The 109,289-nt window shown below is 37.3% G+C and carries 86 protein-coding genes, 1 tRNA gene, 4 pseudogenes, 1 riboswitch and 1 other annotated feature; of the genes and pseudogenes, 16 read left to right on the top strand and 75 right to left on the bottom strand.

All coding sequences use genetic code 11. The features are described from left to right. Positions 1–653: 653 nt before the first annotated feature. The 6 genes and pseudogenes from ACQKII_RS16140 to ACQKII_RS16115 form a co-directional block, all read right to left on the bottom strand. Positions 654–755 (bottom strand): annotated as a pseudogene (locus ACQKII_RS16140) (ATP-binding protein); the annotation flags it as partial. 122 nt (positions 756–877) lie between these two features. Continuing rightward, complete coding sequence (locus ACQKII_RS16135) at positions 878–1,633, bottom strand: 4'-phosphopantetheinyl transferase family protein (RefSeq protein WP_427460911.1); 756 nt, start codon at positions 1,631–1,633, stop codon at positions 878–880. A gap of 81 nt (positions 1,634–1,714) precedes the next feature. Then, positions 1,715–9,487 carry an amino acid adenylation domain-containing protein gene (locus ACQKII_RS16130; RefSeq protein WP_427460909.1) on the bottom strand — a complete coding sequence of 2,591 codons (7,773 nt, stop codon included), beginning with the start codon at positions 9,485–9,487 and terminating at the stop codon, positions 1,715–1,717. Positions 9,488–9,494: 7 nt separating this feature from the next. Then, positions 9,495–12,764, bottom strand: coding sequence for a condensation domain-containing protein (locus ACQKII_RS16125; RefSeq protein WP_427460907.1), 3,270 nt, complete (start codon positions 12,762–12,764; stop codon positions 9,495–9,497). Positions 12,765–12,776: 12 nt separating this feature from the next. Continuing rightward, positions 12,777–15,956 carry an amino acid adenylation domain-containing protein gene (locus tag ACQKII_RS16120; protein WP_427460905.1) on the bottom strand — a complete coding sequence of 1,060 codons (3,180 nt, stop codon included), beginning with the start codon at positions 15,954–15,956 and terminating at the stop codon, positions 12,777–12,779. Between the two features lie 12 nt (positions 15,957–15,968). After that, positions 15,969–19,718: an amino acid adenylation domain-containing protein gene (locus ACQKII_RS16115; RefSeq protein WP_427460903.1), complete on the bottom strand. Its 3,750-nt coding sequence runs from the start codon at positions 19,716–19,718 to the stop codon at positions 15,969–15,971. 233 nt (positions 19,719–19,951) lie between these two features. Here ACQKII_RS16115 and ACQKII_RS16110 point away from each other — a divergent pair, with 233 nt between their 5' ends. Continuing rightward, on the top strand, positions 19,952–20,536 hold the full coding sequence (locus ACQKII_RS16110; protein ID WP_427460901.1) for an ArsR/SmtB family transcription factor: 585 nt from the start codon (positions 19,952–19,954) through the stop codon (positions 20,534–20,536). An 18-nt stretch (positions 20,537–20,554) separates the two neighbouring features. Next, on the top strand, positions 20,555–21,838 hold the full coding sequence (locus ACQKII_RS16105) for an MFS transporter (RefSeq protein ID WP_427460899.1): 1,284 nt from the start codon (positions 20,555–20,557) through the stop codon (positions 21,836–21,838). A 1,103-nt stretch (positions 21,839–22,941) separates the two neighbouring features. Here ACQKII_RS16105 and ACQKII_RS16100 read toward each other — a convergent pair. Next, positions 22,942–23,015: transfer RNA gene (locus tag ACQKII_RS16100), tRNA-Arg, on the bottom strand. Positions 23,016–23,291: 276 nt separating this feature from the next. On the opposite strand from ACQKII_RS16100, the pseudogene ACQKII_RS16095 reads away from it, so the two are divergent. Then, positions 23,292–23,435, top strand: a pseudogene (locus ACQKII_RS16095) (3-ketoacyl-ACP reductase); the annotation flags it as partial. 102 nt (positions 23,436–23,537) lie between these two features. Further along, positions 23,538–24,200: a hypothetical protein gene (locus ACQKII_RS16090; protein WP_427460897.1), complete on the top strand. Its 663-nt coding sequence runs from the start codon at positions 23,538–23,540 to the stop codon at positions 24,198–24,200. Between the two features lie 95 nt (positions 24,201–24,295). On the opposite strand, the gene ACQKII_RS16085 is transcribed toward ACQKII_RS16090, so the two are convergent. The 6 genes from ACQKII_RS16085 to rph form a co-directional block, all read right to left on the bottom strand. After that, positions 24,296–24,991 (bottom strand): YqjF family protein, encoded by a 696-nt coding sequence (locus ACQKII_RS16085; RefSeq protein ID WP_427460895.1) that lies wholly within the window; start codon positions 24,989–24,991, stop codon positions 24,296–24,298. 71 nt (positions 24,992–25,062) lie between these two features. After that, positions 25,063–25,221 (bottom strand): DUF2639 domain-containing protein, encoded by a 159-nt coding sequence (locus ACQKII_RS16080; RefSeq protein WP_427460893.1) that lies wholly within the window; start codon positions 25,219–25,221, stop codon positions 25,063–25,065. A 121-nt stretch (positions 25,222–25,342) separates the two neighbouring features. Continuing rightward, positions 25,343–26,797, bottom strand: coding sequence for a protein adenylyltransferase SelO (locus ACQKII_RS16075; protein ID WP_427460891.1), 1,455 nt, complete (start codon positions 26,795–26,797; stop codon positions 25,343–25,345). Between the two features lie 163 nt (positions 26,798–26,960). Then, a complete protein-coding gene (locus ACQKII_RS16070) occupies positions 26,961–27,461 on the bottom strand; it encodes a metallophosphoesterase (RefSeq protein WP_427460889.1) in 501 nt (166 codons plus the stop codon). 12 nt (positions 27,462–27,473) lie between these two features. Next, a complete protein-coding gene (locus ACQKII_RS16065) occupies positions 27,474–28,067 on the bottom strand; it encodes an XTP/dITP diphosphatase (RefSeq protein ID WP_427460887.1) in 594 nt (197 codons plus the stop codon). Position 28,068: 1 nt separating this feature from the next. Further along, the gene (gene rph, locus ACQKII_RS16060; RefSeq protein WP_427460885.1) at positions 28,069–28,818 is read right to left on the bottom strand and encodes a ribonuclease PH; all 750 of its coding nucleotides are present in this window, start codon (positions 28,816–28,818) and stop codon (positions 28,069–28,071) included. A 177-nt stretch (positions 28,819–28,995) separates the two neighbouring features. Between rph and trhA the strand changes: the two genes are divergently transcribed. Further along, the gene (gene trhA / locus ACQKII_RS16055) at positions 28,996–29,637 is read left to right on the top strand and encodes a PAQR family membrane homeostasis protein TrhA (protein ID WP_427460883.1); all 642 of its coding nucleotides are present in this window, start codon (positions 28,996–28,998) and stop codon (positions 29,635–29,637) included. Between the two features lie 77 nt (positions 29,638–29,714). Here trhA and racE read toward each other — a convergent pair whose 3' ends face one another. From racE to ACQKII_RS16020, 7 genes are all read right to left on the bottom strand, one after another. After that, positions 29,715–30,512 (bottom strand): glutamate racemase, encoded by a 798-nt coding sequence (racE, locus tag ACQKII_RS16050; RefSeq protein WP_427460881.1) that lies wholly within the window; start codon positions 30,510–30,512, stop codon positions 29,715–29,717. Between the two features lie 10 nt (positions 30,513–30,522). Continuing rightward, complete coding sequence (locus ACQKII_RS16045) at positions 30,523–30,975, bottom strand: MarR family winged helix-turn-helix transcriptional regulator (protein WP_107923450.1); 453 nt, start codon at positions 30,973–30,975, stop codon at positions 30,523–30,525. Between the two features lie 74 nt (positions 30,976–31,049). Next, positions 31,050–31,271, bottom strand: a complete 222-nt coding sequence (locus tag ACQKII_RS16040) for a helix-turn-helix domain-containing protein (RefSeq protein WP_004226437.1) — start codon at positions 31,269–31,271, stop codon at positions 31,050–31,052. 193 nt (positions 31,272–31,464) lie between these two features. Further along, positions 31,465–31,923 carry an acyl-CoA thioesterase gene (locus tag ACQKII_RS16035; protein ID WP_427460879.1) on the bottom strand — a complete coding sequence of 153 codons (459 nt, stop codon included), beginning with the start codon at positions 31,921–31,923 and terminating at the stop codon, positions 31,465–31,467. 439 nt (positions 31,924–32,362) lie between these two features. Further along, positions 32,363–33,142, bottom strand: coding sequence for a succinate dehydrogenase iron-sulfur subunit (sdhB, locus tag ACQKII_RS16030; RefSeq protein ID WP_010860111.1), 780 nt, complete (start codon positions 33,140–33,142; stop codon positions 32,363–32,365). A 14-nt stretch (positions 33,143–33,156) separates the two neighbouring features. After that, entirely contained in the window at positions 33,157–34,902 is a 1,746-nt protein-coding gene (gene sdhA / locus ACQKII_RS16025; protein ID WP_427460877.1) for a succinate dehydrogenase flavoprotein subunit, read from the bottom strand. Positions 34,903–34,966: 64 nt separating this feature from the next. Next, entirely contained in the window at positions 34,967–35,581 is a 615-nt protein-coding gene (locus ACQKII_RS16020; protein ID WP_427460875.1) for a succinate dehydrogenase cytochrome b558 subunit, read from the bottom strand. 271 nt (positions 35,582–35,852) lie between these two features. On the opposite strand from ACQKII_RS16020, the gene ACQKII_RS16015 reads away from it, so the two are divergent. Continuing rightward, a complete protein-coding gene (locus ACQKII_RS16015) occupies positions 35,853–36,287 on the top strand; it encodes a YslB family protein (RefSeq protein WP_427460873.1) in 435 nt (144 codons plus the stop codon). A 140-nt stretch (positions 36,288–36,427) separates the two neighbouring features. On the opposite strand, the gene ACQKII_RS16010 is transcribed toward ACQKII_RS16015, so the two are convergent. From ACQKII_RS16010 to zapA, 16 genes are all read right to left on the bottom strand, one after another. Continuing rightward, complete coding sequence (locus ACQKII_RS16010; RefSeq protein WP_427460871.1) at positions 36,428–37,654, bottom strand: aspartate kinase; 1,227 nt, start codon at positions 37,652–37,654, stop codon at positions 36,428–36,430. A gap of 380 nt (positions 37,655–38,034) precedes the next feature. Beyond that, a riboswitch (Lysine riboswitch) is annotated at positions 38,035–38,213 on the bottom strand. A 41-nt stretch (positions 38,214–38,254) separates the two neighbouring features. Beyond that, positions 38,255–40,045 carry an excinuclease ABC subunit UvrC gene (gene uvrC / locus ACQKII_RS16005; RefSeq protein ID WP_427460869.1) on the bottom strand — a complete coding sequence of 597 codons (1,791 nt, stop codon included), beginning with the start codon at positions 40,043–40,045 and terminating at the stop codon, positions 38,255–38,257. 87 nt (positions 40,046–40,132) lie between these two features. After that, complete coding sequence (gene trxA / locus ACQKII_RS16000; RefSeq protein WP_427460867.1) at positions 40,133–40,444, bottom strand: thioredoxin; 312 nt, start codon at positions 40,442–40,444, stop codon at positions 40,133–40,135. Positions 40,445–40,586: 142 nt separating this feature from the next. After that, the gene (locus ACQKII_RS15995) at positions 40,587–41,936 is read right to left on the bottom strand and encodes an amino acid permease (RefSeq protein ID WP_427460865.1); all 1,350 of its coding nucleotides are present in this window, start codon (positions 41,934–41,936) and stop codon (positions 40,587–40,589) included. A 58-nt stretch (positions 41,937–41,994) separates the two neighbouring features. Then, positions 41,995–42,232, bottom strand: a binding site (T-box leader). 188 nt (positions 42,233–42,420) lie between these two features. Continuing rightward, positions 42,421–43,398, bottom strand: coding sequence for an electron transfer flavoprotein subunit alpha/FixB family protein (locus ACQKII_RS15990; protein ID WP_427460863.1), 978 nt, complete (start codon positions 43,396–43,398; stop codon positions 42,421–42,423). A 380-nt stretch (positions 43,399–43,778) separates the two neighbouring features. After that, positions 43,779–44,552 carry an electron transfer flavoprotein subunit beta/FixA family protein gene (locus ACQKII_RS15985; protein WP_107949938.1) on the bottom strand — a complete coding sequence of 258 codons (774 nt, stop codon included), beginning with the start codon at positions 44,550–44,552 and terminating at the stop codon, positions 43,779–43,781. A gap of 109 nt (positions 44,553–44,661) precedes the next feature. Then, positions 44,662–45,435 (bottom strand): enoyl-CoA hydratase, encoded by a 774-nt coding sequence (locus tag ACQKII_RS15980; protein ID WP_427460861.1) that lies wholly within the window; start codon positions 45,433–45,435, stop codon positions 44,662–44,664. A 14-nt stretch (positions 45,436–45,449) separates the two neighbouring features. After that, on the bottom strand, positions 45,450–46,031 hold the full coding sequence (locus ACQKII_RS15975; RefSeq protein WP_036131589.1) for a TetR/AcrR family transcriptional regulator: 582 nt from the start codon (positions 46,029–46,031) through the stop codon (positions 45,450–45,452). A gap of 311 nt (positions 46,032–46,342) precedes the next feature. Then, positions 46,343–48,034 carry an AMP-binding protein gene (locus tag ACQKII_RS15970; protein ID WP_427460859.1) on the bottom strand — a complete coding sequence of 564 codons (1,692 nt, stop codon included), beginning with the start codon at positions 48,032–48,034 and terminating at the stop codon, positions 46,343–46,345. Between the two features lie 455 nt (positions 48,035–48,489). After that, on the bottom strand, positions 48,490–49,497 hold the full coding sequence (locus tag ACQKII_RS15965; RefSeq protein ID WP_427460857.1) for a nuclease-related domain-containing protein: 1,008 nt from the start codon (positions 49,495–49,497) through the stop codon (positions 48,490–48,492). A gap of 100 nt (positions 49,498–49,597) precedes the next feature. Beyond that, a complete protein-coding gene (locus ACQKII_RS15960) occupies positions 49,598–50,071 on the bottom strand; it encodes a hypothetical protein (RefSeq protein ID WP_427460855.1) in 474 nt (157 codons plus the stop codon). Between the two features lie 180 nt (positions 50,072–50,251). Next, the gene (locus tag ACQKII_RS15955) at positions 50,252–50,665 is read right to left on the bottom strand and encodes a DUF350 domain-containing protein (RefSeq protein ID WP_010860124.1); all 414 of its coding nucleotides are present in this window, start codon (positions 50,663–50,665) and stop codon (positions 50,252–50,254) included. Between the two features lie 177 nt (positions 50,666–50,842). Next, a complete protein-coding gene (locus ACQKII_RS15950) occupies positions 50,843–53,209 on the bottom strand; it encodes an endonuclease MutS2 (RefSeq protein ID WP_427460853.1) in 2,367 nt (788 codons plus the stop codon). 18 nt (positions 53,210–53,227) lie between these two features. Beyond that, positions 53,228–54,937: a DNA polymerase/3'-5' exonuclease PolX gene (gene polX, locus ACQKII_RS15945; RefSeq protein ID WP_427460851.1), complete on the bottom strand. Its 1,710-nt coding sequence runs from the start codon at positions 54,935–54,937 to the stop codon at positions 53,228–53,230. 160 nt (positions 54,938–55,097) lie between these two features. Continuing rightward, complete coding sequence (locus ACQKII_RS15940; RefSeq protein ID WP_427460849.1) at positions 55,098–55,643, bottom strand: CvpA family protein; 546 nt, start codon at positions 55,641–55,643, stop codon at positions 55,098–55,100. 5 nt (positions 55,644–55,648) lie between these two features. Next, positions 55,649–55,909, bottom strand: coding sequence for a cell division protein ZapA (zapA, locus tag ACQKII_RS15935; protein ID WP_054767279.1), 261 nt, complete (start codon positions 55,907–55,909; stop codon positions 55,649–55,651). Positions 55,910–56,045: 136 nt separating this feature from the next. Here zapA and rnhC point away from each other — a divergent pair, with 136 nt between their 5' ends. Further along, the gene (gene rnhC, locus ACQKII_RS15930; protein WP_427460847.1) at positions 56,046–56,975 is read left to right on the top strand and encodes a ribonuclease HIII; all 930 of its coding nucleotides are present in this window, start codon (positions 56,046–56,048) and stop codon (positions 56,973–56,975) included. Between the two features lie 124 nt (positions 56,976–57,099). On the opposite strand, the gene ACQKII_RS15925 is transcribed toward rnhC, so the two are convergent. From ACQKII_RS15925 to ACQKII_RS15910, 4 genes are all read right to left on the bottom strand, one after another. Then, entirely contained in the window at positions 57,100–59,067 is a 1,968-nt protein-coding gene (locus ACQKII_RS15925) for a methyl-accepting chemotaxis protein (RefSeq protein WP_427460845.1), read from the bottom strand. A gap of 376 nt (positions 59,068–59,443) precedes the next feature. Beyond that, positions 59,444–61,861, bottom strand: a complete 2,418-nt coding sequence (pheT, locus tag ACQKII_RS15920) for a phenylalanine--tRNA ligase subunit beta (protein WP_427460843.1) — start codon at positions 61,859–61,861, stop codon at positions 59,444–59,446. 12 nt (positions 61,862–61,873) lie between these two features. Next, positions 61,874–62,911, bottom strand: a complete 1,038-nt coding sequence (pheS, locus tag ACQKII_RS15915) for a phenylalanine--tRNA ligase subunit alpha (protein WP_427460841.1) — start codon at positions 62,909–62,911, stop codon at positions 61,874–61,876. Between the two features lie 444 nt (positions 62,912–63,355). Then, positions 63,356–64,120, bottom strand: a complete 765-nt coding sequence (locus ACQKII_RS15910; protein ID WP_427460839.1) for a TrmH family RNA methyltransferase — start codon at positions 64,118–64,120, stop codon at positions 63,356–63,358. Positions 64,121–64,341: 221 nt separating this feature from the next. Between ACQKII_RS15910 and ACQKII_RS15905 the strand changes: the two genes are divergently transcribed. Next, complete coding sequence (locus ACQKII_RS15905) at positions 64,342–64,743, top strand: (deoxy)nucleoside triphosphate pyrophosphohydrolase (protein ID WP_427460837.1); 402 nt, start codon at positions 64,342–64,344, stop codon at positions 64,741–64,743. A 143-nt stretch (positions 64,744–64,886) separates the two neighbouring features. On the opposite strand, the gene ACQKII_RS15900 is transcribed toward ACQKII_RS15905, so the two are convergent. The 3 genes and pseudogenes from ACQKII_RS15900 to ACQKII_RS15890 form a co-directional block, all read right to left on the bottom strand. Then, complete coding sequence (locus ACQKII_RS15900; RefSeq protein ID WP_427460835.1) at positions 64,887–67,697, bottom strand: DEAD/DEAH box helicase; 2,811 nt, start codon at positions 67,695–67,697, stop codon at positions 64,887–64,889. Between the two features lie 346 nt (positions 67,698–68,043). Beyond that, a pseudogene (locus ACQKII_RS15895) lies at positions 68,044–68,836 on the bottom strand (alpha/beta fold hydrolase). A 192-nt stretch (positions 68,837–69,028) separates the two neighbouring features. Beyond that, positions 69,029–70,375 (bottom strand): FAD-binding oxidoreductase, encoded by a 1,347-nt coding sequence (locus ACQKII_RS15890; protein ID WP_427460833.1) that lies wholly within the window; start codon positions 70,373–70,375, stop codon positions 69,029–69,031. Positions 70,376–70,569: 194 nt separating this feature from the next. On the opposite strand from ACQKII_RS15890, the gene ACQKII_RS15885 reads away from it, so the two are divergent. The 3 genes from ACQKII_RS15885 to ACQKII_RS15875 all read left to right on the top strand — a co-directional run bounded on the left by ACQKII_RS15885 (position 70,570) and on the right by ACQKII_RS15875 (position 72,481). Then, a complete protein-coding gene (locus ACQKII_RS15885; protein ID WP_427460831.1) occupies positions 70,570–71,979 on the top strand; it encodes a LysM peptidoglycan-binding domain-containing protein in 1,410 nt (469 codons plus the stop codon). A 139-nt stretch (positions 71,980–72,118) separates the two neighbouring features. Continuing rightward, on the top strand, positions 72,119–72,277 hold the full coding sequence (locus tag ACQKII_RS15880; RefSeq protein WP_143995732.1) for a YfhD family protein: 159 nt from the start codon (positions 72,119–72,121) through the stop codon (positions 72,275–72,277). Between the two features lie 12 nt (positions 72,278–72,289). After that, positions 72,290–72,481, top strand: a complete 192-nt coding sequence (locus ACQKII_RS15875) for an H-type small acid-soluble spore protein (protein WP_427460828.1) — start codon at positions 72,290–72,292, stop codon at positions 72,479–72,481. A 111-nt stretch (positions 72,482–72,592) separates the two neighbouring features. Here the strand turns inward: ACQKII_RS15875 and ACQKII_RS15870 are convergent, their stop codons facing one another. Both ACQKII_RS15870 and ACQKII_RS15865 read right to left on the bottom strand, forming a co-directional pair. Then, a complete protein-coding gene (locus ACQKII_RS15870; protein WP_427460826.1) occupies positions 72,593–74,770 on the bottom strand; it encodes a bifunctional diguanylate cyclase/phosphodiesterase in 2,178 nt (725 codons plus the stop codon). Between the two features lie 205 nt (positions 74,771–74,975). After that, positions 74,976–75,509 carry a sigma-70 family RNA polymerase sigma factor gene (locus ACQKII_RS15865; RefSeq protein ID WP_427460824.1) on the bottom strand — a complete coding sequence of 178 codons (534 nt, stop codon included), beginning with the start codon at positions 75,507–75,509 and terminating at the stop codon, positions 74,976–74,978. A 234-nt stretch (positions 75,510–75,743) separates the two neighbouring features. On the opposite strand from ACQKII_RS15865, the gene sspI reads away from it, so the two are divergent. Both sspI and ACQKII_RS15855 read left to right on the top strand, forming a co-directional pair. Then, positions 75,744–75,953, top strand: coding sequence for a small acid-soluble spore protein SspI (sspI, locus tag ACQKII_RS15860; RefSeq protein WP_010860143.1), 210 nt, complete (start codon positions 75,744–75,746; stop codon positions 75,951–75,953). Positions 75,954–76,031: 78 nt separating this feature from the next. Then, positions 76,032–77,411: an FAD-binding oxidoreductase gene (locus ACQKII_RS15855; protein WP_427460822.1), complete on the top strand. Its 1,380-nt coding sequence runs from the start codon at positions 76,032–76,034 to the stop codon at positions 77,409–77,411. A gap of 67 nt (positions 77,412–77,478) precedes the next feature. On the opposite strand, the gene ACQKII_RS15850 is transcribed toward ACQKII_RS15855, so the two are convergent. From ACQKII_RS15850 to ACQKII_RS15830, 5 genes are read right to left on the bottom strand one after another with little or no spacing between them, the layout of a single operon-like run. Then, entirely contained in the window at positions 77,479–78,324 is an 846-nt protein-coding gene (locus tag ACQKII_RS15850) for an ABC transporter ATP-binding protein (protein ID WP_427460820.1), read from the bottom strand. Beyond that, entirely contained in the window at positions 78,321–79,322 is a 1,002-nt protein-coding gene (locus tag ACQKII_RS15845) for a FecCD family ABC transporter permease (protein ID WP_427460818.1), read from the bottom strand. Before ACQKII_RS15845 ends, ACQKII_RS15850 begins: the two co-directional genes overlap by 4 nt. A gap of 14 nt (positions 79,323–79,336) precedes the next feature. Beyond that, on the bottom strand, positions 79,337–80,503 hold the full coding sequence (locus tag ACQKII_RS15840; protein WP_427460816.1) for an ABC transporter substrate-binding protein: 1,167 nt from the start codon (positions 80,501–80,503) through the stop codon (positions 79,337–79,339). Next, positions 80,476–81,078 (bottom strand): hypothetical protein, encoded by a 603-nt coding sequence (locus ACQKII_RS15835; RefSeq protein WP_427460814.1) that lies wholly within the window; start codon positions 81,076–81,078, stop codon positions 80,476–80,478. Before ACQKII_RS15835 ends, ACQKII_RS15840 begins: the two co-directional genes overlap by 28 nt. Then, the gene (locus tag ACQKII_RS15830) at positions 81,075–81,707 is read right to left on the bottom strand and encodes a hypothetical protein (protein WP_427460812.1); all 633 of its coding nucleotides are present in this window, start codon (positions 81,705–81,707) and stop codon (positions 81,075–81,077) included. Before ACQKII_RS15830 ends, ACQKII_RS15835 begins: the two co-directional genes overlap by 4 nt. A 240-nt stretch (positions 81,708–81,947) precedes the next feature. Between ACQKII_RS15830 and ACQKII_RS15825 the strand changes: the two genes are divergently transcribed. Both ACQKII_RS15825 and ACQKII_RS15820 read left to right on the top strand, forming a co-directional pair. Further along, entirely contained in the window at positions 81,948–82,583 is a 636-nt protein-coding gene (locus tag ACQKII_RS15825) for a hypothetical protein (protein WP_427460810.1), read from the top strand. Next, a complete protein-coding gene (locus ACQKII_RS15820; RefSeq protein ID WP_427460808.1) occupies positions 82,580–83,188 on the top strand; it encodes a hypothetical protein in 609 nt (202 codons plus the stop codon). The genes ACQKII_RS15825 and ACQKII_RS15820 overlap by 4 nt, the downstream gene beginning before the upstream one ends. A gap of 120 nt (positions 83,189–83,308) precedes the next feature. Here ACQKII_RS15820 and ACQKII_RS15815 read toward each other — a convergent pair whose 3' ends face one another. The 11 genes from ACQKII_RS15815 to ACQKII_RS15765 form a co-directional block, all read right to left on the bottom strand. Continuing rightward, the gene (locus ACQKII_RS15815) at positions 83,309–83,821 is read right to left on the bottom strand and encodes an N-acetyltransferase family protein (protein WP_427460806.1); all 513 of its coding nucleotides are present in this window, start codon (positions 83,819–83,821) and stop codon (positions 83,309–83,311) included. Between the two features lie 17 nt (positions 83,822–83,838). Beyond that, on the bottom strand, positions 83,839–84,546 hold the full coding sequence (locus ACQKII_RS15810) for an amino acid ABC transporter permease (RefSeq protein WP_427460804.1): 708 nt from the start codon (positions 84,544–84,546) through the stop codon (positions 83,839–83,841). Between the two features lie 12 nt (positions 84,547–84,558). After that, positions 84,559–85,263: an amino acid ABC transporter permease gene (locus ACQKII_RS15805; protein ID WP_427460802.1), complete on the bottom strand. Its 705-nt coding sequence runs from the start codon at positions 85,261–85,263 to the stop codon at positions 84,559–84,561. A gap of 26 nt (positions 85,264–85,289) precedes the next feature. Further along, a complete protein-coding gene (locus ACQKII_RS15800) occupies positions 85,290–86,114 on the bottom strand; it encodes a transporter substrate-binding domain-containing protein (protein WP_427460800.1) in 825 nt (274 codons plus the stop codon). Between the two features lie 19 nt (positions 86,115–86,133). Further along, positions 86,134–86,412, bottom strand: coding sequence for a glutaredoxin family protein (locus ACQKII_RS15795; RefSeq protein ID WP_427460798.1), 279 nt, complete (start codon positions 86,410–86,412; stop codon positions 86,134–86,136). A gap of 12 nt (positions 86,413–86,424) precedes the next feature. Next, the gene (locus ACQKII_RS15790; RefSeq protein ID WP_427460796.1) at positions 86,425–87,438 is read right to left on the bottom strand and encodes an LLM class flavin-dependent oxidoreductase; all 1,014 of its coding nucleotides are present in this window, start codon (positions 87,436–87,438) and stop codon (positions 86,425–86,427) included. Positions 87,439–87,484: 46 nt separating this feature from the next. Next, on the bottom strand, positions 87,485–88,813 hold the full coding sequence (locus tag ACQKII_RS15785) for an LLM class flavin-dependent oxidoreductase (RefSeq protein ID WP_427460915.1): 1,329 nt from the start codon (positions 88,811–88,813) through the stop codon (positions 87,485–87,487). Between the two features lie 198 nt (positions 88,814–89,011). After that, the gene (locus ACQKII_RS15780; RefSeq protein WP_427460794.1) at positions 89,012–89,911 is read right to left on the bottom strand and encodes a LysR family transcriptional regulator; all 900 of its coding nucleotides are present in this window, start codon (positions 89,909–89,911) and stop codon (positions 89,012–89,014) included. Positions 89,912–90,304: 393 nt separating this feature from the next. After that, positions 90,305–91,270, bottom strand: a complete 966-nt coding sequence (gene argF / locus ACQKII_RS15775) for an ornithine carbamoyltransferase (RefSeq protein ID WP_427460792.1) — start codon at positions 91,268–91,270, stop codon at positions 90,305–90,307. Positions 91,271–91,510: 240 nt separating this feature from the next. Further along, a complete protein-coding gene (locus ACQKII_RS15770; protein ID WP_427460790.1) occupies positions 91,511–92,599 on the bottom strand; it encodes a M42 family metallopeptidase in 1,089 nt (362 codons plus the stop codon). Between the two features lie 125 nt (positions 92,600–92,724). Next, positions 92,725–93,210, bottom strand: coding sequence for a dUTP diphosphatase (locus ACQKII_RS15765; protein WP_427460788.1), 486 nt, complete (start codon positions 93,208–93,210; stop codon positions 92,725–92,727). Positions 93,211–93,313: 103 nt separating this feature from the next. Here ACQKII_RS15765 and ACQKII_RS15760 point away from each other — a divergent pair, with 103 nt between their 5' ends. Continuing rightward, positions 93,314–93,709 carry a sigma-w pathway protein ysdB gene (locus ACQKII_RS15760; protein ID WP_427460786.1) on the top strand — a complete coding sequence of 132 codons (396 nt, stop codon included), beginning with the start codon at positions 93,314–93,316 and terminating at the stop codon, positions 93,707–93,709. Positions 93,710–93,825: 116 nt separating this feature from the next. On the opposite strand, the gene ACQKII_RS15755 is transcribed toward ACQKII_RS15760, so the two are convergent. The 14 genes and pseudogenes from ACQKII_RS15755 to ACQKII_RS15690 all read right to left on the bottom strand — a co-directional run. Next, positions 93,826–94,098, bottom strand: a complete 273-nt coding sequence (locus ACQKII_RS15755) for a DUF1294 domain-containing protein (RefSeq protein ID WP_427460784.1) — start codon at positions 94,096–94,098, stop codon at positions 93,826–93,828. A 564-nt stretch (positions 94,099–94,662) separates the two neighbouring features. Then, on the bottom strand, positions 94,663–95,022 hold the full coding sequence (gene rplT / locus ACQKII_RS15750; protein WP_010860160.1) for a 50S ribosomal protein L20: 360 nt from the start codon (positions 95,020–95,022) through the stop codon (positions 94,663–94,665). A 59-nt stretch (positions 95,023–95,081) separates the two neighbouring features. Beyond that, positions 95,082–95,282, bottom strand: coding sequence for a 50S ribosomal protein L35 (rpmI, locus tag ACQKII_RS15745; RefSeq protein ID WP_054767265.1), 201 nt, complete (start codon positions 95,280–95,282; stop codon positions 95,082–95,084). A gap of 31 nt (positions 95,283–95,313) precedes the next feature. Further along, complete coding sequence (infC, locus tag ACQKII_RS15740) at positions 95,314–95,817, bottom strand: translation initiation factor IF-3 (protein WP_054767264.1); 504 nt, start codon at positions 95,815–95,817, stop codon at positions 95,314–95,316. Positions 95,818–96,238: 421 nt separating this feature from the next. Then, positions 96,239–98,173, bottom strand: a complete 1,935-nt coding sequence (gene thrS, locus ACQKII_RS15735) for a threonine--tRNA ligase (protein WP_427460781.1) — start codon at positions 98,171–98,173, stop codon at positions 96,239–96,241. A 376-nt stretch (positions 98,174–98,549) separates the two neighbouring features. Beyond that, positions 98,550–99,479 carry a primosomal protein DnaI gene (dnaI, locus tag ACQKII_RS15730; RefSeq protein WP_427460913.1) on the bottom strand — a complete coding sequence of 310 codons (930 nt, stop codon included), beginning with the start codon at positions 99,477–99,479 and terminating at the stop codon, positions 98,550–98,552. 24 nt (positions 99,480–99,503) lie between these two features. Beyond that, positions 99,504–100,871, bottom strand: coding sequence for a replication initiation and membrane attachment family protein (locus tag ACQKII_RS15725; RefSeq protein WP_427460779.1), 1,368 nt, complete (start codon positions 100,869–100,871; stop codon positions 99,504–99,506). An 18-nt stretch (positions 100,872–100,889) separates the two neighbouring features. Then, positions 100,890–101,360 carry a transcriptional regulator NrdR gene (nrdR, locus tag ACQKII_RS15720; RefSeq protein WP_427460777.1) on the bottom strand — a complete coding sequence of 157 codons (471 nt, stop codon included), beginning with the start codon at positions 101,358–101,360 and terminating at the stop codon, positions 100,890–100,892. A 228-nt stretch (positions 101,361–101,588) separates the two neighbouring features. Beyond that, a complete protein-coding gene (locus ACQKII_RS15715) occupies positions 101,589–102,611 on the bottom strand; it encodes a glyceraldehyde-3-phosphate dehydrogenase (protein WP_427460775.1) in 1,023 nt (340 codons plus the stop codon). 215 nt (positions 102,612–102,826) lie between these two features. Further along, positions 102,827–103,420 (bottom strand): dephospho-CoA kinase, encoded by a 594-nt coding sequence (gene coaE, locus ACQKII_RS15710; RefSeq protein WP_427460774.1) that lies wholly within the window; start codon positions 103,418–103,420, stop codon positions 102,827–102,829. Between the two features lie 13 nt (positions 103,421–103,433). Then, complete coding sequence (gene mutM / locus ACQKII_RS15705; protein ID WP_427460772.1) at positions 103,434–104,306, bottom strand: bifunctional DNA-formamidopyrimidine glycosylase/DNA-(apurinic or apyrimidinic site) lyase; 873 nt, start codon at positions 104,304–104,306, stop codon at positions 103,434–103,436. Between the two features lie 12 nt (positions 104,307–104,318). Next, a complete protein-coding gene (polA, locus tag ACQKII_RS15700; RefSeq protein ID WP_427460770.1) occupies positions 104,319–106,946 on the bottom strand; it encodes a DNA polymerase I in 2,628 nt (875 codons plus the stop codon). 299 nt (positions 106,947–107,245) lie between these two features. Beyond that, positions 107,246–108,484 carry a group II intron reverse transcriptase/maturase gene (gene ltrA / locus ACQKII_RS15695; protein WP_427460768.1) on the bottom strand — a complete coding sequence of 413 codons (1,239 nt, stop codon included), beginning with the start codon at positions 108,482–108,484 and terminating at the stop codon, positions 107,246–107,248. A gap of 558 nt (positions 108,485–109,042) precedes the next feature. Beyond that, positions 109,043–109,289, bottom strand: a pseudogene (locus tag ACQKII_RS15690) (group II intron reverse transcriptase/maturase); the annotation flags it as partial.

The raw sequence follows: 109,289 nt of genomic DNA, 5'->3' as shown, positions 1-109,289 counted from the left end.
GTGATAAGATCTAGTGTCACGGGGACAATTGTTAGTTTGTTCGTTAGCATAAGGAAGCACCTCCTTCAATTGATACGTCTATCGTACCGGAGGTGCCTGGTTATTTATATGCGTTATTTGAATACGGGCTTACATAAGAACTATAAAAATCACACCCATATATCAAGTATTTAACCATAAAGAAAGAGCAGTGAGCTAACGTAGAAAACGTTAACTACTGCTCGTAATTATAGTCCATATAAAATCATTGATGATTAGTTTTTCTTCATTAGTCGTGTTAGTACTTTCGCTGTCATTTACTTTTACGAAAAAAAAGTAAATCACCCCTTTAATACCTTGGCCGGTTGGGAATGATTTACTCTCTCAGTTCCAATCGCCTTTGAAGCGATTTATTTTGTTCGGACTGTACAAGCGTTGCGAGCGCTGTACGGTCCTTTTAATTATCTGTTTTATTAAGTAAATTATACCATATTATTTACAATTTCCAAACGATGTGTATTAAAAAATAATATGCTTATCGTTAAATTTAATACCAATCACTTATTCGTTGTATTTTGCAAGAAAAAAGTGCAGAGAATTGCAACGAAAAATGCAGAGTGTTGCCACCCGATATTTTTACAACTTCTGCGAAAGTGCGTTGGCAAACGGAAGCTTTACCCTGTGTAAGAAATGATGTGGGCGTGGTGAATCAAGCGATCTACCAAACCTCCCGTTAAACGTGAGTCAGTGTATATTCGATTCCACTGACTAAGTTTGTTTTTAGGTCTGTGAAGTCATCTCATCTGTTAATTAATTTCATCGTGAAAATAAAAAGAAAATTAGGATAATCCGTCGAATATATACTCTATAACAACAGGCATTCCACAAATACCGATTACTATGTTATATGTGAATAGTAACCTAGGCCTTTAGTATATTCGATTATCTCATTCTCATTATAAAATTTTATTGTCTTTAATGAATCAAACACTGCTAGCGATAACATATAATTTTCTTTAAACATCATCGATTTCATGGTAATGTCTTGAAAAGCATTGTTAAATCCAGGATAATTTACGACTTGAATGGCTTCATAATTAATATCTCGTTCAATTGAAATGTTATTAAAACTTTCATTTAAACCTTGACCCGTTGCCTTTGTAAGAGATTCCTTAATAGTCCAATGAAAATAGAAATTTTTTAATTTCTCATTCGCACCCATAACATTATGTTTTTTTAGTTCATCAGGAGTTAAGATACTTTGAATTACTTCTTCGTAGGGAAAATCATAATCAATCCATTCAATATCAACTCCTATTTCGTAGTTTTTATAAATACCAATAACTACTATATTTTTTGAGTATGATATTGAAAAGTTAATTTCTCTACAGTTAATTAATGTTGGCTTACCATGATTCCTATCACAATCATTACATTTCCTAGAAATAAGTATGCTTTCTAAAGAAATTCCTGTATAGAGAGATAATAATATTCTCAGCATAGAGGCGGATTTTAGAAATCGATTTTTATCCTTATTGAATTTATAATTCGAATATCTCGTTTTTTCTTCTTTGCTTAATATACTAACTAAATCTGGTGTTACTTCATTTGAATCGAAACACCAAATATGACATTCACCTGACTTAATTTCCAAATTTCACATCCCCTTCTTCTTAAATTGTAAATTTAAGAAGAATCCTGATGCTAACCAGGATTCTTCTTTAAAATTTGTTGTTTAATTTAAAAGTTTGGCAAAGCTAATTATTGTAGGATTACTTATAACATCTTTGATAGTAATATCAGTATTAAAATGTTTGTTAATTTTAAAGGTAAGCTGAATAGCTAATAAAGAATTTCCACCTAGATCATAAAAATTTTCTTCTATGCCCGGGTTATTCATATCTAAGACCTCTCCCCAAATTTGTTGTAGTATCTTTTCATTCTCTGTTGAAGGAGGAGGAGAAGATGGCTGCATATGTGACTTAATATCCCTTAAAGACGGTAAAGATAATTTATCTATTTTTCCATTAGGAGTTATAGGTATCTTCTCTAATTCCTCAATAAACGCTGGAATCATATACCAAGGTAAATACTCAGCTAAAAATTGCTTTATATCTTTATAATCATTTTTACTTAGTGGTTTGTACGCTTGTATATACCCTACAATTACTTTATTGTCCTTTGCTTCCGAATGAACTAATACTACTGCCTTATTAATTAGAGGATGTTTTTTAAGCGCTAACTCTATTTCACCTATCTCAATTCTGAAACCTCTAACTTTAATTTGGCTATCTGCTCTGCCTAATAATTCAACATTTCCATCTTCTAAAAACCTTGCCATGTCTCCTGTTTTATACATATATGATACATTATTTTTGTCCCATTGATTTATAAGGAAATTTCTTTTATTCATTTCTTCATTATTAACATACCCTTTTGAAACCCCTGCGCCACCTATATATAATTCGCCAGGAACATTAATTGGTAACAACTCTTGATTTTCGTCTAGAATTAATAATTGTTGATTCATAAAAGGTTTTCCTATTGGAACAAGTTTCTCTTCATCACTAAATAACTCATTTCTTTCATAGAATGAACTATCAATAGTAGCTTCGGTTAAACCGAATGAATTTATTAGTCTTGTGTTTGGACCCATAAACTTTAGAAAATAATTATATTCACTTGTATACCAACTATCTGATCCGCAAATTACCAATTTCATGAAATCTAATGATTTATTTTCATTATCTAAATAACTAATTAATGTTCGTAGAACAACTGGAACAAATTCAGCAATATCTACCTTTTCATCACTCATTAAATTATAAAGTTTTTTAGAATCCAATAATTGAATCGATTCACATAAAACTAACTTTTTACCCGAACAAAGAGCTCTAACCCAATCTCCGGTGAAAACATCAAATGATAAATTAGCCATTTGTAAATGTGCGTTTGTTTCAGTTAATTTGTAAGCGGCTTTCCACGATTTATACATATTTACCAAATTCCCATGCGTGATCATAACACCTTTTGGTTTACCAGTAGAGCCAGAAGTATAGTTTACATAACATACATCACTAGATTCTATATATGGTAAAGGCATAACTTTATTAGATGTATTTTCTTGAGTTAATTCATCTACAGTAAGTATGTTACACTGATAAATTTTCAGTTTATTAATAACTTCATCATTAGATATTATTAATTCAATATTTGAATCATTTATCATATGCGCAATTCGTTGTTTCGGGTAAGTTGGATCTATGGGAACATAAGCTGCTCCAGCCTTTAATATTCCTAAGAGACCAACAATTAAATCGATAGATTTATTCATTGATAGACCAATGAGGTCATTTTTTTTAACACCCTTACTTATTAAAGAATATGCTAGTAGGTTTGCTTTTCCCTCTAACTCTTGGTAATTAATACTTTGACATCCTGCTCTTACAGCAATGTTAGATGCGTTTTGTTTAGCTGCTTCTTCAAATATTGAAATAATACCGCACCCATTTTCCGGTAATTTTATTTCGTGATTGAATTCATTTATTATCTTATATTTTTCCTCTTCACTAAGTATTTTTATATCACTAAGGAAGGAATTAGCAGCATTAGATAGCTCTACTGCAGCATTTTTTAAATGCTCTAAAATACTACGAACAGAAAATTCCGAATAAACGCTCTCTAAGTAACTGATTTCAAATTCTATTTGTTTACCGGGCTTAACAGTTATGCTCATAGGGTAATTAGTGTGTTCGAGAGAATATCTATTCTTCATCAATAATTCATTTTTCTGTTCTTTATCTTCGTTTATTGAAGGATAGTTCTCAAAAACAAATATCTGATTAAATAGAGGAGAACTATTTTCCATGTCACTCCATTCTTTTATATCAGTAAGTGAAGAATGTTCATATTCTCTTAATTCCCACTGTTTGTTCTGTATAGATTTGAGCCATAATCCTATTTCAGCTTCGTTCCCAACTTTTATTCTTATAGGAAGAGTGTTAATAAATAGACCAACTATATTTTCACTATTAATAATTTCAGTAGATCTACCAGATCCAGTCACTCCAAAAATAATATCATGGTTCTTGCTGTATTTACTTAATACTAGTGCCCAAGAACCTAAACATAAAGTATTTAAAGACACTTTTCTTAACTTTGCTGAGTTGTATAACTTTTGAGATTCTTCTGTTGAAAGTAACAATGATATTGAGTTATTAGTATGAACATTCCCTTCCTTATTTGTTTTTTCTATATTCAACAGAGTTGGTTCCATGATTCCTTCTAACTCTCTAGACCAAAAATCTTTACTTTTATTCTGATTTTCTTTCTCATTTCTCCATGATAGGTAATTACCGTACGATGGTTTTTTGGACTTGTCATAATTCTGATTCCTTTTAAGATCCTTATATATACTCATCAATTCATTTATTATTAGAGTATAAGTCCATCCGTCCATTATGGCGTGGTGATATCCCCAAATCATTTTAGTTAGGTATTCATTATAATTAACCAACTTAATTTTCATTAGTGGTGCACGTAGAAGATCTATGCTCTCTTCCCTATCAATTGCTATTAAATTATTGTAAAATTCATCATTTTCTTGTATTGAATAGTTAGTTCTATCATAAACTTCAATATCAAAAGGAGTATTTTTATTTACTAACAACAATGGTCTTTTGATATTTTCAAAAATGAAATGACTTCTTAATATATCATTTTTATTTATAACAATGTTCCAAGCTTCATTAAATAAAGATATATCAAGTTCCCCATGTAATTCACTACATGATTGAACATAATACATAGATTTTTTTTCATCGTAAAGAGTATGGTATAGCATACCTTCTTGCATAGGACTTGGATTCCAAATATCCTCAATGTTTCCTTGATAAATTTTTTCAATAGATTCTAACTCTGATTGATTTAAAGTGGCTAATGGGAAATCAGATGGTGTATTTTCTGAAACTAACTTATTTTTACAATGACTAATTAGCTTTTCAAGTATATCAATATAATGCGAAGCAATCTTATCAATAGTTTCAAAGCTATGCTTGTTTTTACTGTAAGTCCAATTCATTATTAACTGATCATCTTGAACACTACAGTTTATTTCTATTAAATGTTCACGGAGACCTAGATTGGTTCTATCAGAATTAACATGGTATTTAGAAGGAGTAATAGAATTTTCATTTGTCCCATTTGAAAATCTCCCCATGTAATTAAAACTAATTTCAGCTTTCTGTTTACTATTTAATGCATTTTGAACTTTTTCATCTTCCAAAAGATATCGAGCTAAGCCATAACTCCAACCTTTTTGTGGAACTCTTCTGAGTTGTTCTTTTACACTTTTAATAGCAGCCCCCAAGTCGTTATCAAAGGAGCCTTTTGTTGAAATTTCTAATGGAAAAATACTTGTAAACCAACCTATTGTCCGTGATATGTCAGTAAATGTTGACTGATTTTCTCTACCATGGCCTTCTAGATTTATTAATACGTTACTATTTTTAGTCCAATTTCTCATAACACTAGTCAGAGCTGTTATTAAAATATCGTTAATTTGTGTATTATACTTTTTATGAACTTCACTCAACAATATTTTTGTGGATTTAGCACTCATGACTTTTGATATCATGTCCGCTGATTCTCTCGTATTATTTTTATTATAGTCAGTTGGTATATAGCCAGATTTTCCAGTTAATCCTTCTAGCCAATAGTTGGCTTCCTTTTTTATCTGTGCTGACTGAGCATATTCTTTTAAGTACTCTGCCCATTTTTTAAAAGTAGAAGTTTTTAATAAAGTTGGCGCCATTCCTTCTTTTAAATTGTTATATTCACTGATTAAATCTTCTGTAAATACTCTCCAAGATATCCCATCCATTATTAAATGATGTGCAGTTACAAAAAGTAAATCTTTTTCTTTAGTGTTTCTTTTGAAATAAATACATTTAATAAGAGGTCCATTGTAAATATCAATATCTTCTTGTAATTCTAAAGTCTTTTTAGCAAAAATAGTTTCCTGTTTATCTTTATTTACATTGCTCATATCTAGAGATTGCAATGTAAACTTTTCTTTAGTTTCTTTATAATATTGTTTATGTCCCTCATCCGCTTTTTTAAATCTAATTCTAAATGCATCATGATTATTTATTACTCTTTGTAATGCAATTTCTAGATGTTTTTTATCTACATTTACCTCATATAGTTGAGACATATTAAAATGATTTTTATTAGGTAAATCTTGATAGAAAAACCATTTTTGAATAGGCGTTAGATTTATATCACCCTCTGCTAAATCACTCTGTACTATTTTCTCCCCTTTATAGTGTTGAGATATGTTCGCTAACTTTCTAATAGTTCTATTTTCCAATAGGTGTTTAGGAGAAAGTTTATATCCACTTTTATTTATTTTCGAAATAATTTGAATAGCGAGAATGGAGTCTCCTCCTAGTTCAAAGAAATCATTATCTAACCCTACGACCTCTTTATTAATCCCTAAATATTCACTCCAAATTTCGGCAAACCATAATTGTTTATTGGTATAATTATCAATATTAAAATTTTCTATTTTTGATTCTATAGATGGCTCAGGTAATGCGTCTATATCAATTTTCCCATTAATTTTTAAAGGAAATTTATTAATATTAATAATATAAGAAGGAATCATATAATTCGGAACGGATTCAACTAAATATTCTCTAATAATTTGCGATGGAATATCACTAACAACGTAAGCGATTAGCTGCTTGCCTGAGTTAATAGTCTGTTTAATAGTAACGACAACTTCTTTAATTTCTTTATGTCTTGATAATACATGCTCTATTTCCCCTAACTCTACTCTAAAACCACGGATTTTTACTTGGTTGTCTATTCTTCCTAAAAACTCTATACTTCCATCTTCCAATCTTTGAACTCTATCTCCCGTTTTATAAAGAATTGGATCCTCAAAATTTTCAAATGGATTTTTGATGAATTTTTCTTGGTTTAATTCCTCTCTTTTTAAATAGCCAATCGAAATCCCATCTCCACCTAAATAAAGTTCTCCTGGCACTCTATCTGGTAACAAATTTAAATCCTTATCCAAAACATATAAAGTGGTATTAGAAATTGCTTTCCCGATAGGAAGAGGAGAATTCCAATCTTCATTTTTACTTACTTCGTAAAATGTTGAGAATGTTGTATTTTCAGTCGGTCCATAAACATTCATTAAAATTGTATCGGGAGCTATAACTTTAAATTTTTTTGCAACCGCTAAAGCAATGGCATCTCCACCCGTTAAAAGCTTTTTTAAGCCTTTCATATTATTTATATGATCATCATTAAGTTGTTGAAATAGACCTGCAGTTAGAAAAATTGTTGTTATTTTATGATCTTTAATAAATATAGACAAATCATCTAAAGTTGGTAATTCTGGTGGAAAAATCACTAGCTTACATCCATTTAACAAACTTCCAAATATCTCAAACGTAGATGCATCAAATGATAATGTAGAAAACAATATAAATGCCTCATCTTTGGAAGAATCATGATAATTAGTATTTTTTACAAGTCGTATAATCGATTTGTGCGTTATTTCTACTCCTTTAGGGGTGCCCGTTGAACCAGATGTATACATTACATAAGCTATATCTTCACCAGATGAACTTATATTAGGACGCTGTAAACTTTGAGAGGCTATTTCTCTAGCGTTAAAATCCATATCAATTGTCAATATTTCATCTGATTTATAAGTTAAGCTATTTGAATCTGATAGGATTAAATTCACATCAGAATCTTCTATCATTGATTTAATTCTTTGTTCTGGATAATCAGGATCGATAGGTACATAACAACATCCCACTTTTAAAATAGCTAATATAGCTTCTATAGAATTACTAGATCTTTTTAAGAGCATTCCAATTTTCTGGCCTCTTTTAGCTCCATTTTCTATTAAATAATTAGCTAATTTATTGCTTCGTTCTTCCAATTCTCTATAAGTTAAAGTTCTTTCCTGAGAGTGTAGAGCCGTCATAGCACCATACATATTTACTATATCTAAGAATACATCTTGAACCGATTTCATTCTTGGGAATTCCGTTACATTATGCTGTTTATCTTGAATAGCATTAATTTCATTTTTATCTAAAATGGAGAATGATTTTAGTAATTGTGTTGAATCTTTTAAAATCTCCTGAATAAATCTAACGTAGCTGTCAATAAGAATTTTTATTTTACTCTCTTTAAATAAATCAGAGTTATATTCTACCTTTCCTATCAAGTAGCCTTTTTTCTCAGTCATATTTAATGTAATATCATATTTTGCAGTATCTGTATGAATGTCTAAAATATCATATTTTAAGTCTCTCAATTCTCCAATATTAATAGGGTCATTCTGTAAGACAAACATTGATTGAAAAATTGGTGGATAAGCATCATTCCTATCAGGTTTTACACTCTCTACAACTTTCTCAAAAGGTACTTCTTGATTTTCTAATGCCTCTAGACTAGTATCTTTAACTAATTTTAAAATATCTTCAAAACACATATCTCCATGAATTTTCGATCTTAGAGCAATCGTATTGCCAAAGTAGCCCATTATCTCCTCAAACTCAGTTTTTTCTCGATTAGCTACTGGAATTCCTATTATGATATCTTCTTGATTTGTATATTTATAAAGCATGCTTTTATATGCACCGAGTAAAAACATAAACAGAGTAACATTATAGTTTTGACAATATTCCCTAATATGTCTAAAAGTATCCTTTTCTATCACAAATTCAATTTGCTTACCATTATAAGTTTGTTTTAACTGTCTTGGATAATCCGTCGGTAATTGTAAAATTGGTAGATCTCCACTTAACTTTTTTCTCCAAAATTCAATTTTCCCTTTAAAACTATTCTGTTGCAAAATCTTACGTTGCCATCTGGAAAAATCAGTATATCTACAATCCAACTGAGTCAATGAAGCATTAATATTAATCATTTTTTTGTTATATATTTCTATAAAATCTCTTAGCAAGATACCCGTCGACCATCCATCTGATATTGCATGATGCATTATAAAAACCAAAACACAATGATTATTTTTAAATTTAAAAAGTTTTGTTTTAAATAAAGGACCTTCTTGAAGATTAAACGGTACATTTACCTCTTTTTTAATAACATTTAGAAATTCATTAGAATTCATACTTATATTGCTGAAATCAAATTCATCAATCCCGCTTAATTTTTTAACGTTAGGTGTAACCACTTGATGTGGTTTACCATTAATATTCGGTAACGTTGTTCTTAACGAATCATGACGTTTAACTATTTCTGTTATAGAAGACTGTAAAATTTCTTCGTCTATTTTCCCTTCTATATGTAATGCTGTATTTATATTGTATTGAGAGCTATTATCCAGCTCATTCAATAACCATAAACGTGTTTGGCCAAGAGATGCAAGATCGATATTATCACTTTGCCCAGACATAACCTTTTTTAGAAGTTGTTTCTTCTCTATTTCAGATAAGCTCTTTAATTTTGTCATAATAGCTTCAATCCTCTCTAAGTAGCATTTGTTCTAACAAAAGTTCCATTTCTTCAATAGACAATTCTTCTATATCAAAATTCTTTTCATAATCTTCATTGATATCTAAATCAGAATCAAATTGATTTTCTGGCTGTTTTAATAAACTTTCAATGATTAAAATCATTTCATTAATGCGAGAATTATTAAAAATATCTTTTATTGTCGGCTTTACATTAAATTCATTGGAAATTCTACTAATTAGTTGAGTAATTAATAAAGAATGACCACCAAGTTCAAAAAAATCATCATTCAAACCAATATTGTTTACTGACAGAACATATTCTAATATATTACATAATTTATTTTCATTAACGGTTATAGGAGGAATATAGTTTTGGGTACTAGAATCGATTTCTTTAGGCTCCGGCAATATACTTTTGTCAACTTTTCCATTTTTATTTAATGGTAATTTGTCTAACTCAATAAAAACTGACGGTATTAAAGAAGTTGACAAATATTTTCTGCAATAGTCTTTTATTTCTGAAATCGGTATATCTGAATTTTTCACAAAATACGCTACTAAATAATTCCTGGAATTTCTCTCTTTTTTAATTACTATTGCTTCATCAATTACAGGGTGGCCCAAGATAATATTTGTTATCTCCGCAAGTTCAACTCTAATTCCATTAATCTTTATTTGATCATCAATTCTTCCTAAAATTTCGATTGATCCATCTAAGTTATATCTACCTAAATCTCCTGTATAATATAGATAATCGTCTTCATAACTAGTATGAGGATTTAATTTAAATGTTTCTTTATCAATGTATCCTTTAGTTAGAAAAGGTGTTCTAATTACGATTTCACCAATCTCACCAATACCACACATTAATTGGTTATTCTTTAAGATTAATAATTGAGTATCATTTATTGGAAATCCAATTGGCTGAACAGCGTGTTTTATAACAGTAGGAACTTTATAAAAACTTTTAGCTAAGGTAGTTTCTGATGGACCATAAAGATTTATTATTTCGCCTGAATAAGAATGGTTATTTCTTAGTGTATAAATTATCTTATTAGTTAATGGTTCACCTGCAAAAAATATTAATCTTAAATCTTTTAAATCATATGTTTTATTTTTAAGTATCCAAGAATTAGCAAGTGAAGGGACAGAATGAATGATAGTAATTTTATTTTCTGTAAGCCATTTCATTAAGTACTCCCCGCTCATATCATAAATATCATCAGGGATACATAATTCCGCACCAGATACTAAAGGTAATAAACTGTCTCTTAAGAAAACATCGAAAGAAACATTAGTTAACTGTGCAGCTCGGTCTCCTCTTTTTACATTAAACTCTGTAACTTGCCAGTTCAAAAAATGTGCTAGACTTTTGTGCTTTCCAATTATCCCCTTTGGCTTACCTGTGGTACCTGAAGTAAAATAAATATAGGCAGCATCCTCAGGATCTATATCGAATACGTAATCCAGTTTTACCTTATTCCGATTCTTATTATTTGAATTTCTTTGTATAATTTCCTCTGCAATAAATTCGTGATAGAAAGTTTTTTCACTTATTTTATAACTGTCATTTGTATAAAATATATTTTTGATACCAATCTGAGAGAAAATTTCCTCTCTTTTTTTGATTGGGAGTTTTTTATCAATAGGAACAAATACCATACCTGAACATATAATTGCTAGCATAGAACAAATATATTCCATCGATCTTTCTCCAAATACTCCGATAGCTGTACCTTTTTTTAATTGAGCGGCAGCTATTTCCGATTGTAAAGATGAAATATTTTCGTAAAACGTGCTATACGTCCATTGTTTATCTCCTTGACTTATAGCAATAAAATCACTATTTTGTTTAAAAGTATCATATAATAATTCAGGTAAAAGTTTTTGACAAGGTTCCTGTAATTTCACTGTAGGATCAGGCAAAACATTTTTAACTTCTTCACTTACTAAACGATATTCATATATCTTCATATTTGGATTTTTTAAAATATCTTTTATTAAATATTCAAGTTGCTGTAACAAGACTCCAATCATACTGCTTGAATATTTATTAGATTGATATGAAATTCTTAATTTCATTTCATTTAAACCATCTTCAATGTATAAAGAAATCGGAAATTTTGCATTACCTTCATCAAATTGAATTAATTCAAACTCTTGATTGCTTTCAATATCAGCCATCTCATAATTAACAAAAATATCAAACGGACTTTCTTTAGAAAATTCTTTGTTTCTTGAACATTCCGTAATTTTCTCAAATGGAATATTCGAATTATCATATACTTCTATTAAATTATTTTTGACAATGTCCAATATCTCTTTAAACGTCATTACCTCATCAATTTGAACGTGTAAAACAGTTGTATTTAACAATAAACCTATTAGTTCCTCTGTCTCTGATTTATCCCTATCAGCTATAGGCATCCCAACAACCATATTTTCATTTCTAGTGTATCGTTGAATAAGAACAATGAATGAAGTAAGTATAAACATATATCGCGTAATACCAGTACCTCTGCAAAATAAGTCAATCTTCTCTAAAATTCCCTTTGAAAAATTTTTCTTTACTACCCCATCATTTGATTCTATTTCTAAAGTAGTGGGAAGCTTTATTTCTGTATCAATATTATTGGTTTTACTTTTCCAAAATTCCATTTGCCGTTGAGCATCGGCAGAAGTAATCCATTGATTTTGCCATTCTGAGTAATCCCCATATTGTATTTCTAGCTCAGAAAATGGTATCATCTTACAATTCGATAACGCTTCATATCTTTTTAATAGTTCATTATAAAAAATCTTCAAAGAATGTCCATCAAAAATAATATGATGAAAAACTAAAATCATAATATCTTGTCCATCGCTAAAATTAACTATTTTTGCTCTAAAGCATGGACCATTTTCTAAATCAAATTCTATATTGGAGAAGTTAAATACTATTGATTCCATATTTTTATTGTAAACATCTAAATATTCCACTGTCTTGATATTATAATAGGAGTAAGGATGTATTACTTGAATTAACTCTTCATTATCAATTTCAAATGTAGTCCTAAAAATATCATGGCGTAAAATAATGTCATTAAATGCTTTTTCTAAATAATCTTTTCTAAAATTATTTGGTAGTTTAATTACAAATGGTATATGATATGCCTCTTTTTGCTCAAGTGTTTGATTAAGAAACCACATTCTTTGCTGAGAAAATGACGTTTTAGCAATATACTCTTCTTCATTAGGTATATAAGGTAAGTTAGATGACACTATATTATCCATTTTGTATTCCTCCTATCTTTTAACTCTTTTTTTACGTATAGGTTTAATACTTGTAGTTTCATTCTTCACCTCTCTATATTCTGAATTTTCAATGTATATTGATAGTTTTGAAATAGTTGGATATTTAAATATATCACTTACTTTTAGGTTAATATTTAGTTGTTCTCTCAATGCAGCAATAACCTTTATTGCTAATAAAGAGTGACCTCCTATATCAAAAAAATCATCATGTATACTGATATATTCAATATCAAGAACATTTCTCCATATTTTCAATACATTTTCTTCTAATATCGTTGTAACCGCAGCCACTTCAGATTCTTCATAATTCCAGTTTGGATCTGGTAATTTTTTAATATCTACTTTTAGATTTACTGTTAGTGGTAACGATTCTAATCGAATAATTTTACTTGGTACCATGTATTCTGGAAGGTGTTCTCTTAAAATACTTTTTAGATTTTCAGATTTATTAGCAGTCTTATCAACAACGTACGCTATCAAACGTTCACTATTTAAATTATCTTTTGAAGAGAGCACTTTTGCTTCGCTCATTCCTGCATATTCAATAAGTATTTTCTCTATCTCTATAGGTTCAATTCTATGCCCTCTAACTTTTATTTGATCATCATTTCTTCCGATATATACCATATTTCCGTCATCTAAATAATAACCAATATCACCCGTTTTATAAATTCTTTGGTTATTGTTGGAAAATGGGTTATCTAGAAATTTCTCTTTAGTAAGTTCGGGCTTATTAAGATACCCTTTGGCAATACCTTTACCTGCAATATATATCTCCCCTAATACTCCTACAGGAACAGGACGCATATATTTATTTAGTATATAAACTTGTGTGTTATTAATTGGTTTTCCAATTGGTATTATGCTATCTTGTCGATTAATATAGTCTTTTTTCACTTCATAAGTAGTGCATCCTACAGTCGCTTCAGTAGGACCATACTCATTAATAAACGTATTCCTCGAAGAAGCTAGTAGCCATGGTTTAATCGTCTCGTAGGTTAAAGCTTCTCCGCCTAAAATCCATTTATCGCAATAATGGGATACTTCTTTAATATCTAAGTCGTACTCAAGCATTTTTAAATGAGAAGGTGTTAATTTTGTGAAACTTACTTTTCTAATGTTAATTTGATTGCTTAAATTATTAATTTCTTTAGATGGACTCATGAATACTGTTTTCCCTTGGGCTAAAGGGACTAGTAAACTTGTAAGAGTTAAATCAAATCCTATGGAGCTATGGAGAATAGCTCCTTCTCCTGCGTTACCATAGTTAGTTACTGCATGTTGTATATAGTTACCAAAATTTCCGTGACTAATCATCACTCCTTTTGGTTGTCCTGTAGATCCTGAGGTATAAATTGTATAAGCAGTACTTTGCAGTGTTATTTTTTCATTTTCAGTACTCTTATTAATTTCTTCTGATAATAATTCATTAGTAGAATAGATATTGATATTTATATCTGATAAATCTTCATATAAACCATTATCGCCTATTATTACAGTCTGTATTTGGGCATCTTCCACAATGTAACGAATTCTTTCCTTTCCTAGAATAGTATCAATCGGAACAAAGGAAGCCCCTAATTTCCATGTAGCAAGTATACAACTTAGTAAATTTAACTCTCTATCCATATAAATACCTATTACATCTTCAGAATTTACTCCTTTCTCCATTAGCGAAGCCGCAATAGTATTTGATTTATCAAATAACTGTTGATACGTATATTTTGAATTCCCATCTACTACAGAAAATGCATTAGGCTTTTTATAAACGTGCTCCTTAAAAAGCTCATAAATGTGTTTGATATCTTCTTTACTATCTTTTCCTTTACTCAAATCATTTATTATATAAAGTAATTCTTCTTTAGACATATAACTACAATCTTCTAAATTGTTATCAAGATTACTGATTATATTAAGTATTAGCGTTTGATAATGTTGTAATAATCGTTGAGCATTCTGATCTGATAGATAGTAACTATCGTACTTTATTTTTAAATGCCAATTATTTTTCCTGTCAGGAGTAACAATAATTGATATTGGGTAATGAGAATTTTCTCTTGTCTCATCATTTAGAATTATTAGGTCCTCCCAGTTTCCTTTAGATAGTTTGGGATATTTTTCAAAAACCAATATGCTGTTAAATATATTTTCCTTTTGATTTATTTCACTAAGTTGTTTTAAGGATATGGGAGATATATGCTGATGCTGTTGAATGCTATGTGATATTTTTTGAATATTCTTCAAATATTCCAATGTTGTTGATTTCTTAAAATCCACTCTAATTGGTAATGTGTTTATAAACATGCCAATTCTATGTTCAAATCCATCTAAGTCAGCTGTTCTTCCGGAAAATGTTGAACCAAAAACCACTTCTTCAGCACTAGTATAATTATGGAGTAATAACCCCCATGCTCCTTGAAGAATGGAGTTAATAGAAAGGTGGTTTTTCTTACTAATATCTTCAATATTCTCAACCAACTCATTGTTTAACCTTATTACTCTTTCAGTTTTTTCTATATTTTCTTTTGTGTCATGATTATAGAAAAATTGAATAGGATTTGGCGTATCAAACCCTCGTAAATTTTCCTTCCAAAAAAGTTCATCTGCTAATAGATTTTTTTGATTTAACCAATCAACATATTCATCGAAAGATTCTCCACCGTTTTTATTTAGTTTTCTGTCATTTTTTAAAAGGTTATAGGTTTCCATTATTTCTTCAAATAGCAATTCTAAACTCCATCCATCTAAAATAATATGATGGTGAGTAAAAACTAATTTATATTTATTTTCATTCAAATGAATAAGAGACCATTTTAGAGGTGGTTCTTTGCTCAAATCTGAAATTTCAGATTTGTCATTATTGATAATTTCTTCTATTGAATTAATATCTATCTCTTCTTTTAAAAAGTGTTCTTTCCAAGATAGATTAATTTTTTTATGAGTAATTCTTAAAGGTTCAGAAAGTTTGTCCCACTGAAAAGTACTTCTTAAAATATCATGTTTTTCTTGAACAACGATAATACTTTCTTTTAAATCATTTACATTTAATTTCCCCTCAAAATCAAGTATTTTTTGTACGATATAATATTTTTTTTCAGGTTCATAAATAGTATGAAATAGCATCCCTTCTTGAACTGGAGACAATTTTGATATTGATTCTATATTTTCCATAAAAACACTCCTCTATTTATATAAACTATAAATTTTATTTAAGTCTTCTTCTTTTAAATTAGAATCTTTAATTTTCTCTATATCTTGTTTTTTGGACAAATCTTTTAACAATTTATTAAGTTCATTCAGATAAATATTAGCAATGCTTTCAATTATACTTTCCTCAAGATTTTGTTCATAATATTCAAATCTAACTTCCAAACATCCGTTAATAACCTTGGCCACCACATCTAAAATATAATCACTATTTTCTGTTACACTTGTATCACTTAAAGGAACATCGTTATTAATTTTGAAAATAGATTTATTATTGCCGTTATCAAATTGTCCTAAATAATTAAATTTCATTTTTGGTTTAGCTAGGCTCTTTAACAGTGACTGCGTATTTTCATCTGAGAAATCTCTTAAAATACCGAATCCCACACCTTTATGTGGTATTTCGTTTAGCTTGTCACTTATTATTGTTAATACATCAATATTCGATTTATTTTCTAAATTATTTATTGTAAAACTAACAGGAAAAATGCTTGTAAACCAACCAATCGTTCTAGATAAATCGGCAGTACCATCGATATTCTCTCTTCCATGTCCCTCTAAATCTATCAGAAGGTACTTCTCATTAGTCCAATTATTTAAAGCTAAGTATAAGGGTGTTAATAATAATTCGTTTATTTTAAATTGCCCTGTTCTTAATGAATCTTTTAAAAGTTTACGAGTGGAAACTGGACTTAATTTTACTATTACATCTGCTCGTTTCATCGGTCCGTTATTAGAAGCTAATGGAACATTCATTTCATTAGCAACAAACTTTTCAGTCCAATAGTATTTATCTATATCCAATTGTTGCGCATGGAAAAAGTCTTGTTGTTTCTTAGCCCATTCTTTGTATGACGTTGTTTTTTCTGGTAAGATAACCTCTTGATCATTAATTAATTGATTATAAACTTGCGTTAGATCTTCTATGAAAATTCTCCAAGATACTCCATCCATAATTAAATGGTGAAATACCAATATTAATTTATTAGATTGAGCGGGTGATAATTTTATAAATAATGCTTTTAGTAAATTTTCTTCCAAATTTAAGCTGGATTGAACTTCAATTAGATCCTTTTGTATTTCTTCGTTTTGCTCATTAATACTTAATCTTGCATAATCTTTTACTTCAAATAATAAATCAATATTTTCTTCTATTTTTGGAACGTACTCGTTTTTTCGTTTGTAAAACCTAGTTCGAAGAACATCATGATGATGTATAATTTTCTGTAAAGATTTCTCTACTGCTGCGATATTTATATTAGCTGGTGTATCTAATATTAAAGACATATTCCAGTGTTCTGGTTTTTTCAAATCCTTATTAAAGAACCAATTTTGGATTGGCGTTTTAGATATTTCTCCAGTAATTTGATTTTGACTGATCTCAAAGTGAATTGTTTTTTTGCTAGTATCTATATTCTCTATAGTTCTTTTCTCTAGTAAATCATTCAACTCAAGGTGAATTCCTTCTTTTTTAGCCTTGGCGACGATCAGCAAAGCTAAAATAGAATCTCCGCCTAATTCAAAGAAATCATCATATATATTTACTTTTGGTATGTCTAATACGTCACTCCATATATTACAAAGGACTTCATTTTTTGAAGGTGCCTCATAATATTTTTCCTTACTCTGTTCAATAATAACAGGACTAGAATTCATCAATTTTTTCCTGTCTAATTTCCCATTATGGGTATTAGGCCATTCATCTAAAATATTAAAAATAGAAGGAATCATATAATGCGCAAGAGACTGACTTAATTGACCTCTAATATATTCAGAACTCAACTGAGCTTTTTTATTTTTTAGAATATGAGCAACTAATTTTTTTCCACTATTACTCTCTTTTGTCATAACTACAGCATCTTGAATATCAGAAATATTTCTAAGAGCCATTTCAATTTCGGTTAACTCAATTCGATTTCCTCTTATCTTAACTTGCTTATCATTTCTTCCAATATATTCTATATGATTATCCAAAGTTAGCCGAGCTAAGTCTCCAGTTTTATATAATTTCTTAGACGATATAACAGAGAATGGATTATCGATAAAAGATTTAGCAGTAAGTTCTTGTTTGTTTAGGTATCCTTTTGCTAAACCAACGCCTGCTAAGTAAAGCTCCCCTGTTACACCTTTTGGTTCTGGAGTAAGCTCTGAATTTAAAATTAAAGTTTGCATGTTGCTTATTGGGTTACCAATAGGAACATAGTTAAAATTATCGTAACTATGGCAAGTCCAATGAGTTACGTCTATAGCTGCTTCTGTAGGCCCATAAAGATTATGGAGTTCACTATTTAGCGTTTGATGGAATTTTCTTTGCTGATTTTTTGTTAATTCCTCCCCACTACAGAAAACTCTCTTTAAAGTTATACAAGTTCCAATTTCCTCGTTTTCTAAAAAAGCATTCAGCATGGAGGGCACAAAATGCACAGTTGTAACAGCTTCCGTTTTAATAGTATTTATTAAATATTGGCTATCTTTATGGCCCTCAGGCTTTGAAAAAACAACTTTTGCCCCAGTTATTAAAGGTAAAAATAGCTCCCAAACTGATACATCAAAACTAAATGGAGTCTTTTGGAGAATAATATCTTTAGAATCAATTCCATAATATTCTCCCATCCATATTAATCTGTTTGCTACCGCACCATGTTGAACCATTACTCCTTTAGGATCTCCAGTAGAGCCTGAAGTGTAAATAACATACATTAAATCTTCAATATTTATCAGCAAATCAAGATTAGAAATTGGCTCATTACTGTAATCAATAGTGTCAATTCGTAGAGCATCAACCTCTAAATTGTTATAATTCCAATTTTTGTTTATTAAAATAATTGAAGCTTTTGTATCATCTAATATATAGTTAATTTTAGTTTCTGGTAGGCTAGGATCTATGGGTACATAGACAGCTCCTGCCTTTAATATAGAAAGTAGACCTATAATCATTTCAAGAGATCTTTCAACACTTATCGCAACAAAATCACCTATCCCAACCCCATTTTTTTTAAGATATCTTGCCAACTGATTAGACTTTTCATTTAGTTCTTTATATGTTAATGTTTCTCCCTCGTATTTTGCAGCGATCAAGTTAGGTGTTTTCGCAGCTTGTTTTTCAAATAAGGAATGAATGCATGATTTTTCATAATTCTTGTAAGTGTTATTAAAGTTTATAAAAATATCATTACGTTCTTCTTCTGTTAAAAAGTCTATTTTATCTATTGGTATACTATAATTTGTCTCAAATTTTTTTATTATTTCAGACAAATGATTCGATAATTGTTTTGCAAATTCTTCTCTAATAAAATTACTATATAAATTCGGTCTTTCATTAGTTATATACAAGAATCTTTTCGCTTCTAACAAAGGGTCCTTTTGGAAGAATCCTACGAAATAACTTTTTTCCTTTTTCATTTCTTTAATAAAGTCTTCTTTAGATATATCTGTTTTGTTATACATTAAATCACTAGTAATTTTATTAAAAATATCCTTAAGGGACATTAGCTTTTCAATAGTTATTTTAATTAGTGATAATTCAGAAACGTTTTTCTCATTTTCGCATACAATGACTATATCCTTTTGTTTTGTATATCTGTAAATCAAAGCAATCCAAGCAGTTAGAATTGCATTATTATTCATTTTTTCCTTATCAAGAGAAATTTCCTCTTTTGATTTAAAATTAGAAATAAAGTTAGTTGAGAACTCCGGAAATGGGAACTCATTTAAAATTTTATTCACAATTTTCTCTCCCTTTCAAAATAGAATAAATGGTAATAATAAACATAAATACATTCATAAATAACATTTAACAAAAAATTACATCGAATGTAACTCTAATATGATACATATTTTTACATTTGTCAATCGACATATTTACCAAAAATTTCATATAAAAGTATCCATATTTACAAAATTACTTTTTTTTGGTAATATAGTTAAATAAAATTAACTGGTTAAAAAGGGGATTAAAAATGAAAACAATTAAAATAATCCAAACATATGAACAATTAAAAGCAATAAGTGACCCCTTACGCACAAAAATACTTATGTATTTAGTAGAGAGACCTTTTACATGTCACCAATTGGCTGAAGAATTAAACTTAACTCGTGCTAAAATCCTATATCATTTACGCGAACTTGAAAAACATGGTTTTATTAAACTGGTAAAAAAAGTCGAACAAGGAGGGAACCTTCTTAAATATTACCAAGCGGTTGCAAGAGGCTTTATTCCAGCAGATAATCTATTGAATTTCGTAGAATCTCAAGAAGCTACTCGACAATCCTATTTAGAAGTATTAAATCGAGCAAAAACTCGGGTATTGACAGCTCCTAATTCATCATTTGAAATCAATTCTTCAGAAGTTAAAGAATGGGATAGTTTATCATTACAAAGTGAAGTTTCAGTGACTAAGGAAAAATTTTTGGAATTTACAAAGAAATATAGAGAATTGATAAATGAACTTGTAACGAATGACGAAATAGCAGAAAAAAATAATTACTATGTCATGATTACTGCCTTTAAAATTGATGAGTTCATTTTTTCTGAAAAATCATAAACTTATAGAGGTGTTAGTATGGAAAGTAAAGGTATATCATTAATCTCCAAAAAATTGATAAAACCCGAAAAACCTATTAATCCAAATGATCGTTTACTTCTTAATAGATCTTTCCTTTTTCTTTGGCTTTCAAGTACTTTCTCTTTTCTTGCTCTATCAACTTATCTTTTTGCTGAACAATGGTACATTGTAAGAGTATTAAAACAAGAGGCTGTATTAGGAATTGTATTGATGGTTACAATGATTCCTAGAATATTTTTAATGACCATTGGTGGAGTATGGGCAGACAGAATAAAACGTTCGAGGATAATGTTATTTTCAAGTTTAACTAGATGTATTTTAGTTCTTATCATGATATTGTTTTTACAATTAAGCTGGTTACAGATATGGCCTTTAATTTGTTTTGCCGTACTCTTTGGATGCGTTGATGCTTTCTTTTCTCCAGCTAATTCCTCTCTATTACCTATAGTAGTTTCAAAAAATCTACTCACAAGAGCTAATTCGTTCATTCAAAGTTCTAATCAAATTGCAATGTTTTCTGGTCCTATGATTGGCGGGCTAATTATAACACTTTCTGCTTCTTTCAAAGTTCTTTTTTTAATAGTAGCAGTTTTCCTATTTATCACATTTATATTTTCATTGTTTATTAGAGAAAATCAACCAGAAATAAAAATAAATAATTCACACCAAACCTCTACTAAATTAGAGTTCAAAGAAGGCTTGAATTATGTTTGGAACATGCCTTTTTTGAAAAATATGATCGTTATTTTAATAATTATTAATTTTTTCTTTTTTGGCCCTTTATTAATTGGCATACCTCTTCTAGTAAATAATGTTCTCTCTGGCGAAGCCATCGACCTTAGCATTCTTCAAGGATCATATCAAATTGGGATGTTGTTAGGTGCTTTATTAATTGGCATCTTAAACCTTACTAAAAGAAAAGGATTGGTTATACTTATTCTGATTAGCCTTCTCGGCATAGCTCTAGCCACTTTAGGTCAGATTAATTCTGTATGGCAAGGTGTAATTTTATTATTATTAATGGGTATTTTTTCCTCTGTGATTAATGTATTATTAATATCATCAATACAAGAGAACAGCCACGAAGATAAAATAGGGCGTGTGATGAGTATTGTCAATGCTTCATCTAACGGACTAGTTCCATTATCCTACGCATTTGTTTCATTATCACTATTCATAAACCTATCTATTTCGCTTTTGATGTTGTTTTGTGGAATTTTAATTTGGATTATATCGATACTATATATTTTTAAATCAAAAGTAATTAAGTATTATGACTAATGTTATGGTTTAATTCTTCACATATTTTCTTTACAGGAAAAAACATACGATTTACTTCATAAAAAAATTACATTCCCACTCATTTTTCTAACGATTTTTCACTAATTTTGAGAGAAAAATGGCGTCTAAATCATCTTTTAGAAATCTCCTCAATTCCTTATCATCCTCAATCACATAACGACGAGAATAGTTAGTTAAAAAGTAAGTATAGAATGCATGGAAAAAAATGAAATCGAGTAGGAGGCTAATCATTATTTGATTAGCCGACCTCTCACAACACCACCGTACTTACGGTCCCATATGCGGCGGTTCAATCTCTTAAGTAGCGGAACTCATAAAGTTGGGTTAGGTCTTTCAATCCCCACTTTGTGAGCTTTTCATTTGTTAATGCTCGATGTTTAATCTCACTTCTCGATAGTCGCCAATATCCTTTCCTTGAATGTGCTGCTTTCATCGCATTATCATGGTCGATTCCGTACTGACGTAGTTTCGTGTACCTTGTTTTCGGTTGCTTCCATCATTTTCTTAATTTATCTTTGAATCGTTGTTTAGCGGATTTACTCGGTCGGCATCCAACTTTCCCTTTAAGTGCCCCTTCGTATTATAAGGTCAGCCAGGGAAAAATCTGATTGACCTTATAATACGAACGAGTTGAAGAAGGATTTACTAAGGAACGAAACATGAAGACCAAGTTAACCTACAAATGAGTAGTTAACTTGGTCTTTATGTTTTAATAGCAACAATCATACGAAAACAGCCAAATAATTTAAATGCCAAACCGAGCTGATAACCGGTGTCTAACTGTTCTATAAAAGTGAATGTTGCGAATAGACATTAAGCTAATTGACGGCTTTTTGGTTATATTCAATCCACTTTTCCATTTCTCGCTCCACTGCTCGATTTTGCCACTCAACCAAATACCTGAACATTCGCTACAATGACCGTCTACTCCACTATCTTGTGTAGAAAAGTGTAGAAACTTTTCATTTTCTATCCTTTTCTAACGGATTCTCAAAAAAAGGAAAAGCGCCTCAAACCCTTGATATTAAAGGTTTTGAAGCGCTTTTCAGTTGGTTCAAACTTATTCTATCTGAACCTTGATACGTCCCAGGAGGGATTCGAACCCCCGACCGACGGCTTAGAAGGCCGTTGCTCTATCCTGCTGAGCTACTGAGACATGTTGACTTCCCTATGAAATTCATATGAAAGGACAATATTTATTATATGTTCTTTCTAACATAATGTCAACATGAATTTTACTATGAAGGGAAGGATTACCTTGCTTCTACTGTTTACCTATTCATTATATGAGTTCAACTCTCACTTTATTCCATCTGCCTATAGTTATTCTCCCTTAAAACAACAATACTTTTGCTACAATGAGTAAAAGCAAAAGGTTATTACTGGCGGTGCGCAAGGGATTGGTAAAGACCATATACGGAGGCCTATGTAGCAACATCTATCTGGTCGTGTGAGCATACCTGAAGATATCGCACTAGCCTGTCTTTATTTGACGAACCCAACAAATAGTTTTGTTACAGGTATTAACCTTACCGTCGATGGTAGCATGACAAAGAAAATGCTCTATGAAGAATAACTAAAAATGCTCCTGATAAAGTTTAAAGAAACGTTCGTTCACACTTGGAGGTATCACCGAGTATTCTAATTAGAACGAAGAATTTGAAGGAGTGAAAATACTGTGTTCCCGTACGCAAACGGATATTATGTAAACCCTTTACGTGCTGCCTATACATCGCCAACTACCCAGTATACTGCACCGATACGATATATTTTAAATCAGCACAATGACTATCGGCGTTGCATCAGTACAGCTGAGTCTGATTTTTTGGCAATGAACCGCCTGTTATGGATGGAACATGTCAATTGGACGAGAATGACCATTATTAGCATTGTCTTTAACTTGCCTGATTTACCATTCGTGCAAGAACGACTTTTACGGAATGCAACTGACTTAGGTAATTGCCTCCGTCCTTTTTACGGTGACCAAATTGCAGATCGTTATGCTGCACTTATTAAAGAGCACCTTGTCATTGCGGCGCAGCTAGTCACTGCAGCGGCGAAAGGTGATACAGCAACAGCAGAGGCAAAGGAGAAGGAATGGTATCGTAATGCAGATGACATCGCTTCATTTTTAAGTCGCATCAATCCATATCTGTGGAAAGAAGATGTACAAAAGATGTTCTACATGCATTTAGCGTTAACGAAAAATGAAGCCGTTACGATGATCCAGAAAAACTATCAAACCGATGTACAGATCTTTGATGAAATAGAGGCTGAGGCACTTGCAATGTCAGATATGATTGCAAATGCAATTGTGATGCAATTTTGTTATCGCTTTTAATACTGCGGCATTTTGAATCTCTAAATAATACCATTTTAATACAAACGATATAACCAGGTTTATCGACAATGTGTAATTGTTCATGACCTGGTATTTTACGTTTCCAATATAGGTGGAAAAATGCGAGCCGTTCTACTTTTCGCATAATAAGCGATTGGTTGATTATCTTGAATGGCGCTCTTTATAAAAGGCGCCATTGTATTTGTTTCAACAAAAGCGTTAACACGCTGTAAACGCCATGGCATGTGACTTATATCGATGCGAAATAAATTCTTTTTCCTCTTTATCCATGAATGATAGCGTTCTACTAACCATCTTTCGAATGCATGACTTTCTATCTCAGCGGCCATTGGCTCAAATGTAACTTGAAATGATTCCTCCATGTTCCTCGTGTTTCGGTAGTTATGAAGAAATGAGCGTATATTCCCCATCCTTCCTAAAGTAATCTCAGCATGACGGTAAGGAAAAAAATGACCTATTGAGGCTATTTGTGCAATAACAGCACGACTCACATCGGAGCTAAAGAAATAGATCCCCTTCTTCTCTCTATATGTCACATACGTACGGACATTTATTTGCAGAAAGGAACTCATTCTAGGAATAGGAGGCATAAATCGTAATCTATGTCCTTTTACTTGAAAAATAACGATTCCAAGCCATGCTTTTTTTTCAAAGACATCTAGGTTTAATTCTTTTGGAATATGTTGCTGTAAGTCATGTGGCGGTATCGGCCAATGAAGGAATACTACATCTTGCCATTTTTGCGTGACTAGCCACGGTTTCTTCCACATAAAATTATCTCCCTTCTGTAGTATCTACTATTTCCAACAGGGGAGTCATTCAAACTGAGCACTAGTTTTAATTATTCAGGATCCAGCTGTTCATTTTCAACATATTGGTAATATAAATTACGTAATTCTGATTCTTTAAAAAGCCCTAAATGACATCGTAATTGCGGATGTAATTTAATTCCTTTTGCTCGTAGCTGCTGTACAAACCAACCTTTTGAATATTTATGCACCTTCACATGCTCCTTTTCTTTTATTCTTACATAGGGTATGCGTAGGCATGGTGTGCGGTGACCTTCATACGACACTTGAACAAATAAAAAAACGAAGGAATTTCCCCTCGTTTTGAAAGTTTTATGTGCCACAAAAAGTTTGGTACGGGCAGTCTGTTGGGTCTGGCAATGTAGCATAGTCCTCTTGTTCAGAAGTATAAGCAAATGGCTTCGCAAGTACTTCAAGCAAGCGTTCCATTACACGATAGTCACTCTGTTCAACAGCCGCTTCTAATGCCTCTTCTACTCGATGGTTACGAGGTATTATTGCTGGATTATTGGCTCGCATTAATTGTTGACAAGAGGCTTTAGATTCCTGTTGTCTTTCGAGTCTTGCCAACCACTTCTCGTACCAGTTTTCAAAATCTTTGCTGCCAAATAAAGCTATTCCCTTACCGAGGGTTAATGCACGGAATGTATTTGTATAGTCTGCTTGATGTTGCTGCATCAATCCAAGAAGTTCTTCAATAAGGGATTCGTCCTGTTGCTCTTCATTAAAAATCCCTAGTTTCGCGCGCATTCCTGTTAACCAATTCGTATAGTACAGCTGTGGATATTGTTGTATTGTTTCTTGAGCTAAATTGACAGCCTCCTGTGGATTTTCATGGATGAGTGGTAGTAGCGTTTCAGCAAATCGAGTTAAATTCCATCCACCAATATGTGGTTGATTTCCGAAGGCATAACGCCCTTGTTTATCAATGGAACTAAATACCGTTGCTGGGTCATAGATATCCATGAAAGCGCAAGGACCATAATCAATGGTTTCTCCACTAATAGTCATATTGTCTGTGTTCATGACCCCATGAATAAAGCCCACCAGTTGCCATTTCGCAATTAAGGAAGCCTGTCGCTTAACTACTTCCTGAAGAAGGTAGAGATAGCGGTTTGGTGCTGCGTTAAAATCGGGAAAATGACGCTCTAATGTAGTATCCGCTAAAATTTGAATGTCCTCATCGGTACCCCACTGTGCTGCATATTGAAAGGTACCAACACGTAGATGACTGCTTGCAACACGTGTCAGAATAGCTCCTGGAAGTTCCGTTTCACGGACTATCGATTCACCCGTAGTGACCACTGCCAAGCTACGAGAAGTAGGAATACCCAGTGCATGCATGGCTTCGCTCATGATATATTCCCGAAGCATCGGTCCAAGTGCTGCTCGACCATCTCCACCTCGTGAATAGGGTGTCCTACCTGATCCTTTAAGTCCGATATCGAAACGTTCCTCATTCGGCGTTATTTGCTCACCAAGTAACAGGGCTCTACCATCCCCTAACATATTAAAATGTCCAAATTGATGCCCCGCGTAAGCCTGTGCAAGTGGGTATGCACCCTCAGGCATTTCATTACCAGCAAGTATCGCTACGCCAGCTTCACTTTGTAACGCATCAATGTCCAACCCTAGCGATTGTGCAACTGAATGATTCAGCACGACCAATTTCGGGGACTCCACCGGATTTAGACTTAGTGCAGAAAAGAAAGTGTGCGGTAGACGAGCATAACTATTATCAAAATTCCAACCTATTTTGTTTGGCATCTTATCTCCTTTTGTTTCTTTTTTATTTATTTTTTCTTCTTTCACACAAACAATCCATGGTTTTTTTTCCCAATACTACAATCCTCTATAAACACAAAAACGCTTAAACTCTCTTTTCGTTAGAATTTTAAGCGTTTTTTATGTAGTTCTGGTTTATCGTGTCTTATCGCACAAATTGATGGGAAGCAATACAATCATTGTCATCTGTTAAAAAATTCACTTGAAAGTACTTATCACTGATTTCTACTATTGCAAAGCTTTTCTCTTTGCGACCACGCGGTTTTAATAAACTTCCTGGATTGATAAATAGGACATCATCAATCATTTCGGCACCTAAAATATGAGAATGACCGAAACAAGCTATCTGCGCAGCGACTTCCTTTGCACGATAGGACAAAGACAAAATGGAAGTTTTGACATTGAATAAATGACCATGTGTCACAAAAAATGTTACGTCGTCTACATCAAATACTGCTTCATCAGGAAAAGCTTTATCTACATCACAATTACCTCGTACTTTATTCATGTCACCCAATGCTGTATGTGAAAAAGCAAGCTCACTATCTCCACAATGAATCATAGCATCTGCATTTGGATAAAAACTACGCACTTTATCTATGACAAGACTGTCCCCATGTGTATCACTCATAACTAAAACTTGCATGGATATCACCTCTTACTTTATAAGATTTGGCAATGTTTCCTTTAGCTTACGAATTGCATTTCCACGGTGTGAAATGGCACCCTTTTCTTCTGCAGTTAACTCAGCCATCATGCGTTTTAAGCTTGGTACGAAAAAGATTGGATCATAACCGAAGCCATTTGTACCACGTTTTTCGTGGGCAATTTCTCCTTCACATGTACCGAATACGGTTGTCGTCTCAAAATTTGGACCTGCAATAGCGATGCAGCAGCAAAATCGTGCTGTTCGTTTTTCATCTTCAACACCTTGTAAATTCGCCAGTAGCTTCACCATATTCGCCTCATCATCATGATCACCAGCATAACGAGCTGAATAAACCCCTGGCTCACCATTTAACGCATCCACTGCTAAGCCACTATCATCTGCAATGACAATTGTCCCAAGTGCTTGTGCCAGTGCCTCTGCCTTTAACACGGCATTTTCTTCAAAAGTAGTGCCAGTCTCTTCTATTTCCATGTCCGGTGCAACATCAAACATTGTTACCACTTCATAGCCAAGCGGTCCAAACAATGCTTCGAAATCTTTGGCTTTGCCTTTATTTTTAGTCGCAATTACAACCTGTGTCATCTTAGCAGCCTCCTCCCACTTTGGTTGCTAGTTCACCAAGAAGTTCTTTTTGTAGTTCGATTAATTCTTGAATACCTTTTTCACCTAATGCGAGCAGTTCATTTAATTCCTCACGAGAAAACGTGGCTTCTTCGCCTGTTCCTTGTAATTCTACAAAACGTCCTGCCCCTGTCATAATGATATTCATATCTACAGCCGCAGCAACGTCCTCTACATAGTTTAAGTCTAAAACGGCGCCTTGTTCCGCTACTATTCCAACACTTGTAGCAGCTAAAAAATCTGTGATTGGAAATTTTGCTAGTTGCTTTTCTTCAGCAAGTTTGGCAATCGCTTGTGTCATCGCTACAAAAGCCCCTGTAATCGATGCCGTACGCGTCCCTCCGTCTGCTTGAATAACATCACAGTCAATCCATACTGTACGCTCACCAAGTGCCTCTAAATCAACGATAGCACGTAATGCACGACCAATTAGGCGCTGGATTTCCATCGTACGCCCGTTCACTTTACCGCGAGATGATTCGCGCGGAGTACGCTGCGCTGTGGCACGTGGTAACATGGAGTATTCCGCTGTAATCCAACCCTTCCCTTGTCCACGTAAAAAACCTGGTACTTTATCTTCAACCGTTGCCGTACAAATAACTTTTGTATTTCCTACTTGGATTAATACGGAACCTTCAGGATGCAATAAATACTCACTATCCATTTTTACAGGACGCATTGCATCCACAGTTCTTCCATCAATTCTTGTCATAATTATTCTTGCCTCCTAAAATCTTTCGCGCACTTATTTTATCATATTTTACAATGGTACGACGATTATCTCTTTACAATATATGATATTTATCATATAGATTGTATTACACTTTCATCTACAAACAATGTAATCATTCTGTTATAGTAAGGCTACTATAGGAAGAGGTGATGGGTCATGCCACAATCGGTGGTTGAGCAAAGTAGTTATACCATAAAGGAAGAATTTTGGAATGCCCTAACACATGGAGTCGGTGCATTTTTAACAATTCCTGCTACCCTTTTATTAGTTTATAAAGCTTTAGCATCTGGTTCAACAACCGAGCTTATTAGTTACATTATTTTTGGCGTTTCAATGTTCTGTTTATACTTAGCCTCTACGTTATATCATGCTATCCCAACACATAAAGTACTACTGAAAAAACTAGATCACAGTTCGATTTTCTTATTAATTGCAGGCACATATACACCAGTTGCGCTAATTGCTGTTGGTGGGAAACTTGGCTGGACCATTTTCATCATCGAATGGGTACTCGCTATCATCGGCATCGTCTTAAAACAATTTTTCGTATATCGCTTTAAGAAAGCTTCATTGCTTGTCTATATTGGCATGGGGTGGCTCATTGTATTCGTCTATAAACCACTAGTCACTTATATTTCATTCGACGGCTTCATGACACTTTTAATCGGCGGCATTTGCTATACAGCGGGCACATTCTTTTATAAAAACAAAAAAATCAAGTACAACCATGCCATTTGGCATCTTTTTGTCATGGCAGGTAGTGCAGCCATGTTCGCAGCTGTGTACCTATTTATTTAGAGATGAACGCTAAAAATAAGCAGTTCTACATTTTGAGGTAAAAAAATCAGCCTAGCTCTCATAAGCTAAGCTGATTTTTATTTTAATGAGATACGTTTTATGTGGAGTGTACCTTGCTCGAGCCAATTTTCTGCAATCGAGCGGAAAATTGGAACAGAACCAGTTGCATAAAATTTATGAGCAGGCACAGCATTTAAATCTCCTAATGTGCCATTATACGCAAGTATTTCCTGAACATCCTTTGCAGTTTCTTCCGCAGATGATAGCACGAAAACATCTTCTCCAACGACAGCTTCAATTTGTTTTTGTAAAATTGGATAATGCGTACATCCTAAAATCACTGTATCAAACTGTTCATTTTTCAACGGCTTTAAGCCTTCTGCAATTAAATTTTTTGCAAATTCACCTTTATATTCGCCACTTTCTACAAGTGGTACGAATGTTGGGCAAGCTAATGGAATAATATGTGTTGACGTATTCAGTGACATCAAGGCTTCCTCATACGCCCCACTTTTAATGGTTCCTTCTGTTGCAAGTACAACGACTTCATGTCGCTTCGTTTTCTTTACAGCTGCACGTGCGCCAGCATTAATAACGCCTAGTACCGGAAAAGGCATATTTCTTTGTAAACTTTCGAGTGCTACTGCAGTCGCTGTATTACAAGCAATGACGAGCATTTTGATATTCATTTTCTCGAGTGCTTTTGCCATTTGCCAAGTAAAATTCCGTACTTCTTGACGAGTTCGTGGACCATATGGACATCTAGCTGTATCACCAATATAATAAATCGTTTCATTTGGTAATCGCTTCATTATTTCCTTTGCTACGGTTAAACCGCCTACTCCTGAATCAATAACGCCTATCGGGGCATTCATACTTTCCGCCTCAATCCTGTTTCATGTGTACATGTAGTTTTTGTAAATAGCTCGATAATTGCCCGACTTCTTGTTCATTAAAACCTACAAGCATCTCCTGCAAATACTGCTGTCTTTTTTCGATAACTTCTTGTATAATTCGTTCGCCCTTTTCGAGAAGATGAACAACAACAACACGACGATCATTTTCGTCACGTACCCGCTTGACTAATTCATTTTTCTCCATCCGGTCCACTAAATCTGTTGTCGTGCTAAATGCTAAGTATAAACGGTTTGACAAGTCGCCAATTGTAATATCACCAAGCTCTTCTAACCACTGTAATGCAACAAATTGTGGCGGCGTAATCGCATATTGTGAAACAATCTCTCTTCCTTTTTGCTTCACAATGGCCGCTATATAGCGTAATTCCTTTTCAACCGTTGCAACGGTTTCAGGTGAGTGCTTTGTTACTTCATCCGACATATAACTATTTCACTCCTAAAAATACGTTGAATAGTTCTATTTTGTCGTTTTTTTCACGAAATAGCAAGTGTCCATTAGTCTAATTTAAATTCTTCTAAGCGTAACAGCTCAATTAACGCCTGAGATCGATTCGTTACACCTAGCTTTTGAATTGTATTGGAAATGTGATTTCGCACTGTTTTTTCACTAATACCAAGTTGCTCTGCAATATCCCTCGTTGTTTTTTCAGCTAATAAAAGCGCAAATATTTCACGTTCTCGGTTTGTTAAAAGAGAACGATGATGAGAGCCATTCATTTTTAGTCACACCCTCCTCCCCCGCACGTATTGTAACTTATGTTAAGGAACGAGTAGCGGTGACGGCTATTTTCATGATTACCACGTGTTTCCACAAAAAATTTGGAAGTTGTTTCTATAAAATATTTAATTTTTATGTAATTGCCAACTTCATTTTCAAAATTACTGCTCCACTAAGACACTCAGGAAAAAATCAAATGACAGCCAAGGAGGTTAAATGAGCTTTTTCTTCCTCCGAGATTGGTACACTCCTTCCTGTTCGCGGATCCATTTGCACAACTGTACCACGCCCTGTAAAACAGACTTCATCCTTTTGGTTTTTCGCTAAGTAATGAATATCCATCGATGAGTTACCAACTTTCGCCACCTTGGTAAAGACACGAATTACATCATCAAAGAAAACTTGTTTTACATAATCACATTGTAAATCAGCTACTATTGGTATACCTTTCACATTTTCGTCTATTGCTGATGGCATGAGTACACCTAGATGTTTAAAATAATCGATTCGTGCTTGTTCAAAATATGTAAAGCTAACTGTATTATTCATATGGCCATACATATCTGTTTCGGAAAAGCGCACACGCACCTCAATAAAAAATAAAAAATCCTTTGCCCACTCCTGAAAGTCTCCAATATAACTTGCTTTCATATTGTTCATCCCCTTATTATTAATCTGCCTCAACGTCATTTGGCTGGTATTGCACATTCACTAAAAGCTACTTCTTTAACAGCAGTTGCAATTTGTAAGTCATGCTGATTGAAGTCAAAATGAATACATATTCATTATATAGGAAGATATTTTATTAGTATAGAAAAAATCTGATATTTCTGTGTTTTATCATGTATTTCCCTCGTTTTATCCATTACTTTCTATAATAAAGAGAACATTCAACTAGTGGAGGTTTTCTTCATCCTCCACGGATTGTACGTTGAACCAATCGGGCTTTTACGGTCAGTTGATTGCCCACCTTGTGACTCGTTCTCCTCTTGCACTTGAGATGGGCGTCTTACTGACCGTTAATGCGGGATAAATATATCAATAAAAAACTCCCCTACACAGAGTGTGTAAGGGAGTATAGCTTGTACAATTAGTCAACAAAGTGGTCAGAACCGAAGAAGTTACGGAACATTTGCACGGTAGTTGCACGGTTTAAAGATGCGATAGATGTTGTTAAAGGAATACCTTTAGGACAAGCAGCAACACAGTTTTGTGAGTTACCGCAGTTAGCAAGACCACCATCACCCATGATTGCATTTAAACGTTCGTCTTTAATCATAGCACCAGTTGGGTGCGTGTTGAAAAGACGTACTTGTGATAATGGTGCTGGTCCGATGAATGAAGCTTTCTCAGACACGTTTGGACATGCTTCCATACATACACCACAAGTCATACATTTAGATAATTCATAAGCCCATTGACGCTTACCTTCTGGCATACGTGGACCTTCACCTAAATCATAAGTACCATCGATTGGCACCCATGCTTTAACTTTTTTAAGTGCGTTGAACATACGATCACGGTCAACTTGTAAGTCACGAATAACTGGGAAAGTTTTCATTGGCTCAAGGCGAACTGGTTCAGTCAATTGATCAATCAGTGTTGAACAAGATTGACGTGGACGACCATTGATAACCATTGAACATGCACCACAAACTTCTTCAAGACAGTTCATATCCCATGCCACTGGTGTCGTTGATTCACCAGAAGCTGTAGTAGGATTTTTTTGAATTTCCATTAATACAGAAATAACGTTCATACCATGACGATAAGGAACTTCGAATTTCTGCCAGTAGCCATTGCCACCTTGTGTATCTTGACGTAAAATTTCAACTTTTACCATTCTTCCAGTATTAGCTGCGATATCCATAATTCTTAGCCTCCTTAAGCAGAGTAGTCACGTTTACGTGGTGGGATTAATGAAACGTCAACTTCTTGGTACGTGATAATTGGCTCACCCGTAGCTGGGTCAAATTTTGCCATAGTCGTTTTTAAGAAGTTTTCATCATCACGTTCTTGGAAGTCTGGTTTGTAGTGCGCACCACGAGATTCGTTACGTAGTAGGGCGCCTTTTGTCATTACTTTCGCTAGGTAAAGCATGTTTTTCAACTGACGCGTAAAGTGAGCACCTTGGTTACTCCATTTTTGCGTATCGTTGATGTTGATGTTTTCCCAACGTTTTAGAAGATCATCAAGTTTTTTCAATGTATCTTCAAGTTGGTCGTTGTAACGTACTACTGTCATAGTAGCTGTCATCATTTCACCAAGCTCTTTATGAAGCAAGTAAGCATTTTCTGTGCCTTCCATTTTCATGATAGCATCCCACTTAGCTTGTTCTTCTTTTACGCGTGCATCAAATACTTCTTGTGGAAGATCTTCAGCATGCTTTTTAAGATGTTTTACGTAATCTACAGCGTTTGGACCAGCAACCATACCACCATAAATAGCAGATAATAATGAGTTTGCACCAAGACGGTTTGCACCATGTTGAGAGTAATCACATTCACCTGCAGCAAATAGGCCAGGAATTTCAGTCATTTGGCTGTAGTCAACCCATAATCCACCCATTGAGTAGTGAACTGCAGGGAAAATTTTCATTGGTAATTTACGTGGATCATCGCCTACGAATTTTTCATAGATTTCAATAATACCACCCAGTTTAACATCTAATTCATGTGGATCTTTATGAGAAAGATCTAGGTATACCATGTTTTCACCGTTGATACCAAGTTTTTGGTTTACACAAACGTCAAAAATTTCACGTGTTGCAATATCACGTGGTACTAAGTTACCATATGCAGGATATTTTTCTTCTAAGAAGTACCAAGGTTTACCGTCTTTGTAAGTCCAAATACGTCCACCTTCACCACGAGCAGATTCTGACATTAGACGGTTTTTGTCGTCCCCAGGAATTGCTGTTGGGTGAATTTGAATGAATTCGCCATTCGCGTATGAAGCACCTTGTTGGTAAACGATAGAAGCAGCAGAACCTGTATTGATAACAGAGTTTGTTGTTTTACCGAAGATAATACCAGGGCCACCAGTCGCCATGATTACAGCATCTGCGCGGAATGATTTAATTTCTTCTGTACGCATATCTTGCGCAACGATACCACGACAAACGCCGTCAGGATCGACTATTGCACCAAGGAATTCCCAGTGCTCATATTTATTAACTAAACCAGCTACTTCATGAGAACGAACTTGCTCGTCTAGTGCGTATAGTAATTGCTGACCAGTTGTTGCACCAGAGAAGGCTGTACGGTGCATTAAAGTTCCACCGAAACGACGGAAGTCAAGTAAACCTTCTGGTGTACGGTTGAACATTACACCCATACGGTCCATTAAGTGAATAATACCAGGGGCTGCATCACACATACCCTTAACTGGTGGTTGATTCGCTAGGAAGTCCCCACCGTATACTGTATCGTCAAAGTGAATCCAAGGAGAATCCCCTTCACCTTTCGTATTAACCGCTCCATTAATCCCGCCTTGCGCACATACAGAGTGTGAGCGTTTTACAGGAACTAATGAGAATAAATCAACTTCAGTACCAACTTCAGCTGCTTTAATCGTTGCCATCAGACCGGCTAGACCGCCGCCGACAACAATTATTTTGCTTTTCGCCATGATTATTTCTCACTCCTCTTAAAAAATTGCAATGATTGCATGTCCTCTTTTAGTTTTCACGTACTTACACAAAAGCTAAAATTGCAGCCACACCCATAACACTTAGAATTACGAAAATAATGTTTGTTACATAAGTAGCAATCTTTTGAGACTGAGGAGATTGTATAATACCCCAGCTTACTAAGAATGACCATAACCCATTTGCTAAGTGGAAAGTTGCTGATAAAATACCAACAATGTAGAATCCAAGCATGAAGGGATTTGCAACAATTTCTGCCATCATGTCATATTCAACTTGCGTTCCAAGTGCTTTTTGAATACGTGTTTGGAAAATATGCCATGCAATGAAAATCACTAGGAATACACCCGTGAAGCGTTGTAATGAGAACATCCAGTTACGGTATGTGCTAAAACGGCCTGTATTTGGTGTAGCTGTAAAAGCAATGAACACACCATAAAAAGCGTGGAACATTAATGGAATATAAATAATTACCCATTCCATTAGTAACAATAGAGAATGTGGAACTAATTCCATTTTCCCTGTTGCATCATTGTAAGCTTCTTCACCGCCAACAGCAGTGAGGTTCAATGATAAGTGGAACGCCAAAAACAAACCTACTGGAATGACACCAAGTAGAGAATGTAAGCGGCGCCATAAAAACTCTCGATCTTTCGACAAGACTGTTACCCCCCTTAGTACTTAAAATAGCACAACAAAGAAGTCACCATTTTGTAAATGAAACTTCATTGACTGTGTATTTCATCATGGTACAATATTATGACATGTTTATTGTACTCTCAAGAGCTACGAGCGTCAAGGTAACTCGGAGTTTTTAACAGTCCTTATTAAAGTAATAATCTAGTACATGGTGCGTCATTTTTTCTCGAAAAATCCATCTTTACATTAACACCCCTAAATTATAAGAAAATTCTAAGAAAGAAGGATATCAATGTTAAATACTCCATCTCCTACAATCTCATCATTTGGATATGAGATAATTCGCGATCATATTCTATCTTCCATCCTTGGTAAACATGAAGATGACGTGCTTTATTGGGCTGGAAAAGAGCTTGCTCGGAAGTTCCCATGCAAAAGTCAAGAAGAAATTATCGCATTTTTCGCAGATGCCTGCTGGGGTACTCTAGAACTTACGAAAGAATCGAAGGATGGACGTATCTTCCATTTAACAAATGAGCCTGCACTTTTACAACTTAAAAATCGAAGCTTTCGACTTGAAGCAGGATTTATAGCTGAGCAGATCCAGCAAGCAAAAGGCTATTTGACTGAGTGCTACGATGAAAAACGTGAAAAGCATCAGCTCGTCATGTTTACCGTCAAGTGGGATGTGAAAGAACGTATCATGAACACTATTCCGACAGAGTAACGAAAAAGGATTGCCATTCCTAAATTGTGAATGGCAATCCTTTGTTATTTTACATTTGAGCCTATCGGAAGTTACGCCCAAAGTTAAAAATTGTTGTAAACATACAGGCTGTGATATTGAATTCTGTCACTCGACCATTCTTAAACTTGAAGCGCTTCTGCTAAATTAAATTCCGCATGTAAGGCATTAGCTGCATGAATCATATCATCCTGGGGTACAACAACGGAAACCTTAATTTCCGAGGTACTTACCATTTTCACGGGGATGCCTTCACGACGTAAACAATCAAACATACGTGCAGCAACACCTGGATTGGACGCCATACCTGAACCGATAATCGATACTTTCGCTAAACCAACTTCAAAATCAGCAAAGCTAAAACCCAATGATAATTTACTATTTTCTAGAACGTTTAGAGCCTCTGCAAATTCCTCTTTCAAAATCGAAAACGATACTGACGGCTTCAAGCCATCAATAATGGCTTGTACAATAATATCAACATTTATGCGATTCTCTGCCAATACTGCAAATATATCTGCTAATGACGCATCTGAATAGGCATCATACCCGACGGTTAAGCGAATAATGTCTGATTCGAAAGCAACACCACGAACGATTAAATTTTTTTCCATTTCAACTTCCTCCTTTAATAAGGTTCCTGTTATGTCCTCCATGCTCGAACGAATAATAACAGGGATTTGGAACTTTTTCGCTAGCTCCACTGCATGTGGATGTAAAATATGTGAGCCTAAATTTGATAATTCTAACATTTCATCATAAGAGATTTCCTTTAACTTTTGTGCTGCTAAAATATGACGTGGGTCAGCAGTATAAACCCCGTCTACATTCGTGAAAATATCTACTCGTTCAGCATGAATAGCTGCAGCGATGGCAACCGCTGTCGTTTCCGCCCCACCTTTACCAAGTGATGTAATGTTCTGACCATCATCAATGCCTTGTTCACCAGCAACCACAACAATTTGCCCCTGCTCAAAATGTTTTTCAATACGCTTAACATCAATTTCTTCGATACGTGCGTTGCGGTGCTTGGCATCAGTTTGTATACCTGCCTGCCAACCGGTTAATGACACCGCATCGTAGCCTACTTCCTGAAGAGCAATGGCGAATAACGCACTTGCTACTTGTGAGCTCGTTGAAAAAAGCACGTCTAGTTCACGCTTTGAAGCATCGTCCGATAAATCGTGAGCCATTTTTGCTAATTCCTTGGTCGTATGCCCCATAGCTGCTGTCACAACCACTACATCAAGCCCCCGCTTTTTTTCGGCAATTGCCTTTTTCGCGACCTCCCGAATACAATCAGTTGACGCTATCGCCGGACCACCAAATTTTAGTACAATTTTCGCCATCGTTATCATTCTCCTTCTAACTCAATTACACCTCGGCGTAACTGTATATTTATTGTGGATTGCACGAACACAATTCACGACTTTCAAAACCCGCGACATCCATCCGAGGCATTAGCCAACACGAAGTTGGTCACTTTAGCATCGCCGCTGCCGCTACGTTACCACTTCACTTTCGCGTAGATTGCAGTAGGAGGAAGCGCTGTTAGCCTAAGATCCACAAACGGTATCACCGTTGTATAGTAAAACGTTTTGGCATTCATCACTCACCTTGATAAATAAAAAACTGAATAATATAAAAAAATCGTCCTTAGAACATCAAAAAGACAGCCCTCACTTAACGTGAAAGCTGCCTGCAACATGTACAATATGAAAGCTTGCGCATGTGTGATAGCTCTCCGAAACCTCAAGAATCGACAGTCTTACATCTCTTAAATGCAAAACCAGCAAAGTATCGGAAACAACGATACTTCACTTCGGCAAGCTTCCCTTTCACACATCCTCAAAGGGTTTGTCCACCCTCCAATGTGCTACTATTAAACCTTGCACCTCTATCATCACTAAAATAGTGAATATTCTATTAATATTTACGTTAGCATATGTCTAGTCCTTTGACAATGCTTGTTGCTGAAAATAAGCATAAATATTGTTAGCTAAATGGACGGGCATGCCTGCTTCTTGTAATGCGAGCTCACTCGCCTCTCGTATTTTCTTCACCGAACCAAAATGCTTTAGCAGCTGTTGCTTTCTCTTCGGTCCAATGCCCTCAATTTCATCGAGTACCGATTGGATCGCATGCTTCTCGTGTTGTTGCCGGAGGAATGTAATTGCAAAGCGATGGACCTCATCTTGAATGCGTTGTAATAAATAAAATCCGTCACTCGTTCGTTTTAATGCTATAACCTCTGGCGGACCCCCAAATAAAAGCTGTGATGTATTGTGCTTGTCATCTTTCGCTAAGCCAGCAATTGGCATGACAAGGCCAAGCTCATCTTCTAGCACTTCTCGCGCAACTTCCATTTGACCTTTACCACCGTCAATTAGTACTAAATCGGGCAATGGCAAGCCTTCCTTTAATACCCTAGTGTAACGGCGACGAATCACTTCCTGCATTGCCCCATAGTCATCATGCTTGGCAGCTGTGCGTGTTTTGTACTTACGATATTCTTTCTTAGCTGGTTTTCCGTCAACAAATACAACCATTGCCGAGACAGCATCTGTGCCGTGCATATGACTATTATCAAATGCCTCAATGCGCAGTGGGGTTGATATGCCCATCGCTTCACCGAGTGCCTCACATGCACCTATCGTTCGCTCCTCTTGTCGTTCAATGAGTTGAAACTTAGCCGTAACAGCAATCTCCGCATTTTTTGTAGCCAAATCAACTAGTTCTTTTTTCTGTCCGCGCTTTGGCGTAAGCACCTTCACATCTAGTAATTCCGTTAAAATTGTTGCATCAATGGACTGCGGAATAAAAATTTCTTTCGGTTTAATATGTTCAAGCTTCTCATAAAACCGCCCAACAAATGTTAAAAACTCTTCCTCCGCATCCTGATAAATTGGGAAAATTGAAACATCTCGCTCAATCAGTTTACCCTGTCGCACAAAAAAGACCTGTACACACATCCAACCCTTTTCTACCGCATAGCCGAATACATCTCGGTTTGTCGTATCACTTGACACAATTTTTTGCTTTTGCATGACTGTATCAATATGAGTAATTTGATCGCGAAATTCCTTTGCTCGTTCAAACTCTAAGTGTTCAGCAGCTGCAAGCATTTTCACTTCAAGCTCTTTTTTAACTGTTTCAACGCCGCCATTTAAAAACTTCGTCATTTCCTCAATCAGGTCGTGATAAATCTGTGCATCAATATCTTTCACACAGGGTGCTAAGCATTGCCCCATATGATAGTACAAGCAGACCTTGGACGGTAATTGCACACATTTTCTAAGTGGATATAAACGATCAAGTAGCTTTTTGGTTTCACTTGCAGCATATGCATTTGGATACGGACCAAAATACTTCGCCTTATCTTTTTTAACCTTCCGTGTCGTAATCAGACGCGGATATTTTTCATTCGTAATTTTTAAATATGGATACGTTTTATCGTCTGTTAGCATGACATTGTATTTCGGATCATGCAATTTGATGAGATTAAGCTCTAAAATAAGTGCCTCTAGGTTTGAAGATGTCACAATATACTCAAAATCCTCAATTTCGCTAACAAGGCGCTGTGTTTTTCCCTCATGCGTTCCAGTAAAATAAGAGCGTACACGGTTCTTAAGGATTTTGGCTTTCCCTACATAGATAATTGTGCCCTGCCTATCCTTCATCAAATAGCAGCCAGGCTGATCTGGTAAAATGTCAAGCTTGCGTTTGATTAAATCATTCATCGCCTACCTGCCCCCCTTTCCTTATATTATATAACGAAAAAAAGCCGCGCACATCTAAAGATGGCCCGGCCTTTCCTTCGTTACTTATTAAGCGTGTTTAGCGATGAAATTTTCTAACGCTTCTTTCGGTTGGAAACCAACTGTTTTGTCTACTAATTCACCATTTTTGAACAATAGTAGTGATGGGATAGACATGATTTGGTATTGCGCTGCAGTACCTTGGTTGTTGTCAACGTCTACTTTTACGATTTTAGCTGCGTTACCTGCAGCGTCCATTTCTTCAAGAACTGGTCCAATCATTTTACAAGGTCCGCACCAAGCAGCCCAAAAGTCTACTAGTACTAACCCTTCTTTAATATCATCTTGGAAAGTTGCATCTGTTGCATGTACAATTGCCATTTGAAATCCTCCTTAATCTTACTATGCTTGTAGTATAGCATGGATAAATTCGCTTGAGCGAACAATCTGCCTAGATTACATAATTTATGAAAAACGAGGATAATAGAGTCGAAAAAGGCATTAAGTTGATTTACTTTGTCAGCTAATTTTCTTGAAAACGACCTTTATACACGTAAGTTAACGTAATAAAGATGTAAATGGCTAATGTAATACCTGTTACGATAATTGATGTTGTAAAAATAATGCCAATCAGGATTGCACTTAATGCGATAATGGCTATCCAAGTTGTAAAAGGGAACCATTTTACCGCATAGGCACTTGTTTTTTCAGGCTGTTTTTTACGCGATTTCAGATGCGCAATCGCAATAATTAACCAAATAAATAGTACGGTGTATCCAAGTGAACCCATTAGGAAATCAAAGGTTTTACTTCCGGCAAATAAAGAAATTATTACACCCATATATAAAGCTAAAGTACACATCAATATAGCATATACTGGAACTTTTCTTTTCGATAAATGTGCAAAGATTTTAGGTATACGCCCGTCCACAGCTTGTGTATACAGAACGCGTGAAGAACCATAAAGTCCAGAGTTCATAGATGAAATAATTGCCAGTATAACAACAGCATTCATAATATGATCAGCACCAGGAATACCAATCATTTTAAATACCATCACAAACGGACTTTCTGGCACTCCGTTTACTTCATTCCAAGGGATTAAGCTTACGATAATAAAGAAAGGCAGTAAATAGAAAGTCACAATACGTACTAAAGTACTGCGAACAGCTTTTGGCACTACTTTTTCAGGATTTTTCGTTTCAGCTAATGTAATACCGATAATTTCAGTACCGCCATAAGAATAAATCACCACAAGCATCGCAGCGATTAAACCTGTTGATCCATTCGGGAAGAAACCACCGTGCTCCGTTAAATTAGAAAATCCAACAGCCGTATGATGCCCAAAAGTAACAAGCAATAAAACTAATCCCGCTATGATGAATACCACAATAACGGTAATTTTAATTAACGCCAGCCAATATTCTGTTTCTGCAAAAACTTTTACTGATAATAAGTTAATGGCTGTCACTAACACCGAAACCGATAATGCAAGTATCCAAATTGGATAGTCTGGCAACCAATATTGAATAAAAATGGCCGCAACAACAGATTCCGCTGCAATATTTAATACCCACATTTTCCAATAGATCCAATCTAGAAAATAAGCTGGATACTTCCCTAAAATTGTTTGTACCAAATCTCTAAATGTTCTGGCTTCGTGATTACGAACTGCCATTTCTGCTAAACCTTGCATAACAAATAACAGAATAATACCACCTATTAAGTACGCAATAAGTACGGATGGCCCTGCCATATCAATAGCTGCGCTACTCCCTTTAAATAACCCTGCACCAATGGCACCACCTAAAGCCATCATCGTAATATGCCGTGAGGTCATTGTTCTCTGTAATTTCTGGTTGTCTTTTTCCATTTCCTTACCTCCTAAAATCAAAAAAAGCATATCGCCTGTTCCTTCATTATGAAATGAAAGAAGAGACGATATGCCATAGCAAACCGCGGTACCACTCTAATTGGTTCTATGAACTAAGAACCCAACTTAAAAACCTTGTAACGAAGGTTAATCGTCAAACAAATAGAATAATCCGTCAATTCCATTTATCTTACCACTCCTAGGCAAGTTCAAAGTCTTATTGGACTGCGTTGCACCATCCCGCAGCTCTCTTCACCAAATAATGAGCTTTTACTACTCCTAATCTTTGCGTTTCAAAATATTATTATTGAAAAATTTAATTAATAACCATCACTATACGGACTAAAATACACTCTGTCAATATTTTATTTTGCAATAACTTTCAAAATGCACACAATCTTACACAAATAGTCGCTAAAAATGATGTCACACAAAAAAGCAGGGAAGATAAATCCTCCCCGCATGACAAGTCTAAAACTATTAATTATGCATTCACTTTTAACGCTTTGAATTCTTCGATTAGAAGCGGCACTACTTCAAATAAATCGCCCACAATACCATAATCCGCAATTTTAAAGATATTTGCCTCTGAGTCTTTATTAATCGCTACGATTACTTTTGAATTCGACATCCCTGCTAAGTGTTGGATTGCTCCAGAAATACCCGCTGCAATGTAAAGATCTGGCGTTACAACTTTACCAGTTTGACCAATTTGTAGAGAATAGTCACAGTATTCCGCATCACATGCGCCACGTGAAGCGCCAACTGCACCGCCAAGTAAATCTGCTAACTCTTTTAACGGCTCGAAACCTTCTTCAGATTTCACACCACGACCACCTGCAACGACAACTTTCGCCTCTGAAAGATCTACACCTTCTGTAGATTTACGAACAACCTCTTTAATGATTGTACGCAGGTTAGTAATTTCTACAGATACTGAAGACGCTTCACCTGATTTATCCGCTTCTTTTTCTAAAGGCGCGATATTGTTTGGACGAACTGATGCTAACACAACACCGTCTTTTACTTTCACCTTTTCAAAAGCCTTACCAGAGTAAATTGGGCGGATGAATACTACATCATCACCAGCACCTTCGATTGAAGTTACATCAGATACAAGACCTGCTTGTAATTTACTTGCGATTTTTGGTGACAAATCTTTACCATTGGCTGTATGACCAAATACGATGCCTGTTGGATTTTCTTGCTCGATTACAGCAAGTAAAGCTTGACCAAAGCCATCTGATGTATATTGTTTTAAATGTGGATGTTCCACTGTTACGACACGATCTGCGCCATATTCGAATAATGGACCTGTAAGATTTGCTACAGCATCCCCTAAAAGAACACCAACAACCTCACCGCCATCAGCGATTTGTTTTGCTGCTGCTATTGCCTCGAAAGATACGTTACGTAAGCTTCCTTCACGAACTTCACCTAATACTAATACTTTTTTTGACATAGTATATTCCCTCCGTTACCCTTTAAGATTCGATTTACATCATCCATTACACCTTGGCGTATTACATCCAGATTCTGAATTGTACGTTTGCCTGCACAATGCCCGCCATGTTGTCGGTTCGGTAAAGCCACAAGGACGTGGTATTGTTACCGATGCAGGTCAAGCTAACCATTGTCGCATGGAAGCGACGAATTTAAGCTAGATTCCTTTCAAAATCTGTAACATCCGACCGAGGCTTTATCTTCGTTCCTTTGTGTTTTGGTACCCACTAAAAAAGGAGTAACACTCGTATTCATCTCCCCCTATTGAGGTTCGAGTCTGTTGTGACTGTCACTTCGCTTTCGCCACAAAATACATAACAGAATAAAGATAACAATGACTTAAACTACTTTTGCCTCTGTATGAAGTAGGTTTACGAGCTCTTTTACTTGTGCAGAAAGTTCACCTTCAAGAATTCGACCTGCTGCTTTTTGAGCTGGTAAGTAAATATCTACTGTTTCTACTTTTACTTCTACATCATCTTCATCGATATCTAAATCATCTAACTCAAGCTCTGCAAGCGGTTTCTTTTTCGCTTTCATGATACCTGGTAAAGATGGGTAACGTGGCTCGTTTAATCCTTGTTGAGCTGTTACTAAAAGTGGTAAAGACGTCTCAATTACTTCTGAATCTCCTTCAATATCACGCACGATTTTTGCAGATGTGCCATCGATTTCAAGGTTTGTAATTGTCGTTACATAGTTGATGCCCAATAAATCAGCAACTCGCGGTCCTACTTGACCAGAACCACCATCAATGGCAACATTACCTGTTAAAATTAGGTCAGCATCTTTATCTTTTAAGTACTCAGCTAAAAGGTAAGCTGCTGCGTTTTGATCTAATTCATCTAAATCATCTTCTGTATTAATAAGAACCGCTTCATCGGCACCCATTGCTAGAGCAGTACGTAATTGCTTTTCTGCATCTTCTCCACCAATTGTGACAACAGTTACTTTACCGCCTGCCGCGTCACGTACTTGGATTGCTTCTTCAATTGCGTATTCGTCATAAGGATTAATGATGAATTCAGCGCCATCCTCTTGGATTTTCCCACCAGAAACAACGATTTTTTCTTCTGTATCAAAAGTACGTTTAATTAATGCAAAAATATTCATAAATCCATACCTCCTGAAACGTTTTTTTAATTTCTAAGTAAACTTGTAAATATTATATATTTTCAGAGTCGATAACCCCTTTGTAGTTTGTTATCGACTCTGATGGAATCTATTTGCCAGTAAACACAGGCTCACGTTTTTCGATAAATGCTTGAATACCTTCTTTCGCATCTTCCGTTACAAATACCGTACCAAAGGATTGTGCTTCTACTTCAATGCCTTCATAAAATGAAGCCGGCTTTGCATATTGCAATGCTTGAATGGCTGCTTTTAAGGCAACCGGACTCTTCTTCGCAATTTTCTTCGCAACCTTTATTGTTTCTTCAAGTAAAACTTCATCAGTAAATGCACGGTTTGCTAAGCCCCATTGCACAGCGTCTAAACCAGAAATAGGTTCACTTGTAAACAGCATTTCCGCAGCTTTCGCAACACCTACATAACGTGGAAGACGTTGAGTGCCACCAAACCCAGGAATAAGGCCTAGTTGTAATTCAGGCAACCCTAATTTTGCAGATTCTGTCACAAAGCGCATATGGCAACTCATTGCTAATTCAAGGCCACCGCCGAGTGCTGCACCGTGAATCGCTGCAATAACTGGCTTCGAAAATGTTTCTACACGTTCAAATACTTGTTGCCCCTTACTTGCTAGCTTAGTGAACTCTGCGCCCGACTCAACTTCTGTAAACTCTTTAATGTCTGCACCTGCTGAGAAGAAACGACCTTCACCATGAAGAACAAGGACACGTACTGTGTCATCATTTTCTACAGCATCTAATACAGCATTTACTTCTGCAATAATGCCGCGAGATAATGCATTTGCTGGTGGACGCGCAATCGTAATAATCGCTACTCCATCTTCAACTTTCCAACTTAGAAATTCCATTTCTCCACATCCCTTTACGCTTTAATGCCGTTCAGTATTAATGCCTGAACCTTTGGAACCTGTTCTATCAAATCGTATCGATAGTCATTCATAACCCACGACGTAATGGTCTCATCAATTGTTCCAAACACCATTTGTCGTGCCAAGCGTACATCCATCGTTTGATTGAACTCACCTGATAACATGCCTTCAATTAAAATTTGATCAAGCAATTGTAAATACTCTCTTAATACTGCATTGATTTTTAATCGTAAATCCTTGTTTGATTGTCTAAGTTCTAATTGTGTGACGGTTGCTAGGTATCGATCAGTCGCTAGAACATTAAAATGATTTTCAATCATTCGTGAAAGCTTGTCTCTCGACGTACTTCCATTTTCTATTATATCTTGTAATGACTCTACAAAAACAGCCATTTTTTCATTAAAGACAGAAATTAATATATCTTCTTTATTTTTAAAATATAAATAGATTGTTCCATCGGCCACCCCTGCCTGTTTTGCGATCTTCGATACTTGCGCTTGGTGATACCCATTTTCTGCAATAACGATGACAGCTGCATCAACAATTTGCTTATATTTAGGCTTATCTCGTTTCACTCTTATATCACCACCTAAAAAAACATACCCACGCCCGCTTACATTCGTATCAGCAACAACGATGATTACGACATTGCTGAAGCTAACTTCTGTAAAAAAAGCAGCTATCTGCGAATTCGACCATCTTGTTGTCCTCAAAAGTTGACGAACTCGGAATGAAATGTACACATACACTTTCATCAGAGTCGCGAAACAACATGGAGGATGTGGCGTGATTACCGAAAAATAAAAATACGAAAATATGAATGGTCATTCATTCATATTTTCATATTATATTCTACATACTCGCTTGTCAATACTTTATCACGTAGTTATTTTGCTTCCTTAGCCGCCATTTTTGTTTTTTCTTCTTCCACTAATGTACGGCGTAAAATTTTGCCGACTGCCGTTTTTGGTAGTTCATCTCGGAACTCGTAATAGCGCGGAACTTTAAAGGAAGCTAGATGTTGACGGCAATATTTATTTAATTCGTCTTCAGTTAACGAAAATCCTTCTTTAAAAACAATATAAGCTTTTACCGTTTCTCCACGGTATGGATCTGGAATACCTGCTACCACGCATTCCTGAATTTCTTCACGTTCGTATAATACTTCTTCGACTTCTCGTGGATAAATATTAAAGCCACCTGCAATAATTAAATCTTTCTTACGGTCAACAACATAGAAGAACCCATCTTTATCCATATAGCCAAGATCACCAGTTAAAAACCAACCATCTGCAAACGTCGCAGCCGTATCTTCTGGACGATTCCAGTAACCTTTCATGACTTGAGGTCCTTTCACAGCGATTTCGCCAACTTCACCAACTGGAAGCTGCTCTATATCCCCCGTACGAAGAATCACTGAATCCGTATTTGGCCATGGTAAGCCAACTGAACCGATAACGCGCTTACCCCAAATCGGCGTTGAATGTGTAACTGGCGAAGTTTCTGTTAAACCATATCCTTCTACCAGTTTTCCCCCTGTTACTTCCTCAAACCGCTCTTGAACCTCTACTGGTAATGAAGCAGATCCACTTAAACAGGCCTTAATTGACGATAAATTATACTTTGCAATATCTGGATGATTTAATAGACCAATATATAATGTTGGTGCACCTGGGAATAACGTAGGTTTTTGCTTATCAATTGTTTTCAAGGCTGTTTCCGCATCAAACTTCGGTAGCAACACCATTCTATTTTGCGTGAATACAGATAACAACATCACAGTTGTCATTCCGTATACATGGAAAAACGGAAGTACACCCATAATCGTCTCTTCACCTTGTACACATTTATACATCCATGCATCGCACATTGTCGTATTGGCAATTAAATTTTTATGAGTCAGCATTACACCTTTCGGAAAGCCAGTCGTTCCCCCTGTATATTGCAATAAAGCTAAGTCTTCTTCAAAATCAAACGGAATATCGATCATTTTCACCGGTGCTGATCGCATGATTTCTGTAAATAGATGATTTTGTCCGCTATGTTCAACCTTTACACTAAAGCCGTACTGCTTCTTTTGAATAAAAGGATACACTAAGTTTTTAGGAAATGGTAAGTAATCTTTAATCGCTGTGACAATAACGTTTTCAAGTGCTGTTTCTTTCATGATTTTCATCACGCGTGGATACAATATATCCATTACTAAAATAACCTTCGCACCAGAATCAGCCATTTGATATTGTAACTCTCGTTCGGTATAAAGTGGATTTGTCTGTACAACAACTGCCCCCACATACATTGCTCCATAGTAAGCAATCACACTTTGCGGTGTATTTGGAAGCATAATCGCCACACGATCTCCTTTTTCCACCCCAAGTGATTGTAAATAGTTTGCGAACCTTAGTGCAGACTCGTATAGCTCGGTGTACGTCAAATCCTTACCCATAAAATGAATCGCTACTTTTGATGGATTCTTTTTATAGGCACGTGTCAAAAACTCTTGCACAGGAATTTCCTCAAACGTTAAAGACGATGGTACTTCTTCAGGATAATTTGCTAGCCATGGTTTTGTTGTCATACGTCCTCTCCCCTTTGTCCCAAACTTTGTAAATTCTTATTTTAATTATAATGAAAAAAGAATACACTTTCAAACACAAAATAGAAAATAAATGCATTTCCGATTAATTATTATGCATTTTACAACATTAATATGACTGTAACACAAAGGGTTTTATGTTGATTCCCCCTATGAATACTCATTCATTCTTTCTTTTTTTATGTAAACGAAATGGCTAATATTTCTATAGCCGAAAAACAATTTTTTATGCGAGGGAATTATATTATAAAGAGAATATTAATGGAGATTGGTAGAATTTTGCGATATTGTCTATGTTTCGATGTGGTGTCTGGCCACTGTGAAGTTTTCACCTAAGCGATACTTGAGGCTACCTGAGCGATTCGATGCTTCACCTGAGCGGTAACTTGAAACTATCCGAGCTGTCCAGTGGCCTATCTCTATTCACCTTCACTATTCTAAAGTTGATACATCATCTGATTATTGTGCCCTTCTTTCTTCTTGCAATAATCTTGTAGTATTCTTTTCGCAATATGTCTATTTGATATTTCTAAAAAATGACGTGCAGCTTCTGTATTAATTTGATTACCAATTAACAAGCGATAATCATTTAGTGCCTGATGATGCGCTACTTTATCATATGTTTTACAAAGTGGGCAAAACCAATTTTTCTTCAATCGAATTAGCTTAGACTGGGAACAATGACGACAATAAATGCCACGTAGAATAGCTTGAGGGTCAATTTTATAGTAAGTACACAATGGGGGATATCGATATTCATGATGGTGTGTCAATAAAAGATTGGCAATTTCAACAGACATTATTTCTCTTTGCGATTGCTTATTTAAGATATGTTGTCTTAGAAAATAAATCAGTTCCCGCATCATTAAAACTGGAAATTTCCCATCTTCATAGTGAATATCCGCATTATTGAATGGAAAAACAATGACGCCTGTCACTCCAATTTCAAGCTGTTGTTGTTTAAAAAATGTATCCAAACCCAAAACATATTCCTCCAGTTGAATTTCTGGATGATTAAAAATATGCTTATCTCCGTTTTCTAAGGTGCGCACCATACGACGTGGTCTACACTTAAGGTCAATACGACCACGGATATTTTTGCTTTCGATAATAATAACGTCATAGGGGGTAATGACCACGATATCTAATTGTATAGGCATAGGAGTCGTAAAAGTAATATTGTGCAGAATATAAATTTCATTTGAAGAAGCCATCTTTTGTAGCTGTTCCATAATTCGTTTCTCTCCTAAATCGCCAGCCTCTAGTTGCTGCAGATCCTGTATGATTTTATTATAGTGTGAATGATTTTTCTCTAGTCGTTGAACCAAAGCACGAAGTCCATAGACCATTTTTGTTTCCTCAAAAGGTTTTAAAATCAATCTAATCCCTCCTTTTTTGCCTCGACTATAGCATCTTTTTTTACCTTTGCCTATAGCTTTTTTCAAACTAAAATTTTGCCCCTCCCAAATCGAGGGATATATCAATTTTAAGTAAAGTCTGTGTAAAACCGTATGATGGCAATTGAACCTAACCAAGTCACTTTCACTACACACAAGTGTTGGGTAATAATTCGAGACCACCCGAGCAGTCCTGATCTTCACTTGAGCGGTACTTGTCACCACCCGAGCGATTCTGACCTGCACCTGAGCGGTACTTGTCACCACCCGAGCGGTTCGACGCTTCACCTGAGCGATACTTGTCACTACCCGAGCGAGTCTGACCTGCACCTGAGCGGTACTTGTCACTACCCGAGCGATTCTGACCTGCACCTGAGCGATACTTGTCACTACCCGAGCGAGTCTGACCTGCACCTGAGCGGTACTTGTCACTACCCGAGCGAGTCTGACCTGCACCTGAGCGGTACTTGTCACTACCCGAGCGAGTCTGACCTGCACCTGAGCGGTACTTGTCACTACCCGAGCGAGTCTGACCTGCACCTGAGCGATACTTGTCACTACCCGAGCGGTCCTGACCTGCACCTGAGCAATACTTGCTGTTACCCGAGCGTTCGGGCTTCACCTGGGTAATGCCTGTTACAAATTAAGCGTTGGTTAGCCCTACAAACAAATAAAAACGCACCCTCAAGATGAGGATGCGTTCTTCAATTTATATAGTCAACATATAGTAGACACCGACTGCCAAAAATGCGATGCAGACAACAATTAGTATTTTTGCTAATTTTTCCATCTCATACCACTCCTATGCAATACTTGCCCCAATAACGAACGATAGACCGACTGAAATGGTGAAGGAAATGAAGCCAACCGAGCGATTGTCATTAGCAATTTCCTGATCTACATTAAAACGCGGTGTCATAAATTCAAATAAAAAATATGCCACGATTAGTAATGTAAAACCAAAAAGCCCCCAACCAATCATTTCACTCAATGTACTATGGCGTGCAATCGAGTAGCGAAAAATATTACAAATTCCCAATATTTTCCCACCAGTTGCAAGAGCCACTGCAACATTTCCATTTTTAATTTCTTCCCAATTTTTATATTTCGTAACGACTTCAAACAATGCCATCGAGACGACTAAACATAAAACAACAACACTAAAATATCCTGCCGTTTCGATAATTGGATATCGCCAAAAGCTAGAATTTAGCATTTTCTCCGTCCCCTTTACCTCATTTATTCGTTCCTCGTACCAAGTGCTAGATGTCGCTTTCTGTCTCTTCAACGCATGCAAATACAGATGTCTGGACGCCTCATATTACATGGTAACGGTTTATCCATTCAATAGCTTAACAACAGCAACAAACAAGTACGAATACACACTTCTCATCTATTTCAATTCTACAACCGTGACACCCAAGCCACCTTCCCCTGCCTCACCAAAGCGGTAAGATTTTACGCGTTTATGCTTTTTCAAGTAGCTTTGAATTCCTTGACGCAATGCACCTGTACCTACACCGTGGATAATTGATACTCGCCCATAGTTGGCAAGTAACGCATCATCTATATATTTTTCAGTACGAAGAATGGCATCCTCAAATCGTTCCCCGCGTAAATCTAATTCTAATTTGACATGGCTATCGCGGTTCTTCACGCCAGCAACCCGATGAACAGGTTCTTTCTCAGGTTTAATGTATTCAAGGTCACCGTCCGCAATTTTCATCTTCAAAATGCCCAATTGCACTACCCACTCAGTATTTGATACTCGTTCTAGTAAAGTACCTCGTTGACCATAGCTTAACACCTTTACCTCGTCCCCGACAACTAAGTTTTGCGTACGGGCCTTTACTTGTGCTGCTTTTTTTAACACTTTATTGTTTTCAAGTGGTGTCGCTTCCTCCAAGCGTTTGCGCGCTTCAATCAGCTCATGTTCTTTAACGACCTGATCAGCATTCTTACGCATTTCTCGAAGCTCCGCGATGATAGTTTCTGCCTCTCTTTTGGCTTCATCGACAATTTTATGCGCTTTTTCCTTTGCCTTTTTGTCGAGTGCTTCTTTACGCTCTTCGTAGGCTTTTAGCTTGTCCTCTAGCTCTTTTCGTAAGGCCTCTGACTCTAACAGTAGATCATGAGATCGTTCTGCATCGTCCTCTGATTGACGTCGCGTCTCTTCAAGAGAGGCAATCATTGATTCAACCTCATGGCGGTCAGTGCCTGTAAAGCTTTTCGCACGATCAATAATGGACTCGGGTAAACCAAGCCGGCTTGAGATTTCAAACGCATTGGAGCGGCCTGGCACACCGATAAGTAAGCGATAAGTTGGGCTTAGCGTTTCAATATCAAATTCCACACTTGCGTTTGCCACACCTGGACGATTATAACCATATGCTTTTAATTCAGGATAATGCGTTGTTGCCATTACTCGTGCTCCACGACCATGTACTTCATCTAATATTGAAATTGCGAGAGCTGCCCCTTCTTGTGGATCAGTTCCTGCACCTAATTCATCGAAGAGAACAAGTGATTCGTGGTCAAATTTTTGCAAGATGTCGACGATGTTCACCATGTGAGATGAAAAGGTTGACAGTGATTGCTCAATCGACTGCTCGTCACCAATATCTGCAAAGAGTTGCTCAAATACGGCAAGTTCCGAGCCATCTAATGCGGGTACTGGTAAACCAGCTTGCGCCATTAATGTACATAAACCAACTGTTTTTAAAGTAACGGTTTTACCGCCTGTGTTTGGCCCTGTAATAACAATCGCAGTAATGTCTTTACCAAATTCAATATCGTTTGCGACCGCTATTTCACTTGGAATTAGTGGATGGCGTGCTCGCACAAGTCGGATATAGCCGTCTTTGTTCATTTTCGGCATCGTGCATTTGTTTGCTTGACCGTATTTCCCCTTAGCTAAAATAACGTCGATTTCACCTAAAATTCTTACTAAATTAAATAGATCTGGTGCAACTTCCTCCACCATAGCACTTAGAGCGTGTAAAATGTGTTCAATCTCCACTTGCTCCTTCATTTTGAGACGATGAATTTCGTTGTTCGCTTGCACAACAGAATCCGGTTCGATGAAGAGTGTTTGGCCTGAAGACGATTGGTCGTGCACAATGCCGCCATAATGATGGCGATATTCCTGTTTGACCGGAATTACATAGCGATCATTTCGAATCGTCACAAGTGCATCAGAAAGCATTTTAGTGGCATTGCTACCACGTGTAAGGCTTTCTAATTTTGAACGTACTTTAGCCTCCTCTGAACGGAGTGATTGACGTATCGTACGCAGTGTCTGACTTGCAGCATCTAATACTGTGCCATTGTCATCAATGCAGTTATTAATTTCATGTTGCAAACCTGATAAAACTGGCATTGCGTCTTTCTTGGCAATGAAATGTGGAATTTCAATCATTTCATCTGACTCTAAATCCTCAATGAAGTTACGAAGAATACGGCTTGCTCGAATCGTACTAGATACTTCCATTAATTCAATTGCTGACAGCATGCCACCGATTTGTGCACGTCTTGCTGCAGGGCGTACATCGAAAATACCGCCCATCGGCACATTGCCTTTGACACGTAAAATAGACAAACCCTCATCCATTTCTTCTAATAATTGCACGACTTTTTCAAAGTTCGTTTGTGGCACAAGCTCATCAATGGCTAACTTGCCAATGGAAGACGTACAATGTGTTGCCACTTGCTGGCGTACTTTATCATATTCTAGTGTTTTCAATGCGCGTTGTGCGATCACTGAGAACACCTCCTCAGCCTATTTATTTCGTCGAATGAACGCCTCAAACTGTTCACGCGTCCATGTATTGACAATCATATCTTTTTTCAACCATGCTTTGTTTGCATAGTGCACACCGATATCCATAAAACGTAAATGAGAGCTATCATGAGCATCGGTATTTATCGCCACAGGTACACCTGCTGCTACTGCCATTTCTAAATGCTCGACACACAAATCGAGACGATATGGATTAGCATTTAACTCTAAAATTTTACCATATTCTTGAGCCCATGCAATTAGCTGTGCCATATCTGGATTATAGCCAACTCGGTCTTCAATAATGCGACCAGTTGGATGGGCAATCATATGAACATAAGGATTTTGCATCGCTGTATGTAACCGTGCCATGATTTTATCCTGTGCTTGTGTGAAACTAGAGTGTATAGAGGCAATAACGAAATCTAACTCTTTTAGTACATTGTCTTCAAAATCTAGCGAACCGTCTGGCAAAATATCCATCTCTGTTCCGGCATATAAATAAAAGTCTGGATGCGTTTCGTTAAAAGCTTCAATTTCTAAACGTTGCTTCATTAATCGTTCAGGCGTTAAACCATTAGCCACCTTTAAATACTGTGAGTGATCGGAAATAACGCTATATTGATAGCCACGTGCAATTAATGCTTCACCCATTTCTGCAACGGAGTACGCACCATCTGACCACGTCGTATGCATATGCAAATCAGCTACAATTTCGTCAAGCTTTACTAAATCCCTAATTTCTTCTGTCCGGTCAAATTCCGTTGTCCCTGTACGTAAGCTAGGTGGGATAAAAGGTAGATCAAAATGCTTAAAGAATGCCGCTTCATCCGAAAATGTCAACACAGAACCATCAGCCTGTTCTACACCGTACTCACTTATTTTCTCACCACGTGACTTGGCAATTTGACGCATACGCACATTATGGTCCTTCGAGCCTGTAAAATGATGCAAAGCTGTTGCATACTCTGAATCCTTCACTAATCGAAAATCGACACTAACTGGCTCTTCAAAATCTAAAACGACAGAAATTTTCGTATCACCCGCTGCCACTACCTCTTGTATGACGAGTGCACGCAGTAATTTTTCACGCACAGTCTCAATTGCTTCAGTTACAACGATAAAATCGATATCTTTACTTGTTTCTGATGCACGACGGAAACTCCCAGCAACAGAAAAACGTTCCACTTCTTCCATACTACCGAGAAGTGCTTCAATTTGTAAAACGACAGGCTCCAATTGCCAAATCGGCAAGCGCTCCGAACGATTTGCAAAGTTCGCAAGCTCTTTTAAAATCTTTTCTTCTGTTTTTGCCGCAAAACCTGCTAGCTCGCGCACCTTACAAGCCTCACATGCCGCCTTTAAGCTTTCGGCTGAGTCGATGCCTAGCTCTTGATGAAGCTTGGCAATTTTTTTGCCACCTAAACCTGGCAGCTTCAGCAACGGAAGTAATCCTTTCGGCACAATGTCTTCTAATTCTTTTAAAAGACTCGATTCGCCTGTTACTATAAGATCCTCAATAACTGCAGCTGTGCCTTTACCGATGCCCTTTAGTTTCGTGACCTCCTCCATTTCGCTCAGTGAACGCTCGTCCCCTTCGAGTGCCGCCGCAGCTTTTCGGAAGGCAGAGACCTTGAATGGATTTTCGCCCTGTAATTCCATGTACAATGCAATTTTTTCAAGTGTACGAATAATTGTTTTTTTGTTCATTGGAAGTTCCTCCTATCGTAAAAACACTTCCCTCAAGTCCGAGAGAAGTGCATAATTTGCTATTGCCTATCAATGACACCAAAACGCAGTTGTACCTGTCGCCTTGCTTTCGGTTTTAGAAAACATACTACAGACACTTTGTTGCTACACCGCTTTCACATTACGATGAGTGGAGATAAATATACCACCAGTTTTGGAACATCTTCGTGATAATCGGTGTATGCTCCAATATGAGCCCGGATAAAAAAGATTTAGACATTAGATTTTGAACCATATCAATTGGCAACAACGCCAGTATATACAACAGAATAAACATAATTAAATAATTTTCAATCATGCCAAAAACTGCACCAAGCCAACGATTCAAAGTACCTAAAACAGGTAAATAAGCAATAAAATCAAATATTGATGCCACAATCTGTAATGAAATCTTCACAGCAAAGAAAATAACTGCAAACGCAACTACTCGGTAAAATGTGCGGTCTAAATCCAAGCTATCGATAACTACTCCAAGACTTCCCGAATCCGTTACGCCTGGATATGGCACCCAAAACACAAATTTCTGTGCTAATGGCTTATAATAGATATACGCAACAATGAGGGCAACTACAAAACTGACAATATGCATCATCTGAACGATAAAGCCACGTTTTGCCCCAATAATTAGTCCGCCCAATAGCACTAGTAATATGATTAAATCTAGCATTCACTTCAACCCTTTAATTTTTTCAATTCTTCTTCTAGTAATTCCATTTGCTCTTTTAAGAGTAAATAATCGTGTACCGTATTTACTGCTGTAAGGACGGCAAGCTTCGCGCTATCAAGTGATGGATTATGTAAATTCATTTCGCGCATACGGTCATCAACAATCGAAGCGACAAGTCGCATATGTCCAATAGATTCAGAGCCGACCATTTTATAGGTATGACCATATATTTCCACAGAAATTTTATTTTTTTCTTGATTTTCCATAGTCGCACCCTCCAATAGAATCTTTTTGCTCACGATTTTATTCAGTAGTGAGCAACGTCCACACAAAAAAGCTATTTATTATCATACCATGAAAGGTATAAAATTGTGAACAATGAGGACAGAAAGGAACGGTTAAATGTCAAATATTGTACTTTTAATTTCAACAAATATTCAAAAAGAGGTGATATCTTTTTACGCAAGCAATTTTGTGGAGCGTAAAGCACCAGGTGTGGTATTCGCAGCCAAACTACCAGATACCGCAATAACCTTATATAAATCAGGCAAATTAATGTTTCAAGGAGGCGGTGCAGACCGAGAAGCCGCACGTTGGGGCAATAGCCCGGGAATCGCGAGTGCACCAAAATCCTCATCTATCGGAGCAAAGGGCGACGTGCTCCCAGAGGGTTTTGCTTCAATGTCCGTTCTAGGCTCTGACGAAACTGGCACTGGCGATTATTTCGGCCCAATTACCGTTGCGGCAGTTTATGTGCCCGCTTCAAAGATCGAATTAATGAACGAGCTAGGCGTCAAAGATTCAAAAATGCTAACGGATGACTATATGCGCCGAATTGCACCGGATTTACGTGCAGCATGCGTACATAGCGTACTTATCTTGCGCAATGAAAAATATAACGCATTACAAGCAAAGGGCTACTCACAAGGCAAAATGAAAGCCATGATGCACAATAAAGCACTAGGACATACGTTGTCTAAAATGACACCGGAGAAACCTGAGCATATTCTCATTGACCAGTTTGCTGAGCGTGGGGTTTATTACAATTATTTAAAGAATGAACAAGAAATTGTGCGAGAAAAAGTGTTGTTGTCTACCAAGGCCGAGCAGCTTCATGTGTCTGTAGCAACGGCTTCCATCTTGGCACGTGCAGCCTTCTTAAAAGAAATGGATCGACTAAGTGAGCTTGCAGGCATAGAACTGCTGAAGGGGGCTTCTGGAAAGGTAGATGCATTAGCTGCACGAATATGGCGTGGACAGGGTGAAGAATTTTTACGCTCCATCACTAAATGGCACTTCGCAAATACAGAGAAGGCAAGAAAAATAAAATAAAGTTCACTTTGTTCTGGAGATAAATTAATGCTTCTCCCCTCATAAAACCTAAGATAGAACCTGGTTTAATAAACAACATTAAAAACAAGGGTGTCACATCATTGTAGACCCCCTTGTTTATGCATTAATATTTAAATTGCTGAATCGTTTGTTGTAGATTTTCAGACATTTCAGCGAGAGCTTCAGCTGACGATGCGATTTCTTCCATCGAGGCAAGCTGTTCCTCTGTTGCAGCGGAAATATTTTGTGCGCTTGCTGCGTTTTCATTCGTACGCTCAAGCACAATTTCGATTCCGTTTGCCACTTCATCAGAGTGAAGAGAAATGACCGTTGCTGCTTCTGAAATCCCTTCAATTTCTTCTGTCACTTGCTGCACATTACTACGAATTTCCACAAACGACTGCCCTGCAATAGTCGTCACGTCTATTCCCTTTACAACCTCTGCTGTTCCAATAGCCATTGACTCAACAGCTAGTTTTGTTTCCTTTTGAATATAAGATATGATTTCTTTTATTTGCAGTGTTGACTGGGCAGATTGTTCTGCTAGCTTTCTTACCTCATCCGCAACAACTGCAAAACCTTTTCCATGCTCACCTGCTCGTGCCGCTTCAATTGCTGCATTCAATGCCAACAAGTTTGTTTGGTCAGCAATTTGCGTAATGGCTTCAACAATGTGACCAATTTCTTGTGAGCGATTGCCTAATGTTTGAACAGTATTTTCAAGCGTATGCACCGTTTTTTGAATCATATGCATCTGCTCAATTGCCGTTTGAATGGTTTTATCACCAACACCCACTGCTTCCATCGCTTTTTTTGACATCACGTTGACTGTGTCAGCCTTATCTGAGATGTGTTTAATAGACGAAGACATTTCACGAACAGCACTTGTACTTTTATGGATGGTTTCAGCCTGTGCATCAACGGTTTCTGCAAACATCTGAACGGATTCGACAATTTGAGTAGTTGCCCGTTTATTTTCTCCTGTACTTGCTGTAAGCTGCTCTGAGGATGTGGCTAGCAGGTTTGATTTTTCACCAACATCACCAACAACTTCGCGTAAGGAACTAATCATTTTATTGAAAATAATCGCTAATTTGCCATGCTCATCATTTGTTTTTATTTCGATAAAATTACGTAAATCACCATCACCCACTTGCCCAGCTACAGTAGCTAGTTGCTTCAATGGACGGATAATCGAACGAATGATAATGCCCCCCATTACGCCACCAATAACTAACGCAATCGCAATAACTAGCAAAGTTGTTTTAAATATTGGTGCTGTGACAGCTGATACATCTGCCATATCCATGGTACCGATAATTTTCCAACCTGTTAGTTTATTCGTTACAAAGAATACTTGGTACTCCTTGCCATCTTCTTCTATATTAAATTGACCTTCATTCTTGCCTTCCATCTTTTCTACATAGGAATCTTTGAGCGCCTTCCCAACTTCTGAGAAGGGATCCGCAATACTAACATTGTTGGCGTTTACTAACGACGCATAGCCATTTTTACCAATTTTTACCGTATTTACAAGCTCGGAAATTCCCTCTAAATTCAGCCCAATCGAAATAACCCCTGAACCGTCCTGTAAACCTGCTGAAACTGATAATATTAATTCTCCTGTAATAGATGATTGATATGGATCAACCATGACACTCTTGCCTGTCGACTCTATTGCCTTTAAATACCATGGTCTCGTAAATGGATTATAATCTGGTTCAGACTCGGCATATGGGGAGCGTAAAAATTTGTGCCCTTCCATTGCTAAATTGACAACGGAAACACTGCTATGTAGCGCATTATATTTTTCTATTTCCTTTAATAGCTCGGCATCTTGCCAATCCTTATTAAAATAAGCTGCCAAATATTCGGCATCATCAAGAATGGGTGCTATTTCTTCTGAAATTAACGAATTTATTAAATTTACATTTTCGCGTGAGTTATTACTCAATTCTGCTTGATATTGATTGGCCGCCTTCATGTATGAGAATGTTCCAATTGCAAAACTTGGAATTAAAAGCGCCAATGTAAATGCCCATATTAATCGAGCACGCACGGATAAGTTTCCTTGTTTTCGATGATTTTTCAAAATGCTTATCTCCTCTTACTAAAATTTTCTATCCAGTTTCTACTATACACACAATAAATACTAAAGATTTATTTTTTGTTATTTCTAAATATTATTAAAAACTAAAAATGTAATAGTTATTTGAATTAACTTTAAAAATAGTTTTTCTATAAAGAAACACGAACATTTTTGCTAGGAGCGTAAGGCGGCGACGTGACGAAGGAATCGGCTCGGTGCTTGCCCTTCCACCTGTAGCGGAATATACCTATGTGATATGAACAATTACTTTATTTTCTTTGATAATATTCGCCTTTATTGATATGAAAATTGATTTATTTAAACAAATAAAAAAGCTGCCTCCATGATTCTGAGACAGCCTTTGAATAGTCATTTAGAATTAACGTACTTCTGTGCCTTCAATTGTAGCGATGGCTTTTAATACTTTATTGTGTGCTGCGACAACCTCTTCGTCTGTTAGCGTACGTTCTGGGTCGAAGTACGTTAATGAGAAGGCAACTGACTTTTTGCCAGCTTCCATTTTCTCACCTTCATATACATCGAATATACGAATGTCTTTTAACAGTTTCACACCTGCCGAGTGAATAACAGCAACAACTTCTCCAGCCGCAGTCGCACTATCCATCACAAGTGCGATATCACGAGACATAGCTGGGAATCGTGGCACTGGTTTATAACCTAGTGGTGCTTCGTTTGTAGTAGCGTCCAGTAAAGCTACTACGTTCATTTCCATCACATACGTATCTTTCACACCCCAAGTTTTTTGCTCAGCAGGGTGTAACCCTCCAATAATGCCGACTTTTTCGCCGTCTAATAGGATGCTTGCTGTACGGCCTGGGTGTAGACCGTCTACTTGTGCTTTGACGAAGGAAATACGTTGGGCAAGACCAAGCTTACTAACAACCCCTTCAACAATTCCTTTTAACACGAAGAAGTCTACTTCTTTTTTCTCCCCTTGCCAAGCATGGTCTAACCATTTACCCGTTAGAACTGCAGCTACATGCTCTTCCTCATAAGGTTGACCTTGTGCTGATTGACCGAGGAACACAGAGCCAACTTCATATAATGCCACACTGTCCACCTTACGTGCTACGTTATATGCAGCGGCCTCAATTAAATGTGGAATTAAGCTCTGACGAAGCGTTGAACGATCTTCACTCATTGGCATTAATAAACGCGTCACTGGTTCTGCTTTTAAGGCAAAGCGTTGTGATAATGCTTCAGAAGTTAATGAGTAGGTTACTGCTTGATAAAGGCCTACACCCTCCATATAGTTACGTACTACGCGACGGTTTGCTTGATAAGGTGTTAGGCTTCCTACTTGGTTCGCACCCTCTAGTAATGTCATTGGAATTTCATCGTAGCCGTAAAGTCGTGCGATTTCTTCCACAATATCCTCTTCAATTTTAATATCCTGACGACGTGTTGGCGCATCAATAATTAATAATCCATTTGCCGCCTCTACGCCAAATTTTAAACGCTCTAAAATGGACAGCATATCTTCTAATGAGATTTTCATACCTAGACGCTCATTGATAAAATCTGGCGAAACAACGACACGTTCTGGTGTTTTATCTAATTCGTCCACGATGCACGTACCTTCTAGCACTTCACCACCAGTTAATTCAGCAAGTAATGCCGCTGCGCGTTCGGCAGCAGGTACAACGCGGTTTGGATCGACACCTTTTTCAAAGCGAGCTGATGCATCTGAGCGAAGGCCAAGGTTACGTGAAGTTTGTCGAACGCTTAAACCTTCAAAGTAAGCAGATTCAATAACAACTGTTGTTGTAGTTTCTGTGACTTCCGAGTTCGCACCACCCATTACGCCTGCAATAGCTACCGGTTCTTTACCATTTGTAATCACTAAATCAGTCGCTTTTAATGTACGCTCTTGGTCGTCTAAAGTAGTGATTTTTTCACCTTCTGTTGCTTTACGTACAACAATTTCACCTGTTGCAAGGCTGTCGTAGTCGAATGCATGAAGCGGTTGGCCATACTCCATTAAGATGTAGTTTGTCACGTCGACTACATTATTGTGTGGACGTACGCCAGCTGCCATTAAGCGGTGTTGTAACCACATTGGTGATTCTGCAATTTTTACGTTTTTCACGACTTTTGCCACATACATTGGATTCGCATGTAAATCTTCTACGCGAAGTTTTAACACGTCCCCTGCTTTTTCAGATGATGTGTTGTATGCGATTTCTGGATATTTCACTTCTTCCGAAAGAATGGCACCGACCTCATACGCTACACCCAGCATAGAAAGTGCATCCGAGCGGTTTGGTGTTAAACCAAGCTCTAACACAGTGTCACGTAAACCTAAAAGTGCAAGTACATCAGCGCCCACTTCTGCCTCAGCAGGTAACACGTAAATGCCCTCTGCATAAGCTTTTGGCACGAGCTTACCTTCAATACCAAGCTCTTGTAATGAACAAATCATACCGTTCGATTCATGACCACGAAGTTTTGCTTTTTTAATTTTAATGCCACCTGGTAAATGTGCACCTGGGCGAGCAACAATGACTTTCTGACCTGCATCAACGTTTGGCGCACCACAAATAATTTGTTGTGGCTCAGCTTCACCAACATCTACTTGGCAAATATTTAATTTGTCTGCTTCAGGATGTTTTTCTTTGGATACGACATAGCCGACAACCACTTTATCCATACCGCTAGCACGGTCGATTACTGCGTCTACCTCAATCCCAGAGCGCGTAATTTTTTCTGCTAACTCTTCAGGCGCTAAGTCCTGTGTGCTTACATAATCTTTTAACCATTCTAATGATACTAACATTTTATGTCCCCCTTACGCCTCTGTTCGCTCGAATTGTGATAAGAAACGTGTGTCACTTGTATAGAAATGACGAATATCGTCGACTCCATATTTTAGCATTGCGATACGCTCTGCACCGATACCGAATGCAAAACCAGAAACTTTCTTCGGATCATAGCCTGACATTTCTAGTACTCTTGGATGCACCATACCTGCACCTAAAATTTCAATCCAGCCAGTACCTTTGCAGATTTTACAACCTGAGCCACCACACTTAAAGCAAGAAATATCCATTTCAACAGAAGGTTCTGTGAACGGGAAGAAGCTTGGACGTAAACGAATTTCACGGTCTTCACCGAACATTTTTTTCGCTAAAGTATCTAAAGTACCTTTAAGATCACTCATTCGAATATTTTCGCCGATCACAAGACCTTCAATTTGCATGAATTGGTGTGAGTGCGTTGCGTCATCATTGTCGCGACGGAAAACTTTCCCCGGGCAAATGATTCGAATTGACTCACCTTTTTTCGCTTCCATCGTACGCGCTTGCACAGGTGATGTCTGTGTACGTAATAATATTTCCTCGGAAATATAGAATGAATCTTGCATATCACGAGCAGGATGACCTTTTGGTAAATTTAGTGCCTCGAAGTTATAATAGTCTTTTTCCACTTCAGGCCCTTCTGCAATTTCGTAGCCCATGCCGATAAATAAATCTTCAATTTCTTCGATGACACGTGTTAACGGATGACGGTTGCCGACTTTAATTTCACGTCCAGGTAATGTGACATCAATCGACTCACTGGCTAATTTTTCAGCAATCGCTGCTTCTTCCAAAACAGTCACCTTTGCTTCCAGTACCGCTGTTACATTTTCACGAACAGTGTTGACTAAAGCCCCCATTTTCGGACGTTCCTCAGCAGATAATTTCCCCATCCCTTTTAATAGATCAGTGATTGGTCCCTTTTTCCCTAAATATGCTACACGCACATCATTTAAATCTTTTAAATTTCCTGCTGCTTCAATTTTCGTCAGTGCTTCTTGCTCTAACTGCTTTAATTGCTCTTCCATGTGTTGAATCCTCCTTGTTCATGTAAATGCCCGCTTGCGCGAATGACACAAAAAAAACCTCGCCCCTAAAAAAGGGACGAGGACATATTCGCGGTACCACCCTAGTTATTGCACGATAAAAACCGCACAATCACTTCATTGCCATAACGACTCGATTGAAGCCGGCATACCTTTACAGCATTTCGCTGGTCCCGGTAGCTGCTCGCGGGCTGAATTCAAAACTGCATTGGTACGGCGCTGGCTCTCAATCTCCGGCCTACGCTCCCTGTCGTCCATTCACAATCTTTACTACTTCCCGATCATAGCATTTTCGTATACATGATTACATTTAAAAGTGATTATACAATAATTAGCTGTTACATTTCAAGGGAGATATGCCCATTAACGGCGATATTGTCGGTTTTATCGGCGATTTCTTCTCTTCTAGCGGCGATTTAAAAGCGATTACTTCACAAACTCGTACAAAACAATGCCTGTGGCAACAGCTACATTTAATGATTCAGCTTGTCCAATTATTGGAATGATAATATTTTGATCTGTCATTGCTAATAACTGTGGATGGATTCCACTACCTTCGTTACCCATCATGATCGCAAATGAACCGTTATGCTGAATATCACTATAAATAACAGCATCTTCTTCCAGTGCCGTTCCAAATACTGGCACACCATTGTCCTGAAGCAAATCAATCCAATCCTCTAAATCCCCGCGTACTACAGGGACATGAAAATGTGAACCCTGCGCAGAACGCAGCGTTTTGGGATTATATAAATCTGCGCAACCCTTGCCAAGTATAACTGCGTCCAGACCTGCTGCATCTGCTGTACGAATCATTGTTCCAATATTACCTGGATCCTGCACCGCATCAATCAATAGCACCTTGCGCCATGAAGCCATCGTCTCTTCTTCTACAACTGGCTGTTTACAAACCGCAAAAACACCCTGTGATGTCTCCGTTTCTGCAAACTCCTTCGTCACAGCCGCTGTCACTTCCACCATTGACACATTATCAATCGGCCAGAGCATCGGCAAATCGACACCCTCACGCACAATTAGCTGTAGCACTTGGTCATTATTTTTCAAGGCTTCCTCCACTAAATGGAAACCTTCCACTAAAAACTCACCTGAACGCTCACGTTCTTTACGTGTCGTCGCTAACTTCTTCCAATATTTCACTAACGCATTTTGCGTAGATTCAATTCTCTTCATCGTTCTCGTACCGCCTTTTTCCTATTTACTGCTCATTATTATACCTTAGAAAATGGGGGAATTCATAGTCAGGGATAATAAAGAGTCTTATATTTACTTGCAACTTCAGCATAATAAATTATTAATTGTTAGTTTTACACAAACAATTAATAATTAATGCTGCTCATTTCAATTAAATCAGCTATGATTATTTTATAAATAATATTATAGGGTGAAAATAAATGAAAAAAAACGTACATGTTGTTGGTGCAATTATTGAAAATGAACACCGAGAAATCTTTTGTGCCTTAAGAAGTCCAAATATGACATTAGCAGACTATTGGGAATTTCCTGGAGGTAAAATTGAAGTTGGAGAAACACCAGAACAAGCATTAGCTAGAGAAATCATTGAAGAATTCAATTGTTCCATTAAAGTAGGTGTAAAAGTAGAAGATACTACGTACGATTACGAGACTTTTATTGTACGCTTAGAAACATATAAAGCACAGCTATTATCAGGTGAACCTATTGCATTGGAACACGCAGAAACTAGATGGGTTCCTCGTAATCAACTACTTGAACTTAACTTTGCTCCTGCTGATATCCCTGCAGTTGAAAAAATCATTAATGAAAAAGAAAATTAGTATTGATCAATTTTTTCTCTACAATTTTACTAATAAACAAAACTGAATGATCTAAAAAAATCAAAAAATTTTAACTTTTACAATTGCTATTATTAGTGACGGTTGACTAGCTTTTTGAGTATGGTCTTCTCTATTTGAGAAGACTATACTTTATTTACAAATTCCCTATATAGTTTAACAGGAACCTCATTCACCAACTCAATTTTGACTGTAATTGGTCTTTCTCCTTCATGTGCGACCGCATCACCTTTCCCAATATAAATATAAGGCTCTGTTTTGCCATCTATTTCTTTATACTTCCTTACAAATAAGTGAAGGTGAATACCTCTATTTTTATTAAAAATAATATTCGGTCCTTTTCCAGAATTCGAATTGGTCTTATTAGGGGTTTGCCATTGGAAGTGTCTTTCATCTAGAAATTTATCATCATAATTTAGATGCTCTTCAACATCTTCCCCCTTATGTAAATCAATATATAGAAAGTAATTGTTTCCGTTGGTAATTAACCCTGAACCACGAAATGAACTATGAGTTTTTCGGTAATTAGATAATAATGCAGCATCTACCATCTGATATTGCTCATACAACTTAAAATGCGGAATTCCGTAATATTCAATTCCAAATTCCTTTTCATAACGGATAATCCCATAAAGAATAATATCTTCAATATAGTTAAGATATTCAGCTTTATTAAGCAGTGAATTAAATAGGGGTGTTTTGAAAAGCTTTTGATTTTCAAAATAAAACAACTTTGTATTATTCTTTTTCTGACTACTATCATAATAATCTTGATTTAAAACTTCAAAGGCATGGAGAACACTATCATCATCAACATTTTTTACGTGCTTTAAAATTTCACGTTTAGCAGTTTCTAGTGAAATCTCTTTATGCTCTAAGAGATAGCTCATGATCACATATTCAAAAACTCTTTTTAATGGTAACTTACTTGATAATTCCCTCAAAGCACCTTCAAAAGTGGCATTTTCTAATAACGTTTTCAGATCATTATTCTTCTCTGTTTTCGCTATGAAGCTTAAATAGGTTTTTTCACGTTTAATAAAGCTAATAGGATCTGGTGCGCCATCATACTTAAGATAATCCAATAAGAAGTATGGAATTCGTCCCTGATTTAACTTCTTAAATTCAAAATACTCTTCCTTTAAATACTTCATGGAGTTGAAGTTCTCCTGATCAATTTGCAATAATATGCGTTCTTGTGATATTCGATCCATTTGTATATGCGTGCAACCCGGTATGTTAGGAAAACCAGTAGTAACTGCAATCTTCAAACTCTCTTTGTCATAATTTCTACTCCCATTAAGTGCTAAAGCAATCAAAAATGCTTTATTATGGTTTCCAATAAAGTCGAGTACCGTTAAAAAATTCTTATCCTTGTATTTTCTAAGTCCTCTTCCTAATTGCTGAATAAAAACAATTGGAGAATTTGTTGGCCTTAGCATCAACACTTGATTTACAGAGGGAATATCGACGCCCTCATTAAAAATATCAACTGTAAAAATAAACTCTAACTCATCTTGGTCATCCTCTAATCTAGTAATATAAAGTTCCCTTTTATCTGATCGATCATCACCTAGTAACACACTACTCTTATAGCCTCTTTTGTTAAATTCCATTGCCATATACTGAGCATGTTCACGGCTAGTGCAGAACCCCAGGCTCTTCCTCTTTTCGCCATCATGACCATAAAAGTTCATCTTATCGATAATATAATCTACTCGTTCATTTACCTTTAATCTCTTTGTAATTTCATCTATATTCGTTAGTGAAACATCACTTAAGTCGACTCCTTCAATATCCGTGATTCCAAAATAATGAAAAGGAACCACTAACTCGTCCTCTAATGCCTCTTGGAGACGAACTTCCAAGGCCACATTATTATCGAAAAGATCAAAAACATTGCCACTATCACTCCGTTCAGGTGTAGCTGTCATCCCAAGTATAAATTTAGGCTCAAAATAATTTAATACACTTTGATAAGTAGGACTTGTAGCATGATGAGCTTCATCTACTATCAAATATTCAAATTCATTATTTTTAAAATCATTGTAACACCTTGAAATAGTCTGGATTGTTGCAAATACATAATCAAATTTTTTCTGCTTATGATTCCCTGTTAGTAATCCAAAAGTTAACCCCTCATTTGGAAGTAGTTTCTCAAAAGTCTCTTTTGCTTTTTTTAAAATTTCTTCTCTATGTACAATAAATAGTAGCTTCTTTGGTTGATAGCTTTTCACATCAAAGGCTGACATATAGGTTTTCCCTGTACCGGTTGCAGCGATCACCAATGCTTTTTTCTCACCAAAGTTTCTTAGTCTCTCCAGATTCTCCATCGCACGTTTTTGCATACGGTTTGGGATAATATACTCTTTATCTTCATATATTAATTCCGAAGTCAAATATAATTTTTTTAAATTCTTTATAAATTCTTCATATCTATTAATAAAACCTTGATCAATGAATACACTGTTATTCCAAATCTGATCATACTCTTTTAATACTTCCTTAATAAAAATGGCATTTTCTTTTGCAATAACCTCAACGTTCCACTCAATATTGCTCTTTAGAGCACTTTGGGTAATATTTGATGATCCAATAATAACCCGATAATAATCAGGATATTCAAAAATATATGCTTTAGTATGAAAACCAATCTCCTTATCCGTAACAAAAACCTTGAGCTCAATATTATTAAACTCTTGAATTTTTTCTAAAGATTTCGGTTCAGTAAAATTTAAATATGTGGAAGTGATGATCCTCCCTTTAACTCCTCTTTGCTCAGCTTCTTTTAAAGGATCCAACAAGAGTTGAAGTCCACTAAAATTAACAAACGCCACACTAAAATAGAATCCAATACAATCTTTCATTGATTTTACTATTTCTGCTAGCAAGTTCGTTTTGTCTGAATTAACAATTAACCTTTTCTCATATTGCATTGGATAACCCCTTCAATTAGTATTCTTACTTAACACGCCTATCGAGTAATGAGCAAAAACGAGACCCACTTATTTACTAGTCCCGTTAAGTCTAATAATAAGATTTAGATTCATCATTTTGAAAGAGTCTGCTCATCTAAATTCCTATCAGCGTCACCCGATTCCTACCTTTTTCCTTCGAAACATATAAAGCTTGGTCGGCTTTTTTCAAAATCGTAATGTCGGTATCTTCTGTAGTCACCGTCGCCACACCGATTAATCAGTCCTTCATGTGAGATGGAGATAAAGCCACATGGCGCATAGTTCAATCGTTTATCCATTACTTTCAATTATCCTTTCTATTTCCTTAAAGAAATTCTGTAATTAAATGAATCGTTTCTTGAGGATGACTAATGTGTGGATAATGGCCTTTCGCCTCCATTAATCGCAACGTACTATTTTTCAAGTGACGATGTAAATACTCTCCTACCTCTATCGGAACAATGCTATCATTCGAACATTGCATAATGAGAATAGGAACATTTACTTTTGAAAAGTCACCTCGATGATCCGATAAAAAAGTCACTTCTGCAAATTCCCTTGCAATAACAGGATCTGCTGATTTAAAGGTTTGTTCTAGTTCTTTTGCTAATTTTGGCGACTCTGGGTTGTTCATAGCAATTGGGGCCAAATAACTTGCCCATCCCGAAAAATTCATTTCCATCATATCTAGTAATTCTGTAATATCACTGGAATCAAATCCACCAACGTACCCATCCTTGTCATTTAAATAGCATGGTGAAGGTCCAATCATAATTAATTTTCGGAAATAATCTGGTCGCTCAATCGATGCAAGCATCCCAATCATTGAACTAATAGAATGGCCAATAAAAATGACATCTTTAAGATTCATTGACTCTATGATATCTAGTACATCTTGCATGTAACCTTGAAGAGAATGATATTTTGTTGATTGAGGCGTTTAGATCTGAATGACCAGAACCTACATAATCAAACAAAATAATTTGATAGTTTTCCTCAAATGCAGGTGTAATAAATCGCCACATATTTTGATCGCAACCAAACCCATTTGCAAAAACAATGGTTTGCTCCCCTTTACCAATTATTTTCACATTATTGCGTACAGCTACATCTATCATTGCATTTTACCCCTTTTAGTAATATATGTAATAACTCCATTCTGACGATGAAGACAATAATTATCAAGAGAAATCATATTTTTCGTCGTTGCACTAAAAAAGATGACACTTAGGAAAAATTTCTTAAGGTCATCTTTTAAATTGTAGTAAATTGTGTGCGTGCCAGGCACCACCATGGGCACCTCCATGGCACTACCATTTCCTAACGGGCGGTATACTTTGAGGGAAATTAAATACATTGAACGGGTCGTACTTCGTTTTTATTTCTCTAAGCCGTCTGAAATTACGTCCATAGTAGGCGGTTGGCCAATCTTTAATATATCGATCAGGGAAATTCACGTAATCACCAGCTGTGTAAGGCGATAATGCTCGTCTCAAGTCTTCGATCCATTGAATGTTTTGTTTTTCTTCCTGTGGTTTTTCCCATGTAGTGAGGTATTCTTGGGCAATGAGGGCATTTCTATAAAAATAGGCCGCACGATTTGGCGCAACCTGGCTTACTGCACCTCGGAGCGATTGCTGCCAGATTTCTGCATTTATATTTGGCGCGTTAGCTAAAAAGTCTTTCATTATTCGAATAGCCGTATGTGGAAATGGTTTTTCAATAAACGAACCAGACCTTTTGCGAAGAGCAGGTTCATTGCCACTTGGGACATCGAAAAATCGCACAGCTTTGATGTAAGGGACTTCCTTTATCCATACACTTGTCGGTGAGCCAGACTTCCTTAAAGGGCGAAGAAGTTTCTTTAATTCGGTTGCTGAACCAACAAACTCGCCTTGCGCAACAATTTCACCCACTTCCTTTGATTTCAGCTCAATTTGTGAAGTTAAACGTTCATCCGTATAGGGTGCCCATTTTTGCCATGCATCAAAGGCGACCTCAAAATCCTCCCAGTCCCATGTGATCGAGAAAATAGTCACATCCGAAATGGGAAGGAGCTTAAATGTAAGTGCGGTGACAATGCCAAAATTTCCGCCACCTCCCCCACAGCTAGCCCAAAATAGATCACTGTTTGAATGGTTGTTTGCTTTAATAAGTTCTGCACCTAAATGACCACTTGCGCCGACCATTTCAATTTCCAATAAATTATCACAAGTAAGCCCAAATTGCCGTGATAGCATACCAATGCCCCCACCGAGAGTTAAGCCAACAACGCCGACACTGCTTTCGGTTCCCGCTGGAATGGTCATGCCAGATTCCCATAATTCACGATATACTTTCCCTAAATTTGCCCCCGCTTCAATTCTTACTGTCATGTCTTTCGGATTGATAGTCAAATCATTCATCTCACTCACATCAATAATAAGACCATCATTTAATAATGAAAAATTTTCATAGCTATGCCGACCGCTCCTTATTCGAAATCGCTCATTATGTTCCCTCACCCATCGCAATGCATTCACTACATCTTTCGTATTTTGACAAAACACAATTTTACTCGGAAATTTTGCAATACTTAAGTTATTATTGATCCTCGCCAGATCGTAATCCGGATCTTCAGGTGTCACAATTCTTCCAGAAAGCTTTACCTTCTTCAACATACAACTCCTTTCTCAAATGACGCTATGTGCATGTACTATACTATGCACAATCCTTTGGAAAGAAATATAAATTTTGAAATTAAAAAAAGTATAAAAGAGGCATGTTTATCCGTTATCAATCATCAAGTAAATACTCATTTTATAGCTTTGTACATATGATGCAATAATGAAAACACTTAGGGGGTGTCCGAATGATTATACATGTGGTGAGCACTGGTGAAACACTTTGGCAAATTGCAAACCGCTACGCTGTACCTATCAATACGATTGTCCAATTAAACGCGTTACCGAATCCAAATCAATTGGTGGTCGGGCAATCACTTGTTATTCCTTCGCCGTATACAATGCATATCGTAAAAAGTGGCGAAAATTTAGGGTCCATCGCACAACAATATGGCGTGCCAGTTCAAGCGATTATCTTAGAGAATCATCTAACAAATCCAGATATTCTAACGCCTGGAACAAAACTAGTTATTCCACCAATTACGCATATTGTGCAGCCTGGTGAGACATTATCACAAATCGCCAATCACTATGGTACGACCGTTCAAGCTATAGTTTTAGAAAATGGCATCACAAACCCAAATATGATTTATGCGGGTATGCGCTTAATTATTCCAAGAGCGAAACCTTCGATTGAAGTAAATGCTTATACCTATCAACCGAGTGAAGAAGCTGTTGATTCTCTAAACGCCATAGGCCATCTTCTTACTTATTTTAGCCCCTTTGCTTATATGATAAAGGAAGACGGATCATTACAGCCGATAAATGACAAAGCAATGATAGATGCTGCTATTTCAAAAAATATTATCCCTATGCTAACCATTACAAACTTCTCTTCAACAGAAGCAGGATCCAATTTAGCGCATGTTATTTTATCTAGTGCCGAATTAAGAGGAAAAGTTATTAACGAAGTGCTACAAGTGATGCAGGATAAGGGCTATAAAGTGCTAAATGTTGATTTTGAAAACGTCCTACCAGCGGACCGGGAAAATTACAATCAATTTCTTCAATTAGCTGTTGATCGTCTCCACCCAAAAGGATATTTAGTTTCGACTGCTCTTGCGCCTAAAACAAGCGCAACTCAAGCCGGGACATTATACGAAGCACATGATTATGAGGCACACGGTAGGATTGCAGATTTTGTGATACTAATGACATATGAATGGGGCTATCGACTTGGTCCTCCACAAGCTATTTCTCCCATTAACGAAATGAGGAAGGTTGTAGAATATGCCTTATCAGTAATGCCTGCTGAAAAAATATTTTTAGGCTTTCAAATTTATGCCCGAGACTGGCTTCTTCCCCATGTTAAAGGTCAAGAAGCTGAGACATTTAGCCCTCAAGAGGCAATCAGTAGAGCAGTCAAATATGGCGCAACCATTCAATACGATTTAACAGCACAGTCTCCTTATTTCCGTTATGTTGATGAACAAGGTAGAAATCATGAAGTGTGGTTTGAAGATGCTAGAAGCGCTCAAGCTAAGTTCGACATGGTCAAACAATACAAGCTTCGTGGTGTCAGTTATTGGGCATTAGGCTTTCCTTTCCCACAGAACTGGGTATTATTAAATAACGAATTTTCGATTAAAAAACAATAAATCAATTTTAATATTGTCCAAATTCTAAAAATGTAATTCTGAAAAATGCTCTTCCCTGTATATTATCTAATTTTTCCCATAATAAAAAGTCCGTTTCAAAGCCATATTAAGAAATATCAAATTGAAAGGAGAATCCAACATGGGAAGAGATAATAAGCAAGGGCAAAGTAACAACAAAGGCTCACTACCTCAGACGCCTAAAAATCAAAAAATTGCGCCAGATAAAGTAAAAGAAGAGTTTTCGCAAGAGTTTACGGAGCTTATAAATTCAGTTACTAAAAATAAGCAAAAAAAATAAGGGGGACTTCGTTTGGAATATCAACGTGCGCAAGAGATTGTCGCCTCACCATCAGAATATGAAGTGACCTATAACAACGTTTCTGTATGGATTGACAAGCTACACGATGATGGCAAAACAGCCACTGTGCATTTACGACGCTCGTTAGAAGAACGATCCGAAGTGGATATTTCAGAGTTAAATGAAGAATACCTTGTACATTAATAAAATCATCTGTCTAAACCCATAATTAAAATCGAGCACGCAAAAATTATCATATTTTGCGTGCTTATTTTGTGTCTTATTATTGAGGAATACTTATAAATCCATTAGTTTTTAAATGATATATTCCTCAACATGTTTAAACTGATCTAAAATCTCTTCTGCATGACTATGTAATTCTTTAAAGGTTTCTGTAAGCTGTTCAGCTGCAAGTGGCTTACTAAATAAATACCCTTGGATATAATCACAACCGCCTTCAATTAGGAAAGCAAGCTGGGCAACTTCTTCAATCCCCTCGGCAACTACCTTAAAGCGTAAATGCTTGGCCATTGAAAGTATCATGGACACAAGTGCTTCATCGTTTGGATCATGTTGTATATTACGGACAAAGGCACGATCGATTTTGAGACAATCTATAGGGAAATCTTTTAAATATGACAGTGACGAATAACCCGTACCGAAATCATCGACAGCAATTTGAATACCAAGTGCTTTTAGTTCATGAAGCAATTGCGTCATTTGATCAATATTCATCGTCATACTTTCTGTAATCTCTAGTTGTAGATGATGCGGCTTTAAGCCAGTCTGCTGTAAAATGCCCTCCACCATTTGCACCAAGTCCTGTTGAAATAACTGACCAAGCGATAAATTAACAGCTACCTTCATTTGTGGCAAACCTTGTGCTTCCCACGACTTTGCTTGGCAACATGCTGTTTCTAATATCCATTTACCAAGAGGAATAATAAGCCCTGATTCCTCTGCAATCGGAATGAACACATCCGGTGGTACAAAGCCTCGCGTTGGGTGGCGCCAGCGTACAAGTGCTTCTAAAGATTCAATCTTACCTGTTTTCAAATTTACTTGTGGTTGATATTCTAAATAAAATTCATGATTAGCTAGTGCCTCATGTAACTCTTGCTCCATGATAATACGATCCGCCATGCCATTAGACATATAAGATTTGTAAAACAGGAATCTTTGTGGGATTTGGCTGGCCTCTCGCATAGCTAACTGCGCATGCATTAATAATTCTTCTCCTGAGCAACCTTCTTCGTGGAGCGCAATGCCAATATTTAGATTGCCATTTAGTGAGAATAGCTGAACTTGTAAAGGATTTGCCATAGCACTTTTCAAGTTAAAGCAAAACTGCACTAGTTCTTCTTGTGTCTGAACATGATCAATATAAACTACGAACTGACCTTCACGTAGTTTTGTCGCAAAATAATGCGGAGGTAAAATAGCTTGAATTCTTTCCGCTATTAGCTTCATCATTTTATTGGAATAACTAATACCGATTGATGCGCTAATCGCTGCCAAACGATCAATTTCAATTGCAATTACTGCTTTTTGCTCACTATCCGCATGCAAATCTTCCTTCAAGGTTTTCAGCAGTAGGCGCTCATTTGGTAGCTGTGTAATATCATCATGATAGGCTTGAAATCGAAGTTCTTGTTGCGAGTGTTCAAGATCTTGTTTAATTTTTAAAAGTTGTTGATACGGCTTTTCAACCGATGTATAGTATATGGCTTTTAAAATAAGATGATACGCATAAAATTGGTAAATAAGAGCTAATAAATCCCAAATTCCATGCAAGTCTTTCCCAAATACAAATAATAAATCACTAAAAATTAAATAAAAAGCCGCACCAATTAGCCACATAACGCGTTTAGGTAATTTTTTATAATACCTACTTAAAATATATATCGTTACACATTGCAAAACCGCTGCCAATAAATGAACTTTCTCGCGTGCAATATATACCCAATTACCATCCTCAATGAATGGCTGTAAAATCATTGGTGGTCTAGACAAAATAAAAAGTACACACATAACAAATAGAAAAGAAACACCATATGTAAATACACGATAATTCATCGTTAATCGTTTTTTTGGTTTTAAAATAATGAATAACACACCGATTGCTAAACACAAACGCATGAGCAAATGTAACCACATGTTTATATTCGATGTTTGCATAGTATGTGATCCTAGTATAACAATGTTTGCTATCTCAAACAGTGCAATAATAAAAAACAAGCCACCTATGTATAATGTTTGATTTGATAATAAGTGTGAAAATACTAGCCAAGAATGAATAGCAATTGCCATTGTAAAAACAACAATCAGTATTTGCATAATTAAATTAAGATATATTATGGAACTTTCTTCCTTAAAAACTCCGTAGAGTTGATTACCATTAACTAAAAGCGGTATTAATAATAGTAATGGCAATGCTATATACCATATCTCTTTCTTTTCTAACTTTTGATGATTACTCCTTTTTTCCAACACTAACCCTCCATACTTCCGAACCTTAATACTAGTATGTATCACTCGAAATTAATAGGAAATTTTATCTATTACTAATAAATAATATTTTTAAAATTGTATATTTCTTTGACTTCTTACAAATCATAGCATTTTTTTTGGAATTTGTATGCAATTACTAAAAGTATGCTAATATTCACTTTATTTTGATATTAGCATACTTTTGATTTCATCGTTCTTTTTTAGAAGCTAGAAGTTGACGAAGCTTTATTATCAGTCTTAAGCGTCTTTTTTTGACTGCTGCAATGGACAACTGTAGTTCACTTGCTATCTCAGCATAGCTATACCCTTCCAAGTAAAAAAGCTCTAACAATTTTCTTTCCTCAATTTTTAATGGGACCATTATATTTTCTAACCACATGGACATTCCCTGTTGTTGTCCTTGCTCTTCTATTCGGTACACATTTAATAGCTCATCATCTATAGGCGCAAAATGCATTTCAAAGCGCTTTTCTTTTGTCAACTCCTTCATAATTTCTCCTCTCACAGTCGTATAAACATAAGAAGAAAATAGCCCTTTAGCAGGATCAGCCTTTTTCCAAGCTTCCCAAACAGCTATTGCGGCAATATGACGATAATACTCAAAATCTTTGTAGATATGACACTTCAAAAAAATAGACGTAATCATAGGCTGCACTAACTCTAAAACTTTTTCAAATGGTAGTTCTGGTGATAGGATTTGCTTGTTCAGTTGTTTAGACATTTTTTTATCCCGTCGACTGTGCACAATCCGTTATTCCTAGGTGACACTATCGTAGCCATTCATAATGAGCACGTCGAATAGCCATTACGCGGATATCCACCATATGATCTATAAAAAGCCGTTTAGATATATACAGAAATATAGAGGGAAATTTCAAAAACCTTAAGTTTTGCTCAGATTTTTATACATATTTCTTGACTCGATGGACAAATTACTACTAAGGAGGCGAAATAGATGAATTTTCAAATTAGAGATGCTATTACTGCAAACGTACATGGACAATCAGCAACAGAAATTAAGGATATTGTTGTAGATGCGATTGAACGCGGCGAGGAACATTTACTACCTGGTCTCGGTGTATTTTTTGAGAAGTGGTGGCAACAATCTAGTACTGCTGAGCAGGACGAATTCGTACAAAAGCTAGAAAAAGTCTTTGCACACTAATTTTTTTATAGTCAGTTCGTTCCATTTCCAATAAACGCATGATAAATTAGATTTATCTGAAAGTTTGGAGGGATTGGAATGACTGTTGCTGTAGAGCTAATAGTAAATCAACTAAGAAAAGTGTTATCGGATGAGCAAGTGTCGACGAACGAAACGGTGCGGGAGTTACACGGGAAAGATGAATCCCATCATGCAATGAGCATGCCAGACATCGTTGTTTTTCCGCGTTCCACAGCGGATGTCAGTGCCATCTTGAAAGTTGCACATGCGGAGCGTATACCAGTCGTACCATTTGGCGTCGGCTCAAGCTTAGAGGGAAATGCGATTCCAATTGCAAAGGGAATTTCCATCGACTTCTCTGAAATGAATGCCATTTTGGACATTCGACCAGAGGATTTACTTGTTAAGGTACAACCTGGTGTGACACGTGCACAGTTGAATAAGGAATTAAAAAAGCATGGTCTTCAGTTCACTGTAGACCCTGGTGCCGATGCTACACTTGGCGGCATGGCAGCAACAAATGCAAGTGGAACGACCGCTGTGCGTTACGGCGTGATGCGCGATCAAGTACGTGATTTAGAGGTTGTACTTGCAGATGGTACAGTTATTCATACAGGTAGTTTGGCAGCAAAATCTTCTTCTGGTTATCACTTGAATGGCTTGTTTGTCGGTTCTGAAGGCACATTAGGTTGCTTTACCGAACTAACTTTGAAAGTCTATGGTATACCGGAATTTGTGACTGCTGGTCGTGCAGTATTTGCGACAGTCGGCGATGCTGTCAGTGCAGTTGCCGCATTATTACAAGCAGGCATTTCAGTTGGACGCGTCGAACTTGTTGATGAGGCTTCTATAACACAAGCAAATATTTATAATGAAACTTCTTATGACGAAAAACCAACATTATTTTTAGAATTCCACGGAAATGAAGCGGGTATGCAGGCTGATATCGAATTTTCAACGGAAATTTTTGAAGATTTCAATTGTATGACTGTTGAATTTGAGCATGACAATGCAGCACGTAACAAACTTTGGGAGGCACGTCATTCTCTGGCCTATGCCTATATTCATGCCTATCCAGGGAAGAAGCTCATGTCGACAGATGTTTGTGTCCCCATTTCGGTGTTGGCTGAAACAATTTTATATGCTCGTGAACAACTAGATGAAGTTGGGCTGGCAGGGGGAATTGTAGGTCATGTTGGCGACGGTAATTTCCATGCCTTGTTGATGTTAGACCCAAGTGATGCTGAAGAGCAGGCGAAGGCAGACCGTTTTAACGAACATATCGTGCAATATGCATTACTACGTGGCGGCACATGCACTGGCGAACACGGTGTTGGTATTGGAAAAATGAAATACCAGGCAACGGAGCACGGAGCTTCTTTACTGGTCATGAAGAGCATCAAGACAGCTCTTGACCCGCACAACATTATGAATCCAGGTAAAATTTTTTCAATGTAATTTTAGTAAGGTCATGATGCATGCCTTTAATAAAATATGGCCTCACCATTTTGGTGAGGCCATATTTTTATTGAAAATCATTAAAACGACAATTACTAAAATCACGCTCTGTACCAAGCGCACGTGGGACCATTGTTTCTACGAGATAATCCTCTTCCTCGTAAATAATCTTTTTCAGCTCTATGCCGAAAAACTCTTTCATCCGAGATTCCGTCATCACTTCCTGTACATTACCATAAACGATTCCCTTCTCTTTTGCTGTCATCAATACCTGATCAGCAAGGTAAAAAGCATGGTTTGGATAATGCGTATTAATGATGCACGAAATACCACGCTCCTGTGACAGATGCTTAATGGTTTGTAAAATCACAATTTGCTTTTGAATATCCAGATGGGATTCAGGCTCATCTAAAATTAATACCTCTGGATTAGACACAAGCGTACGAGCAATCAAAGCTAACTGGAGCTCACCACCACTGACTTCATTACACGATTTCTTAGCAAGATGCAAAATACCAATCGTATCAAGTGCCACATGAGCTGCTTCCATATCTTTCGCTGATGGCTGCGCCAGTGTACTTATAAAAGGTGCACGCCCCATGACAACAAGCTCCTCCACTGAAAAGCCAAATACCATTTTATGCGCTTGGGGCACATAGCCCACTCGTTTCCATAGCTCTTTACGATCCAGTGTCGCAAGCGGTTTTCCATCAATCAATGTCTTTCCCTTTTTCCAATCAAGAAGCCCTGTAATACATTTCAACATCGTGGTTTTCCCTGCGCCATTTGGTCCAAGAATCGCCATTATCTCACCAGGCGCTAGGGTGAAATTGATGTCCCGTGCATATAATTGCGGGAATTTCTTTCGGCGTTTTTCATAATAATAATTGCCATCCACCACTTCAATTTTCATCCCCAGCCACCTCCTGAACGACGTAATAAATATGCGAAGAACGGTGCACCGATTATTGCTGTCAGTATAGACAATGGAATTTCCGTTGCCGTTAATGAACGGGCTAAATCATCAATAATCAATAAATAGACACTTCCAATCGCAACTGACACTGGTAATACATATTGATTGTTATTGCCAACAAGCATACGCGCAATATGCGGGATAATTAAACCGACCCAGCCGACGATACCTGCGACAGCGACAGATGCCGCTGTAATGAGTGTCGCAGCAAAAATAACGAACCATTTTAAGCGTGCCACTGGAATCCCCATCGATTTTGCCTCATCTTCTGGCAATGTTAAAATATTCAAACGCCAGCGAAGTAAATATAATAGTAGAATACCTATTAAAATAAGTGGACCAGCGATATATAAGTCCTTATACGTCGCTGTACCTAGACTTCCCATGAGCCAATATGTAATCGCTGGTAACTTTTCCTCTGGATCTGCCATAAATTTTGTCAGGGAGATCAACGCATTAAAGAGTGCCGACGTTACAACACCAGCTAAAACAAACATGAAAATAGGTGCGTTTTTCTTTGCACCAGCTACTAAAAATGTAAAGGCAATTGCCCCTAGTCCAAAAATCAGGGCCATTACTTGCGCTGTAAAGTTTTGTCCAAATAATAAAATCCCTAGCGATGCCCCAAAACCAGCACCAGCAGAAACACCTAAAATATCAGGTGATACAAGTGGATTTCCGAACATGCCTTGAAAACCAGCACCCGCAATTGCTAATCCTCCGCCAATCAGCAGAGCTAGTAAAATACGAGGTAAACGAATATTCATAACGACTGTTTCTTCCATTTGTGTCCAAGTTTGTTCTATAGGGAACAATTGCGAAGTAAGAATTTTTAAAATATGCTCAAGCCCTACCTCGAAACGGCCAACACCTAGAGAAACGATTGCTACCACAATTGGTAGCAACCATAACAATGCAACTTTCCATTTCTTCATCTAACGATCATCCCTTAATATTTCGCCGCGTCAGAAGAAGGATTTAATATCGAATGAATTTCTTCGTCTGTTACGTCAAATTCATAGTAGTCTTTGTAGTACGCTTTTATTTCATCTTCGATCTTATAGTCGAATTGTGTTGGGTGGTTTTTTTGTGCCATCCATTTTAACATTAACGGTGCATCACCACTTGGTGGGAACCAACGATAAATGCCCAGTGGAATTTTATACACTTTACCTTCTTGTACCGCTTTTACTTGACTCCAGTCCTGTCCATTTACTTTATTTCCAAGTAAATCTGCTGGCTGAGTTTCAGTAAAATTTGTGATATAAATAATATCTGGATTCCAAGCGTAAATTTGCTCCATGTTTACTTCTTTTTTCCCTTGTACATCATTTTCAGCGACGTCCACTGCTCCTGTTGCATTCAACCATTGATTGCCAAAGAAGTTTTTACCGCCGACAGTAATTGATTTATCATTATGCATAAACAACATGAGTGCACGTGGCTTGTCCTGAGTTGCCACATCTTTTAATTTTGTGTCGAGCTCTGCCTGTACTTTTTTGCCTTCTTCTAAGAAACGGTCAGCTCGTTCGGTTGTTCCTGCCATTTGACTTGTTAATGTAAGCCAACTATTGAATGTTGCTAATGGTTCAGCTGCCGCCGCATCAATCGCTTTTACAGCGACAACCGGAATACCTGCTTCAGTTATTTTGTTTATAGAATTCTCATTTGTCGCAATTTCTACGTATAATTGTGGATTCACTTTCATTAATTCTTCCACGTTGACCTCACCATTTTGAATGAAGGATGTTTCTGCCTTTAAAACATCGGGTGAAATTTTCGCTAAAATCGAGTTTTTCGCAGCATTGTATGAATTAGGATGCATGCCTACAATTTCTTTTGTTGAATTTGTGGCTACATACCAAGTAGAAAAGTAAGGTAGTATTCCGCCAGTCACGACACGCTCGATTGTACCCGGTACAGTTACTTCTCTTCCAAGTTGGTCTGTCACGATTTTCTCTTCAGCCGTTGTTTGTACTTCAGATGTTGAAGATTCAGCTGGTTGTTTTGTCACCATTTCCTCATCTTTATCGCCACAAGCAGCCAACATTGCCGTTAGTGCTAATGTCGCTAAAAATCCGTATTTCTTCAATGTCCTTCTTCCTCTCTTAGCCATTTAGCGATACCGTGTAAAAACGGTCTTGATTGATCAATAAATCCAAGTCCGATATGGAACATCGGGTCAAGTGTCGTACATATTAATTCACCGTTAAAACTTACGTTGTCTACATAAAATAGTGAACGTCCCTCGGGAATATCGAGTAATGACTCGGCACCAACGGGTGGTAAAAACGACCCGTGATAATGCCATTTCATATCACGAAGTGTCACGTATTTAAACAATGGGTGTGTCTTGTTTTGCTCTTCCATTGGTAGGTCACCGCCATCCCGTACCCACCAGCTAAAATTAACTTCCGAGTCCGCCCAATCAATCGTAGGGAACCAGTTGTCTAAAACCTCACCAAAAATAATCAGCCGCTTGCCCGATTCAATGAACGATAAAAGCTGTGACTGATAACGCTTCAAATGTGGAATATCTAAACGGCACGACAAAATTAAAGTATCATAATTTTCCAAATTATAACGATGCAGTTCACGAAGATGCAAAATATCATCATATAAATAGTGAAATTCTTCCTCTGCAAAAAAGCGATGTTGAAATGGCAGTCCGTTCGTTACAATAGCAATCATTGTAATTGTCCTCCCTTCGCTTTATTACGAGCGTATTCCTCTCGTATGCATGTAAGCATTTGCATACTTAATTTACTAGACGTATTATCCTCATCAATAAAGATACGATAAATATCCGTCCCTGCCCCAGCAAAAATCGTACCATTCGTCGAATCATGGTCGACGTAGATTATGACAGCTCCGCTTTGATCGGTAACAAGTACCTCGGCATGCAATGGGATGTTGTCAAAATATCCACGTGAAAAGAAACCACGTACACCCTTACGATAGTTAATGTCGTACGCATCAATACCTGTGAATAGTGGATGTCTAGGTTCTTTTATGATAATTTCACGGTCCTTCAACGGAATCGGAGACCGTTCCCAGTTGGGCACACCTGTTAACCAAGGTAAAGATGTCTCCGTTAACGAGAAAATCACCCCTCCCTGCTGCAAATACTGATTGAGTAATACTTTTTGCTCCAGCAAAAACTTTTCCTCTACTAAATTTGTAATAATTAACCCTGCATATGCACGTAAATCTGCATACGGTAAATCGTATAAATATAAAAATGTCAATCCGCGTCGTCGGTCTTCATCTGACAGTCTCGCAAATTGAATATCAATGCCAACATACGCAATTGGTTTCAAAATATAACCTACTTCCTTTTATGTAAAGTTATTGAAAATGATTATCATTCGCATCAAAATATAGTCACAGTATATTGATAACGATTATCATTGTCAATGTATTTTCGCGAATTCGTCGAATTTTGTCAAAAAATAAAGGATTTTTTTCGACATCAATAATATTAATAGTGCATCTATAATGTTTTTTTTATATTATTTATCACGGAACTAATACTACTATTTTGTCTAGGAGGAAAGATGATGAGCATTTCATTTACAATGCTAAAGCTAGACCCGGGACACGCATTTGGTGTCAATGGCCGTATGCAAAAAGATACAGGTGACGAAGCAAGAACCGTAGAACAATATGATTTTGCACAGGAAGATTTAAGCGAGGTAGATGTTCTCATTATTCCAAATTTTATTGATCAGGAATTCTTATATAGACAGCGGGAAAAAATTGCTGCCTTTTTAGCAGAGAAAAAAATCGTTATTTACTGTGGTCATTTATTCCGTGAGTGGTTACCAGGTTGCGGACCATTCATGCCTCAACTTATCCGTAATTATAAAGATTACGAGGTATTTCCAACAGAACAATCAGTTATTTTTAAAGGTGTAACAACTGCGGATATGACGTTCAAAAAGGGAGTCGCGGGCTTCTTTGCACGCGGTTATCACCACCCACCTGCGTATGCAGAAATATTGCTAACATTTGCCAATGGTAAACCAGTTACATATGCAGACCGCTGTTCAACGAATGGTACGATTTTAGTTCATGCAGGGCGTGATTTACTTGGTTATGCTGACGAAAACAAATCGACTGACCGTATTCGCCCACAGTTTTTAGCATGGCTTGAAGCAGAAGTACGAGCTTTAAAGGAGGACGGAGAACAATGAGAAAAATCGGTGTTATTTACAGTGGCAATGAGTCCCATTATCGCACCTTCTATGAACCTAAATTTAATCAATATATTACAAAACTAATTTATCATCCGAATTTTTTAGAAACAGATATCGATGACCTAGATGTACTTATCGTGCCATCCCAACTTAACTACAAATTATTACTTGCTAGTGTGACAAAAATTCATGCCTTTGCCGAGAAAGGTGGCATTATTGTCGCTTTCGGGCCACAGCCGTGGAACTGGCTACCTGCACAAAAGTGGGAGGAACGCCCTACAAATTTCTGGTGGTGGCTTGATAAAGAGGCTTCAAGCGGCCTAGTTCTACAAAATCCAGCGCATCCACTATTCAATGGCTATTTAACGTTAGCTGAATGTACATGGCATCAACACGGTGTTTTTTGGCCACCTGAACACTCGGATATTTTAATTTCTACAGAAGACGGTGGTGCTGTCATGTACGTAGATAGCCAGTCATCTGGGGGAACATGGATTATTACAACGCTTGATCCAGACTTCCATTTTGGCTCATACTTCATGCCAGCAACAGAACGCTTTTTTGAAGGTTTCTTCCCTTACTTAGCATACGGAACCATTTAAGTGACAAGATTTACTTCAAGTTCGTCTTAGATGGCCCTGAACGTAGACGATCACGACCTTCTCATAATCTTAGGCATAGAAAACCCGCTGACACCGACCCTATCAGCGGGTTTCTTGTGCTTACAAAGCATAACGAAAGCTTTTCACTATTTTTTCACCTTTATAAAAATCTTTTGACACATCACGAACAAAACCCATCGATAAATAAAGATCAATGGCAACTTGCATGATATCACCGGAATGTAAGTACAATGCCTGATCCTGACGATTACGTGCAAAAGCAAAACTTTCGTGCAATAATTTTTTCGCTACGCCCTGGCCCCTTCCATTTGGATGCACGCCTAACAAGCGTACGATGGTAGAGTCAATGCCTAGTTCGGGGAAACCATACGCCTTCTCCGAACTAGTAAATAATTGCAGTCCACCTAAAATTTCATTTCCGCGCTTTGCAACTAAAATCGTCTCCGCGTTTGGATTACCAACCGATGCTCGAATATCACTTAAATACTGTGCCCAATCCTCTGGTTTATCATATTCTTTTTCATACTGTGCATAACTTTCCACCAGTACCTCCAAGTACCGTACATAATCTTCCTCACGCAAATGTTCAATAACAATTTCAGCTACTGCCATACACAACGCTTCCTTTTCTAAATGCCGCCCTTACTATAAGCAGTCACCCTTTTTTCAATCCGGTGTGCAATCCATTCAATAATTGCAGACACCCCCCAGTAAATCAATCCCACTGCAATAAAAGCCTCTAAAAATTTTAAATTAACTGATGCCACGATATTGGCTACGCCGGTTAACTCCTTTATCGAAACGAAAAATGCTAATGATGTCGCATGTAAAAAACCAATAAAAACGTTCGTAAAGTTTGGAATCGACTGACTAAATGCTTGTGGCAATATAAACCGTCGCATCGCCTGTGAAAATGTTAGACCTACAGCATATGCCGCTTCAAGTTGCCCTTTTGGTACACCTAAAATACCCGATCGTATAATCTCCGAGGCATACGCTCCGGCACTTAATGTCAGCGCAAGTATCACAAAAAACAAAATAGGGATGGCATTTGAATCGAAACTCAGCTTCAGGGCTTGCGCGATAGCATCCACTACAATTGGTATCCCAAAATAAATCAGCATTATATGCATAATAATCGGTGTTCCTCTGAAAAAGGATACATAAAGATTTAATAATGGAGCGATAATTTTTATATTTTGTATCCGCACAAATGTTACCACTATGCCTATTAAAATACCCAGAACCACAGGTGTAAACGTCATGAACAAGGTTAATGGCAACACCTTACAAATTTCTTGAAATGCTTCAAAAATAAAAGATACGTCAATTGTCAAAATCAAATCCCCCTAGCTCGTCACTACTTCTTTCTGCATATAGCGATTGAGATAGCGTTCATTTCGTTTTAATAGCTTTTCTAGTAGTACAACGATGACATAGTACACGATAGAGAGTGCAATATAAATTTCTAGTGCTCGAGTTGTGGAGGCAATAAGTGTTTCACCACGCCCCACCATATCCATTACTCCGATTGAAAAGGCCAGTGAGGTATCCTTTAATGAACTAATCATTGTGTTCGCCATATTTGGAAAAGCCACACGAATGGCCTGTGGAAGCACAATGCGTATAAAAGCGTGCATACGACTTAAACCAACTGAATAGGCTGCCTCTATTTGACCGCGATCAACTGTTAGAATCGCTGCCCTAAAAATTTCTGCAAATGCGGCTGCGTTGCTGAATGTATACGTAATAATGACAAAATAAATGGCGTCCACCCTTGTTACATCAATATGAATACTTTGTAAGACTGCTGGGATTCCATAAAACACTAAGAATAACTGCACGAGTATTGGCGTACCTCTAATATACGATATATATATGGATACGAGCTGCTTCAAAACAGGTATGTGAAGCAGCTTCGGTATAGCGACTACTATACCGAGGACCATACCAAAAAGAATCGAAAACACTAATATTTCAAGTGTTACGGGCAAATACTGAAGCAATGTCGGGAGTACGTCCGCGATTAGCATGAAGTCGAAATCATTCGCCATTCTTCCTTCACCCTTTCCTATTTAGCTTAGAAATCGACTGAATAATCGTCACCTAACCATTTTTCACTTAGCTCACTTACAACTCCATCAGCTTTTAGCTCTTGAATGGCTTCATCGATACGTTCCTGTAATGCCACCGAATCTTTGTTAAGTAAAAAATAAACTTTGGAGTTTAATAATGCGTCCCCTACAACTTTTTGTTGGGCCTCATTGTTTTCGTTATAATACTTTACTGCAAATGGTGTTGTAATAATTGCATCGATACGACCCGTAGCAATTTGGTTATTGACATCTGCTGAACCAGACGAATAAACAATATTTACACCTAAATCGTGCTCTTTATTGTATTTCTCTAGAAAAACAGCAGAGTTACTCGTCGCTGAAACACTGACACTCTTTTCTTTTAAATCATCAATCGATTGGATTTCATCATTTTTTGCATTTACCGTCACCTTTAATGGAAATACATTGTAAGGCTCCTTGTTGAATAAGAACTTCTTCTCTCGCTCACTATTGACTTCCATTTGATGTGCGATAAAATCAATTTTTCTTGTTTCTAAACTTAGTAGTAAGTTAGAAAATTCCATAGTTTTAAATTCAAATTCATATTCTGGTAGCTTTTCATCAATAGCACGTACCAGCTCGACATCATAACCTGTTAAGTTTCCTTTATCATCTAAGAAGCATATATTTGGAAATTGTGTGCCTGTGCCAACAATAATTTTTTGAACGTCTTTTCCCTCTTGTGCTGAATCATTTTTACTTGTATCTCCCTCAGAATTCTCAACACTCGTGCAGGCTGTTAAAAGGAAGGTAAGCACGATTGTTAAATAAAGCGATAATTTTTTCATACAATTCCTCTTTTCGTAATCAATTATGCGAAGGCACACGATCAGCAAGTGCTGCCTTTAAATGCTCTAGCCCTATTTCCGTTACAGCTTTGTATACACCATTTTCACTTGAGCCAATTTCTATAACTGGCACATAACGTACTCCATACTTTGACTCAAGAATGTCGCGAAATGCATCATTATGAGTCACGTCTACTGTTTTATAAGCGATACGCTCCGCATGAAAATACGTTTTCACTTCTTCACAATAGCTACATCCTTGTTTTGACCAAACTATTATATCTATCTTTTTTGTCATGCTCATATCCCCTTAGCTAACTGCTTCCTTTTGTTGTAGATGTAAATTCAATGGACTTAACAGCTCAAATGATCGTTTCCGCTCAAATGCCTGCAATACAGGCGTATGCAAGATGAATTCGTCAATTTGGTATTGCACATGATAGCCATCTAATTTTTCTTTTATATCTTCTGGGGTGCCGTATAAAATATCTGCATCATACTGCTGTACGGTGAAAGACTCCCCTGATTCTTGCCCAAATTTTTCTGCCAGCTCGACAGAATTCAATGTTAAGCTTCGACCACTGGCTAAATGCACCTTCGTTATTTTTTGTTCGCCCACTAAGTTTTTTGCTTCCTCTTTTGTTGGTGCAGCAAAAGCCGCAATGGAAATTGCAAAATGACCTTTAGGATTATGCGTGCGGTATGCCTCAACTGCTTCTTTTAACACATCATGATCACTATTGATAAAGCGAGCAAAAACAAAGGCAATGCCTAACTTCCCTGCAAGGGCGGCACTCTGTGAACTCGCACCCAGTAAAAATAGCGATGGCTTCACCTTTGGAATAGGCGTTGCCTGCACACCATGGAGGTGATGTTCTACAGGTACCGCATCCTCAAGTAAGTGCTGTAAAAATGTGAGCCGTTCCTCAAAATCTTCCCCTTTATTAATCGTGCCATATTGCAATGCCTTTGTAGAAAGTGGCAAACCTCCCGGCGCTTTTCCAATGCCTAAGTCTACTCTTCCCGGTTCCAACGATGCGAGCACATGAAAATTTTCTGCAACCTTATATGGGCTATAATGCTGCAACATGACGCCTCCTGAGCCAATGTTGATGGATTTTGTCTTCGCTAGTAGATAAGATACTAAAACCTCCGGTGATGTCCCAGCTAATGTATCTGTATTGTGGTGTTCAGACACCCAAAAGCGTGAATAGCCTAACTGCTCTGCTTTTTGTGCTAATGCCACCGTATTTTGTAAGGTCTGTTCATTTGTTGCGTCCTCAATAATGGGACTTTGATCGAGTATGCCTAATGAGTAACTCATACATTTCCTCCTTAAACTCTTTTATTCAAATAAATTTACTAGGTTTTTAGACAGACTGTTTGACAAATCGACTTTCTTTAAAAGGTAAACCTAAATTGCCACGTAATGTATCTGCCTCGTATTCCTCTCTATATAGCCCACGTTTTTGTAAAATCGGTACAACTTTGTCAACAAAATCGTCAAGCGCTCCAGGTACTGTAACACCTATAATAAAGCCATCCGCTGCTTCTTTTTCAAACCATTCTTGCACTAAATCTGCAATGTGCTCTGCTGTACCAAAGAAGGCAGTTTTTGGCGTTGCTTCCCGTAAAGCCACTTGGCGAAGTGTTAGCCCCTCTTCTCTTGCATACTTTTTAATATAGTCTGTCGTACTTCGGAAGCTATTTGCGCCAATATCGCCAAGCTCTGGGAACGGCGCATCCACATCATACTGTGTAAAATCATGATGGTCGAAGTAACGACCTAGATAAGCGAGTGCACGTTCAATGGACACAAGCTCTACGATTTCCTGATACTTTCCTTCTGCTTCTTCAACTGTGTCGCCAATGATTGGTGATATTCCTGGAAAAATTTTAACCTCATCAGGATTACGACCAAATGCTTTAACCTCTGCCTTCACCCTTTTATAAAAGTTCTGTGACGCTTCTATCGATGCACCATGTGTGAATATTGCATCTGCATCCTTTGCAGCTAGACGAATGCCTGCATCGGATGATCCAGCTTGAAAAATTACCGGCTGACCTTGTCGCGAGCGAGCAATATTTAACGGTCCCTGTACAGAGAAATACTTACCTTTATGGTTCAAGGTGTGAAGTTTTTCTTGGTCAAAAAATACATCGTGTTCATCATCTGCAACAAAGGCATCATCGTCCCATGAATCCCAAAGCCCTTTTGCTACCTCTAAATATTCCTCTGCAATTTGGTAGCGTTCCGCGTGGCTTGGGTGTTGTTCGATTGTTTTATTGTAGTTCAATGCTGTGCTTTCTAATGGTGTCGTCACTACATTCCAGCCTGCTCGACCACCACTAATAAGATCGAGTGATGCAAACTGGCGCGCCACTGTAAATGGCTCACTATAAGACGTTGAAACAGTCCCGACTAACCCAATTTTTTTGGTCGCTACGGCCAATGCCGATAAAATAGTCAGTGGCTCAAAGCGATTTAAAAAATGTGGAATCGATTTTTCATTGATAAATACGCCATCTGCAATAAAAACAACATCAAATTTCCCTTGTTCTGCCTTTTGTGCCTGTTGCGTATAAAAGGGCAAGCTTACACTTTGATTGCTTGCTACCTTTGGGTGACGCCAACCTGAAATATTACCACCAACCCCATGAATAATTGCTCCAAATCGAATTTTATCCTGTCTCACCATCATTTTTTCCTCCTAAATTTTTATATTTACTAAACATAGCGGTAAAGTATGTTTTTATTTAAAAAATAATATTTCACTTATGCTGCTCCACGAACATGCATAAATAAAATAGGATTGAGGAAGATATTACAGTTCATTTGAACATTATGCAATAGGTCACATAATAGAAAAAATTTTACTTTTCCATAAAATATTTTATCAATCGAGTTTTTCTTGTACGCCTTCAAATTGCACAGCCGTTTCCAGAATAGTTTCCCAGAATGCTGGTGCGAGCGTATCCTTATTCATATATGTCAAAAATACATGCTGGTTCATATCGAGCAAATGTTTCACGTCCATTTCTAAAAACTCCCCACTTTCAAGCTCTTTTTTCACACATAAATGTGGTAAAAAGCTCATGTATTCTTTCGTGCGAATGAGTGCCTTGGCTACTTCTAAATGGTCTGTACGTACTTCAATATTTGCCGTCACACCTTCTACCTCAAACATCTTATGCACATAATTCCAATCAAACGCCCCACACTCAAAAAACACCATTTTCTGTTTTGCAAGTTCCTTAGCTTTAATAAATGTATTTCGGATAAAAGGATGTTCATGATGCATAACCAGTTTGACAGCATTACTTAGCAATAACTCATTATTAATTCCTTCTTTATGCACATATTGAATAAACCCTATATCGATCTGGTGACTTTGCAGTTTTTCTAACATAACACTTGTTGAACCAGTAATAATTTGAAAGCGCATATGTGGAAAAATTTCTTTCCATTTGGGTAGCGCATAAGCTAAAAAATATTGAGCTGTCACTAGGTTTGTGCCGATACAAATTTCATTTGATTGCTGTGTTTCCTGTAATTGCCTCTTTCCTTGCTGAAACGTTTGCACAATCTGTGTCGCAAATGGCAAGAAACCCTTCCCCTTATCCGATAATATGACGCTTCGCCCATCCCGGTGAAATAATTCAACATTTAATTCTCGCTCCAATGATTTTATACGAGCCGTCACTGTTGGTTGCGACAAAAACAATACATTGGCAGCTTTATGAATACTCTTGTAATGCACAACATATAAAAACGCCTCGATATGATCAATATTCAACCGTAGTCCCCCCATAATTACTTATTTACCCTATTATATAGACTCTCCCCTTAATTCTCTATAAAATATTGGAAAACTAGGTATTTAACTTATCAAATAGTGATTGAATCCTTCTGTAAAAAGATAAAAAAAGCAACCCAGCGTCTCCCAGGTTACTTTCACTATGTAGCGATGAGGCCATCCATCTTGACAACTGTCATCGCGTGCGGTACACATCCCTCTGTCTGCTTGCCGCTGTTATGTTATTCAAAATTGCCACCCTCTGTTGCCAACTTGAACGCTAAAAATATAACACTTCTCAACACGAGAAGTATATGTCAATCAATAAACGATAATTGAAGCAAAGACTGTCTTCCTTAGCTAGTCGCACAGTAAGAAAAGTTTCGTATCGCATTATCCTAAAATGGATGCAAGTACCGCTTTCTGTGCATGTAGTCTATTTTCTGCTTGCTCAAAGATGTAAGAATTAGGGCCATCAATAACAGATGTTGCCACCTCTTCTTCACGATGCGCCGGTAAGCAATGTAAGAACATATAATCAGGTTTTGCATGGCCAACAAGCTCGTCATTGATTTGATAAGCAGCAAAGTCTTGTAGACGTTTTGCAGCTTCCTCTTCTTGCCCCATCGATGTCCAAACATCTGCGTAAACAGCATCTGCATCTTTTACCGCTTCTACTGGATCATTCGTAATTGTAATCGTACTGCCATTTGCCGCTGCGATAGCTTGTGCTTTTGCGATAACCTCTGTATCACATTCATAGCCAACTGGCGTTGCAACTGCTACGTGCATTCCTACGTGTGCAGAAGCGACTACTAATGAGTGCGCCACGTTGTTACCATCTCCAACATAGGCAATTTTAAGTCCCTGTAGTTCACCCTTATTTTCAGCAATTGTTTCTAAATCCGCTAATGCTTGGCATGGGTGATAAATATCTGTTAAGCCATTTATAACTGGAATGGAAGCATGCTCTGCAAGTTCTTTTACCATGGCATGTGAGTTTGCACGAATCATAATACCATCTAAGTAACCTGATAGCACATGTGCTGTATCATAAATTGACTCACCGCGTCCAATCTGTAAATCACGTGCATGCATAAACATACCTTTACCACCTAATTGATTCATGCCTACTTCAAAGGAAATACGTGTACGTGTTGAATGTTTTTCAAATATCATGCCGAGTGTTTTGCCTTCAAGTAACTTTGGACATGTGCCTTCTTTTGTAATAATTTTAAGTTGCGTTGACAGAGCAACTAATCCCTGTACTTCTTCACTTGTATAGTCTAGCAAAGTCAGTAGGTCTTTTCCTTTTAAGCTGGACACTAACTTCAACTGCACTTCTTCTAGTAATTTCATAGCCTTCGCTCCTTGCTTTTGTTGCTGTTGAGTTTAGTATACACATGCATAAATATAAAATCAACTGAATTTTTATGTTTATTTTCAAAAATTAGAATTCGACTGCTATTTGTGTCAATAATGCATCAAAGTCAATATTTATGCATAATCTAATTTTTCTTAACTGAATTAATTTCTTATGTATTTCAAAAATAGTCCCAATTAAAAAGAGCCTGCCCGAAGGCAAGCTCATCATATTTATTAGTCAAATGTAATTTTGTTCACTGCATCGCGGTCTAATTTTTTGATGACTTCTACCATTAGTTTCACAGCATTATCATAGTCGTCACGGTGTAAAATACCTGCATGTGAGTGAATATAGCGTGTGGCAATACCAATTGATAAGGCAGGTACACCATTTGCAGTTACGTGGATAGAGCCAGCGTCTGTACCGCCGCCTGCCATCGCCTCAAATTGATATGGAATATTGTTTTCATCTGCCACATCTAAAACGAACTCACGTAGGCCACGATGTGATACCATCGACGCATCGTAAACAACGATTTGTGGACCAGCACCCATTTTACTGTTAGACTCTTTCGGTGTTACTCCTGGTGTATCCCCAGCTACACCAACATCGACAGCGAAGCCGATATCTGGCTGAATTTTATGTGTAGCTGTTTTTGCACCACGAAGACCAACTTCCTCTTGTACGTTTCCTACAGAATAAAGGATATTTGGATGCTTTTCATCTTTTAATGCTTTCATAACATCAATAGCAATTGCACAACCGATACGGTTATCCCATGCTTTAGCTAATAGGTACTTGTCGTTTTTCATCACATTGAATTCGAAATATGGTGTTACCATATCGCCAGGACATACGCCCCATTCCAGTACCTCTTCTTTTGATGCCGCACCAACATCGATAAACATATCTTTAATGTCTACCACTTTGTTACGTACTTCTGCTGGCAAAATATGTGGTGGTTTAGAACCAATCACCCCGATAATTTCTTCACCTTTGCGCGTTGTAATTGTTACACGTTGGGCAAGCATAACTTGGCTCCACCAGCCACCTACAGTTTGGAATTTGATGAACCCTTTGTCGTCAATGTGTGTCACCATGAAACCTACTTCATCTAAATGACCTGCGACTACTATTTTCGGACCATTTTCATCGCCCACTTTTTTAGCAATCACGCTACCTAAATTATCTGTTTCTACTGAATCTGCGTACGGTGCGATGTATTTTTTCATGACCTCGCGAGGTGCGCGTTCATTACCTGCGATACCATTCGCATCCGTTAAATCCTTAAACATTTGCAAAGTTGAATCTAGTTGTGTCATCCCTATGCCTCCTACTTCTTATATATCTCCTCTATTATACTTCGTTTACCGAAATATTCCTAGCGAATCGTCTGAATATTGATGTATTTTTACAACTTCATATTCAAAACGCATACAGCATCAAGTTAATAGCCACTGCGTTGACGATTATAATTTTCTTCATTTTTCTCAATGTAGGCTGACACGACATCCTCAAAAGTGAAGCCCAGATTATACGCAAGTAAACCATAGCATTGCCAAATGGCTAAATATTTATCCTCAGTTGGCTGATCAATAAACGCTAAAATATAATTCTGTGTCATTAAAAATATTTCCGTTAAATCACGTTTTTCCTCTATAACTGGCCATTTTTCAATTGTTGTATAACCTTTTAGTAATCCAAGCGATAATATAAAGTGAATCGAATCCACATATTCCTCTAAAATTACGTCACGTGCTGACGGCCCTTTTGTGCTCCAAAACTTAAAGCAACGAGTTTCATTAGCAAGTTCTGCTAGTTCAACCATTAATGCTAAACCTTTTTCCTTAAAAACATCGTGTTCAATTTTTTGTGTTGTCTCAATAAATTCATCAAGCTCTTTTTGCATTTTAAACAATTGTTGTAAATTCATTTTTTTCTCCTAAATTTCTAAAAATATTTATAAATAATGAAACTAATTGCCCTCTCTAATCGTATAGGAAGGAATAACCTTTCTTCAAGGGGGAATTTAAAAAATGTTACCGTTACTTATTCGACTTGCTGTCATTGCGCTTATTATTTATGTATTTTATAAAGCGATTCGTTATATAACTGATCCTAAGCGAAAACTTGATGAAGCCTATGAAAAAGGCCAGTACTACTTTTATGATGACGTTAAAAATGTAAGGAAAAATTTCTTTATTTCTTTTAAGGGTGCGCTTTTTGAAGGCGAAAAATACTTAGGCACAACCGAAGATGCATTTGAGGTTGTCACAATTTTCGTTGGTGCTCGAGACGCTGCGACCCTACAAGGATTTACGAAAAGTGACTTCACGTACCTGCAACAGGAAATCCTAATGAATTATCCAAACGCAAAAATCAACTGGAAGCAACCCATTGAACAGCTTATGCGCGACACATCCTCGGAATGAGGGTGTGTTTTATGTTTATGGAATTATTTTTTATGATTTATCGAGAACTTTTCGTCGTTTATCACCCAACTTTTAAAATTTACCGATGCCATCATTACTATAAAAAAGGATGCTCCCTACAGAGAGCTACCCCATAATTGTACGATGATAAAAATTTGAATAGCTGCAAGAAGCGGGAAGCCGAAAGCAAAACTATTATGGCGTGTTTTGTGTCGGAATAAATACATACCTAGTACGCCTCCAACTGCACCACCAGCAATTGCTAACGTAAACAATGTACGCTCAGCAATGCGCCATTCATGTTTTTTCGCTCTTGATTTATCCATGCCCATCATAATAAGCAGGACAACTGATACAATCGCCATATAGGCAAGTAATGCTTGAGCCATTAAAATCTCCTTTTGGTGACTTACCTAATATACCTTTGCAATATATCGGCAATTTGTAGAATCACCTGTTTTTCTATTTTATCTATTTGTTGAAACTTAAAGGCAATGGAGTCTGCTGTTTGATCGCTAGCAGGACCACTATTTTTGTCTTTGCGAAAAGCTGTAATTCCTTAAGGGCTTGTTCAAAATTTTGAGGAATATTACTACGCTTAAAACGCCAACACACAGTATTTGGCTCACGTATTTCATAATTGTTGCTGCCTTCGTACTGCATAGCCCCCAAGTATTTTTCCCCTTGCCCTAACGATGCTTGATTACGGAAAAACTGTGTTGTTTCCTTTGCTCCGTCATGGATTTTAGTTGAGGCATAAAACGCCTTTTTATCTTTCTATTTTTTTACTAGTGTAACATAAAAAAAGACTGATGGAAAAATCCATCAGCCTTTACTATACACTGTTTAGCGATTGCTTGTTCCACATCCGTGGCTTACGCTGTCGGTGTGAGAACACATTTTGCGACTGTCGCTTCGCTTTCGTCGCAGAAATAATTTTGACTATGTCAAAATTATTTAGCAACTGCTTGTTTAGCAGCGTCTGCTAATTGTGTGAATGCTGCTGCATCAGTTACAGCTAGATCAGCTAACATTTTACGGTTAACTTCGATACCAGCAACTTTTAATCCGTGCATTAAACGGCTGTATGAAAGACCGTTCATGCGAGCAGCTGCGTTGATACGAGTGATCCATAATTTACGGAAATCACGTTTTTTCTGACGACGGTCACGGTATGCATATTGACCTGATTTCATTACTGCTTGGTTAGCAACTTTATATAATGTATGTTTAGAACCATAGTAACCTTTAGCTAATTTCAATACTTTTTTACGACGTTTGCGCGTCACTGTTCCGCCTTTTACGCGTGGCATATGAATTACCTCCTGCTTTTCATTTAAATAATGAATGTTAGTTTATTTTGTGTAGTTAATCATTTCATGTAAACAAGTAATGATTTAATGCGTTTGAAGTCACCAGATGAAACTACGTTTGCTTTACGTAAGTGACGTTTTTGTTTCGTAGATTTGTTTGCAAATAAGTGGCTACCGTAAGCACGGTCATATTTTAATTTACCTGAACCCGTTCTTTTGAAACGTTTCGCAGCTCCACGGTGTGTTTTCATTTTTGGCATATCGAATTCCTCCTAAACTGTTCGTCTAATATTATTTCTCGTTCTTTGGTTGAAGAACTAAGAACATGCTTCGGCCTTCCATCTTCGGTTTTTGTTCAACCGTCGATACTTCAGCACAAGCTTCAGCAAAACGATCTAACACACGTTGACCAATCTCTTTGTGTGTAATCGCACGACCTTTGAAACGTAGACTACATTTTACTTTATCGCCTTTTTCAAGGAATTTAATAGCATTACGTAGCTTCGTTTGGAAATCATGTTCATCGATAGATGGGCTCAAACGAACCTCTTTTAACACGATGACTTTTTGATTTTTACGAATTTCACGGTCTTTCTTTTGCTGTTCAAACTTAAATTTACCATAGTCCATGATACGAGCGACTGGCGGCTTGGCTTGAGGGGCCACAAGGACAAGATCCAAGTTTACACGAGCGGCGATTTCTAGCGCTTCATTACGTGTCTTTACACCAAGCTGGTCACCATTGTGATCGATTAATCGAAGTTCACGTGCGCGAATGCCTTCGTTTACATACATGTCTTTGCTAATAGTAATCCACCTCCAAGTAGTTGTCGCGAATACATGGTTTGGGCAAAGCCTTGCCCGGTTGAACGGTACATCCTCTCGTCATGTCCATAAAAAAAGGACGGACATTTTTGAAGATGTCCGCCCGCTATATGTGCATGCGTAAGTTTACGCAAAACAATTCAACGTGTCATACCTGTTCACAGCCTAAGCGTTGTATCAGGTGAGAAGCGGGCAGCCTCTACTTCAACCACAAACTTTGTATTCATTAACCTTCATTATATTAGCATGTACTGAACAAGCTGTCAAATAAATTTTGCTCATTTACGATTAGCATGGCCTAATAATTTATAATGTATACCTAAAAAATATTATTATATCTACAAAAACCTCACTCACCGTCTAACGGGAGCAAGGTTTTCTCTTACTATTATTAGAAGCGTGCGACTTCCGCTTTAATATTTGCTAGGAAATCCTCAAAACTAATTGTTTCGGAATCTTTTGAGCCGTAGCGACGAACGTTTACGCCATTTGCCTCTACTTCTTTATCGCCAATCACAAGCATGTATGGGATTTTTTTCATTTGTGCTTCACGGATTTTATAGCCAAGTTTTTCTTCTCGATCATCCATTTCTACACGTAAGCCTGCAGCAGTTAATTGCTCTTCAATTTGTTTTGCATAATCAAAGTGTGCTTCATTTGATACAGGAATTACTTCTACTTGCACTGGTGCTAACCAAGTTGGGAATGCCCCTTTGTATTCTTCGATTAAGAAGGCAACAAAACGTTCCATAGTTGATACAACACCACGGTGAATAACAACTGGACGATGTGGTTTACCATCTTCTCCAACGTAAGTTAAGTCAAAACGTTCAGGTAAAAGGAAGTCCAACTGAACTGTCGATAAAGTTTCTTCTTTACCAATAGCTGTTTTTACTTGTACATCAAGTTTTGGACCGTAGAATGCTGCTTCACCCTCAGCCTCGAAATAATCTAAGCCAAGCTCATCCATTGCTTCTTTTAACATGCTTTGTGCTTTTTCCCACATTGCATCGTCATCGAAGTATTTCTCCGTATCCGCTGGGTCACGGTAAGACAGACGGAATGAGTAATCTTTTAAATCGAAGTCTTTGTAAACTTCCAGGATTAACTGGACTACTTTTTGGAACTCTACTTTAATTTGGTCTGGACGAACAAAGATATGCGCATCATTTAGCGTCATTCCGCGTACACGTTGTAGCCCTGATACAGCGCCTGACATTTCATAACGGTGCATTGTACCAAGCTCAGCAATACGTAATGGTAAATTACGATAAGAATGCATGCTGTTTTTGTACACCATCATATGGTGTGGGCAGTTCATTGGACGCATGATTAATGTTTCATTGTCCATTTCCATTGGTGGGAAAATTGAATCTTGATAATGATCCCAGTGGCCAGAAGTTTGATAAAGCTCTTTTGAACCAAGAACTGGTGTATATACATGTTTATAACCAAGAGATAATTCTTTATCCACGATGTAACGTTCGATAACACGACGAATTGTTGCACCATTTGGTAACCAAAGTGGTAAACCTTGACCTACTTTTTGAGAAGTTGTAAATAACTCTAACTCTTTACCGATTTTACGATGGTCACGTTCTTTTGCTTCTTCAAGCATTTGTAAGTGATGTTTTAGCTCTTCCTTTTTGAAGAATGCCGTACCGTAAATACGTTGAAGCATTTTGTTATCAGAGTTTCCTCTCCAGTAAGCACCGGCTAACGAAAGGAGTTTGAATTCACGTAGCTTACCAGTTGATGGTACGTGAATACCACGGCAAAGGTCGAAAAACTCACCTTGGTAGTAAATAGATACTTGCTCGTCAGCTGGAATCGCCTCAAGCAATTCTAATTTGTATTCATCGTCAATTTCCGTAAAGATTGCTTGCGCTTCATCACGAGAAACATTTTTGCGCTCTACTTCGATGTTTTCAGCAATGATCTTTTTCATTTCTTTTTCGATTGCCAGTAAATCTTCAGCAGTAATTGGTGTTGGTGCATCGATGTCGTAGTAGAAACCACCTTCGATGACTGGACCAATACCTAGTTTTACTTCTGGGAATAGACGTTTAACAGCTTGTGCAGTTAGATGGGCTGTTGAGTGACGTAGAATTCCAAGTGCTTCTACATCATCTTGCGTAATAATCGCAATTGTCGCGTCCTCTTCGATTGGTGTTTTTAAGTCCACTAACTCACCGTTGACTTTACCTGCGTAAGCTTTTTTGCGAAGTCCCGGGCTAATTGATAATGCGACGTCATCTGTTGATGTACCTTTGGCAAATTCCTTTACAGCGCCATCTGGGAACGTTAATTTAATCATATCTGACATGTTATTTGCACTCCTTATTGGTTTTTATTTTGATGCATAATGATGTGAGATTTGAGCGAACAAAAAACCGCAAAAAACAAAAAAGCCCCGTCCCTAATAAAAGGGACGAAGCGTATGCTCGTGGTTCCACCCTTCTTCCTTCCGACCATAAAGTCAGACGAAGCTCAAGGCTAGCTAACGGGCTAGGGACCGGCGAAAGATATGCCCTCTCGCTGCTCAGTAGGTAGTAAATAATGTGTTCACACTAGGAAGCTTACAGCCGATGACTTCCCTCTCTTCAAACTGATACACAATATTCATGTCCTCATCAATGCATTTTGTTATTTAGTATATGTGACAGTATACGCTCGATTGTCGTAAATTGCAACCATCAATATTACTCGCGTCGATTTTTGCCACCCATTTGCACAGGCTCTGTAATGGCTTTAATACGTTCCATTATTCGGGCAGCCTTGACTACTTCCAAGTCACCTTTTTGCGACTGTGCTAAATGGTGCTCTAATTCATCATAGTTAAAATTAGACGTAATGAAAGTCGGTAATTGTTCTGCCATTCGATAATGGAAAATCGTTCCTAAAATTTCATCTCGTGTCCAAGCCGACATCGTTTCTGCCCCTAAATCATCCAACATCAATACAGGTGCCTTTTTGACATAGTCAATTTTCTCTTGCAATGTATTGTCCCCGATTGCATTTTTCATCTCACGTAAAAATTCAGGGACAAAAACGACAACGGATCTTACTTTAATCGTTGCAAGCTCATTGGCTAATGCACCTAACACAAACGATTTTCCGACACCGAATTGCCCATATAAATAAAAGCCCTTTGTTGGCAATATCCCGGTTTCACGTGCACGTTGCACAAAGTCTGCTGCACGGTTGGCAATATCCACACGCGAATAATCATCAATAAATAAATCAGTAATCGTCGCCTGTAAAACATCTTTTGGCATATGCATGCTTGCAATCAAATTAGTGATATCACGGCGATCATCCTCACGAACCTTTTGCTCACAGCGTACATAATCAATTTCTACTGTGTTCCGCACTACTCGCAGCTTTGGAACAAAACCTTTTAAATAGTTTGTACAATGAGCAGTATGGTCGCACCCGCAGCATTCCGTCGATTGATTTATAAATTCCTGGAGCTTCGGCAAATTACGTTCGATTGCCTCATAGCTTAATTCCTCCGCATGCTCCGCTAAAAATTTTTGGACACGAGGGTGTTCTAAAATTTCTTTACGCATCGCTTCGTAACGCTCTTGAAAGGATGGCATTTTAATCGCTCGTTGTAATGGTCCATTAATTGGTTCGATTGTTATTCACCTACCTTATTCCTGCTGGTTGCTTAACTTTTCTAATATTTTTTGACGTTCCTTTTCAAAATCTGTTGCTTCTACCACTGCTTCTGACGTACCCTCTACTTGCTTGTCATTTCTCTTATAAAACCAATCCGGAACTTTCTCCTCACGGCGATTCTTTGAATAGGTGTTCTTTTTCGCCGATGTCTGAGGCTTATTCTTCCACGTTGTATATTTATCATGCTCCTGACGTGCAAGCTCCATTGCTTGCTTTGCATTTTGAATATTTTTACGTACCCAATGGTCGGCAATCGTTTCTACATATTTTTTAGGTAGTTTCATGTCAGTCGTTAACATGACATATTCCAATAGCGCATTGACCACCCCTACTGGCATACCATGTTGAACGATTAAGCTTTCAGCAAGTTGGACAGATGTTTGCAATGGCTCTTTCCCATTATTAATATCGCGTAACACTTGAACAGGTGCAGTCGTTTCTAAATAATGCTGTAACTCTTGATCTTTCGTTTTTTGTATGGAATCCTCTACAGAAGCTGGCGCCTCATAAACTCTAGCAAGTTTCGGTGGCTCTTTAGACACAGTCAGTTTATAAAAATCAGCTGCCGCTTTGCGCAGTCGCTCTTGCGAGATGCCTAAATCATCATCGAGTGCTAAAATGACAACTTTTTGCATATCCAATGCAGTTAAGCGATATAAGAAAGCTAATTTTGCAATGGCTTCACGTACATCAAGCGTTAATAGACTCGATGGCACTAGTTGCTCCGATAATCCGGCCTGTAGTAACTCAAAGTCAAATTGTTCAAAATAGAACGGATATACTTTTTGTGGCTTATTATTTTCTGTACCGACCTGAAGCTCAGAAGGAATATTTGAACTGACTGGCTTAAATACATCAATAAAGGCACGTGATACATCCTTAAATTCAGTGTCTCTTACAGGTCGAATAAATCGTTGACGCAGTTTTCGATACGCTTGTTCTCCAATTTTACTGAACAAGAACATCGACAAAAGCGGATCCTTCATGAAGCTATCTGCATCAAGTGGACGCATAAGTTCATATAGAAAGCTACGTTGCTCAGTGTCTTCTTTTTTCCACGTGCGCAATAAGCCAATTGCTTCTAGCGCAATACGTGCCTCAAAAACTTTGCCAATAGGTATTCCCAGTACATTCATCAAATAATAATGCGTCATTTGCTGCCCGGGCATTTGCTCTGCTTCAGCCCATAACGTTAAATACAGACTGATTGGCTCTGCTCCAGTTAAAGGCTGATAAAACAATGTTACTAACTGACGTTCCTGTGTAGAAAGCGCATGAGGTAGACGAATGTCAAAAGTATCAGCTGGCTGTAACTCCTTATACAGATGAATCAACGTCATTCACCCTCTCTGTTTGCTTTATGATTTTTTTTCAGTTTGACGTTGAATAATTTCTTTAATTTCTTCAATAAAGACATTGATGTCCTTAAACTGACGGTAAACCGATGCAAAGCGCACATAGGCGACCTCATCAATTTTCGCTAAGCGGTCCATCACCATTTCTCCGACATCCTCCGATCGTACTTCAGCATTGCCTATACGACGCAAATCTTTTTCAATAGATAATACAAGCCCTTCAAGTATATCAAGAGCGACAGGACGTTTTTCACAAGCACGAATAAGACCACGTAATACCTTCTCGCGGCTAAACTCTTCCCGTGAACCTTCTTTCTTCACAACGACTAATGGTGTCTCTTCAATTTTTTCAAACGTTGTGAAGCGGAAGCCACATGACTCACATTCACGACGTCTACGAATTTCTTTATTATCATCTACAGGCCTCGAATCCACTACACGTGTTCCGTTAAATTGGCAAGATGGACATCTCATATATTTACTCTCCTGATTCCACAACAATTTAATATATCTATTATAACAAATTTCCCGCTTGTAAAAAATCACTTTCGTTTTTTCTGGCAAGATGTAGTATTTTTGTCCAACAAAAGAGCACATCGAAACCACGAGGATTTCGATGTGCTCTTTAAAAAGTAAATTTGAAAGGTTGGTATTTGCCCTGTTTATAGCTCATATTGAAGAGCCATTTTAATGGAATAAAAACTATGCGTTAACTGTTTCTAACGCTCTTGCAACTTTTTTCATAAGATCTACAACACGTGCAGAGTAGCCCCACTCGTTGTCATACCAAGCAAGTACTTTCACTTTACGGTTGCCCATTACCATTGTAGAAAGACCATCTACCGTTGAAGAATAAGTTGTTGTATTGTAATCGATCGATACAAGTGGCTCAATCGAGAAGTTTAAAATGCCTTTCATTGGACCCTCAGTAGCTGCTTTCACAAATGCAGCATTCACAGATTCTACTGTTACGTCGGTGTTTAAATCTACAACAAGGTCAACTAAAGATACGTTTGGTGTTGGAACACGAAGTGACATACCGTGAATTTTACCATCCAACTCTGGTAACACTAATCTCAATGCTTTTGCAGCACCTGTTGATGTTGGAATGATTGATTGTGCACAACCACGTGCACGACGTAAGTCTTTATGTGGATTATCTAGGTTCTTTTGGTCATTTGTATAAGCGTGAACTGTTGTCATTAAACCGCTTTCGATACCAAATGTGTCATTCAATACTTTTGCAACTGGTGCTAAGCAGTTTGTTGTACAAGAAGCGTTGGAAATAACGTCATGTTTTTCAACATCAAGTTTTTCATCGTTTACACCTAAAACAATTGTAATATCTTCATTTTTACCTGGTGCTGTTAAGATTACTTTTTTCGCGCCCGCTTCTAAGTGCAGTGCTGCTTTCTCACGTTCATTGAATTTACCAGTCGCTTCAATTACGATATCCACACCCATTTTCGCCCATGGTAATTGTAATGGATCACGTTCGCTAATAATTTGCACGCGTTTACCATTTACAAGTAGAGCATCGCCTGCAGGTTCAATCGTACCTTGGAATGTGCCGTGATTTGTGTCATACTTAATCAAATGTGCTAGCGTTTCAGCTGGGTAGCTCGCATTGATTGCAACGATATTTAAATCATCTTGTACGATCGCTTGGCGAAAAACCATACGTCCGATACGTCCGAAACCATTAATAGCTATTGAAACTGTCATTTATAAAATCCTCCTGTGAGTACGTACTCATATTAATTATACTTTATGCTGATTAGTATAACACAATTTTAAAAAAGATGAACATTATAAACTTATAATAAAAAAGTTCTTATTTTCTGAAAAATAAATGGACCATAAGTTGTTTTACTTTATCTTTATTATGGCGCATGCACACAAAAAAATGCGTAGCGATATGTTCTCGCTACGCACTCATTTTAAAGAACACCCCAATGATGAAGGATTTTCTTTAGTTGCACTTCAGTTTGATCTATATTTTCATTATTGTAAATCACCGCGTGAGCACCCTTTTCCTTAACGGACAATGGCAATTGGGAATGAATGCGGGCTAGCGCGTCCTCCTTCGATAAATGATTACGCTCCATTAAGCGACGGAGTTGTACATCTTCTCTGACTGATACCACGATAATACGCTCTACGAAATGCTGTAATTTACTTTCAAATAACAGTGGAATATCCATAATAATATGTTTTTGACCCGCTTCTACAAAAGCATCGCGTTGACGAAGCATTTCCTCTCGAATAGCAGGATGCATAATATCATTTAATATCTTGCGCTTCGCAGGCTCATGGAATATGATATCGCCAAGTTTTGTGCGGTCTAGGTTTCCATCTTCAAGTAATATTTCTTCACCAAAGTTTTCAGCAATTAATGTTAACGTCTTGGAACCTGGTTCTACGACATCACGTGCCACAATATCTGCATCGACAATTGGTAAACCGAGCGCTGTCATCATTTTCGCTACTGTACTTTTTCCGCTCGCAATACTTCCTGTTAGTCCGATAATCATAGTAAATTCCCCTTTAATGTTGACAATTTGGGCAAAAGACTGATGTGCGCCCGCCTATCGTCATTTGACACGTGTCGGTCCCACACTCTTGGCATATCTTTTTCCCATACATTTTTAATCGGTTTTGCATGCTTCCCGCCTCACCATTAATATTACGATAATCCGAAATCGTTGAACCACCAGCTTCAATACTCTGACGAAGTACAACTACAATCGCCTCAAACAATTCACGTTTCCGCTTTTCACTAATACGGCTCATCTTGCGAGCAGGATGAATTTTTTGAGCAAACAATGCCTCTGTGGCATATATATTGCCACAGCCTGATATGACTTGCCCATCCATTATCACTTCTTTAACAGCCTTTTTCTCATATTTCGGTAACAATGATTTGGCAATAAAATAATCACTCGCAGCCGCATCAAACGGCTCAGGTGCCATTTTTGTAAGTGGCGCATGATCTTCTATTTGAGCTAAAAAACGTAGTTCACCAAAGCGGCGAATATCCGAGTAAATTAAATAGCCACCGTCAGTCATTTGGAATGTTGCATGAATATGTTTTTTAAATTTAGCCTCACCAATCTCCTCAGGCGAATTCACAACAAACCATGCACCTGTCATCCCTAAATGACTCACTAACATATACGGCACATCCTCTTTTAACAGATGAAAAAAGATATATTTTGCTCGACGCTCAATCTTTTGAATGGTCATTTGCGTTAGCGCCTTTTCAAAGGCATCTGGCTCTGATTGTTTTATGATACATTGTTTTCCCTCACTAAAGGAAAAGCGAATAATTTCAGATAGCTGAACCTGTTCAATTGTCCGTCCTTCAATTTCAGGTTTTAACGCCTGTACAACACCTTCAACCTCTGGTAATTCAGGCATTTTTAACACCTCCTACTTCGCTTCGTACCATGTTGCTCCGTAGTCAAAATCCACTTTTAATGGCACAGTGAGCTCGATAGCATTTTCCATTACTTCTGGTACGATTTTTTCAAGCAAGGCAATCTCTTCTCTTGGTGCTTCAAAGATCAATTCATCGTGCACTTGTAAAAGTAGCTTTGCCTGCATATTTTCTTTTTTCAAACGAGCATCCATATCAATCATCGCTTTTTTAATAATGTCAGCGGCACTTCCTTGAATTGGCGTATTCATTGCTGTGCGCTCTGCAAAGCTTCGTAGATTGAAGTTGGAACTAGTAATATCAGGTAAATAGCGACGTCGATTTAAAATTGTTGTGACAAAGCCATTGAACTTTGCATCCTGTACGATTTCATCCATATAACGTTTTACACCCGGGAAGCTCGCAAAATATTTGTCAATGAATGTAGCAGCTTCTTTACGCGTGATATCTAAATTTTGTGATAAGCCATAATCACTAATTCCGTAAACTATTCCAAAGTTAACCGCTTTAGCAGCTCGACGCATATTGCTATCGACCTCTTCGGCAGAAACATGGAACACATCCATCGCAGTACGCGTATGAACATCCATGCCTTCACGGAAAGCCTCTACTAAATTTGGATCTTCAGACATATGAGCAAGTACACGCAGCTCAATTTGCGAATAGTCGGCTGAGAATAGTATCCAATCCTTTTGGGATGGTACAAACGCCTGACGAATTTTACGCCCTTCCTCCAAACGAATTGGAATGTTTTGTAAGTTTGGATCTGTCGAGCTCAGGCGTCCTGTTGCTGTTAATGCCTGTTGGAAGCGCGTATGCACCTTGCTATCTTGTTCATGAATTTCTTTTAGCAGACCCTCAATATAGGTTGATTGTAACTTACCTAATTGACGATACATTAAAATATGTTCTATGATCGCATGCTCGGGCTTTAATTTTTCTAATACATCTGCAGCTGTGGAGTAGCCTGTCTTTGTTTTTTTGATGACAGGAAGTCCAAGCTTATCGAAAAGTATAACCCCTAGCTGCTTTGGTGAATTAATATTAAATGCTTCCCCTGCTTCAGCATAAATGTCTTGCTCAATGACAACTAACTTTTCATTCAGCTCCTGCCCCATTTCTTCTAACGTGGCACGATTCACCGTAATCCCTTCACTTTCCATTTCACTTAAGATGGCTGCTAGTGGCAGTTCTAAATTTTTATAAAGATCATACTGTTCGTTTTCTCGCAGTAACTCCTCAAGCTTCGGTTGTAATGTCCAAACAGCAAAAGCTTTACGGCTAGCATGTTCAGCAAGCACATCTGTGTCTGGCACAGCACGTTTTGCCCCTTTTCCGTATACCGTTTCATTTGCTTGTACATCACGATAGCCAAGTTCTTTTGCAAGAGTTGCCACATCATCACCACTAAGTGCAGGATTATTAATATAAGATGCAAGCAGTAAATCAAAGTCAACACCTGCTAAACGAATTCCCTCACGCTTCAACACAGCCTGAGAAGCCTTTGAATCTGCCATATACTTGACCTTTGTCGCATCCTCTAACCAGCGACGAAGAATATCTGATTTTACTGCAACATCAAACGGTACATATTTTGTAGCTGTACCGTCTGTAAAAGCAATTCCAAGTTGCTGGCATGTATGGTAATGCTCGTCCGCAAGCTCCACATGTACTGCCATTACATCCTTAAGGAACTCAGGTTGTACCTCTTGTACAATGTCATAGGCAAATGGCGCACGTTCTTCTTCCTCGACCGTAAAATCACTTTTTTCGAGCAGTGATTTAAAGCCAAGCTCCTGCCACACATTGATGAGCGCTTCTTCATTCGGACCGCTGTAGATAAGCTCTGTGAGTGTTACTTCAATCGGAGCATCTGTAAAAATCGTTGCAAGCTCTTTACTCATAAGTGCCTGGTCTTCGTTCGCAACAAGCTTTTCTTTCATTTTCGAAGCCTTTAAAGTATCCATTGCGTCGTAAAGTGCCTCGACTGATCCATGCTCTTTTAACAACTTAACGGCAGTCTTTTCACCTACGCCAGGCACGCCAGGAATATTATCTGAAGCATCCCCCATTAGACCCTTCATATCGATAATTTGCAATGGTGTAAGACCATATTTTTCCTCAATAAAGGCTGGTGTATTTTTTTCAATTTCAGTAATACCCTTTTTCGTAATATATACCGTTACCTGTTCTGTTGCGAGCTGTGTTAAATCGCGGTCTCCTGACACGATAATGACATCCATATCCTGTGATGCTGCTTCCTTAGCCAGGGTCCCAATAATATCGTCGGCTTCGTACATGTCAAGTTCATAGCGTTTAATACCATATGCATCGATAAGCTTACGCAAATATGGAAACTGCTCAGATAATTCTGGTGGTGTTTTCTGACGTCCACCTTTATAGTCTGTAAACGTGTCATGACGGAAAGTAGTCTTTCCTGCATCGAAAGCAACGAGCATTTTTGTCGGCTGCTCTTCCTCCAATATTCTTTGTAACATTGTCGTAAAACCGTACACTGCATTCGTATGAATTCCATTATCATTCGTTAACAATGGCAACGCAAAAAACGCGCGATACGCTAAACTATTGCCGTCCAGTAATAGCAATTTTTCCTTTGTCATTTTATATTCCTCCTGCGTTGTCGTCGTCTTTCTATTGTAAAACGAAAACGTATGTTTGAAAATGCCTCTTTCCATTACTTTATCGGGAAAACAAACTTTTTACCAATCATAGGGACGAAAATCAGTGGAAATTTCTAAATAGGACTAAACAGGAGCAGTTCTAACTTTATCGGAATCGAGTAGGAGGAGGTGATTAACCTCCGACCTCTCAGTCGAGTAGTCAATGGGGTTTTCACCCAAAGGCTCTCACAGAACCGTACGTGAACCTCTCGATTCATACGGCTCTTATCATTCAACCATTAAGGAAACATTCCAAGAGCCCAATGAGCAAACATTCTGGGCTCTCTTTTTGCAAGTTTATTGAGCCAGTCTCTTGCACGCTTTTTATGTCCTCTGAACCTCTTAAATTTACACATTGCCCATTTAACTAATCTTCGATTTACACAATCAATGGAATACCGTACTGCTGATGGATTGTATTTCATGAAATAGTTGAGCCATCCTCTAATGGTTGGATTTATTATTTCAGCTATTATTTCAATTTTACTTCCTGTAAAGCTATGTATTCTCTTTGCTTTGATTTTATCTCTAAAAGATTTTGTGGACTTTTTACTTACTGATGGCAGAAAATTAAATTGTAGCCTTCCCGTTCGGTCTTTAATAAAAATTTTACGGAACGTATAACCTAGAAAGTCGAACTCTGTGACAGGATATTCCTTTTCTCTTTCCTTATCTTCGCAATAAATAATCTTTGTTTTCTCTGGATGTAACTCTAATTTGCACTCTTTCATCCTTTGATTTAGTCTGGCTAAAATCTCCATTGCTTCTGCTTCGGTCTTGCAATGTATAATAGCATCATCTGCATATCGCTCAAATGGTGCTTCAGGATTTGTTCGAACCATCCATGTATCAAAGGCATAATGCAAAAACAGATTCGCTAGAACAGGACTTATTACACCACCTTGCGGTGTACCACAGTTTCGTTCAATCTTTTCTTCTTCTGAATTAATAAATGGCGCTTTGAGCCATCTTTCAATGTACATCAGTATCCAAGGTTCATTTACATGCTTTCGTACTGCTCGCATTAGTAATTCATGATCAATATTGTCAAACAGTCCTTTAATGTCGAACTCTATTACATAATCATATTTCCAACACATTTTCCTTGCTTGTCCAATCGCATCTAATGCAGATTTATTTGGTCTGTATCCATAAGAATTTTCATGAAACAGTGGCTCCACTTTTGGTTCAAAATACATCTTAACTACCATTTGTGCTACTCTGTCGCCGACAGTCGGAATCCCTAAACCTCGCTTCCCACCAGTTTTCTTCGGTATTTCGACTAACTTTACTGGTGGTGGAAAATAACATCCCGAACTCATTCTATTCCAGATTTTATAGAGGTTTTCTTTGAGGTTCTCTTCGAATTCTTTAATATCCTGACCATCGATACCCGCACTTCCTCTGTTAGCTTTAACTCTTTTGAACGCATTCAGCACAACTTGTTTTGAAATCTTATATGGCTTACTCTCTTCCATCAAATCCTCCTGTTTCTCCAGTTGTTCTCAGTTTTCGAGTTGAATGACGGTGCCCCTTCGCTCCATTGCCATTACAGCAACTTCCTCACTACTACGAACACCTCCGCCCCTACATCTCGCTTTGCTATTTCGACCTCACCTTTCTGTGGCTTGTGTCTTTTCACTTACCATCGAGATGCAGGTTCCTGTGTTTCACATCAGAGCCTGATATACACTCATGCCGCCTTAATACCGTTTGCCAAGTAGACAGCTTTCCAGGTTATCTTCTACTCTTATCCTGTGCCTAGTGGTGAAAAGCAAGTTTTGACAAAGTTTTACGTTATCGATACTTCTTCAGCGGTTCACTTGCGTTCATCTTTGTATATCTCACATGATTGATTTATTTCAACCTTTTTCCCTAGACGCTCACCACCACAACTCTTTATTGCAGCAGCTTAGGGTTGTTTGATAGATTTGCCTGAGTCAATCTCTATCGAGGGGCCTTCCCTCATCTCTAATGCGCCTTGCACAGCACACCACCACCGTACATACGGCTCCGTATACGGCGGTTCAAAAGTTTTATGGTTTTAAAATGATTTGGGAGAGACTTTTTAAATTTTGTTTCTCCCAGTATTTATTATTTAGGGCTCTATTTATGATTGGATTATTAGATGAACGCCAATATCCCTTTCGGGTATTTGCCATTCTGTAAGCGTCGTTCGGGCGGATACCAAGTTTCTTAAGGTTGCGATACTTGGTTGTGGTTTTCTTCCATTCTTTCCATCGACACGCTCGCAGTCTTCGGCGTATATGGGCATCCATCTTT

It is taken from the genome of Lysinibacillus sp. NPDC048646, from assembly GCF_050272295.1.
Taxonomy (GTDB): domain Bacteria; phylum Bacillota; class Bacilli; order Bacillales_A; family Planococcaceae; genus Lysinibacillus.
The sequence above is the reverse complement of the archived record's forward strand: the minus strand, read 5'-3'. Positions and strand labels throughout refer to the sequence as shown.

Bases quoted from the DNA above. Each gene is read 5' to 3' on its own strand.
- ACQKII_RS15770 (WP_427460790.1), bottom strand. From the start codon at position 92,599: ATGACACAACTAGATTCAACTTTGCAAATGTTTAAGGATTTAACGGAT.
- ACQKII_RS16085 (WP_427460895.1), bottom strand. From the start codon at position 24,991: ATGTGGAAGAAACCGTGGCTAGTCACGCAAAAATGGCAAGATGTAGTA.
- ACQKII_RS15715 (WP_427460775.1), bottom strand. From the start codon at position 102,611: ATGACAGTTTCAATAGCTATTAATGGTTTCGGACGTATCGGACGTATG.
- ACQKII_RS15815 (WP_427460806.1), bottom strand. From the start codon at position 83,821: ATGGCAGTAGCTGAAATTGTTATTGAACATTTGCGTGAGGAAGATTAT.
- rplT (WP_010860160.1), bottom strand. From the start codon at position 95,022: ATGCCACGCGTAAAAGGCGGAACAGTGACGCGCAAACGTCGTAAAAAA.
- ACQKII_RS16010 (WP_427460871.1), bottom strand. From the start codon at position 37,654: ATGGCGAAAATTGTACTAAAATTTGGTGGTCCGGCGATAGCGTCAACT.
- ACQKII_RS15880 (WP_143995732.1), top strand. From the start codon at position 72,119: ATGGGAAGAGATAATAAGCAAGGGCAAAGTAACAACAAAGGCTCACTA.
- ACQKII_RS16070 (WP_427460889.1), bottom strand. From the start codon at position 27,461: ATGCAAGTTTTAGTTATGAGTGATACACATGGGGACAGTCTTGTCATA.
- ACQKII_RS16065 (WP_427460887.1), bottom strand. From the start codon at position 28,067: ATGACACAGGTTGTAATTGCGACTAAAAATAAAGGCAAAGCCAAAGAT.
- ACQKII_RS15795 (WP_427460798.1), bottom strand. From the start codon at position 86,412: ATGACAAAAAAGATAGATATAATAGTTTGGTCAAAACAAGGATGTAGC.
- racE (WP_427460881.1), bottom strand. From the start codon at position 30,512: ATGAATGCCCCGATAGGCGTTATTGATTCAGGAGTAGGCGGTTTAACC.
- ACQKII_RS15760 (WP_427460786.1), top strand. From the start codon at position 93,314: ATGTTACCGTTACTTATTCGACTTGCTGTCATTGCGCTTATTATTTAT.
- nrdR (WP_427460777.1), bottom strand. From the start codon at position 101,360: ATGAGATGTCCATCTTGCCAATTTAACGGAACACGTGTAGTGGATTCG.
- rph (WP_427460885.1), bottom strand. From the start codon at position 28,818: ATGACAAGAATTGATGGAAGAACTGTGGATGCAATGCGTCCTGTAAAA.
- ACQKII_RS15845 (WP_427460818.1), bottom strand. From the start codon at position 79,322: ATGAAGAAATGGAAAGTTGCATTGTTATGGTTGCTACCAATTGTGGTA.
- trhA (WP_427460883.1), top strand. From the start codon at position 28,996: ATGCCACAATCGGTGGTTGAGCAAAGTAGTTATACCATAAAGGAAGAA.
- ACQKII_RS15910 (WP_427460839.1), bottom strand. From the start codon at position 64,120: ATGAAGAGAATTGAATCTACGCAAAATGCGTTAGTGAAATATTGGAAG.
- ACQKII_RS15785 (WP_427460915.1), bottom strand. From the start codon at position 88,813: ATGGTGAGACAGGATAAAATTCGATTTGGAGCAATTATTCATGGGGTT.
- rnhC (WP_427460847.1), top strand. From the start codon at position 56,046: ATGTCAAATATTGTACTTTTAATTTCAACAAATATTCAAAAAGAGGTG.
- ACQKII_RS15955 (WP_010860124.1), bottom strand. From the start codon at position 50,665: ATGCTAAATTCTAGCTTTTGGCGATATCCAATTATCGAAACGGCAGGA.
- ACQKII_RS16015 (WP_427460873.1), top strand. From the start codon at position 35,853: ATGTTAAATACTCCATCTCCTACAATCTCATCATTTGGATATGAGATA.
- coaE (WP_427460774.1), bottom strand. From the start codon at position 103,420: ATGATTATCGGACTAACAGGAAGTATTGCGAGCGGAAAAAGTACAGTA.
- ACQKII_RS15940 (WP_427460849.1), bottom strand. From the start codon at position 55,643: ATGCTAGATTTAATCATATTACTAGTGCTATTGGGCGGACTAATTATT.
- sdhA (WP_427460877.1), bottom strand. From the start codon at position 34,902: ATGGCGAAAAGCAAAATAATTGTTGTCGGCGGCGGTCTAGCCGGTCTG.
- ACQKII_RS15820 (WP_427460808.1), top strand. From the start codon at position 82,580: ATGAGAAAAATCGGTGTTATTTACAGTGGCAATGAGTCCCATTATCGC.
- ACQKII_RS15885 (WP_427460831.1), top strand. From the start codon at position 70,570: ATGATTATACATGTGGTGAGCACTGGTGAAACACTTTGGCAAATTGCA.
- ACQKII_RS15970 (WP_427460859.1), bottom strand. From the start codon at position 48,034: ATGACAACAAAACCATGGCTAGCAAATTATCCTGAAGAAGTACCATCG.
- ACQKII_RS15855 (WP_427460822.1), top strand. From the start codon at position 76,032: ATGACTGTTGCTGTAGAGCTAATAGTAAATCAACTAAGAAAAGTGTTA.
- ACQKII_RS15985 (WP_107949938.1), bottom strand. From the start codon at position 44,552: ATGAATATTTTTGCATTAATTAAACGTACTTTTGATACAGAAGAAAAA.
- ACQKII_RS16110 (WP_427460901.1), top strand. From the start codon at position 19,952: ATGAAAACAATTAAAATAATCCAAACATATGAACAATTAAAAGCAATA.
- infC (WP_054767264.1), bottom strand. From the start codon at position 95,817: ATGTATGTAAACGAAGGCATTCGCGCACGTGAACTTCGATTAATCGAT.
- thrS (WP_427460781.1), bottom strand. From the start codon at position 98,173: ATGTCAGATATGATTAAATTAACGTTCCCAGATGGCGCTGTAAAGGAA.
- ACQKII_RS15790 (WP_427460796.1), bottom strand. From the start codon at position 87,438: ATGAGTTACTCATTAGGCATACTCGATCAAAGTCCCATTATTGAGGAC.
- ACQKII_RS15990 (WP_427460863.1), bottom strand. From the start codon at position 43,398: ATGTCAAAAAAAGTATTAGTATTAGGTGAAGTTCGTGAAGGAAGCTTA.
- polX (WP_427460851.1), bottom strand. From the start codon at position 54,937: ATGAACAAAAAAACAATTATTCGTACACTTGAAAAAATTGCATTGTAC.
- ACQKII_RS16125 (WP_427460907.1), bottom strand. From the start codon at position 12,764: ATGGATAATATAGTGTCATCTAACTTACCTTATATACCTAATGAAGAA.
- rpmI (WP_054767265.1), bottom strand. From the start codon at position 95,282: ATGCCAAAAATGAAAACACACCGTGGAGCTGCGAAACGTTTCAAAAGA.
- uvrC (WP_427460869.1), bottom strand. From the start codon at position 40,045: ATGAATGATTTAATCAAACGCAAGCTTGACATTTTACCAGATCAGCCT.
- argF (WP_427460792.1), bottom strand. From the start codon at position 91,270: ATGAAATTACTAGAAGAAGTGCAGTTGAAGTTAGTGTCCAGCTTAAAA.
- pheT (WP_427460843.1), bottom strand. From the start codon at position 61,861: ATGTTAGTATCATTAGAATGGTTAAAAGATTATGTAAGCACACAGGAC.
- ACQKII_RS15995 (WP_427460865.1), bottom strand. From the start codon at position 41,936: ATGGAAAAAGACAACCAGAAATTACAGAGAACAATGACCTCACGGCAT.
- ACQKII_RS15725 (WP_427460779.1), bottom strand. From the start codon at position 100,871: ATGACGTTGATTCATCTGTATAAGGAGTTACAGCCAGCTGATACTTTT.
- ACQKII_RS16130 (WP_427460909.1), bottom strand. From the start codon at position 9,487: ATGACAAAATTAAAGAGCTTATCTGAAATAGAGAAGAAACAACTTCTA.
- ACQKII_RS16040 (WP_004226437.1), bottom strand. From the start codon at position 31,271: ATGAATGGCTCTCATCATCGTTCTCTTTTAACAAACCGAGAACGTGAA.
- ACQKII_RS15900 (WP_427460835.1), bottom strand. From the start codon at position 67,697: ATGCAATATGAGAAAAGGTTAATTGTTAATTCAGACAAAACGAACTTG.
- ACQKII_RS15905 (WP_427460837.1), top strand. From the start codon at position 64,342: ATGAAAAAAAACGTACATGTTGTTGGTGCAATTATTGAAAATGAACAC.
- sdhB (WP_010860111.1), bottom strand. From the start codon at position 33,142: ATGGATATCGCAGCTAATACTGGAAGAATGGTAAAAGTTGAAATTTTA.
- zapA (WP_054767279.1), bottom strand. From the start codon at position 55,909: ATGGAAAATCAAGAAAAAAATAAAATTTCTGTGGAAATATATGGTCAT.
- polA (WP_427460770.1), bottom strand. From the start codon at position 106,946: ATGACAAAGGAAAAATTGCTATTACTGGACGGCAATAGTTTAGCGTAT.
- ltrA (WP_427460768.1), bottom strand. From the start codon at position 108,484: ATGGAAGAGAGTAAGCCATATAAGATTTCAAAACAAGTTGTGCTGAAT.
- ACQKII_RS15800 (WP_427460800.1), bottom strand. From the start codon at position 86,114: ATGAAAAAATTATCGCTTTATTTAACAATCGTGCTTACCTTCCTTTTA.
- ACQKII_RS16045 (WP_107923450.1), bottom strand. From the start codon at position 30,975: ATGTCGGATGAAGTAACAAAGCACTCACCTGAAACCGTTGCAACGGTT.
- ACQKII_RS15840 (WP_427460816.1), bottom strand. From the start codon at position 80,503: ATGGCTAAGAGAGGAAGAAGGACATTGAAGAAATACGGATTTTTAGCG.
- ACQKII_RS15755 (WP_427460784.1), bottom strand. From the start codon at position 94,098: ATGGCTCAAGCATTACTTGCCTATATGGCGATTGTATCAGTTGTCCTG.
- ACQKII_RS15825 (WP_427460810.1), top strand. From the start codon at position 81,948: ATGAGCATTTCATTTACAATGCTAAAGCTAGACCCGGGACACGCATTT.
- ACQKII_RS15865 (WP_427460824.1), bottom strand. From the start codon at position 75,509: ATGTCTAAACAACTGAACAAGCAAATCCTATCACCAGAACTACCATTT.
- ACQKII_RS16075 (WP_427460891.1), bottom strand. From the start codon at position 26,797: ATGCCAAACAAAATAGGTTGGAATTTTGATAATAGTTATGCTCGTCTA.
- trxA (WP_427460867.1), bottom strand. From the start codon at position 40,444: ATGGCAATTGTACATGCAACAGATGCAACTTTCCAAGATGATATTAAA.
- ACQKII_RS16035 (WP_427460879.1), bottom strand. From the start codon at position 31,923: ATGAAAGCAAGTTATATTGGAGACTTTCAGGAGTGGGCAAAGGATTTT.
- ACQKII_RS15850 (WP_427460820.1), bottom strand. From the start codon at position 78,324: ATGAAAATTGAAGTGGTGGATGGCAATTATTATTATGAAAAACGCCGA.
- mutM (WP_427460772.1), bottom strand. From the start codon at position 104,306: ATGCCTGAATTACCAGAGGTTGAAGGTGTTGTACAGGCGTTAAAACCT.
- ACQKII_RS15805 (WP_427460802.1), bottom strand. From the start codon at position 85,263: ATGGCGAATGATTTCGACTTCATGCTAATCGCGGACGTACTCCCGACA.
- pheS (WP_427460841.1), bottom strand. From the start codon at position 62,911: ATGGAAGAGCAATTAAAGCAGTTAGAGCAAGAAGCACTGACGAAAATT.
- ACQKII_RS16105 (WP_427460899.1), top strand. From the start codon at position 20,555: ATGGAAAGTAAAGGTATATCATTAATCTCCAAAAAATTGATAAAACCC.
- ACQKII_RS16120 (WP_427460905.1), bottom strand. From the start codon at position 15,956: ATGGAAAATATAGAATCAATATCAAAATTGTCTCCAGTTCAAGAAGGG.
- ACQKII_RS15980 (WP_427460861.1), bottom strand. From the start codon at position 45,435: ATGGAATTTCTAAGTTGGAAAGTTGAAGATGGAGTAGCGATTATTACG.
- sspI (WP_010860143.1), top strand. From the start codon at position 75,744: ATGAATTTTCAAATTAGAGATGCTATTACTGCAAACGTACATGGACAA.
- ACQKII_RS15835 (WP_427460814.1), bottom strand. From the start codon at position 81,078: ATGATTGCTATTGTAACGAACGGACTGCCATTTCAACATCGCTTTTTT.
- ACQKII_RS15765 (WP_427460788.1), bottom strand. From the start codon at position 93,210: ATGAATTTACAACAATTGTTTAAAATGCAAAAAGAGCTTGATGAATTT.